Annotated in this window: 90 protein-coding genes, 1 rRNA gene and 2 pseudogenes; 35 read left to right on the top strand and 58 right to left on the bottom strand. The window is 34.1% G+C overall.

Annotation, left to right across the window (positions count from 1 at the left end; translation table 11 throughout):
- A 5S ribosomal RNA gene (rrf, locus tag BUA03_RS07885) occupies positions 1–83 on the top strand; the annotation flags it as partial.
- Positions 84–445: 362 nt separating this feature from the next.
- The gene (pafA, locus tag BUA03_RS07890) at positions 446–2,062 is read left to right on the top strand and encodes an alkaline phosphatase PafA (RefSeq protein ID WP_066081813.1); all 1,617 of its coding nucleotides are present in this window, start codon (positions 446–448) and stop codon (positions 2,060–2,062) included.
- Between the two features lie 552 nt (positions 2,063–2,614).
- Here the strand turns inward: pafA and BUA03_RS07895 are convergent.
- The 4 genes and pseudogenes from BUA03_RS07895 to gltB form a co-directional block, all read right to left on the bottom strand.
- Positions 2,615–2,962, bottom strand: a pseudogene (locus BUA03_RS07895) (alkaline phosphatase); the annotation flags it as partial.
- 775 nt (positions 2,963–3,737) lie between these two features.
- Complete coding sequence (gene lysA, locus BUA03_RS07905) at positions 3,738–4,958, bottom strand: diaminopimelate decarboxylase (RefSeq protein ID WP_066081807.1); 1,221 nt, start codon at positions 4,956–4,958, stop codon at positions 3,738–3,740.
- A gap of 171 nt (positions 4,959–5,129) precedes the next feature.
- Positions 5,130–6,584, bottom strand: coding sequence for a glutamate synthase subunit beta (locus BUA03_RS07910; RefSeq protein WP_066081804.1), 1,455 nt, complete (start codon positions 6,582–6,584; stop codon positions 5,130–5,132).
- Between the two features lie 2 nt (positions 6,585–6,586).
- Positions 6,587–11,104 (bottom strand): glutamate synthase large subunit, encoded by a 4,518-nt coding sequence (gene gltB / locus BUA03_RS07915; RefSeq protein WP_066081803.1) that lies wholly within the window; start codon positions 11,102–11,104, stop codon positions 6,587–6,589.
- A 427-nt stretch (positions 11,105–11,531) separates the two neighbouring features.
- On the opposite strand from gltB, the gene sucC reads away from it, so the two are divergent.
- Together sucC and BUA03_RS07925 are read left to right on the top strand one after the other, a co-directional pair.
- Complete coding sequence (gene sucC, locus BUA03_RS07920) at positions 11,532–12,725, top strand: ADP-forming succinate--CoA ligase subunit beta (RefSeq protein WP_066081801.1); 1,194 nt, start codon at positions 11,532–11,534, stop codon at positions 12,723–12,725.
- Positions 12,726–12,947: 222 nt separating this feature from the next.
- On the top strand, positions 12,948–14,513 hold the full coding sequence (locus tag BUA03_RS07925; RefSeq protein WP_066081799.1) for a protein adenylyltransferase SelO: 1,566 nt from the start codon (positions 12,948–12,950) through the stop codon (positions 14,511–14,513).
- Between the two features lie 78 nt (positions 14,514–14,591).
- On the opposite strand, the gene BUA03_RS07930 is transcribed toward BUA03_RS07925, so the two are convergent.
- From BUA03_RS07930 to BUA03_RS07955, 6 genes are all read right to left on the bottom strand, one after another.
- Positions 14,592–15,113, bottom strand: a complete 522-nt coding sequence (locus BUA03_RS07930; RefSeq protein WP_066081797.1) for a hypothetical protein — start codon at positions 15,111–15,113, stop codon at positions 14,592–14,594.
- An 82-nt stretch (positions 15,114–15,195) separates the two neighbouring features.
- The gene (locus tag BUA03_RS07935; protein WP_066081795.1) at positions 15,196–15,852 is read right to left on the bottom strand and encodes an NAD(P)H-binding protein; all 657 of its coding nucleotides are present in this window, start codon (positions 15,850–15,852) and stop codon (positions 15,196–15,198) included.
- A 2-nt stretch (positions 15,853–15,854) separates the two neighbouring features.
- A complete protein-coding gene (locus BUA03_RS07940) occupies positions 15,855–16,322 on the bottom strand; it encodes a DUF1456 family protein (RefSeq protein WP_066081793.1) in 468 nt (155 codons plus the stop codon).
- 55 nt (positions 16,323–16,377) lie between these two features.
- A complete protein-coding gene (locus BUA03_RS07945) occupies positions 16,378–17,409 on the bottom strand; it encodes an aminotransferase class I/II-fold pyridoxal phosphate-dependent enzyme (RefSeq protein ID WP_066081791.1) in 1,032 nt (343 codons plus the stop codon).
- Between the two features lie 7 nt (positions 17,410–17,416).
- Positions 17,417–18,427 (bottom strand): dipeptide epimerase, encoded by a 1,011-nt coding sequence (locus BUA03_RS07950; protein WP_066081789.1) that lies wholly within the window; start codon positions 18,425–18,427, stop codon positions 17,417–17,419.
- 38 nt (positions 18,428–18,465) lie between these two features.
- A complete protein-coding gene (locus tag BUA03_RS07955; protein ID WP_066081787.1) occupies positions 18,466–19,287 on the bottom strand; it encodes an alpha/beta hydrolase in 822 nt (273 codons plus the stop codon).
- A gap of 56 nt (positions 19,288–19,343) precedes the next feature.
- Between BUA03_RS07955 and BUA03_RS07960 the strand changes: the two genes are divergently transcribed.
- Complete coding sequence (locus tag BUA03_RS07960) at positions 19,344–19,745, top strand: excinuclease ABC subunit B (protein ID WP_066081785.1); 402 nt, start codon at positions 19,344–19,346, stop codon at positions 19,743–19,745.
- Here BUA03_RS07960 and uvrB read toward each other — a convergent pair.
- From uvrB to rlmF, 5 genes are all read right to left on the bottom strand, one after another.
- Complete coding sequence (uvrB, locus tag BUA03_RS07965) at positions 19,742–21,733, bottom strand: excinuclease ABC subunit UvrB (protein ID WP_066081783.1); 1,992 nt, start codon at positions 21,731–21,733, stop codon at positions 19,742–19,744. The genes BUA03_RS07960 and uvrB overlap by 4 nt on opposite strands.
- Positions 21,734–21,857: 124 nt before the next feature.
- Entirely contained in the window at positions 21,858–25,271 is a 3,414-nt protein-coding gene (locus BUA03_RS07970; protein ID WP_245792583.1) for a TonB-dependent receptor, read from the bottom strand.
- 162 nt (positions 25,272–25,433) lie between these two features.
- The gene (locus tag BUA03_RS07975) at positions 25,434–26,378 is read right to left on the bottom strand and encodes a FecR family protein (protein ID WP_245792585.1); all 945 of its coding nucleotides are present in this window, start codon (positions 26,376–26,378) and stop codon (positions 25,434–25,436) included.
- A 282-nt stretch (positions 26,379–26,660) separates the two neighbouring features.
- Entirely contained in the window at positions 26,661–27,245 is a 585-nt protein-coding gene (locus BUA03_RS07980) for an RNA polymerase sigma factor (RefSeq protein ID WP_066081781.1), read from the bottom strand.
- 463 nt (positions 27,246–27,708) lie between these two features.
- Positions 27,709–28,665: a 23S rRNA (adenine(1618)-N(6))-methyltransferase RlmF gene (rlmF, locus tag BUA03_RS07985; RefSeq protein WP_066081780.1), complete on the bottom strand. Its 957-nt coding sequence runs from the start codon at positions 28,663–28,665 to the stop codon at positions 27,709–27,711.
- Between the two features lie 99 nt (positions 28,666–28,764).
- On the opposite strand from rlmF, the gene BUA03_RS07990 reads away from it, so the two are divergent.
- Positions 28,765–29,685 carry an alpha/beta fold hydrolase gene (locus BUA03_RS07990; protein ID WP_082854350.1) on the top strand — a complete coding sequence of 307 codons (921 nt, stop codon included), beginning with the start codon at positions 28,765–28,767 and terminating at the stop codon, positions 29,683–29,685.
- Between the two features lie 3 nt (positions 29,686–29,688).
- Here the strand turns inward: BUA03_RS07990 and BUA03_RS07995 are convergent, their stop codons facing one another.
- The 6 genes from BUA03_RS07995 to trmD all read right to left on the bottom strand — a co-directional run bounded on the left by BUA03_RS07995 (position 29,689) and on the right by trmD (position 36,709).
- A complete protein-coding gene (locus BUA03_RS07995; RefSeq protein ID WP_066081776.1) occupies positions 29,689–30,351 on the bottom strand; it encodes a thiamine diphosphokinase in 663 nt (220 codons plus the stop codon).
- A gap of 254 nt (positions 30,352–30,605) precedes the next feature.
- Positions 30,606–31,427, bottom strand: a complete 822-nt coding sequence (locus BUA03_RS08000; RefSeq protein WP_066081774.1) for a DUF4249 domain-containing protein — start codon at positions 31,425–31,427, stop codon at positions 30,606–30,608.
- Positions 31,428–31,470: 43 nt separating this feature from the next.
- The gene (locus BUA03_RS08005) at positions 31,471–33,852 is read right to left on the bottom strand and encodes a TonB-dependent receptor (protein ID WP_066081772.1); all 2,382 of its coding nucleotides are present in this window, start codon (positions 33,850–33,852) and stop codon (positions 31,471–31,473) included.
- Between the two features lie 142 nt (positions 33,853–33,994).
- Positions 33,995–35,218 carry an isocitrate dehydrogenase (NADP(+)) gene (locus BUA03_RS08010; protein ID WP_066081770.1) on the bottom strand — a complete coding sequence of 408 codons (1,224 nt, stop codon included), beginning with the start codon at positions 35,216–35,218 and terminating at the stop codon, positions 33,995–33,997.
- A 298-nt stretch (positions 35,219–35,516) separates the two neighbouring features.
- Positions 35,517–35,867 carry a 50S ribosomal protein L19 gene (gene rplS / locus BUA03_RS08015; protein ID WP_066081768.1) on the bottom strand — a complete coding sequence of 117 codons (351 nt, stop codon included), beginning with the start codon at positions 35,865–35,867 and terminating at the stop codon, positions 35,517–35,519.
- 164 nt (positions 35,868–36,031) lie between these two features.
- Positions 36,032–36,709 carry a tRNA (guanosine(37)-N1)-methyltransferase TrmD gene (gene trmD / locus BUA03_RS08020; protein ID WP_066081766.1) on the bottom strand — a complete coding sequence of 226 codons (678 nt, stop codon included), beginning with the start codon at positions 36,707–36,709 and terminating at the stop codon, positions 36,032–36,034.
- Between the two features lie 314 nt (positions 36,710–37,023).
- Between trmD and BUA03_RS08025 the strand changes: the two genes are divergently transcribed.
- Positions 37,024–37,956, top strand: coding sequence for a peptidylprolyl isomerase (locus BUA03_RS08025; RefSeq protein WP_066081765.1), 933 nt, complete (start codon positions 37,024–37,026; stop codon positions 37,954–37,956).
- A gap of 101 nt (positions 37,957–38,057) precedes the next feature.
- Here the strand turns inward: BUA03_RS08025 and BUA03_RS08030 are convergent, their stop codons facing one another.
- Positions 38,058–38,951 (bottom strand): alpha/beta fold hydrolase, encoded by an 894-nt coding sequence (locus tag BUA03_RS08030; protein WP_066081763.1) that lies wholly within the window; start codon positions 38,949–38,951, stop codon positions 38,058–38,060.
- A 141-nt stretch (positions 38,952–39,092) separates the two neighbouring features.
- On the opposite strand from BUA03_RS08030, the gene BUA03_RS08035 reads away from it, so the two are divergent.
- A complete protein-coding gene (locus BUA03_RS08035; protein ID WP_066081761.1) occupies positions 39,093–39,431 on the top strand; it encodes a tRNA-binding protein in 339 nt (112 codons plus the stop codon).
- Position 39,432: 1 nt separating this feature from the next.
- Here BUA03_RS08035 and BUA03_RS08040 read toward each other — a convergent pair whose 3' ends face one another.
- The 3 genes from BUA03_RS08040 to BUA03_RS08050 form a co-directional block, all read right to left on the bottom strand.
- Positions 39,433–40,353 (bottom strand): hypothetical protein, encoded by a 921-nt coding sequence (locus BUA03_RS08040; protein ID WP_066081759.1) that lies wholly within the window; start codon positions 40,351–40,353, stop codon positions 39,433–39,435.
- A gap of 91 nt (positions 40,354–40,444) precedes the next feature.
- On the bottom strand, positions 40,445–40,825 hold the full coding sequence (locus tag BUA03_RS08045; RefSeq protein ID WP_066081757.1) for a PUR family DNA/RNA-binding protein: 381 nt from the start codon (positions 40,823–40,825) through the stop codon (positions 40,445–40,447).
- A gap of 71 nt (positions 40,826–40,896) precedes the next feature.
- Entirely contained in the window at positions 40,897–42,657 is a 1,761-nt protein-coding gene (locus BUA03_RS08050; protein ID WP_066081755.1) for an ABC transporter ATP-binding protein, read from the bottom strand.
- 201 nt (positions 42,658–42,858) lie between these two features.
- Between BUA03_RS08050 and BUA03_RS08055 the strand changes: the two genes are divergently transcribed.
- The 3 genes from BUA03_RS08055 to yajC all read left to right on the top strand — a co-directional run bounded on the left by BUA03_RS08055 (position 42,859) and on the right by yajC (position 45,365).
- A complete protein-coding gene (locus BUA03_RS08055; RefSeq protein ID WP_066081753.1) occupies positions 42,859–43,965 on the top strand; it encodes a Glu/Leu/Phe/Val family dehydrogenase in 1,107 nt (368 codons plus the stop codon).
- 185 nt (positions 43,966–44,150) lie between these two features.
- Positions 44,151–45,062: a transcription antitermination factor NusB gene (gene nusB, locus BUA03_RS08060; protein WP_066081844.1), complete on the top strand. Its 912-nt coding sequence runs from the start codon at positions 44,151–44,153 to the stop codon at positions 45,060–45,062.
- 30 nt (positions 45,063–45,092) lie between these two features.
- Entirely contained in the window at positions 45,093–45,365 is a 273-nt protein-coding gene (yajC, locus tag BUA03_RS08065) for a preprotein translocase subunit YajC (RefSeq protein ID WP_066081751.1), read from the top strand.
- 75 nt (positions 45,366–45,440) lie between these two features.
- On the opposite strand, the gene BUA03_RS16495 is transcribed toward yajC, so the two are convergent.
- The 3 genes from BUA03_RS16495 to BUA03_RS08080 all read right to left on the bottom strand — a co-directional run bounded on the left by BUA03_RS16495 (position 45,441) and on the right by BUA03_RS08080 (position 48,103).
- Complete coding sequence (locus BUA03_RS16495) at positions 45,441–45,884, bottom strand: hypothetical protein (RefSeq protein ID WP_066081749.1); 444 nt, start codon at positions 45,882–45,884, stop codon at positions 45,441–45,443.
- Between the two features lie 413 nt (positions 45,885–46,297).
- A complete protein-coding gene (gene pepT, locus BUA03_RS08075) occupies positions 46,298–47,551 on the bottom strand; it encodes a peptidase T (RefSeq protein WP_066081747.1) in 1,254 nt (417 codons plus the stop codon).
- Positions 47,552–47,626: 75 nt separating this feature from the next.
- On the bottom strand, positions 47,627–48,103 hold the full coding sequence (locus tag BUA03_RS08080) for a hypothetical protein (protein WP_139255633.1): 477 nt from the start codon (positions 48,101–48,103) through the stop codon (positions 47,627–47,629).
- 115 nt (positions 48,104–48,218) lie between these two features.
- On the opposite strand from BUA03_RS08080, the gene BUA03_RS08085 reads away from it, so the two are divergent.
- The 4 genes from BUA03_RS08085 (at position 48,219) to BUA03_RS08100 (ending at position 52,247) form a co-directional block, all read left to right on the top strand.
- A complete protein-coding gene (locus BUA03_RS08085; RefSeq protein WP_066081842.1) occupies positions 48,219–49,238 on the top strand; it encodes a quinone-dependent dihydroorotate dehydrogenase in 1,020 nt (339 codons plus the stop codon).
- A 97-nt stretch (positions 49,239–49,335) separates the two neighbouring features.
- Entirely contained in the window at positions 49,336–50,199 is an 864-nt protein-coding gene (locus BUA03_RS08090; protein WP_066081743.1) for a hydroxymethylglutaryl-CoA lyase, read from the top strand.
- Positions 50,200–50,307: 108 nt separating this feature from the next.
- On the top strand, positions 50,308–50,856 hold the full coding sequence (locus tag BUA03_RS08095; RefSeq protein ID WP_066081741.1) for a hypothetical protein: 549 nt from the start codon (positions 50,308–50,310) through the stop codon (positions 50,854–50,856).
- A complete protein-coding gene (locus tag BUA03_RS08100) occupies positions 50,853–52,247 on the top strand; it encodes a DUF5723 family protein (RefSeq protein ID WP_066081739.1) in 1,395 nt (464 codons plus the stop codon). The genes BUA03_RS08095 and BUA03_RS08100 overlap by 4 nt, the downstream gene beginning before the upstream one ends.
- Before the next feature lie 3 nt (positions 52,248–52,250).
- Here the strand turns inward: BUA03_RS08100 and BUA03_RS08105 are convergent, their stop codons facing one another.
- Positions 52,251–54,752, bottom strand: coding sequence for a cation-translocating P-type ATPase (locus BUA03_RS08105; RefSeq protein ID WP_066081737.1), 2,502 nt, complete (start codon positions 54,750–54,752; stop codon positions 52,251–52,253).
- 164 nt (positions 54,753–54,916) lie between these two features.
- Between BUA03_RS08105 and guaB the strand changes: the two genes are divergently transcribed.
- Entirely contained in the window at positions 54,917–56,389 is a 1,473-nt protein-coding gene (gene guaB, locus BUA03_RS08110) for an IMP dehydrogenase (protein ID WP_066081735.1), read from the top strand.
- A 691-nt stretch (positions 56,390–57,080) separates the two neighbouring features.
- On the opposite strand, the gene BUA03_RS08115 is transcribed toward guaB, so the two are convergent.
- The 4 genes and pseudogenes from BUA03_RS08115 to BUA03_RS17170 form a co-directional block, all read right to left on the bottom strand.
- A complete protein-coding gene (locus BUA03_RS08115) occupies positions 57,081–57,848 on the bottom strand; it encodes a carboxypeptidase-like regulatory domain-containing protein (RefSeq protein WP_066081733.1) in 768 nt (255 codons plus the stop codon).
- Between the two features lie 88 nt (positions 57,849–57,936).
- Positions 57,937–59,892 (bottom strand): DEAD/DEAH box helicase, encoded by a 1,956-nt coding sequence (locus BUA03_RS08120; protein ID WP_066081731.1) that lies wholly within the window; start codon positions 59,890–59,892, stop codon positions 57,937–57,939.
- A gap of 204 nt (positions 59,893–60,096) precedes the next feature.
- Entirely contained in the window at positions 60,097–60,675 is a 579-nt protein-coding gene (locus BUA03_RS08125) for a non-canonical purine NTP diphosphatase (protein WP_066081729.1), read from the bottom strand.
- 2,282 nt (positions 60,676–62,957) lie between these two features.
- Positions 62,958–64,434 (bottom strand): annotated as a pseudogene (locus BUA03_RS17170) (glutamate synthase-related protein).
- 178 nt (positions 64,435–64,612) lie between these two features.
- On the opposite strand from BUA03_RS17170, the gene BUA03_RS08135 reads away from it, so the two are divergent.
- Positions 64,613–66,991: a hybrid sensor histidine kinase/response regulator gene (locus BUA03_RS08135; protein ID WP_066081727.1), complete on the top strand. Its 2,379-nt coding sequence runs from the start codon at positions 64,613–64,615 to the stop codon at positions 66,989–66,991.
- Here the strand turns inward: BUA03_RS08135 and BUA03_RS08140 are convergent.
- The 3 genes from BUA03_RS08140 to BUA03_RS08150 form a co-directional block, all read right to left on the bottom strand.
- Positions 66,988–67,785 carry an NYN domain-containing protein gene (locus tag BUA03_RS08140; RefSeq protein ID WP_066081725.1) on the bottom strand — a complete coding sequence of 266 codons (798 nt, stop codon included), beginning with the start codon at positions 67,783–67,785 and terminating at the stop codon, positions 66,988–66,990. The genes BUA03_RS08135 and BUA03_RS08140 overlap by 4 nt on opposite strands.
- 63 nt (positions 67,786–67,848) lie before the next feature.
- Positions 67,849–68,409, bottom strand: a complete 561-nt coding sequence (locus BUA03_RS08145; protein ID WP_066081723.1) for a GDYXXLXY domain-containing protein — start codon at positions 68,407–68,409, stop codon at positions 67,849–67,851.
- Positions 68,399–69,682, bottom strand: coding sequence for a DUF2157 domain-containing protein (locus BUA03_RS08150; RefSeq protein ID WP_066081721.1), 1,284 nt, complete (start codon positions 69,680–69,682; stop codon positions 68,399–68,401). Before BUA03_RS08150 ends, BUA03_RS08145 begins: the two co-directional genes overlap by 11 nt.
- Positions 69,683–69,960: 278 nt before the next feature.
- Between BUA03_RS08150 and BUA03_RS08155 the strand changes: the two genes are divergently transcribed.
- Positions 69,961–71,223, top strand: coding sequence for a cysteate-C-fatty acyltransferase (locus tag BUA03_RS08155; protein ID WP_066081719.1), 1,263 nt, complete (start codon positions 69,961–69,963; stop codon positions 71,221–71,223).
- A 302-nt stretch (positions 71,224–71,525) separates the two neighbouring features.
- Positions 71,526–71,837 (top strand): hypothetical protein, encoded by a 312-nt coding sequence (locus BUA03_RS08160; RefSeq protein WP_245792589.1) that lies wholly within the window; start codon positions 71,526–71,528, stop codon positions 71,835–71,837.
- Between the two features lie 91 nt (positions 71,838–71,928).
- Here BUA03_RS08160 and BUA03_RS08165 read toward each other — a convergent pair whose 3' ends face one another.
- Positions 71,929–73,050, bottom strand: coding sequence for a GTP cyclohydrolase (locus BUA03_RS08165; protein ID WP_066081717.1), 1,122 nt, complete (start codon positions 73,048–73,050; stop codon positions 71,929–71,931).
- 21 nt (positions 73,051–73,071) lie between these two features.
- Positions 73,072–74,007 (bottom strand): transporter, encoded by a 936-nt coding sequence (locus BUA03_RS08170; RefSeq protein ID WP_066081715.1) that lies wholly within the window; start codon positions 74,005–74,007, stop codon positions 73,072–73,074.
- A gap of 122 nt (positions 74,008–74,129) precedes the next feature.
- On the opposite strand from BUA03_RS08170, the gene BUA03_RS08175 reads away from it, so the two are divergent.
- The 7 genes from BUA03_RS08175 to BUA03_RS08200 all read left to right on the top strand — a co-directional run bounded on the left by BUA03_RS08175 (position 74,130) and on the right by BUA03_RS08200 (position 80,970).
- Positions 74,130–74,399: a DUF4834 domain-containing protein gene (locus BUA03_RS08175; RefSeq protein WP_066081840.1), complete on the top strand. Its 270-nt coding sequence runs from the start codon at positions 74,130–74,132 to the stop codon at positions 74,397–74,399.
- Positions 74,400–74,447: 48 nt separating this feature from the next.
- Entirely contained in the window at positions 74,448–76,868 is a 2,421-nt protein-coding gene (locus BUA03_RS08180; protein ID WP_066081713.1) for a YfhO family protein, read from the top strand.
- A gap of 100 nt (positions 76,869–76,968) precedes the next feature.
- On the top strand, positions 76,969–77,136 hold the full coding sequence (locus tag BUA03_RS16670; RefSeq protein WP_157492208.1) for a hypothetical protein: 168 nt from the start codon (positions 76,969–76,971) through the stop codon (positions 77,134–77,136).
- Positions 77,136–77,594 carry a hypothetical protein gene (locus BUA03_RS08185; RefSeq protein ID WP_066081711.1) on the top strand — a complete coding sequence of 153 codons (459 nt, stop codon included), beginning with the start codon at positions 77,136–77,138 and terminating at the stop codon, positions 77,592–77,594. The genes BUA03_RS16670 and BUA03_RS08185 overlap by 1 nt, the downstream gene beginning before the upstream one ends.
- A 78-nt stretch (positions 77,595–77,672) precedes the next feature.
- The gene (locus tag BUA03_RS08190) at positions 77,673–78,962 is read left to right on the top strand and encodes a glycosyltransferase family 4 protein (protein ID WP_066081709.1); all 1,290 of its coding nucleotides are present in this window, start codon (positions 77,673–77,675) and stop codon (positions 78,960–78,962) included.
- 41 nt (positions 78,963–79,003) lie between these two features.
- Entirely contained in the window at positions 79,004–80,464 is a 1,461-nt protein-coding gene (locus BUA03_RS08195) for a lipopolysaccharide biosynthesis protein (RefSeq protein ID WP_066081706.1), read from the top strand.
- A gap of 227 nt (positions 80,465–80,691) precedes the next feature.
- Positions 80,692–80,970 carry a hypothetical protein gene (locus BUA03_RS08200; protein ID WP_245792591.1) on the top strand — a complete coding sequence of 93 codons (279 nt, stop codon included), beginning with the start codon at positions 80,692–80,694 and terminating at the stop codon, positions 80,968–80,970.
- Between the two features lie 5 nt (positions 80,971–80,975).
- On the opposite strand, the gene uvrA is transcribed toward BUA03_RS08200, so the two are convergent.
- Positions 80,976–83,759 carry an excinuclease ABC subunit UvrA gene (gene uvrA / locus BUA03_RS08205; RefSeq protein WP_066081703.1) on the bottom strand — a complete coding sequence of 928 codons (2,784 nt, stop codon included), beginning with the start codon at positions 83,757–83,759 and terminating at the stop codon, positions 80,976–80,978.
- A gap of 236 nt (positions 83,760–83,995) precedes the next feature.
- Here uvrA and BUA03_RS08210 point away from each other — a divergent pair, with 236 nt between their 5' ends.
- The 4 genes from BUA03_RS08210 to BUA03_RS16675 all read left to right on the top strand — a co-directional run bounded on the left by BUA03_RS08210 (position 83,996) and on the right by BUA03_RS16675 (position 86,370).
- Positions 83,996–84,484, top strand: coding sequence for a fibronectin type III-like domain-contianing protein (locus BUA03_RS08210; protein ID WP_066081701.1), 489 nt, complete (start codon positions 83,996–83,998; stop codon positions 84,482–84,484).
- 6 nt (positions 84,485–84,490) lie between these two features.
- Positions 84,491–85,246: a glycoside hydrolase family 16 protein gene (locus tag BUA03_RS08215; protein WP_066081699.1), complete on the top strand. Its 756-nt coding sequence runs from the start codon at positions 84,491–84,493 to the stop codon at positions 85,244–85,246.
- A 343-nt stretch (positions 85,247–85,589) separates the two neighbouring features.
- A complete protein-coding gene (locus BUA03_RS08220; RefSeq protein ID WP_066081697.1) occupies positions 85,590–86,174 on the top strand; it encodes an RNA polymerase sigma factor in 585 nt (194 codons plus the stop codon).
- Positions 86,175–86,226: 52 nt separating this feature from the next.
- On the top strand, positions 86,227–86,370 hold the full coding sequence (locus BUA03_RS16675; protein ID WP_165930086.1) for a hypothetical protein: 144 nt from the start codon (positions 86,227–86,229) through the stop codon (positions 86,368–86,370).
- 87 nt (positions 86,371–86,457) lie between these two features.
- On the opposite strand, the gene BUA03_RS08225 is transcribed toward BUA03_RS16675, so the two are convergent.
- Positions 86,458–87,123, bottom strand: coding sequence for an endonuclease III domain-containing protein (locus BUA03_RS08225; RefSeq protein WP_066081695.1), 666 nt, complete (start codon positions 87,121–87,123; stop codon positions 86,458–86,460).
- Positions 87,124–87,464: 341 nt separating this feature from the next.
- Here BUA03_RS08225 and bcp point away from each other — a divergent pair, with 341 nt between their 5' ends.
- Positions 87,465–87,917: a thioredoxin-dependent thiol peroxidase gene (bcp, locus tag BUA03_RS08230; protein WP_066081693.1), complete on the top strand. Its 453-nt coding sequence runs from the start codon at positions 87,465–87,467 to the stop codon at positions 87,915–87,917.
- Between the two features lie 742 nt (positions 87,918–88,659).
- Here bcp and BUA03_RS08235 read toward each other — a convergent pair.
- Entirely contained in the window at positions 88,660–90,120 is a 1,461-nt protein-coding gene (locus BUA03_RS08235) for a TonB-dependent receptor (RefSeq protein WP_066077674.1), read from the bottom strand.
- A gap of 94 nt (positions 90,121–90,214) precedes the next feature.
- Between BUA03_RS08235 and BUA03_RS08240 the strand changes: the two genes are divergently transcribed.
- Together BUA03_RS08240 and BUA03_RS08245 are read left to right on the top strand one after the other, a co-directional pair.
- Positions 90,215–90,979, top strand: coding sequence for an MBL fold metallo-hydrolase (locus BUA03_RS08240; protein WP_066077675.1), 765 nt, complete (start codon positions 90,215–90,217; stop codon positions 90,977–90,979).
- Positions 90,980–90,990: 11 nt separating this feature from the next.
- Positions 90,991–91,497 carry a hypothetical protein gene (locus BUA03_RS08245; RefSeq protein ID WP_066077677.1) on the top strand — a complete coding sequence of 169 codons (507 nt, stop codon included), beginning with the start codon at positions 90,991–90,993 and terminating at the stop codon, positions 91,495–91,497.
- A 148-nt stretch (positions 91,498–91,645) separates the two neighbouring features.
- Here BUA03_RS08245 and BUA03_RS08250 read toward each other — a convergent pair whose 3' ends face one another.
- The 4 genes from BUA03_RS08250 to BUA03_RS08265 all read right to left on the bottom strand — a co-directional run bounded on the left by BUA03_RS08250 (position 91,646) and on the right by BUA03_RS08265 (position 95,928).
- A complete protein-coding gene (locus BUA03_RS08250; RefSeq protein WP_066081690.1) occupies positions 91,646–92,296 on the bottom strand; it encodes an alpha/beta hydrolase in 651 nt (216 codons plus the stop codon).
- Positions 92,297–92,371: 75 nt separating this feature from the next.
- Complete coding sequence (locus BUA03_RS08255) at positions 92,372–92,710, bottom strand: hypothetical protein (protein ID WP_066081688.1); 339 nt, start codon at positions 92,708–92,710, stop codon at positions 92,372–92,374.
- Between the two features lie 4 nt (positions 92,711–92,714).
- Complete coding sequence (locus BUA03_RS08260; protein WP_066081686.1) at positions 92,715–93,968, bottom strand: dihydroorotase; 1,254 nt, start codon at positions 93,966–93,968, stop codon at positions 92,715–92,717.
- Between the two features lie 31 nt (positions 93,969–93,999).
- Positions 94,000–95,928, bottom strand: coding sequence for a vWA domain-containing protein (locus BUA03_RS08265; protein ID WP_066081684.1), 1,929 nt, complete (start codon positions 95,926–95,928; stop codon positions 94,000–94,002).
- 182 nt (positions 95,929–96,110) lie between these two features.
- Between BUA03_RS08265 and BUA03_RS08270 the strand changes: the two genes are divergently transcribed.
- Positions 96,111–97,223: a lactonase family protein gene (locus tag BUA03_RS08270; protein WP_066081682.1), complete on the top strand. Its 1,113-nt coding sequence runs from the start codon at positions 96,111–96,113 to the stop codon at positions 97,221–97,223.
- 136 nt (positions 97,224–97,359) lie between these two features.
- On the opposite strand, the gene BUA03_RS08275 is transcribed toward BUA03_RS08270, so the two are convergent.
- The 13 genes from BUA03_RS08275 to BUA03_RS08335 all read right to left on the bottom strand — a co-directional run bounded on the left by BUA03_RS08275 (position 97,360) and on the right by BUA03_RS08335 (position 114,504).
- On the bottom strand, positions 97,360–98,712 hold the full coding sequence (locus tag BUA03_RS08275) for a DEAD/DEAH box helicase (protein ID WP_066081679.1): 1,353 nt from the start codon (positions 98,710–98,712) through the stop codon (positions 97,360–97,362).
- A 99-nt stretch (positions 98,713–98,811) separates the two neighbouring features.
- Positions 98,812–99,183, bottom strand: coding sequence for a response regulator transcription factor (locus tag BUA03_RS08280; RefSeq protein WP_066081677.1), 372 nt, complete (start codon positions 99,181–99,183; stop codon positions 98,812–98,814).
- A gap of 11 nt (positions 99,184–99,194) precedes the next feature.
- Positions 99,195–101,429, bottom strand: a complete 2,235-nt coding sequence (locus tag BUA03_RS08285) for a DUF4838 domain-containing protein (protein ID WP_139255634.1) — start codon at positions 101,427–101,429, stop codon at positions 99,195–99,197.
- Positions 101,430–101,433: 4 nt separating this feature from the next.
- Entirely contained in the window at positions 101,434–102,702 is a 1,269-nt protein-coding gene (locus BUA03_RS08290; protein ID WP_066081673.1) for a YaiO family outer membrane beta-barrel protein, read from the bottom strand.
- On the bottom strand, positions 102,699–104,141 hold the full coding sequence (locus BUA03_RS08295; RefSeq protein ID WP_066081671.1) for a glycosyltransferase family 2 protein: 1,443 nt from the start codon (positions 104,139–104,141) through the stop codon (positions 102,699–102,701). Before BUA03_RS08295 ends, BUA03_RS08290 begins: the two co-directional genes overlap by 4 nt.
- Complete coding sequence (locus BUA03_RS08300) at positions 104,141–105,202, bottom strand: HEAT repeat domain-containing protein (RefSeq protein WP_139255635.1); 1,062 nt, start codon at positions 105,200–105,202, stop codon at positions 104,141–104,143. Before BUA03_RS08300 ends, BUA03_RS08295 begins: the two co-directional genes overlap by 1 nt.
- A 335-nt stretch (positions 105,203–105,537) precedes the next feature.
- Entirely contained in the window at positions 105,538–106,803 is a 1,266-nt protein-coding gene (locus tag BUA03_RS08305; protein ID WP_066081667.1) for a YaiO family outer membrane beta-barrel protein, read from the bottom strand.
- Positions 106,800–109,190 (bottom strand): sulfatase-like hydrolase/transferase, encoded by a 2,391-nt coding sequence (locus tag BUA03_RS08310; RefSeq protein WP_066081665.1) that lies wholly within the window; start codon positions 109,188–109,190, stop codon positions 106,800–106,802. Before BUA03_RS08310 ends, BUA03_RS08305 begins: the two co-directional genes overlap by 4 nt.
- Positions 109,191–109,201: 11 nt before the next feature.
- On the bottom strand, positions 109,202–110,632 hold the full coding sequence (locus BUA03_RS08315; protein ID WP_066081663.1) for a glycosyltransferase family 2 protein: 1,431 nt from the start codon (positions 110,630–110,632) through the stop codon (positions 109,202–109,204).
- A 2-nt stretch (positions 110,633–110,634) separates the two neighbouring features.
- Positions 110,635–111,738, bottom strand: a complete 1,104-nt coding sequence (locus tag BUA03_RS08320; RefSeq protein WP_066081660.1) for a HEAT repeat domain-containing protein — start codon at positions 111,736–111,738, stop codon at positions 110,635–110,637.
- Between the two features lie 31 nt (positions 111,739–111,769).
- A complete protein-coding gene (locus tag BUA03_RS08325) occupies positions 111,770–112,138 on the bottom strand; it encodes a response regulator transcription factor (protein WP_066081658.1) in 369 nt (122 codons plus the stop codon).
- Positions 112,139–112,889: 751 nt separating this feature from the next.
- On the bottom strand, positions 112,890–113,654 hold the full coding sequence (locus BUA03_RS08330; RefSeq protein ID WP_066081654.1) for a TIGR02757 family protein: 765 nt from the start codon (positions 113,652–113,654) through the stop codon (positions 112,890–112,892).
- A gap of 187 nt (positions 113,655–113,841) precedes the next feature.
- Positions 113,842–114,504: an ABC transporter ATP-binding protein gene (locus BUA03_RS08335; RefSeq protein ID WP_066081652.1), complete on the bottom strand. Its 663-nt coding sequence runs from the start codon at positions 114,502–114,504 to the stop codon at positions 113,842–113,844.
- Between the two features lie 246 nt (positions 114,505–114,750).
- Here BUA03_RS08335 and msrA point away from each other — a divergent pair, with 246 nt between their 5' ends.
- Positions 114,751–115,299, top strand: coding sequence for a peptide-methionine (S)-S-oxide reductase MsrA (gene msrA / locus BUA03_RS08340; RefSeq protein ID WP_066081836.1), 549 nt, complete (start codon positions 114,751–114,753; stop codon positions 115,297–115,299).
- Positions 115,300–115,343: the final 44 nt, after the last annotated feature.

The raw sequence follows: 115,343 nt of genomic DNA on the forward strand, positions 1-115,343 counted from the left end.
CTCTTCCCATCCCGAACAGAGTAGTTAAGCCCGCCTGCGCAGATGGTACTGCAGTTATGTGGGAGAGTATGTCGTCGCCTTTCTTTAAAAACCCTTCATTTAGCGATGAAGGGTTTTTTGTTTTGTAGCTATGCCACGTGAATCGGATCAAGAACAAAACGGATCAAAAACAAAACGGATCAAGAACAAAAGGGGGATCAAGAACAAAACGGATCAAGAACAAAACGGATCAAGAACAAAACGGATCAATAACAAAACGGATCAAGAACAAAACGGATCAAGAACAAAACTTGTGGAGTAGACAAATAACTTAATTAATCTAAACATAGTTTCTTTAAGCAGGTTTGATGGGATTAAGAATTTATTAAGTTGGTTATCCTTAACGACGCCAGCGTAGTTTGTTCAATTTATATGTCGTATTTTTGTATAAATTTAAAAATATAATATGAGAAAGATAGTTTTGTTTTTTGCCCTTTTATTGGTATCCAATTTACAAGCGCAACAGCGGCCTAAATTAGTCGTGGGTATTGTGGTAGACCAAATGAAAATGGAGTATTTATATCGTTTTTCAAATGATTTTTCGGAAAATGGCTTTAAAAGGATAATGAAAGATGGATATACTTTTCACAATATGCATTATAATTATGTTCCAACGTATACTGCTCCTGGACATGCAAGTATTTATACTGGTACCACACCATCGACACACGGTATAGTAGGAAATGATTGGTTCAATAAAGCTACAGGTAAAAACATGTATTGTACTGATGATGCTTCTGTGAAGATCCTAGGTGATGGTACAGAAAACGAAGGGGCAATGTCGCCTAGAAACTTATTAAGCACGACTATTACTGATGAGTTGCGAATGGCAACTAATTTTAAAGGGAAGGTTATAGGCCTGAGCATCAAAGATCGTGGAGCAATACTGCCTGCAGGTCATTTTGCCAATTGGGCATTTTGGTATAGCAAAACTGGTTCTTTTATTTCAAGTACTTTTTACGGTTCAACATTGCCGAACTGGGTTGCTGATTTCAACCAGGAAAAAAGATACATGAATTATATTAACAAAGGTTGGAGCTTGTTAAAACCTGTAGCCACTTACAATGAAAGTCTCCGCGATGATAATCCTTATGAAGGGAAATTAGATAAAGCTAGTGCTCCCGTCTTTCCTTACGATTTAAGTAAAATGTATAAAGAAAAAGGTGCTGACATTTTGCGAACTACTCCTTTTGGTAATGATATTCTAGCAGAATTAGCTATGAAAGCTATAGAAAAAGAAGCGCTAGGAAAAGATGATAACACTGATTTTTTAGCGGTTAGTTTTTCTTCGACAGATTATATAGGGCATACTTTTGGGCCTCGTTCGATGGAATTACAGGACACTTATTTGCGTTTAGATCAAACTTTAGAGCAGTTTTTAAATTATTTAGACAAAACGGTGGGAAAGGATAATTACTTGCTGTTTCTTACGGCTGACCACGCTGGTGCTGAAAATCCTAATTACTTAAGGGACAACAAATATAATGTCAAAAATATCCCGTCTAAAGATATTGTTGAATCCTTAAAGAAATTTTCAAACGAAGCTTTTGGGATAGATGTTTTATTGAATTATTCTAATTTTAATCTTTTTTTTAATAAAAGTATTTTAAAACAAAAAGGACTAGAATTAGCAAAAGTGAAACAGAGTTTCAAAGACTTTTTAATGACGCAGGAACAAGTTAAAAGAGTATATAGTGAGGAAGATATTTTAGCTTCTTCAGGAGATGATTATTTTTTAAGTTTTATATCAAAAGGATATGATCCGAAACAAAATGGTGATTTAGTTATACTCGATAAGGCGGGTTACATGGAATATCAGGCTACTGGAACTACACATGGGTCTCCAAATAGTTATGATACTCATGTTCCATTACTTTTTTATGGTTGGCATGTGCCAAATGGAGAATTGCACTCGAAAAAATATATTACTCAAATTGCGCCTACACTTTCTCAAATGTTAAAAATTCCGTTTTCGAATGGAACCGAATCTGAAGTTTTAGAAACTCTATTAGATAAGAAGTAAATTTTAAGATAGATTTTTATTAAAGTAAAACAGAAAACTCCTATCTAGCATAAGACAGGAGTTTTTAAGTATATTAGTTTGATTTTGGAATTTATTTTCCAAGTCAGTGGGTTCTAACATAGGGTAATGCAGTTCACTATTTTTTATAAAGGTTTTAATAATTCGCTTCCAGGGCCAAACATGCCTAATATGCTGTAATTAGCGGAATGATCCATGCTAATCCATGTACTGTTATTGTATTTCTTTTGTTTGTGAGCCAGTACTTCAAAAGGCAAATGTTTCGCATTGTAAAGGCCTTCCTCTAGCTTAATATTTGATTAAAAAATCTAAATTTCCTTAGCCTCATCTTCTTTTAGAGCCATTTTATTGGCATATTCATTCGTTCAATTACTTCTGATCCTGAGGTTTCTTAGCCAATTGCATTTTAAATCTACTCATTTGTTTATTTGAAATTTTGACTGCTATCAAAATTATCATTAGCCTTTTTTCCATAGATTTTTCCCGGATTGACGTTGCCATGAACCGAAGTGCTAATAACCATGGTATTTGATCTTATTCAGCAAAATCAATTGTAATTTTTACCTCTTTGTCACGAGCAAGTTGATCATATAGTAGGCCTGTAATATCATTTACATGGGCGACATAATGTACTTTACTACTTTTGACCTGAAGTACAAAAATATTTGGCTTATCTTTCATTTTATCAATGAAACGTATAGTTATCTCTGCTAAATTGGGAATTGATCCAGTCAATTCTTTACTGTTTTCTCTGTCTTTTGAATAGGGAAGGCCATCATTATAAAACACGCCAAGTATCGGTTTGCTATTATCACAGGCTAGCATGTCACTTCTATTTTTAACAACAGAAAATCCTTTTTTAGAAAATTCTTGATACATAGCGCGTTTATCCTCCGATTTTCAACTGGAAATTAGTTAGTTCCGTCGCCCATCATGGTATAAATTTTAAATCTAGATGCATTATAGGAATAGTGTCTCGACTATTTTTATTTTTGTAAAAAATGAAAAATATAGCTGGCGTGGGATGTTTGATAAGAACAGTAGTGATACAGCCTGTTATTTTTCCAGTTTTTTTGAAATTCTTGCTAAATTGGTAGGTATTTTTCCACGCTTTCGCCAACATTTAAGGACTCATTTTTTACACGAAAACTACTTCCTCAAGATGAACTTGCTGCTGCAGAATCTGTGACAATTGACGAAGAAGAATCCATGTCCATCCAGTAACGAGTTACTCCTTTTTTTATATAATTGAATCTAATTGCTGCCTTTCCCCGTTTTTTTATTCAGAGAGATATAAGCCATATCTAGCGTTCTAGTACTCATTCCATTACTTAGTACTAAAATGATATTCTTTGCTTTTTTAGTCTTTTTTAAAGTATCAAAATCAAGTTATTTTGCATCTCCTTCAAAAGGATTTACTAGTGTTGCATCGATTGTAAATAGGGCACCGCTTTTAATAAATCTGTGGCTGTTCATTGTTTATAAATTTTTTATGCGGATTATAAATGTAAGTAAAATACTTCATTACAATTAGTAAGAAATGCTTATTTTTTGCTTAATTATATATTTAGATTCTTTCCATTTTTTTTCATAAAAAATGCCCCAAATAGTGTCTAACTTTTTGGGGCATATTCAGTGCGAATGGGATTTTATGTTTTTATACTGTTGTTGCTGCTATTGGTAACGGAATTTGATTTTTAAGTATATCTTCAAAGGTTTCATGAGCTCGGATTAAATGTCCTTTTCCGTTCATCCATAAGACTTCGGCTGGTTTGTATCTGGAGTTGTAATTCGATGCCATAGAGAAGCAATAGGCTCCTGCATTCCTAAAAGATAAAATATCGCCTTCTTTTATTTCAGTTATTCTTCTATTATTTGCAAAAGTATCTGTCTCGCATATATACCCCACTACGGAGTAAAAACGTTCTTTTCCTTTTGGATGTGAAATGTTTTCAATATGATGTTGAGATCCGTAAAACATGGGTCTAATCAAATGATTGAAACCACTGTCTATGCCAGCAAAAACAGTTGATGTAGTTTGTTTAACCACATTAACTTTTGCTAAAAAGTAACCTGCTTCACTTACTAAAAATTTCCCTGGTTCGAATATTAAAGTTAATTCTTTTCCGTATTCTGTACAAAAGGCATTGAACCTTTTGGATAGTTTTTTGCCTAATTCTTCAATATTCGTTTCGATGTCGTCCTTTTTGTATGGTACTTTAAATCCACTTCCAAAGTCTAAGAATTCTAGATTTTTAAAGTTTTTAGCAGCGTCAAATAAAATTTCAGCAGCATATAAAAATACTTCGATATCTAAAATATCAGAACCCGTGTGCATGTGGATTCCCACAATATTCATCTTCGTGTTTTCTACAATACGAACTAAATGGGGCAATTGGTGCACTGAAATACCAAATTTACTATCGATATGACCGACAGATATATTTGCGTTTCCTCCAGCCATTACATGAGGGTTTATTCGAATACAAACTGGAACGTTTGGATATTTTGTTCCAAATTGTTCTAATATAGACAAGTTGTCAATATTGATTTGAACTCCCATCGCATTTACTTCTTCGATTTCTTCTAAAGAAACTCCGTTTGGGGTATAAAATATTTTATCTGGTTCATACCCTGCGTGAAGCCCTAACAGTACTTCCTGGATGGATACGGTATCCAGTCCTGAGCCCATTTCTTTAAGTAATTGTAGTATGGCAACATTTGACAATGCTTTCATAGCATAATTAATACGCAACTTATTTACTTTAGAAAAAGCTTTTGATAATCTATTGTATTGAGATTGTATTTTTTCGGCATCGTAAACGTATAATGGACTGCCAAATTGTTCTGCTAATTGTAATAAGTCTTTTGATTGCATGATTAGTAATTTTGTGCAAATTTATTATTCTTTATTTAGTTCTACAAGTTAAAGAATGAATTCTAACAAATTCTAACAAAAAGTTATAAATTAAACATTTATTTAGATTAAAAAATAAATAACCCTTGGTAAATATTTATTTTAGCAAGGGTTATAAAATGGTATTCAGAACTATAGGTTGGGTAGGTCACCATTTCCCTTTGTTGGCAAATTGGTATAACCCATTAAATATTTGTCTACTTCTCTGGCAGCCTCACGACCTTCTGATATAGCCCATACGATTAGAGATTGTCCTCTTCTCATATCTCCTGCAGTAAAAATATGAGGAACATTTGTTTGATAATTAGTAGCTTTATAATTGCTTCTGAGGTCTATTTCTAATCCTAATTGATCGCTCAATGTTTTCTCTGGACCTGTAAATCCAAGGGCCAATAAAGCTAAATCGCACGGCCATATTTTTTCAGAACCTTCTTTTTCTACTAATTCTGGTCTATGTCCTTGCGTCATTTTCCAAGCAACTTCAACGGTTTTCAATCCTATAAGTTCTCCTTTTTCATTTGAAATGAATTCTTTGGTATTGATTAACCAGTTTCTATTGCAACCTTCTTCATGTGATGAAGATGTTTTTAGTTGTAAAGGCCAAAATGGCCAAGGAGTAGTTTCACTTCTTCCAACTGGTGGCTTTGGTAAAATCTCAAAATTAGTTACTGATTTGGCTCCATGTCTGTTGGACGTACCTACACAATCAGATCCCGTATCTCCGCCACCTATAACAATCACATCTTTTCCAGTAGCCATTATTTGATTCGGAATCGCCTCTCCATACAAAGACTTGGTTTGTTGCGTTAAGAAAGTCATCGCTTGAACTACTCCTTTACTTTCAATCCCATTAGTAGGTAAACTTCTTCTTTCTGTTGAGCCACCGCATAATACAATAGAATCAAAAGTGTTTAATTCTTCAATATTATAGTTTACGCCTACATTTACACTAGTTTTAAAAGTGATTCCTTCCGCTTTTAAAACAGCAACACGTCTGTCGATAATCCCTTTTTCTAATTTGAAATTTGGAATTCCATAACGTAATAATCCACCAATGGCATTGTCTCTTTCAAAAACGGTTACGGTGTGTCCAGCACGATTTAATTGTTGTGCAGCCGCTAAGCCAGCAGGTCCGGATCCTATTACGGCAACTGTTTTTCCTGTTCTAACTTCAGGTGGTTGTGGTTTTATCCAACCTTCGGAAAAGCCTCTTTCGATAATATTTTTTTCAATATTTTCAATGGCTACCGGCTCGCTTATAATTCCTAAAACACATGATTTCTCGCATGGTGCAGGGCATAAACGACCTGTAAATTCAGGGAAATTGTTTGTTGATTGCAAAATTTCTAATGCACTTTGCCATTCTTCCTGATGCACCATGTCATTAAAATCAGGAATTAAATTTCCTAATGGACAGGCGCTATGGCAAAACGGAATTCCGCAATCCATGCATCTGGAGCCTTGTTCTTTAATTTTATCTTTGGTCAATGCAACAGTGAATTCGCTGTAATTAGATACTCTTTCTTCTACAACTATATTACTTTCGTCCGTTCTATTGTATTCTTTAAATCCTCCTATCTTTCCCATAACTATAATGCTAGTAGTTCTTCAATTTGTTTTTCTTCTGCCAATCTTTGTAATGCTTTTTTGTAATCGGTAGGCATGACTTTGACAAAATTCCTGTGTTGGTTTTCCCAATCCTCTAAAATTCTTTTCGCCAAAGGACTGTTTGTGTACATGGAATGATTTTTTATGAGACGTCTAACGTTTTTAAAGTCATCCTCTTCCAATGGTTCAAGTGCCACCATTTCCATATTACATAAAGTGGCATCGAATTTTTTATTTGGATCAAAAACATACGCAATACCACCGCTCATTCCTGCCGCAAAATTCCTGCCTGTTTTTCCTAAAACGACAACAGTTCCTCCAGTCATGTATTCGCATCCGTGGTCTCCAATTCCTTCTACAACGGCTATTGCTCCAGAATTTCTTACGCAAAAGCGTTCTCCGGCCATACCGTTTATATAAGCTTCACCAGTAATGGCGCCATAAAGAGCAACATTACCGATAATGATATTTTCTTCTGGTTTGAAAGTAGCAGCAGGTGGGACTTTGATAATTAATTTAGCTCCGGAAAGTCCTTTTCCTAAATAATCATTGCAGTTTCCATTGATTTTGAAAGACAGGCCATTCGTTGCAAAAGCACCAAAGCTTTGTCCTGCAGAACCTTCAAAATCGACTAAAATAGTATCCTCAGGTAAGCCTTGTGCGCCATATATTTTTGAAATCTCATTACTCAATATCGCACCAACGGAACGATCTGTATTTTTGATGTTAAAACTTACCCTAGTTTTTTCTTTTCTATAAATAGAAGGAATTGCTGCTTTTATGATATCAAAATCAAGTACATGTTCTAAGGCATGGTCTTGCGTTCTTGTGTTGTGATTGGGAACTTCTTTCGCTTTTTCGGGCTTGTATAAAATGGTGGATAAATCCAATCCACTTGCTTTATAATGCTTGATGGCTTTATTGACATTTAATTTTTGAGATTGTCCTACCATTTCTTTTAGTGTTCTGAATCCTAACTGTGCCATGATTTCTCTTAGTTCCTCTGCGATAAAATACATGAAGTTTATGATGTGCTCTGGCGTCCCTTTGAAATTTTTTCTCAATTCAGGATCTTGCGTAGCAATACCTACAGGACACGTATTCAAGTGACATGCTCTCATCATGATACAACCTGATGCAACTAGCGGTGCTGTTGCAAAACCAAATTCTTCAGCTCCAAGTAAAGCTGCGATAGCAACATCACGACCTGTTTTCAATTGCCCATCACATTCTAATACAACACGACTTCGTAAATCATTTAGGATTAATGTTTGTTGTGCTTCGGCTAAACCAAGTTCCCAAGGAATTCCGGTATGCTGAAGAGAAGTTAAAGGTGCGGCTCCAGTTCCCCCATCGTATCCAGAGATCAAAATCACATCAGCTTTTGCTTTAGCAACACCAGCTGCAATTGTTCCAACACCTACTTCAGAAACCAATTTGACATTTATTCTGGCTTCACGATTCGCATTTTTTAGATCAAAAATTAATTGAGACAAATCCTCAATAGAGTAAATATCGTGGTGCGGTGGTGGTGAAATTAATCCCACATAAGGTGTTGAATTTCGCACTTCAGCTATCCAAGGCACTACTTTTTCGCCTGGCAGTTGTCCACCTTCTCCTGGTTTTGCACCTTGAGCCATTTTTATTTGAATCTCTTTAGCATTAGTCAAATAGTTGATGGAAACTCCAAATCTTCCTGAAGCGACTTGCTTAATGGCACTATTTCTAGAATCTCCATTTAAGTCTTTTTGGAAACGTTTTGGATCTTCTCCACCTTCACCAGAGTTGCTTTTTCCACCAATTCGGTTCATGGCAATCGCCAGATTTTCGTGCGCCTCCTGGCTGATTGACCCATATGACATGGCGCCAGTTTTAAATTTTTTTACAATTTCAGTCCAAGGTTCTACTTCCTCAATTGAAATGGGATCTAAGTTGTTGAATTCAAATAAACCTCTAATAGTCATTAAGTTTTCACTTTGATCATTGACCATTTGAGCATATTCCTTATAACTTTCAGGGCTGTTTAAACGCACGGCTTGTTGTAACTTTGCGATCGTGGTTGGGTTAAACATGTGTTTTTCACCAGATCTTCTCCATCTGTAAATTCCTCCGATTTCTAATGGTAGTAAACTGCTAACTTTTGAATTTGGAAAAGCCTTTTGGTACCTTTTTTTGACTTCCTTTTCAATCTCCATAAGTCCAATGCCTTCAATTCTGGACGGAGTATAAGGGAAATATTTAGAAGTGAATGTTTTGTTTAAACCTAAAATTTCAAAAATTTGTGCCGCTCGATACGAATGTAAAGTAGAGATGCCAATTTTATTCATGATTTTCAGAATCCCTTTTGCAATTGCTTTGTTATAGTTTTTAATTGCATAGTCCGCTTTTATTCCTGTTATAAAACCTTCGTTTACTTGGTTGTGAATAATTTCGTTTACCATGTAGGGATTGATAGCACTAGCGCCATATCCAAATAATAAGGCGAAATGATGTGGTTCACGAGGCTCAGCGGATTCTATAATGATTCCGAATTTAGAACGAGATTTTAAAATATTCATAGAGTGATGAATATAAGAACAGGCCAAAAGCATTGGTATTGGAGCCATTTTTTCACTTACTCCTCTATCAGAAATGATAACAATATTACATCCTTCTGAAACTGCCTTAAAAGTGGCTTGAACTGCTCTCTCCAAAGCACGTTCTAATCCGTTTACTCCTTTTTCGATATCATATAAAGTAGAGATTGTTACTGACTTGAAGTCAACATGGTCAATGTTTTTGACTTTATCTAAATCCTCATTTGAAATCACTGGATTTTGGATTTTTAATTTTTTACAATGTTTAGGAACAATATCAAAAATATTATAATCGCCACCAATTGCCAGACTAATATCTGTAATAATTTCTTCACGTATACCGTCTAATGGCGGATTGGTTACTTGGGCAAATAATTGCTTAAAGTAATTGTATAAAAGTTGGGGTTGATCAGATAAAACGGCAAGAGGTGTGTCATTACCCATAGAACTTAATGCTTCTGCACCTTTCGTCCCCATTGGGTTTATGATTGTTTTTAAATCTTCCAATGTGTATCCAAAAAGTCTCTGTCTTGTTTGAAAATCAATGTTTTCTACAGGAATTGGATTGTCAGTGTAAGCTATTTGAGCTAATTGTACTAAATTTTCATCCAGCCACTGTTTGTAAGGACGTTTAGTTACAATCGCGTTTTTGATCTCCTCATCCTCAATTATCCTTCCTTCGTTCATATCAACCAAAAACATTTTTCCGGGCTCTAAACGACCGTGTTGTATCACATCCTCTGGCTTGATGTCCAGTACACCAATCTCAGAGGACATAATTACAAAACCACTTTTAGTCAATGTGTAACGGGAGGGACGCAAACCATTTCTATCTAATAAAGCACCAATAACATTACCATCTGTAAAAGGAATAGAAGCAGGGCCATCCCAAGGTTCCATGATGCAAGCATTGTATTCGTAAAATGCTTTTTTATCATCAGACATCGTTTGGTGTTTCTCCCAAGCTTCAGGAACGACCATCATCATGGCTTCAGGCAAGGAACGCCCTGTCATCAATAATAGTTCAATAACCATATCCATAGAAGCGGAATCTGATTTTCCTTTTAAAATTATTGGGAATAATTTTTTGATATCGTCACCAAATACATCACTTTTCATCAATTCTTCACGAGCACGCATGCGGCTAATATTACCACGAAGGGTATTTATTTCGCCGTTGTGACACATGTAACGAAAAGGTTGCGCTAATTCCCAAGACGGAAATGTGTTAGTAGAAAAGCGCTGGTGAACCAAGGCTAATCTGGTTACCAAGTCATCATCTAATAAATCAATATAATACCTGCTAATGTCTTCCGGCATCAAAAGCCCTTTGTATATGATGGTCGTAGTCGAAAAGCTTGAAAAATAGAACATGTGACTTTCTGATATTCTTGAACTTATAATCGCGTGTTCTGCAATCTTCCTTGCCGCAAACATTTTAGCGTTAAATTGTTGCTCGGTAAGATCTGTTCCATTTTTACCTACAAATACTTGTTTCACAGTTGGTTCTTTCTCCCCTGCAATACGTCCTAAATTGGAGGCATCAACAGGAACGTCTCTCCATCCTATAATTTCTAGGTTTTGATCGCGTACTGCGGTTTCAAAAGAGGTTTTACAAAAAACGACTTGGTTCTTGCTTTTTGGCATAAAAACCATTCCTACTGCATATTCTTTAGCTTCAGGTATTTTAAAATCACAAACTTTTTTAAAAAAATCATGAGGAATATCAAATAATATTCCAGCGCCATCTCCAGTCCTTCCATCCGAACTTACAGCGCCACGGTGTTCTAGTTTTATTAAAATATCGAGTGCTTTGTGTATAATGTCATTCGACTTAATTCCATTTAAATTACAAATGAATCCTGCTCCGCAATTGTCGTGTTCAAATTCGGGCAAATAAAGGCCTTGTTCTTTAACTTTCATGCTTACTATTTTTTTTATACAAAAATAAAGATTTCATTGAATATAATTCAGTGTTTACCCGTTAACGATTCTATTTTTATAATAAAATTAGAAAAACGTTTCGTAAATGATAATAAAGTAATTTAAACAGATTGTAAACGACAAATCAATAATTACCATTTTTTTTAATGTAAGAAATAGTGTTGTTACTTTGAAATTAAAGGGCTAAGCAAGAATAATTCAATCGATATAGTGTCTTTTTATTTTTAAAACGAAAATTATTTTCCTAATTAAAAATGGTTTAAAACCTAAAATTCAAATTTGAATTGCAAATTGGTTTTTATTATCAGTTTTAAATATAAAAAGATTTCTCTATTAAGATGAATTTTGCTATTTTTGTGCCACTTTTATTCTGAAATACATTCAGAAGCCAGACAAATTCTATATTATGAACATACACGAATATCAAGGAAAAGAGATTTTAGCCAGCTACGGAGTTCGCATTCAACGCGGAATCGTTGCTAATAGCCCAGTTGAAGCGGTTGCTGCAGCAAAACAATTAACTACCGAAACGGGTACAAGTTGGTATGTAGTAAAAGCACAAGTTCACGCAGGTGGACGTGGAAAAGGCGGAGGAGTAAAGCTTGCCAAAAATTTACAACAAGTGGAAGAAATTGCAACACAAATTATCGGAATGCAATTGATTACGCCTCAAACATCTGCTGAAGGTAAAAAAGTGCACAAAGTTTTAATCGCAGAAGATGTTTATTATCCTGGCGAAAGTGAAACTTCTGAGTTTTATGTTTCTGTTTTATTAAATAGAGCGACAGGTCGCAACATGATTATGTATTCTACTGAAGGTGGAATGGATATTGAAGAAGTTGCGGAACACACACCACATTTAATTTTTACCGAAGAAATTGATCCTTCTGTTGGATTACAAGGTTTTCAAGCAAGAAGAATTGCTTTTAACTTAGGTCTTTCTGGAAATGCTTTCAAAGAAATGGTAAAATTTATCGATTCTTTATACAATGCTTATATTGGATCTGATGCTTCGATGTTTGAAATCAACCCGGTTTTGAAAACATCTGATAATAAAATTATGGCTGTAGATGCTAAAGTAAATATCGATGATAATGCTTTATACAGACAAAAGAAATATGCTGATATGCGTGACATTCGTGAGGAAAACCCAATCGAAGTGGAAGCAAAAGAAGTAGGGTTAAACTATGTAGATCTTGACGGTACTGTAGGATGTATGGTGAATGGAGCTGGTTTAGCAATGGCAACTATGGATTTAATCAAGTATGCAGGTTTTGAGCCTGCTAACTTCCTTGACGTAGGTGGAACAGCTGATGCAAAACGTGTTGAAACTGCTTTCCGTATTATCTTAAAAGATCCAAACGTAAAAGCAATTTTGATCAATATTTTTGGAGGAATCGTTCGTTGTGACCGTGTGGCACAAGGAGTTGTTGATGCTTACAAAAATATGGGTGATGCAATTAAAGTACCAATTATTGTTCGTTTACAAGGTACAAATGCAGCTATCGCAAAAGAATTAATTGATAATTCAGGAATGCCAATTTTATCTGCTGTTGAATTTCAGGAAGCAGCTGATCAAGTAAAAGCAGCACTTTCTTAATTAGAAAAAAGTTATATATTGAAAAACCTGTTCGCTTCGCTGAACAGGTTTTTTTTTGCATAGCACTTTTTTACAATTGAAAAAGAATTTTCTGATTTATAAGTAAAAGGGTTTTAGTTATAAAATAAAGTTATCGTAAAAAAATGATTATCGGCGTGGTATCGAATACCTTTGTAAAAAGCTAGACTTTATTATCTCTAGTATAAATAAATCAAATGCGATATGAAACTTCAGATACAAAATAAATTCACTACTGAATTACCTGCTGATCCTAGTGAAATCAATGAGCCTAGACAGGTCAAGCAAGCTTGCTACTCGTATGTATTGCCCAAAAAACCGTCAAATCCTTCTCTAATTCATGCCTCAGTTGATGTGGCAAATGCTATTGGTCTGTCTGATGAAGCGCTACTTTCAAGGGATTTTTTAAATGTTTTTTCAGGAAATTCAATTTATCCTGAAACGAAGCCATACGCGCTTTGTTATGCTGGACATCAATTTGGTAACTGGGCTGGTCAATTGGGAGATGGTCGTGCGATCAATCTTACTGAAGTAATTCATGAAAATAAGGAATACACATTACAATTAAAAGGTGCGGGGCCTACACCGTATTCCCGAACAGCAGATGGGTTTGCCGTTTTACGTTCTTCCGTTCGAGAATATTTATGTGCTGAAGCGATGCATTATTTAGGTGTTCCTACGACACGCTCGCTGTCGCTCATGCTTTCTGGCGACCAAGTGTTGCGCGATGTTTTGTACAATGGAAACCCAGCGTATGAAAAAGGCGCTATTGTCTGTAGAGTAGCACCATCCTTTATTCGTTTTGGAAGTTTTGAATTATTCGCTTCTCAAAAAGACTATGTAAATCTCAAATTGTTAGCTGATTTTACCATCAAAAATCATTTCCCTCATATAAAAGAAGAAGGAGTTGAAAAGTATTTGGCATTTTTTAAAGAAGTTACTCAAACTACATTAAAAATGATTGTTGAGTGGCAACGCGTTGGTTTTGTTCATGGCGTTATGAATACGGATAATATGTCCATCCACGGAATCACCATTGATTATGGGCCTTATGGTTGGTTGGAAGATTATAATCCCAGCTGGACGCCCAATACAACAGACAATCAGCATAAAAGATACCGTTTTGGTAACCAACCTGAAATTGCACTGTGGAATTTGTATCAATTAGCGAATGCTTTGTATCCTTTGATAAACGATGCAAAACCACTCGAAGCTATTTTAGAGGCTTATAGTACAAATTATGAAAAGGAATATTTGACTATGATGCAAAACAAACTCGGTTTCCAAATCAAAAAAGAACAAGATATAGTTGTGATTCAGAGTTTGACCCTATTGTTGGAAAGAGTAGAAACAGACATGACAATTTTCTTCAGAAACCTGAGTAATGTTACCAAAGCAGATTCAGCAGCAACAGCTTTCGATTTGATAAAAGACGCTTTCTACAACGAAAAGGACTTGGATGAAACTATCCTAGCAGATTGGTACACTTGGTTTGAAAATTATAGTATTCGAATAAATGAAGAAATAGTTTCGGATTCCGAACGAAATGAACAAATGAATACAGTAAACCCCAAATATGTCTTGCGAAATTACATGGCGCAATTGTGTATCGATGAGGCAGATAAAGGAGATTATTCTTTGTTAAAAGAATTGTATGAAATGCTTAAAAATCCGTATGACGAGCAACCCAATGTTCAAAAATGGTTCGCCAAAAGACCGGATTGGGCCAGAGACAAGGTCGGGTGTTCGATGTTAAGTTGTAGTTCTTAAAATTGTATTTGGAACCGGAACAGATAAATTTTGACTACAACTAGCTTACAATTAGTTGTAGTTGATTTTCAGTGATTGCTACTTGATGCCAATTGATTCGTAGCCTCTTAATAAAATCTTGTTTTTATTGTCTAAATTTTCTTTGGTTTTTCCCAAGATGTTTATAATATCAAATTTAGTGTCGCTTTTTCTGAAATTATAAAGTTCACTTGAATTGGTAACTTCAACCGTTAAAATATAGTGGCGGTCTAATTTGAAAGTAGCACTATTCTCCTTCATAAATTCTCCATTTATCATATAGATGACATCGCTTTTTTTTATGTCGGTATATTCAGATTTGATTTGATCTAAACTTATAAAGTCATATTTGGTTGGATTCTTGGAAGTGATATGAATTTGTCCAGCATAGCTTTTGCCATTTATTCTAACGTTTTTCTTGTCAACATGTACAGATTCAATTTCTTCCGCTGGTATGTATTTAATTGTATTTTTTGGTACTAAGTTTGAATCTAGAAACATGACTGCTTCCTCTTTTTCACTATTCTGACCAAAAATCAAAGTAGTGATGAGTAGTAGTGCTGCAGTTAGGAGTTTTTTCATTACGGATTCAGTTTATTATGCTATCGTAAAGCTAAGATACAAAAAAATCCTGTTCATGGTGAACAGGATTTATGATGTCAATTTAATTTGCAATTTCTTGAATCGCATCCGATTCATATATTTTAAAACCTTTAGTATTTGTTTGGGCAATTTTTAAAAGTGCTTTGGCTACGGTTTTACTTTCAATGGGTTTGTATTTTTTTATGTTTCCAAGGAATAAAAAAGAAAATGTTTTCATGAAAAATGCACCGAGTTTTTCTCCTAATCTAAATTCGGTTCGATTTCCTAAAAGAAGGGATGGTTGCAAGATTGAAACACTTTCGAAATCACAATTTTTAAGAAAATTTTCAATTTCGCCTTTAGTTTTTAAATAAAAATTACTCGAATTTTCATCAGCTCCTAGGGATGAAATAAGCAGGAATTGATTGACCTTGTGTTGCAATGCAAATGCGGCGAACTGTTTTGGATATTCAAAGTCTACTTTTCTGAAAGCATTTTTACTTCCCGCACTTTTGATAGTTGTGCCAATAGTACAAAAGAAATCATCGCCAACGACTACTTCTTTATACGTTTCTGGCTTATCGAAATCAATAATGTGCTGTGTTAATTTTTTATGCTTTATTCCAGTGTCTCTTTTTACGAAAGAGATCACTTTTATATAGTCATTACTGTCTAAAAGTAAATTCAATAGTTGTGACCCTATTAAACCGGTGCTTCCTATAATCAATGCCGTTTTCACGTTTATGATTTTTTATTTTTACCGAAGTTAAATTTTACTTTCTCCACTATCTGAACTTTTGAATTTCCTTTTGGATATTGTTTTTTAGAAGTGTTTTTTGCAGCGGGTCTCGATTTTGAAGGGGCTTCATCACCTCTTGACTTTTCTTCGTCTCTTGGTTTTGCTTTAAATTCAGGTCGGTCTTTAGATCCTTCTTTAGCCGGGATTTGCGCTTTGTGCTTGGCTAAAACATCATTTGGGTTTTTTGGATTTTCTTTCGTTCCACGCAAGTGAATTACTAATGCATTTAGGAAATTACGCAACACTTGGTCACCACATTCCATATAATTTTCATGTTTTTCATCACGAAAAAAAGCACCCAATTCTGATTTAGTGATTCTAAAATCTACCAATTCTAATATTTCAACTATTTGATCGTCGCGAAGCATTAAAGCCACACGAAGTTTTTTAAAGATATCGTTGTTAGTCATCATTTTTATTTTTTACAAAGGTACGGTTAAAAAGCAATTACCCTACAATTTTAATTTAGAATTGGTTTTGGTTCAGAATAGAAATTATGGCATCCAAATCTTCTTTTTTATGGTTGGCAGTAATCACAATTCTATTCAATTCCTTCTCGCCTGCAGTGTATTTAAAAGTAGTGATAATGATTTTATTCGAATGTAAAACGGCATTAATTCCCTTCATTCTAGGGTAAATTAGCGGATAGTCTGGAGCAAAATGGATGGTTTTATTTTTAATCAAGTGCGTATTAATATAGTCTAAATTGTCCTTTAATTTTTGATGCTGTTGTAAATAGATTCCTGCTGCATCAGTCATGGTTTGGCTGAACGCGGCATTCATTCCAGCACTAGATACAAAAGTATCCTGAGTTTTTATTTGATTGATAAAATTAGAATCACTGGCAATAACGCCTCCTGTTAAACCAAAAGCTTTACCCAAAGAGGCGATCATAACTTTCCTTTTAATAGTAGGAAGGTTAATAGTGGAGAAAATTCCGCAACCGTTTGTTCCCAAAATCCCGAGTGAATGTGATTCATCAACAACCAAAGTGATTTCTTTAGTGTTTGAGATCAAATTTAGAGTGGAAAGATCGATTGGTTTAACTTGAAAAGAGGGTACCGAATCAGTTAGAATCGTGATTTTTTCCTTTACATGATCCAGCAAGCGAGGATTTAATTTTTCTCCAATGTAAAAAGGAAGACTATTATTTGTCTTTAAAGCAGTATGTGTATCTGGAAAATGAAAAAAACAATTGGTTTCAGATGTTACTGCTTCAACAACTAATTTTCCCGCAAGCATGCCTGAAGAAACCGTTAGCGCAGCGTCTGCTTTAATGAAATCTGCTAAAAAACGTTCTCCCTCTTCGTACGCCGTAAGTTGGATATTGGCACTTCTCGAACTTCCATACGCTGTTCCCCATCGCAGAATGTTTTTGATGAGCAGTTTTTGAAATGCGGAATGCGTTGGTAAACCCAAATAAGCCGTTCCGCCAAAATAGAGGTATTCTTCGTTATTAATCTCAATGGTACGATCCGGAAATTGGTTGACTTCCATTTTTAAATTAAATTAAAGTTACACCGGTTCCGTTGCGATCAGAATAGGTTATTTTACCAAAATCTAGTGTTATGCCGGTAGCAATATCTTCTGCCAAAAGGAGTGCGCCGTCCATGTCTACAAAGTCTAATTGTGGCAATAAATGGGCAATTGCGGATATCCCTACCGTAGATTCTGCCATGCAACCTACCATAGTTTTCAAACCTAATTTTTTAGCTTCTTCAATCATTCGTCTTCCAGGGGTTAGTCCACCACATTTTACTAATTTGACATTTACACCATGGAAGTGATATTGACACTTTGCAACATCTTCTTCTATAATGCAACTTTCATCAGCTATTATTGGTAAGACCGAATGTTTGAAAACTTCCTTGTGTCCTTCCCAATTGTCAGCTTTTAGAGGTTGTTCCAAAAATTCCACACCCAATTTTTTTAATTCAATAGCATTATTTATGGTTTCTTCTACAGTCCAACCACAATTAGCATCAATTCTAAAAACCGCATTGGTGTGCTTTCGAAGTGCTGCGACAATGGCAAGATCTTCTTTGGTGCCCAATTTTATTTTATAAATCGGCCAAGGAAGTTCCTTCATTTTAGCGACCATTTTTTCGATAGAAGCAATTCCGATCGTGTAATCTGTCAATGGATTTTTATCAATGGAATAATCCCATAATTCATATAACTTTTTTCCTTTTTTACGTGCATACAAATCATTATAAGCCATGTCCAAAGCGCATAATGCAAACATATCGTGCTGTAAATAGGGATGAATCATTGCCCAAAATTCTTCTGGAGTTTCATTTTTGGTAGCTTCAATTAGAGTACGAATTTTTTCTAAATGTATCATCATCATTGGAACTGTCGTCTTGTAATACGGATTAGAAGTTGCCTCGCCAAAACCGGAAAACCCATCGCTCTTTAATTCCACAATCAAAGAGGGTTGAAAGTCTATTGACTCTCTCGAAATCGTGAAGGTGTGCTTTAATTTGAGGTTATATTCTCTTAGGATTAATTCCATTTTGCAAATGATTTTAGTAATTAATGTATCAATATTATTTAGAAGCCGAGCCATAAAAGGGCCTTTACAAAACCATCGCGCCACAGTTTTTCGTTGTGCTGTCCGCCTTTTACAATTTTTTTCTCATTCAAATTTAGGCAGTAGCATCTGTTTGAATTTAATAAATTTTCCATTTTGTTTACATCAGAAACCATATCGTCACTTTCATTATCTCCAAATAGAAAATAGATTTTTGCCTTTATCTTTTTCGATTCCTCGGTTAGTTTGTAGATGTCTTTAGTGAACCAAAAAGAAGGCGAGAAAACTCCTGCTTTGCCGAATACTTTTGGGTATTTTAAAATTGCATAAAAAGAATTCAAACCTCCTAAGGAACTTCCCATTATTATAGTATGTTTTTTGTCCGCTTTGGTCCTATACTTTTGGTCAATTAGTGGTTTTAATGTATTAACTATGAATGCTAAATAATCATCCGCTTTTCCTCCACCATATTTTTCATTTTTGAAAGGCGTTAATTCATCCATTCGTTTGTCGTTTCCATGCTCAATTCCTATCACAATTACGGGAGCACTTAGACTATCGAGTTTTTCGTCTATATTCCATTCTCCACTATATGATGTTTTAGTGTCAAATAAATTTTGCGCATCATGCATATAAAGTACAGAATAGTTCTTTTTAGAATTCACATAATTTTTTGGTAAATACACCCAAATTTTTCTTGCTGTTTGAAATAGTGGTGCTTCAATTGTAAAAGTAGAAACTTGTTTTGAAGCGGTGCTGAGCAGAGGTAGTTTAGCTTCCTGCGCAGTAATTTTTGCTATCGTGAAAAATAAAAGTAGGAGCAGGAACAGTGGTCGAATCATTATTATGTTTTGTGTTTTGATTTAAAAACAATATTTTAGCTAAAAATAATAATTTGATGAATACATTTGAAGAAAAGAGGAGTTTACTTTTAGAAATGATTGCTTTTTCTACAGTTGACGGACATTTGCATAAAAGAGAATATGAATTTTTAGAAATTGTCGCCAAAGAATTGAGTTTAGATAGTACTGTTTTTAAAGATTTTTTTCATCAAGAATTACCTTTAATACCTATAAAAACTGAATTTCAACGGATACAACAATTTTATAGATTGGCTCTATTGATGTATTGTGATGGAATTTTACATAAAAAAGAAGCGATCGCAATTCAGCAAATTGCAATTGAGATGGGACTTAATCCACTAGCGACAAAGCGCATTCTTAAGTTGATGAATGAAGCGCCAAATGCAATTATTGATGCCGAAGTTTTATTGAATGTTTTTCAGGAGCAGCATAATTAGGCCAATTGGCCTTGTAATCTCTTGATGTCATCCCGCAATTTTGCTGCTTGCATAAAGTCTAAATCTTTTGCGGCTTTCTCCATTGATTTGCGTTTCTCTCTGATGATTTTCTCGATTTCCGGTTTGGACATATAGGTTGTTTCCGGTTCGGCAGCCGAGTTCAAAGTAAGTCCTAATTCATAATCTGCCAATGGATTTTTAGTAAAGGCGCTCTCGATTTTTTTGTTTAAAGCCATCGGAACCAAGTTGTTTTCTGTGTTGTGATTTATCTGTTTGGTTCTGCGATAATTGGTTTCATCAATAGTTTTTTGCATGCTATTGGTGATTTTATCCGCATACATAATTGCTTTTCCATTCAAATTTCTTGCGGCACGACCAATGGTTTGTGTAAGCGAACGGTGGCTGCGTAAAAAACCTTCTTTATCTGCATCTAATATGGCTACCAAAGAAACTTCTGGTAAATCCAATCCTTCACGAAGTAAATTAACACCTATTAAGACATCAAAAATTCCTTTTCGCAAATCTTGCATGATTTCTATTCGTTCCAATGTATCCACTTCCGAGTGAATGTAACGACACCGAATATTGACTTTTGTTAAATATTTAGCTAATTCTTCGGCCATTCTTTTGGTTAAAGTGGTCACTAAAACGCGTTCGTCTAGTTCTGCTCGAACTTGAATTTCTTCAATTAAATCATCAATTTGGTTTAAACTTGGTCGGATTTCAATAATTGGATCTAACAGGCCGGTTGGGCGAATTACCTGCTCTACAACTACACCTTCCGTTTTTTGCAACTCATAATCGGCTGGTGTTGCTGAAACGTAAATTACCTGATTTTGCATCGCCTCAAATTCCTCAAATTTCAACGGTCGATTGTCCATTGCAGCGGGTAGCCGGAAACCGTATTCAACCAAATTTTCTTTTCGGCTTCTATCTCCGCCATACATAGCGCTTACTTGCGATAGCGTTACGTGACTTTCATCCACCACCATTAAATAATCTTTAGGGAAATAATCTAATAAACAAAAAGGTCTAGTTCCTGGCAAACGTCCATCAAGATAACGGGAATAATTTTCGATACCGGAGCAATAACCCAATTCCCGAATCATTTCCAAATCAAAATTGGTGCGTTCTTCCAATCGTTTTGCTTCTAAAGGTTTTCCAATTTCCTTGAAATAATCAACTTGTTTTACTAAATCTTGTTGGATTTCCCAAATGGCGCCTTGCAGTACATCTGGTGATGTTACAAACATATTGGCGGGATAAATGGTTAGTTTATCAAATTTTTCAAGAACTTGAGAATTCTTTGTATCGAAACTTTCAATTTCCTCTATTTCATCACCAAAGAAATGAATTCGATACGCTTCATCAGCATAACTAGGATAAACATCTACCGTGTCGCCTTTTATCCTGAAACTTCCAGGATTGAAATCGGCTTCCGTTCGGGAATACAAACTTTGAACTAACTGATGCAGTAATTTGGTTCTCGAAATGATTTGTCCTTTTTCAATTGGTATTAAATTTTTCTGAAATTCTATAGGGTTTCCAATACCATACAAACAGGAAACCGATGCCACTACCAAAATGTCTCTACGTCCGGAGAGTAACGAAGCAGTGGTTGACATTCTCATTTTTTCCAGTTCTTCATTGATAGACAAATCCTTTTCAATAAAAACACCGGTTACAGGCATAAAAGCTTCGGGCTGGTAATAATCGTAATAGGAAACGAAATATTCCACGGCATTATTCGGAAAAAACTGTTTGAATTCGGAATACAGTTGTGCCGCCAAAGTTTTGTTGTGTGCTAAAACCAAAGTAGGTCTTTGCACTTCTTGAATGACATTAGCCACTGTAAATGTTTTCCCAGATCCAGTAACACCTAAAAGTGTTTGGAATTTATCGCCCTCAGTAATTCCCTGAACTAATTTTTCAATCGCTTGGGGTTGGTCGCCTTTGGGTTGGTAATCGGATACTACTTGGAAATTCATCTGTATTAAGGGGCAAAGTTTTACAGCAGCAAAGGTACAAAGTTTGGCTTCTTTTTTTCCAAAGTTTAAGCCAAAAAAAAACCATTCGCGCAGGCGAATGGTTTTTAGTTAAAAATGGCAAACTCTAGAAACTCAAGCTTAATCTAGCGAAAAGAAATCTTCCGTTCATGCCAAATTGAGAGGTGTTTCTTGAATATACAAATTGATTTGCATTTGATAAGTCAATTGTGGATGGTGCAGCTGTGTAATCAATAGCTCCGGATACTAATCTAGGTCTGATTGCAGTTTGTGAACCAAGATTTGCATCTGGATATATGTCAAAAACATTGTTAGCTCCAATTACAACTTTTGCAGCTCCAGTAATTTTGAAACCAATAGATAAATCAGTGATTATTTTTGCGCCCCATGTTGGATGCTCAATTTCGACTGCTTGACCATTTATTATTGCTCCTTCAACTCTTCCATCTCCATTTACATCAGCCGTATTAGGATCTGTAACCTGTCCAAAATAAACATTTCTTAAAAAGAAATCGAATTTTTTATAAGTAAAAGAGTTGGTTAAATTTCCTTTAACTCTAGGTATTGCTTCTTCTAAATAGATTCTGCTCATTTCAGAAAAATAACGGTTTATTTGACCATTGGCAATCAAAGTAGGTGATCCTTGTATAGCACCCACTTGTCTTGTTTGAGAAAAAGTAGTAGCTAAATCAGATTTGATTACTACAGCTCCTAAATTTAGTTTATGTGTTATAATGATATCAATTCCTTTAGACTCTGTACTAATAGCATTGGCAAAAAAAGTAGCCGCATTTGCTCCAGCTTGATCAAATTGTAATTGAAGCTCTCTTTGTGGTGTTCCCGTTGCAAACGTTCCCGATGGACGAGAAAATTGATCCGTCAAAGTCACTCTGTCATCTATTCTTACAATGTAAGCATCGGCAGTTAGAGTAATGTTTCCTTCTGGAATTTTAGCGGTAAAACCAATACTGGCACTTTTAGATTCTTCTTGTTTCAATTGTGGAATTCCAAGGGCTTTAGCTGCCGGGGAATCATTACTAAATGTACTAACTTCAAAAGGTACGCCACCAACAAATTGCGTAGCTGTAGCGTTAAAATTGATTTGGTGTAACGATGGGGCACGGAAACCTGTTGAAACGGCACCACGCAAATTAATGTTGTCTGTTAGTTTATAACGACTGGCAACTTTAAAATTAGTAGTGTTTCCAAAATCTGAATAGTTTTCAAAACGAACAGCTCCGTTCAATAACCATTTTTCTGTAACATCATATTCAAGATCTCCATAAATAGCGGCACTGTTCCGTCCTTTATCAACTGCGTTTGCAGGTCTGAAACCTGGAAATACTTGCGAACCATTTCCTCTAATAGATCCAAAGAAATCGGTAACGATAAGATTAGCGGGTGTAACTCCTGGTAAAGCAACATTACCGTTTATATCATATAAATTATATGATTCTGGCTGTCCAGCATTAATGCTATATTTTTCATTTCTGTATTCAGCTCCGAAAGCAACATTTAAAGCACCAAATTTTTGATTCATGTCAAAATTGGTTGTGTTTTGGCTAAATGCTAATCCACCTGCATCAAAAGTAGTTGGGGAATTTTCTCTCATGGAAGAATTGACGGTGTTCTCAACACCATAATCAAAACTGTTTCTACCAAAAGTATTACTTAAGTCAAAATTCCAATTACCAAAAATGGTACCTCGCAATCCTGCTGCTGCTGAAATATCGTTAATTGTCGAATGAATTTCAGGTAAAAAACCATTTGGATACAAGCCGGTGTAAGATCTAGATTGATTTGGTCTTCTGTAAAATCCAGCAGCTTCACCAGTTCTATGGCTATTCCCTCCAAAAGCATACAATTCTAATTTATCAGTTAAGGGATAGGCAGCATTTACAAAGAATTGCGAACTTTGAAGTGATGATTGACCTACTCTCATATTAAAATCATTTCTTACTAAGCTTCTTGCAGCTAATTCGTTAGCAGTTACGTCAGCTCCTAACAAAGTTCTCATTCCCGCTAAATTTCCTGAAGACGCGGCGGTTTGAATAGCTGCTTTTGTAGTCGCATCAAAATAATTTACTTGTTGCGCATACGTATTAATTGTATTCAGTAAACCGTTATAAAAACCAGGAGTAGTGTTTAACGTATTCGCATATAAACTATTGATATTGATACCTGCTATTCTAGCTCTTTCTTCAACAGCATTATATCGGTTGAATAAATTTCCAGTTACTTCTCTGGCGCGACTTGTTTGACCTCTCAATTGAGCGCTTGCAGTAACATTGATAAAGCTTTTTTCTTTCCCTAGGTTTGTGCCATAGTTTAAGTCAATTTGAATGTTGTTTCCATCATTTCCACCGGTATGGTCGTTTGCATTTTTAGAAAAATGACTTCCTCCAAAAAGGTTTATTTCCAATTTTTTAGTATCTTTTTTCATGTTGATGTTGATCACACCAGCAATAGCATCTGAGCCATATTGAGCTGAAGCTCCATCTCTTAATACTTCAATTTTTTCGATAGCAAAAGCAGGAATGGAATTCAAGTCGGTACCCACAGCTCCTCTACCAGGTGATCCATTGATGTTTACCAAAGAGGATGTATGACGTCGTTTTCCATTTAATAAAACTAAAACTTGGTCTGGTCCTAAACCTCTTAATTGCGCTGGGTCAATGTGATCGGTTCCATCAGCTACAGTAGTTGTATTCGATGTAAATGATGGCGCAACCATATTTAAAATTTGATTCAAATTCGTTTGAGCACCTTGTGAGGCAATCTCTTTCATAGAAATCACATCAATAGGTACTGCAGATTCAGTAACTGTTCTAGTTGGATTTCGGGATCCAATTACGACAACATCTTGCAGTGTTTCGCCGCTTCTCATTAAAGTAACATTCAATTTAGTGCCAGTTACCGTAACCGATTTAGTTTCTAATCCCACATAAGAAAATTGTAAGATATCTCCAATTTCAGCACTGATACTATAGGTTCCATCAATATCTGTTGTAGTTCCTTTTGTAGTTCCTTTAACAATAATTGTAACGCCAGGTAACGATTCTCCTTTTTCATCAACAACGCGGCCTTTGATAATTTCGGCTATTGCATTTTGATTTAAATCAGAGAAAAATTCTCCGGTACTTCCTGCGTTGGCAATTCCTTCTTTTTGTAGAATAATCTGATTGCTGACTTCAATATAATTCATTTTAAGCGGTTTCAAAATACGGGTTAGTACACTTGATAATGCTTCATTAGTAGCATAAACACTCACTTTTTGATTTAATTGTGTCATTCTTGAATTGTACGAAAACTTGACATGGGCTAGTTTTTCAAGTTTCGTTAATGCAGTGTCTAAGTTTAAATCAGTTACAGTTATGGTAACCTTTGTGTCCAGTTTTTTTTGACCTCTGATATTATTCGCTATCGTAACACTTGAAAAGACAAATGCTAAAACAAATTGAAATAGGGTTATTTTCATGATTCGAATAAATAGTCGTTGTTTGAAGACAGTTTTTTTCATAATTTTGGTTTGTTGTTTTAATATTCGTTAGTTTGGTTATTGGGAGAACATACCAATTGCTCTTTACAGAGAGTGAATTGATTTTATTCAAAGCGTCGAGAATGTTACAGCATTTTCGGCGCTATTTTCTAATGCATAATTTACTTCATAGGCAAGATATTATTAGTTACATCCGTCTGATATAATGATGATTTGGTTTCCATTCATTTCATAGCTGGTATTATTTCCAAGGCTTTTGCATATAATTTTTAGTTTCTCTGGTAATGGTTGATCGCCTAAAGAGGTGGTGAGATAGCAGTCCTTTAATTTTGTTTGAGGGAAATCAATTTTTACTAAATAGGCCTGTTCAATAGTTTTGAAAATTTGTGCTACCGGAATATCGGTGAATTCAAATCCCAATTGCTCTATATTGCTGGCAGATTGACTTAAAGATTGATCCAGTGTGATATCGGTAATTTTATTAAAAACGAAGTTTTTTCGAACGAATCGTAAAGCTTGATTGGGCAACAAAACAATTAGTTGGTCTTTTGAATTGGCGATTAATGCATTAGATCTTACTTTTACTTTTCCCGTTCGAACTACAACTTCGACATTGGGTTGATTGTCGTATGCCTTTATTTTAAAGCTCGTTCCTACTACTTTAGTAACGATTTCGTTCGCAAATACAAAAAATGGTTTTTGAGGATTTTTACTAATTTCGAAAAAGCCTTCACCAGAGAGGTACACTTTTCTTTCATCACCAACAAATATTTTAGGGTAACTTAACTTGCTGTTGGGTTGCAATAATACCGAACTGCCATCAGATAGGGTGATTATTTGAGGTTTGTCTGAGTTGTTGGTTTGTTCCACTAAACCCTCATCATTTGTATTGATCAGTTCACTATAAGTTAGTTTTGAGTTTTGAGAAGGCCTGTTTTGATTGTACAACCACCCGGATAACAGACTTAAAAGCAAAACAGCAGCTACACCAGCAAACCATCTTTTTTTCAAGAGTTTTAAAACTGGTTTTTCGATATCCTTTTTATTCTTCTCAGTTCTTTCAATTTTATTCCAAGTAGCTTGCAACGCATCTTGAACCGCATCCGAAGATAATTGATCATTCGGCACTTACATCGCTAACAACCATAATCTGGCTTCTTCTACTAATTTAGCTCGACTAGAATGTTCTAGGGTCCACTCTTCCCAATTATTTAGGTCATTTTTGAAACACACCCAGAGACGGAATGATTCGTCAGCTAAAAAATGTTCTATCTCGGTATAATTAGTACGTTGTTGCATCAATAAAGGAGGTTACAAGTGTAGAAAGGACCTTTTTTTTAATTGATACTCACTAAAAGTGATGTTTTTTTATATTATTTTTTGAATGTTAAATTGCCAATTAAAATAGCACTAAGAAAAGGATTTCTTTTCTTTCCATTCTTTGCGCAAGCTTAACAATGCTCGGTGCAAAAGATTATTTGCTGATTGATAATTAATGTCTAGTGTAATGGCAATTTGGTCTACGTTAAGTTCTTGATGGTATCGAAGGTACAAGGCTTCCTTTTGTCGAGAAGGCAAATCATTAATTAAATGATTGAGATGTGAAACTTTAAAAGCTGTCGTTTCATCTGAAATAAGGTCGTGTTCAATAGAAAAGTCAAACAGAAAATCTACGGTTTCTATAGCGCTACTAAAACGAAAAATACGATCACGTTGTTGTGCTCTTGTAAGTCGTTTGCGTACACAAGAAAGTAAATAAGCTTTTACTATTACTGAATCATTAAGTTTATGTTTGTAAATCCAGATGTCTGTGAAAACATCCTGAACGCAATCCTGAACTTTTTCAGGAAACGGAATAAAGGAATTTCCATAACGTATTAAATGAGCGTAATGCTTTTTAAAAAGCATTGAAAAAGCATTTTCATCCCCTTTTTTAAGATTGTTCCAAAGCGTGGAGTCGTCTATAAGGTCGGTGTGCAGTATTTGCCTTTTCACAATTTAATTTGGATTAGTTCATTTGTTTAATACAAAATTTGGTTAAGCTTGTTTTTATGTTTTAATAGCAAAAAAAGGACAACAGGAATGCGATTACTACATTATTTTTAAGGCAGTGTAATTGTTATTCTTTCTACAATATTAATTGGTTGGAAGTAATTATCTCAAGGAGATTTCAAAGATTTCACTATCAAACTTATGTAATTTTAAGTTAAAATTAACTTTTTATTCTTAAAAACGTAGAGAAATACAACTATTTACAAATAGATGTATGTTTTTTTTGGTAAAGTAATTTTTTCAGGATTATAATTGCTGATTTAATAATGAACTATTTTTTAGTATTTCATTTTAAATAAACAAATGGTGTATCACGAGCGAGAAAGAAGACGTCTATCTGAATTGTTCCTACAATCATAAATGATGATTGGAAGTGACTGTAGCATTTAAATACCGACTGTTTCTTCTAGAACTTCCAAGCTTTTTGTTGTGCATCACTCAAAAAAGTCCATGCGACAATTCGACTTGTTTTTTGGCCTTGAGCCATATCAATTGTTTTAATTTCGACTGCACTTACCTTATTTAATGTTTTGTAAAGACTAGAAAGATTTTCTTTTTTGGATATTAAAGTAGTAAACCACAAACATTGCATTGGATATTTGGCACTTTCATAAATCATTTGGGTAACGAAACCTAGCTCACCACCTTCACACCATAATTCAGCATTATGACCCCCAAAATTTAAAACAGGTTTCGTAGTTTTGGTACTGACGCTTTGAGATTCTAAATTATTTAATTTTCGTACCGTACTTTTAGTAGCCTCATCTTGGGAAGCATGAAAAGGTGGATTACAAATGGTAAACGTAAATTTGTCTTCTGGAGTAATAATATTTTTAAAAATAAATCGCGACTGTGTTTGTTGTTGTAAACTGATAGCATCAATCAACTTTGGATTGTCTTCAATGATGGCGCTGCAGTTTTCAATAGCTTTTAAATCAATATCTGTTCCTACAAAACTCCAACCGTAAGCAGAATTCCCTATAATTGGATAAATGCAGTTGGCACCTACACCAATATCTAAGCCTTGGACTGTTTCCCCCTCAGGAATGATTCCGTTGTTGCTTGAAGCTAATAAATCAGCTATATAATGAACGTAGTCTGCTCTTCCAGGGATTGGAGGGCAAAGGTAGTTTTTAGGAATATCCCAGTTTTGAATGTCATAATGCGATAACAATAACGCTTTGTTTAGGGATTTTACAGCATCTGGATTACTAAAATCGATGGTTTCAATTTGGTGCTCATTAATAGAAACAAAGGACTTCAATTCCGGAGATTTTTCTATTAATTCTTCAAAATTATAGCCAAATCTGTCTCGATTTCTAGGATGTAAATTCGTCTTTTCGGTAATCTTTTTCGCTTTCATTTTCTATATTTCGATGCAAATATAAGCATAAGTATTTTGTAAAAAGGGCATAGGTTATTTAGATCCCTCAAACAGTGGATATGCAATGGAAATGAAAGAATGATGGTTTTTTTAAAGCATAAAACGGTTACTTTTATAAAAAATACAAATAGAATGACCATTATGCCCTTCTCATCTCATTTCAAAAAAAGGTACATCGTTTATAGTTTAGTGGTTTTTTATGTTGTTATGTGTCAGTCGTGTGTGACGATGCGATATTCCAATAAGGAAACCAGAAAATTCTTCGCAACCTCAAAAACAGCTTTTAAGGATTCCACGATCCTTTTTGACGGCTATAAGATTCATTATGTAACCACAGGCAGTGATCAAAATCCAACTTTATTTTTTGTTCATGGTTCCCCTGGAAGCTGGAATGCTTTCAAAGAATATCTTCTAGATACTTTATTGCTGAAGAAATATCGGATGATTGCAATTGATCGACCGGGTTTTGGATACAGCGATTTTGGCAATGCTCAAAGTTTAAAGGAGCAATCACAACGAATAGCTGCATTTATTAAAAAAATAGATAATAAAAAACCGCTAATTTTGGTGGGTCATTCTGTTGGCGGACCAGTTGTGTCTCAGTTAGCGGTGGATCATCCCTCTTGGTATTCCCGATTGGTGATACTTGCTGGGTCCTTAGATCCTAAGGCCGAAAATCCAGAGAAATGGAGAGCAGTTATTAAAGCATCGCCATTGCGGTATTTAATTCCAGGAGCATTACGGCCTTCTAATGATGAACTTTGGTGGCTGAAAAAGGATTTGGTACTATTACAGCCAGAGCTAAAAAAGATCACTTGCGATGTTACGATTATTCACGGAACAAAAGATGTTTTGGTACCGTATAGTAATGTTGCTTTTATGAAAATAATGTTGGTTAATGCGAAATCAATCGATACGTTGACGATCGAAAAAGCGAATCATTTTATTCCGTGGAGCCATTATGTGATTGTAAGGGATGCCTTGTTGAAGATTCAATAAATACTAATCCAAGCACTCCATCATCAATAAATCGCCTTCATCGTGTGTTATTGTTACGATGCCATCTTTGATAACATGATTGCTGCTCCCAGTACGATAACCAATAGTTAGACTATCATCTTTTAACGGATAGCATAAATTATCAGAGTGAATTCCAGTAACATGACCGATGGGGATTAAGGAAATAGGAGTGTTTGCCGTATACCATTTTTCGAATTTCTTAGGCAATAAAAACACTTTTGAATGATCGTCCAGAATGACAATTTTTAGTAGATTTCTGTATCGCGTGATGTTAGTCAGATTCGTAATCGTATGATCGGCTCTTCTTCCAGTTGCCCAAACGACATTTACGGCCGGTATTTTTCTTTCGATTAAATAGTCAAAAGCCTTTTCTAAATCAGTTTTATTCTGATCCGGTGTATGAATGATTTCGATTGGATATTGAGTTGTTTTGTAAATTTCAGGATCAAATCCTCTGTCGAAATCACCTAGCAGTATATCGACTTTAATGTCTAACTCCATTACACGAACCATGGCAGAGTCTAACACCACAACCAGAGGAGACCATTCCAGCAATTGGCCTAGTAGTTCTGGTTTGCAGGAAGCGCCGTTAGCGATGATTAAAGCAGGTTCTTGGTCATCGCGAACGATATGGTGTGAAGACATGTTTATTTATGAATTATACATTATGCCGTAAAAGTAAATAAAAGTTCTCGTTTTATTGCTTCCATCACTACTTTGGATTACTCTGCGCTGCTTTTATTTTCATAGCGTTCAGCAAATTTCATTTGAACTAAAAACTAAAACAGTTGCTGAGCTTTATTTTTCTACCATTTGGAAGAGGAATCAAAGCGCTTTTTATCGGAACTGGAAAGTTGTTAAGAAGCTGTTTTGTCAGGAATAGCAGGATTTGCTACTACTTATTCGACAGTGTATTTTTTGATATCCACTTCACTAAGAGAGAAATAGCCCAATGGATAATTAGCAGTATCAGTTGTGTTCATAACATTTCCCCTTACGGTTGCAGGTGGTGATTGAAATGGTCCTCCGCCATTATTTCCAGCAATACTCACTAAGATACTCATGTAATTATAATAGGCTTTAGAAATTCCGAAGTGACTTACTTCAATTGTATCGTCTTTTTTAAGATTGTCGTTTTGTGAGATGCTAAAGAATTCGTTGCCGTTAAAAAATTCATCCTGATCTACATAAAAGTTTGATTTTACTTGGTTGGAATACATATATTTGTACAAGTAATAATTGGTTTCAGTCGGTGGATCTTGATAAAATGTTTTGATTTCTACATCGGTTCCTGTGAACCCGCCTTTGTTGTTTTGAACAATTTTTGTTATCGAAGTAACCGCTTTTAATGTTTCGGTGGCGGTGTAGGTATTGCCATTGCTGATAATAGTCAACGTATAGGTTTCATTAATTATTGGAACAAAAGTAGTACAATTATATTCACCCGTATTTGCCATTTCTGAAAATGTAAAAACGACATTAGCGCTGTTTTTTATGGATACTGTCGCTCCTGAAACTATTGGAATCGCATTACTGTAAAATCCAGTTGTGGTAGTTAGTTTTATTTTTTGCTGATTTCCTACAGTTCCTTTTTTCCAATTGATTGCTGCTTCAACGACCAATTTTGGGGGCGCATTGTCTAAATCAACGTCGATTACATCTTCGCAACTACTTGCCAAAACAGCCATTAGGAGTACTAAAAAGAGTGTTATTTTTTTCATTTTTTTTGTTTTTGATTGCCTTACTTTTTTATGGTTGAGGGACTTAAAATTTAAAGTTGTAACTCACAGCTGGTACAATACCAAAGATTGACGTTTTTATGGCTTCGTTACTTCCAGTATCTGCGTTTTGTCTGAAATTGATAGAAGCAGCATTTTTTCTGTTGTACAAATTGTAAATGCTAAAAACCCATTCTCCTTTCCACTGGCGGTCCTTATTGTTTTTTGGAGTCAGCGTTGCGGCAATATCTAAATGATGGTATGCTGGGAGTCGATTTTCATTTCTCAGTCCATAACTGGGTACATTGATGCCTAAGTATTCATATTGACCAACAGGATAGGTAACTGGTTGTCCAGTTTGGAGGGCAAAATTAGCTCCAAATGACCATTTTTCATTTAAATTATACGAAGTGGTAATCGCGATATTGTGCAGTTTATCATATACTGAATTGTACCATTGCCCGTTATTGATTCCAGTTTCGATTGATGTTCTTCCCGGAGTCTGTTGCTCTGATTTAGATAATGTATACGAAATCCAACCATTAAATTTTCCTTCATTTTTGCGGAACATGATTTCTAAACCATACGATCTTAATTGACCATTGAGGATTATTTGTTCAATGGCTTTATTAGCAATCAAATTAGCGCCATCAATATAGTCCAATCGGTTTTGAACTTCTTTGTAATACGTTTCTATTTCAAGGGAATACATGTCCTTTTGGAAGTTTTTAAAATATCCCAAGGCTACTTGATCAGCAATTTGAGGTTTGATAAAATTATCACTTGGTGTCCATACATCCAGTGGAGTAGGGGATGCGGTGTTTGAAATCAATTGTAGATACTGCACCATTCTATTGTAGCTTGCTTTTATCGATTGGTCGTCGTTAATTTGGTAGGCCAATGAAAAACGGGGTTCCAGATAATTATAGCTTTGAATCACTTTGTTGCGGTCATAAAATTTGGTGCCGATAGGAGTTGCTTTTTCATAAATCTGTAATTCCGAATTGAATAGCACTGGATTGTCATTTTCATAAATATTCACTGTAGATTGTCCTAAACGATAAAACATACTGTATCGAAGACCGTAGGAAAGGGCAATTTTATTGGATATTTCGTGGTCTGCGTTAATGTACAGTGCAGGTTCAAAAGCGTATTTTTTATCTAATTGATCAAAATTAATTCCAGATTCCGAACTTGAAGGTTTGATAGTTCCAGGATTGAACTCGTAATAAATTCCATTTACACCGTAATTCAATTTGAATTTATCCGAAATATAATTCTTAAAATCGTATTTGATATTATAATTCTTGATGCCAGAATCCCATTTGAAACCTACAAAATCCAAATCTAAACCATAATAGTAATCGCTGTAAATGAGTGACAAATTCGAAAATAACTTTTCGGAAAATAAGTGGTTCCAGCGCAGGTTAACCGTGGCATTCCCATAAATATTGGTAAAGCTTTTATTTAAGCTAAAAACATCCCTACCAAAGTAACCAGATAAGTATAAGCTGTTGTTGCTGTCTACTTTATAGCTCAATTTAGTATTCAAATCATAAAAATAAACAGAGTTGTTTTTTTGTTCTTCGGAAAGCTTAAGGAATAAATGTCCATACGAACTTCTGCCGCCAATAAGGAACGAACCTTTGTCTTTTACCAATGGTCCTTCGGCCAAAATCCTACTGGAAATTAATCCAATTCCGCCATTTACATGAAAACTTTTACTGTTACCATCTTTTTGATAAATATCCAAAACAGATGATGCTCTTCCTCCAAAACGTGCAGGAATTCCACCTTTGTATAATTTTAAATCCTTGATGGCATCCGGATTAAAAACGGAGAAAAAACCAAAAACATGGGAGGAGTTAAAAATGGTTGCTTCGTCCAGTAAAATCAAATTTTGATCTGCTCCACCACCGCGAACGTTAAAGCCAGATGCACCTTCACCTGCATTAGTAACTCCGGGAAGTAATAAAATGGATTTTAAAACATCGACTTCACCCAAAACAACAGGCATTTTTTTAATGGCAGAAATCGAGAGTTTGTTGACACTCATTTCCGGTTTCTTGATGTCAATTTTTGTTTTAGTATCGGTTATGATTACTTCTTGTAAAGCAGTTTCATTACTGTATAAATTAAAATTGTTTTTTATATTTTGACTCAAACTAATTAATTCCTCTACCGTTTGATATCCCAAATAGCTTATTTGCACTGTATATATTCCTTTTGGAACAGTAATGGAATAAAAGCCATATTCATTAGTGGTGACTCCGGTTTTTAATTCGGGCAGCACTACATTAACGCCTATTAAAGTTTCATTGCTGTTTGCGTCAATAATAGTACCGCTTAGCGTAAATTTCTCCTGAGCAAAAGTGGAGGATATGGAAAATAATACAACTAAAAAGGTAATAATTTTCTGTGGAGTCATTGTTTAAAGATTTTCAAAATGAAGAATGCAAATTACATTAAATAGAACGTCAATTAGTGTATAACAATTGTTAAGGTTTGCTAAGGTAAAAAAAAAGACAACCTTTTCGGGTTGTCTTTAAAATATATATAGCAGAAAATAATTACGCTAGTTTAGCATCTAAATTTTCTTGTATAGCTGCTAAAAAAGCCTCTGTAGTCAAATAGTCTGCTGCGGTCAAACCTTCTGGTTTTACTAACATGGCTAAGTCTTTAGTCATTTTTCCGCTTTCAACAGTATCGATACAAACTTGTTCTAATGCATGGCAAAAATCAATTAATGCTTGGTTTTCGTCTAATTTACCTCTGTGTTCTAATCCTCTAGTCCAGGCAAAAATAGATGCAATTGGATTAGTAGAAGTAGCTTTCCCTTGTTGGTGTTGTCTAAAGTGACGCGTTACTGTTCCGTGAGCCGCTTCTGCTTCTAATGTTTTTCCATCAGGAGTCACTAAAACGGAAGTCATTAGTCCTAAAGAACCAAAACCTTGCGCAACAGTATCGGATTGTACATCACCATCGTAGTTTTTACAAGCCCAAACAAATCCACCGCTCCATTTCATTGCAGACGCAACCATGTCGTCAATCAATCTGTGTTCGTAAGTAATACCTGCTTCAACAAATTGTATTTTGTAGCTCGATTGGTACACTTCTTCAAAAATATCTTTGAAACGACCATCATAGGCTTTCAAAATTGTGTTTTTTGTAGAAAGATACAAAGGCCATTTTTTTGTCAAAGCCATTTGAAATGAAGAATGTGCAAAACCGTAAATACTTTCATCAGTATTGTACATTGCCATTGCTACCCCATCTCCTTTATAATCGTATACTTCCCAAGTTTGTGTTTCTCCTTCTTCAGGCACAAAAGTCATGGTTAGTTTTCCTTTTCCTTTAATAACAGTATCAGTAGCTTTGTATTGATCTCCAAAAGCATGACGGCCAATAACGATAGGTTGTGTCCAACCAGGTACTAGACGAGGAACATTTTTCATGATAATTGGTTCGCGGAAAACAGTACCACCTACAATATTACGGATGGTTCCGTTTGGAGATTTCCACATTTTTTTCAAACCAAATTCTTTAACTCGGTCTTCATCTGGAGTAATGGTGGCGCATTTAATACCAACATTGTATTTTTTTATTGCTTCCGCAGAATCAATTGTGATTTGGTCATTGGTAGCGTCTCTGCTCTCCATTCCTAAATCATAATATTTAATATCTAAGTCTAAATAAGGAAGAATTAATTTTTCTTTAATAAAAGACCAAATAATTCGTGTCATTTCATCTCCATCCAATTCTACAATTGGATTGGCTACTTTAATTTTTGTCATAATGTATTGCTATGTATAATTCTTATTTTTAAACGTGGCCACAAAGGTAATAAAACGATATCGTAAAAGAAAATGCGTTTTTGTTAAGTTTTTAGTAGTATAAATTGAATTATGAAATTAGTATTATTGTGTATCTAAATTGCGAATATGAAAATGAATTTCCTTATAAATTATCAAATAAGAGCTATTGAAATTCTTTTGTTTTAGTTAAAATCTAAGGAATAATGATTGTTACTTTGGGTTTAAATCAAAAAAAAGTCCCAACAGTGTTGGGACTTTTATAGTAAAGAGATAGTGACTATCTTCTTTTGTCTTTAATCTTAGCTTTTTTACCAGTAAGTTCTCTAAAGTAGAAAATTCTAGCTCTACGAACTGCACCTTTTTTGTTGATTTCAATTTTTTGCAAAGCTGGTAAGTTTACTGGAAAGATACGCTCTACTCCAATAGCACCAGACATTTTGCGAATTGTGAAAGTTTCTGTGTTAGCAGAACCTCTTCTTTGAATAACAACTCCTTTAAAAAACTGTGTTCTAGTTTTTTCACCCTCTCTAATTTCGTAGAAAACAGTGATAGTGTCTCCAGCTGCAAAAACTGGGAATTCTTTTCTTGCTACAAATTCGTCTTGAACGAATTTCATTAAATCTGCCATGATATTTTTTAATTATGGTTTTTTATTAAATCAACATTCGCGGATCTCGCCAGAGGTTAATCTAAATTAAGCGGCAAAGGTAATTAAAAAGTTTAAAGTTTAAAGTTTTTCTTGTTCAAAGTTTAGAAGTTCTTGAATACCAACTTTAAACCTTAAACAAATTTTTAATCCTCCAGCAAATCTGGCCGTCTATTCTTTGTATGTTCGTAGGCCATATCTTCACGCCATTTGTCTATTTTAGCAAAATTCCCTGAGGTTAAAACCTCTGGAACTTTCCAGCCGTTATAATCTGCGGGACGCGTGTAAATAGGTCCTGACAATAGCCCATCCTGAAAACTATCTGTCAGTGCTGAGGTTTCGTCACTTAAAACACCAGGGATCAATCGGATTAAAGCGTCCGATAAAACCAAAGCTCCTAATTCTCCACCTGACAATACGTAATCACCAATAGAGATTTCTTTTGTGATAAAATGATCGCGCACTCTTTGATCCACACCCTTGTAATGTCCGCAAAGAATAATAATGTTTTCATACATCGACATGGTGTTGGCCATTTTTTGATTCAAAGTAGCTCCGTCTGGCGACATATAGATGATTTCATCGTAGACTCTTTCGCTTTTTAAATGTGTAATACAAGCATCAATGGGTTGCACTGTCATCACCATTCCTGCACCACCACCATAGGGATAATCATCTACACTTTTTTGTCTGTTCGTGGTATAATCTCGTAAATTATGAAAATGAACTTCTACTAAACCTTTATCAATAGCACGTTTCATAATGGAAGCCTCAAATGGACTTCGCAACAATTCCGGCAAAACGGTAACAATATCAATGCGCATAATTTTATATATAAGTTCGAAAGGTGCAAAGGTACAAAGTTGAAGAGGTATTTAGCGAATCAAACAACCAAATAAACCAGCACAGTATTATTTAGGAGCTATTTCCAGCTATACGTTACAATCTTTTTATCAGCCTTGAAGGGCTAATAAAAAGGATTTCCACTCCTATCTGGGCTAGGGTTTAGTGAATTAATGACGGTTTAGTAATTGAAATGCTATCTATCCCTATGGATTAACACAACTTTCTAATTCTCAAATTTTCACATTCTCTAATTTAATTTGTAAATTTGCCATTCAACAAAAATTATACAAAAATGGAAAATGGAATATATGCTAAATTCAACACCACAAAAGGGGCTATTTTAGTAAAACTAACACACGATTTGACTCCAGGTACGGTTGGAAACTTCGTAGGATTGGCTGAAGGAAACGTAGAAAATAAAGTAAAACCACAAGGGGTTAAATTTTATGATGGATTAAAATTCCACCGCGTTATTCCCAACTTTATGATCCAAGGGGGTTGTCCTCAAGGAACAGGAACTGGAGATCCAGGGTATAAATTTGATGATGAATTTCACCCAAGTTTAAAACACAACCGTCCAGGTGTTTTAGCAATGGCTAACTCAGGACCTGGAACAAACGGTTCACAATTCTATATTACTCACATTCCAACAGATTGGTTAGACAACAAACATACTGTTTTTGGTCATGTGGTAGAAGGTCAAGATATTGTTGACGCTGTTGAGCAAGGAGATGTTTTAGAATCTTTAGAAATTATCAGAGAAGGTGAAGAAGCTAAAAATTGGAATGCAATTGAAGCATTTATCACATTCAAAGGATCTCGTAACAAACGTGATGCTGCTGTAAAAGCAGAAGTGGAAGCAGCGATGGAAAAATTAGCAGCTGGTTTTGAAAAAACAGAAAGCGGTTTGCGTTACCAGTTCATCCAAAGGGGTGAAGGTAAAAAAGCAGAAAGCGGAAAAACAGTGGCTGTTCACTATGAAGGTTCTCTAGAAAATGGTAAAGTTTTTGACTCTTCTTATCCAAGAAAAAAACCAATTGAATTTAAATTGGGTCAAGGTCAGGTTATTGAAGGTTGGGATGAAGGAATCGCTCTATTGCGTGTAGGCGATAAAGCCCGTTTTGTGATCCCATCGGATTTAGGATATGGATCTCGTGGTGCTGGAGGAGCAATTCCTCCAAATGCTACTTTGATTTTTGACGTAGAATTAATGGAAGTTAAATAGATAAACTATTTCTAAAATTACAAAATCCCATTTGCTGCGGCGAATGGGATTTTTTTTTACAATTTATAAATTGTGGTTTATCAAATCGGTTGGGGTGTACGCTATGAATTTAAAAATTCAATTAAATCACTATTTAATTTGTCTTTTTCAATGTAAAACAACCCATGAGGTGCTCCTTCATAAATGATAAATTTATTGTCTGGAATCAGTTTTGTCGCTACTTCGGAACTGATTTCAATAGGGACTGTTTTGTCCTCATCCCCATGAATAATTAAGGTAGGGACATTTACGGATGCCATTTCTCCTCGAAAATCAGTAGAGGAAAATGACTTGGCACATTCTAAAGTCGCACGAGGTGAAGCAAAAGAACACAGCATTCTATAATAATCCAATAAAGGAGTGCTAATCGGTTTGCTGATAAAACTTACTCCAAAAAATGTTTTTCCAAAACTATCCAGAAAACCAATGCGATCGGCCTTGATTTGCTCTGCCATTCCATCATACTTTTCTTGTGGAACACCGTTAGGATTGGAGTCCGTTTGCAATTGAAACGGGGTCACTGACGATATAAGTACCGCTTTTGAAACGCCTTTCCCACCATGACGACTGAAATAGCGTACCACTTCGCCACCGCCCATTGAAAAGCCAACAAGTGCGGCTTGTTCCAAATTCAACTGTTCGATAATGGCTCCTAAATCATCCGCCAAAGTATCATAATCATAACCATCCCAGGGATGAGAAGATTTACCAAAGCCACGACGGTCATACGCAATAACTCGAAAGTTATTTTGAACTAAAGTGTCAATTTGGTATTCCCACATTTCATTAGAAAGTGGCCATCCATGAATAAGGATAACGGGTTTACCTTGTCCATAATCTTTCACATACAATTTTACATTTGGTGCTGTCTCAACATACATATCTATTCCAGTCCTTGTATTATCCTGAATATTTCCATTGTGCAATTCACTGTTTTTCATTTCATTCATTTCCATAAGAGTCGTTTTTTACATGCGGAATTACTATTAGTTTTGTAAAATTAAACGGATATATAGAAAATACTTTTATAGAATTAGTGTAAATAGTTGTAAAATTTATAGGTTTGGTATCTTATGCTATTTTAAATAAAATTAATTATGGAAAACATTAGCTGGCTGGAATTTGAGAAAGTAGAAATGCGTGTGGGGACTATACTGGAAGTGCATGATTTTCCAGAGGCCAGAAAACCAGCGTATCAGCTTACAATCGATTTTGGTTCTGTACTTGGAATTAGAAAAACATCCGCGCAAATTACGACAAGGTATCAAAAAGAAGATTTACTGAACCGTCAAATCGTAGCCGTGGTTAATTTTCCTAAAAAACAAATCGGGAAATTCATGAGCGAATGCTTGGTTTTAGGCGCGGTAGGAGAGCTGGGAGATGTAATTTTATTGGCTCCTGATTTTAAGATTGATAATGGTTTGCGAATAGGGTAATTTAAGTTTCAAAAGTACTTGTTTTATTGGCTTCCAAAGTTTCGTATTTATTGTGGATGGCTAATATTATTACGCCGAACAAAACAGCTGTGACAATCAGAATTGTATTCAGAATTCCTTCTGTACCAAAAGAAAGTTTTATTAATATTGTCGAAATTATAAAGCCCGAATTTCTGATGACTCTATTGAATTTATCTGATAGAAAAAAGGAGAACAATAGTAAAAGTACCTCTACCAATATTAGAACTGTAAAAAATTTATCAAAGAATATTTTATTAATGTCTTTTATCTTATCTACTATTTGCGTTAGTGAAAAGAAACTTTCATAAATCCAATGTCCTAGACTATAAAGAGATAGTATAACAAAAATAGGAATGAGCACAATCGCAAAAATGTTTTTCAGTTTTATAAATTTATTTACATCTATCGTTTTTTGGATTTTAGATTGGTTGATCTCATTTTTTCTGTTGAGGTTGTAAAAAACAAAAATTAAGAAAAATAAAAGTATTGTTGCTATAATGTCCAGCGTAAAATTCACATTTGTTTTTACGGCAAACCAATTGGAGTTAAATTCTACCTTAGTTAAATCTTTGAAGATTCGCCTGATAATTATTAGCGTGATGATTTCATACTGTTTGCCTATGTAAATTGTTGTTGATTTAGGCAAATAATAGACCAAAAGATACACTTCGTATATCAAAATAAAGGAAAAAGGAGTATAGATAGCGGAGATTGGATTACTCAATAATTTCGAATAATCATTTACCAAAATAATTTCAAGATCTACCAATGCTATAATTAACAAATGCAGTAAAAAGCTTATTATAGCTACAGATATAAAAAATTTTTCGGTTCTCTTCTTTGTCTTTTCAGATAAAAGTGCGGTATATAGAAAGCTAAACAATGATTTGGTTTCTGTCATTTGAGTTATATAGACTGTAAACGTAATAAAAAAAGCCTGAAACTCATTTGAATTTCAGGCTTTTAACTTTTGTTTAAGCGTCTTTTAGCTATTAAATATCATCAAAATCGATGTCCGTAAAATTAGATGTTTGCGGTAGAATTTCATCATCTGATTTTTCAGATGTGTATTCTTTTTTGAAATCTTTTTGATGTCTTTCTGAAATTACTTCTTCGCCTTTATGGTTCAAAACGTAAGAAGTCATATCTCCTAAAATCTCAGCAAAAGCAGCAAAATCTTCCTTATATAAATAGATTTTATGTTTTTTGAAGTGGAATGACCCATCTTCCTCGGTAAATTTCTTGCTTTCGGTAATGGTAATGTAATAATCATCAGCTTTAGTAGCTCTCACATCAAAGAAATAGGTTCTTCGTCCGGCTCGTAAAACTTTGGAAAATATCTCTTCTTTTTCTAACATGTCATGTTCTCTCATAATCCTTTCTGTCAATTTATGGTTGTTAACTAATACCCAAAAATCTATAAAAAATATGTATTACACAACAATTAAAGCATTTCTTTTTCCGAAAGTTGTTTCAAGTACAAAGCGGCGTAATAGCCTTCCTGATTTATCAATTGATTATGAGAACCTTGTTGTATAATTTGCCCTTTGTCAATGATAATAATTCGGTCTGCATTTTTAGCCGAGGAAACACGATGACTTACAATAATAGTTGTTTTGTCTTTACAAATTTCATGCAAGTTGTTTAATATCTCTTCTTCGGTTTGAGTGTCTACAGCGGATAAGCAATCGTCAAATAGTAAAATAGGAGGATTCTTAATAATAGCTCTCGCAATAGAAACCCTTTGTTTTTGACCGCCTGAAAGGGTAATTCCTCTTTCACCCAAAACTGTTTCATATTGTTTGCTGAAGCCCATAATATTATCATGTACAACGGCACTTTTGGCAGCCGATTTCACTTCTTCTTCCGTTGCATTATCTTTGCCAAACATTATATTGTTCTTAATGCTATCTGAAAATAAAAAAGCATCTTGCGGTACAATCCCAATGCTGTTGCGTAAATCAAAAAGATTGATGCTGCTTATTTCATTTTTGTCAATATTTATTTTTCCTTCTGAAACATCATACATTCTTGAAATTAATGATAAGATTGTTGATTTTCCAGATCCTGTTTTGCCTAGGATAGCTAAAGTTTCTCCCTTTTGTACGGTGAAAGATATGTTTTGAAGCGCTTTGATATTGGTGTCCTCATAAATATAACTTACATTTTCAAATGAAATAGTTCCTTCAATTAGCGATTTGTTTTCGTTTTTATTTTTTATTTCTGGTTCGATTTTTAGAAATTCGTTAAGTCTTTTCTGAGATGCTTCTGCTTCTTGTACCATTGAGGAAACCCATCCTAAGGACGCTACGGGCCAAGTGAGCATGTTGACATACAAGATAAATTCAGCGATGGTTCCAATGCTTTTTATGGTGCCATCGATGTACATTAAACCACCAAAATAAATTACCACTAAGTTGCTGATTCCTATTAATGCCAGCATTAATGGACCAAATAATGATTGTACTTTGGCCAAATTCAAACTTTTACTTTTGCTTTCATTCGCTAAATTAACCATGTTGTTTTGATGTTGATTTTCCAATGAATACGCTTTTATCACGCGGATCCCAGAGAATATTTCTTGTGAAAAACTGGAAACTTTGGATAAATATTGTTGAAAAATGGTGCTTCTTACATTGATTTCTGAACTTAATTTGAAAATAGCATAGGATAAAAGGGGTAAGGGTAAGAGCGTATACAATGTTAATGTTGGCGATACATTATACATGTAAACAATAACAATAGCAAAACGGATAACCGTGTTTATGGTATACATTACCGCTGGGCCAACATACATTCTCACTTTTGAAACGTCTTCGCTGATTCGGTTCATTAAATCTCCTGTACGACTTTGCTTGTAAAAATTTTGAGATAAATTTTCATATTGACGGAATACTTCATTTTTTAGATCAAATTCAATATGGCGCGACATTACAATTAGGGTTTGTCGCATTAAAAAGGTCAGGAAACCCGCAATGATTGTTGTGGCTATAATCAGTAAAATATTCGAAATTAATTCTTGATGAATAACTGATTTAGCAACGCTTTTATCTTTGGCGAAAGCCTCAATAACCTTAAAAGATTTGCTGATCAATTTAGGCGTAAACAACATAAAGATCTGAGCAATGATCGTAAAAACGATTCCGAGTAGAAAACTGTATTTGTATTTGACGAAGTATTTGTTTAAATAACGTAATTCTTTCATTTTTTTAATATATTCTGTGTTGAAATGATTTTATTTTTAGAATAAAACTCTGTTTTTGATAATTTAAAGGCTTGATTTTTTATTAAAAATTTTGCTGATTTGGTGATTTTTTGACAAAGCATTCGTATATGTTTGTATTTTGTGTAAATTTGGATTGTCTTTTTGACAAATTCATAATTTATCACTATAAAAACTTACACTATGAATGCAGCTTTCACAACTGGCAAGGAACTTCAAAAAATGGATCCCGTTTTTGGCCAATTATCATTTGATGATCACGAACAAATTGTATTTTGCAACGACAAAGATACAGGTTTAAAAGCAATTATTGGTATTCATAATTCGGTAATGGGACCCGCTTTAGGTGGTACGCGAATGTATAATTACGCGAATGAGTGGGAAGCATTAAATGATGTTTTGCGTTTGTCACGGGGAATGACTTTTAAGGCCGCGATTACAGGACTCAATATTGGTGGAGGTAAAGCAGTTATTATTGGTGATGCCAAAACACAAAAAACACCAGAGCTAATGCGTAAATTTGGTGAATTTGTGCATTCTCTAAGTGGTCGATACATCACGGCTGAGGATGTGGGAATGGAAACAAAAGATATGGATATTGTGCGAGATGTCACTCCTTATGTGACTGGAATTTCAGAAGAAAGAGGTGGTTCTGGAAATCCGTCGCCAGTTACTGCTTACGGTGTCTATTTAGGAATGAAAGCGGCAGCCAAACAACAATTTGGTTCTGATGTTTTAAGCGGTAAAAAGATATTGGTACAAGGAATTGGACATGTTGGTGAAACTTTAGTTGACTATTTGACTAAAGAAGGAGCGCTAGTTACTATCGCTGATATCAATGAGGAAAAATTGAATGAAGTAGGAGCAAAGTATCAGGCACAAATTTTTAGAGGAGACGATTTGTATAGTGCGGACGTTGATATTTATGCGCCTTGTGCTATGGGAGCCACGTTAAATGACACTACTGTTTATAAAATTAAAGCAAAAGTTATTGCTGGTGCAGCTAACAATCAGTTGGCAGATGAAAATGTACATGGTGCAATCCTACAAGAAAGAGGGATTCTATATGCTCCTGATTTCTTGATTAATGCGGGCGGAATTATTAATGTTTATGCGGAATTAGCACATTATGACAAAGCTGAAATTATGCGTAAGACTGAAAATATTTATAACACAACTTTAGAGATATTTGATTTTGCTCTTGCTAACAAGATCACACCGCACCACGCCGCTTTGACGATTGCTCAAAATCGAATCAATCAAAGAAAATTGGAGAATAGCAAAAAGTAATTTGAACTGTTCCGTAATCCGTATTCAGTGTTCATCTCGTCTTGATCGATGTATATGGATTATGGAATACTTTTAAAATAAGCGATTATATATTTTATTTTAAAAAAGTAAAGACTTATTTTTGCAGGCTAATTAATAAAAGTTCTTACAAGGTGGTAAATAGAAGACACATTCGCGTTAAAGTCATGCAGTCCATTTATGCGATGCATCAAAGCGGTTCAGATAATTTAGAGAAAGAAGAGAAATTTCTTTTTTACAGTATCGACAATATTCAAGATTTATACCTAATCATGCTTTCTTCGCTGATTGAGATTTGTAAAACAGAAACAATTTTTTTGCATAAATCAAGTCTAAAGCATCTTGCAACTGCTGAGGAACGCAAGCCCAATGAAAAATTCGTAAAAAACAGGATTTTTCAAATTCTTTCCGAAAACAACTCACTAAGTATTGCGCTGGAAAATCGTAAAATCAATAATTGGACCTTAAACGACGATTATATTTTATTGCTTTTGAATGCTATAAAAGCAAGTAGTTTGTATGCCGATTACATGAGTAATTCAGTAAATACCTTTGAAGAAGACCGACAATTTATAGTTGATTTATTTATGGAGGTTATTGTTCCTAATGAGAAATTGTATGACTATTTAGAAGACGATAAGTTGACTTGGGTTGATGATATTCCATTAGTGAACACGCATATCATTAAGCAATTGAAAGCGATCAAGCCAGGTGAAGACGACAATTTCAGAGTTCCAAAATTGTATAAAGACAATGAAGACAAGGATTTTGTAAAAGACCTGTTTCGAAAAACGGTTTTAAATGAAACTGAATTGGCAAAGGAATATCTGGATAAAACCCCCAACTGGGACAGCGATAGAATTGCTGAAATTGACACGATTATCCTTAAAATGGCAATTTGTGAATTCTTGAAATTTCCGTCTATTCCGGTAAAAGTTACTCTGAACGAATATTTAGAAGTCGCCAAGGAATATTCTACGCCAAAAAGCAGTATTTTTATCAATGGAATTTTAGATAATTTAGTAAAAGAGCTGCAAACCAATAAAAGAATCATCAAAGCTGGTCGTGGTTTAATGTAATAATTAACAAATAAAAAGAGAATTAAAATTATGGAACAATTAACTCAGTTTGCACCGTTTATATTAATGTTTGTGGTGATCTATTTCTTTATGATCAGACCGCAACAAAAAAGAGCTAAAAACGAAAAAGAATTTGAAAGCACATTAAAGGTTGGTGACAAAATCATCACAAAAAGCGGTCTTCACGGAAAAGTTTCGGAATTAGCGGATACAACTGTTGTGGTAGAAACGATGTCAGGAAAATTAAAAATGGAGCGTTCTGCTATTTCTATGGAAATGAGTGCTGCATTGAACAAAAAATAATTCACTCTTTCATATCAGTATAAAAGTCCCAACCAGATCTCTGGTTTGGGACTTTTTTTATAAAAAACAAGCTTATTATTTTTTATTCTTTTTATTCTTCTTTGCTTTTTTAGATTTTGCCTTGGCCTTTTTTGCTTTTATCTTGGCTTTAACTTTTGCTTTCTTCGCTTTGTCTTTTTTAGTTTTTTTTGCCTTTTTAGCTTTTGCTTTCGCTTTTTCTTTTGCATCGGCTTTTTTAGCCTTTTTCTTGTCTTTGTCTTTCATTTTCACTGTATTTTTAGTGGTTTTTTTCTTCTCTTTTTTGTCTGCTACAACAGGAGTACTATCGTCGCTTTCAATCGCTATAGTTATCGTTTCTTCAATGATTTCTGTTGTAATGGTCTCGTCTAGAGGTTCTGTAATCTCCACAGGCTCTTCTTTAACTTTGATTAAGGGTGTTCTTTTTGCTCTAACCGGCTTTTTAATCTCAGGTTTTGATCCAGACGGCTTTGTTGCTTCCTCTTCGTTTTGTTGTATCATATTTTATATTATTAGTTTGCTACTTGTTTTATTCACATCCGATATTCTCCCTAATGTTACTAAATTGTTGTGTTATTGTAAGTAAATGTAGTGATTTAAAATACAATGCAATGTTAAGCTTTTCATAGAGTTGTTTTTTTTTATTACAGTAAATCAACTATTTTTGAAACGATGGTGTCCTGTTTGAAATTGAGAAACAAGATTTTAATTTGATTTTTGAATAAAAATCGATCAAACGCATGGCTTTACGTTGGCTTATTAAAATAAAAAAGCCCCAACTCTGAATTTCAGAAATGGAGCTTTATTTTTACAGTAACACTCTTTTAAACCCATGTTTTAAAGTAACACCGGTACATAATCAAGTAGTAGTTTTATCTTATCGATAGTTTGACTATGAGGAGTATTTCAAAATATTATTTTCTAGCAGTACCTTCTGTAGCGGTCAATTCAGCTATTTTAACGATTACTTCGACTGCTTTTTGCATGCTTTCTGCAGGAACATATTCGTATTTTCCGTGAAAATTATGTCCACCTGCAAAAATATTAGGGCATGGCAATCCTTTATATGATAATTGAGAACCATCTGTTCCACCACGAATAGGTTTAATTAATGGTTTTATTCCAATTTCTTTCATTGCTTGTTCAGCAATATCCACAATATGCTTCACCGGTAAAACCTTTTCTTTCATGTTGTAATACTGATCTTTTATTTCGGCTGTAACGATATCTTCACCAAACTGTTTGGCAAATTTCTTATTGATTTTTTTAGTTATTTTTTCGATTAGCTCTTTACGCTTTTCAAATTTTTTCTTGTTGTGATCGCGAATGATTAATTCCAGAACTGTTTCTTCGATACTTCCTGTTAAATGATGAACGTGAAAAAAACCCTCATATCCTTTTGTTTCTTGTGGAGTCTCTCCTTGAGGAAGTTCATTGATGAAATCATTAGCAATGAGCATGGAATTGATCATTTTACCTTTGGCATAACCAGGATGCACGCTTTTACCTTTGAAAATGATTTTGGCACCTGCTGCATTAAAATTTTCGTATTCTAGTTCTCCCACTTGGCTTCCATCCATAGTATAGGCCCAATCAGCTCCAAATTTATCGACATCAAAATGATGGGCACCACGGCCAATTTCTTCATCTGGTGTAAAACCAACTCTGATTTTTCCGTGTTTGATTTCTGGATTATTGATAAGAAATTCCATTGCCGTTACAATCTCTGTTAAACCAGCTTTGTCATCGGCACCTAATAATGTGGTTCCATCAGTGGTAATCAACGTTTGTCCTTTGTAAAGCAATAAATCTTTGAAATAACTAGGCGATAAAACAATATTTTTATCGGCATTTAATAAGATGTCTTTACCATCGTAATTTGGTACAATTTGTGGTTTTATATTGGCTCCACAAAAATCAGGAGAAGTATCAAAGTGAGAAATAAATCCAATGGTTGGTACTTCGTGCTGCACGTTACTTGGTAGTGTCGCCATGATATAAGATTTATCATCTATTGAAACGTCCTGCATTCCAATATTTTTCAAATCGGCAACCAGTTTATGAGCTAGATCCCATTGTTTTTTTGTGCTTGGAGTAGTTTCTGAATTCGCATCGGATTCCGTATCTATAATAACGTAACTGATGAAACGATCAATGATATGTTGCATGGATTTTATATGTGTTTAATTAGAACAAATATATAAAATTGAAAAGGATAAGAATGTGTAAAAAAGTATAATTTATTAATTGTTTCCAAACATATTATAGGGATCGTATGGAGATGCGCTCACCTCTACAGTATCTATCGTACCATTTTGATCGATGTCATTTTCAAATGAAAAAGTAAAATTAGTAGCTGTTAATGCGATTACTTTGTAAGTCAAAACAACTTGATTTCCGATATAGAAATAGAGTGTGTCCTTTTTTATTTTCCAGTCTAAAGTCGCACTGTTGTTCGTACAATAATCATTTGTAAAAGTGGTTTCAATAAATTGATAGGATTGCCCAGGTCTATTAAGAAAACCAAAAAAATCATTGTTACAATTTGGATTATGCTCGTAATTATAAAAGGTTCCGTTTATTTTCAAAACGTCATAACGCCACCCTTTTAATAATAAATTGACATTGAATGTAGGTTGGTCAATTGAGCTTACTTCTTCATCGTCATTTGAGCAAGAGATAGTTAACAGAATTAGCGTAATCAAAATTATTTTTTTCAAGTGGTTTTTTTTCATGTTAATTGTACAAAAATAGCTTTTATTGCAAGTAATTGTTCAAATGTATGTAGCAAAACAGCAACTATTTTCTATTTTTGCACCACACAACTACAAACCCATGTATAAATTACTGATTCGCCCCATACTTTTTAGCTTTGATCCTGAAAAAGTGCACTATTTTACTTTTTCATTGATTCGCTTTGTATCTAAAATACCAGGTTTTCAAGCACTTTTTAAATCTTTGTATGAAGTCCAGGATTCTAGATTAGAGACGGAAGTTTTTGGATTAAAATTTAAAAACCCGGTAGGATTAGCAGCGGGTTTTGATAAAGATGCAAAATTGTATAAAGAACTATCGAATTTTGGTTTTGGTTTTATCGAAATAGGAACACTCACGCCAAAAGGACAAGAGGGAAACCCTAAGAAACGCTTGTTCCGTCTAAGAGAAGATAATGCAATCATCAATAGAATGGGGTTTAATAATGGAGGTGTTCATGACGCGGTGGCACTTTTAAAGAAAAATAAAGGCGTTTTAATAGGCGGGAATATTGGAAAAAACAAACTGACGCCAAATGAGGAAGCCACGTCAGATTACGAAATTTGTTTTGAGGCGTTGTATGATTATGTGGATTATTTTGTAGTAAATGTAAGTTCGCCTAATACACCAAATCTGCGTGCTTTGCAGGATAAAGAACCGCTGACACAGTTGTTGCAAACACTACAAAATAAGAATTTGGCAAAGCCAAAACAAAAGCCAATACTGCTGAAAATCGCACCTGATTTAACCGATGACCAGTTATTAGATATTATTGATATCGTAAATGAAACTAAAATAGCAGGCGTTATCGCTACCAACACAACTATTTCCAGAGAAGGTCTACAGTCTGAAAATAAAGTAGAAATGGGCGGATTGTCAGGGAAGCCGTTAGCAAAACGTTCGACTGAAGTGATTCGGTTTTTGTCCGAAAAAAGTAATAAATCTTTTCCAATAATTGGAGTAGGAGGCGTTCATTCTGCGGCTGATGCCTTAGAGAAATTAGATGCTGGAGCAAGTTTAGTACAATTGTATACTGGTTTTATTTATGAAGGACCCGCTTTGGTGAAAGCCATAAATAAAGAAATTTTAAAAAGACTGTAGTTTTTAAAATGTAGAAAAATACAGCTAAATATTAATTTGCTAATATTTAAAAACCTTAATTTTAAATTCCTAATTGTTTTTCTATCTTTGGCTGTCTATGGAAGCAATAAAAATTATAGAATGTCCACGTGATGCCATGCAAGGCATTAAACCATTTATTCCTACGAAAAAAAAAGTGGCTTATATTCAGTCTTTGTTGCGTGTAGGTTTTGACAGTATTGATTTTGGGAGTTTTGTTTCTCCTAAAGCGATTCCGCAAATGCTAGATACAGCCGAAGTTTTGGCACAACTTGATTTGTCTCAAACCCAAAGCAAATTACTAGCCATTATTGCTAATACTCAAGGTGCAACACTAGCCTCTGTTCATCCCGAAATACAATATCTAGGTTTTCCATTTTCGATTTCTGAAAATTTCCAAATGCGGAATACGCACAAAACTATAGCCGAATCATTAATCACTCTTCAGCAGATCCTTGAAATTGCTAATAAAAGTAATAAAGAAGTAGTGGCTTATTTATCGATGGGTTTTGGTAATCCGTATGGAGATCCATGGAACATGGAAATTGTTGGGGAGTGGACCCGGAAATTAGCAGCCATGGGTGTTAAGATACTGTCACTCTCGGATACAGTGGGAAGTTCCACTCCTGAGGTAATCTCGTACTTGTTTTCCAATTTAATTCCGAAGTATCCCGAAATAGAATTTGGAGCTCATTTACACACAACACCAGATAAATGGTTTGAGAAAATTGATGCAGCTTATAAAGCGGGATGCCGTCGTTTTGATGGCGCGATCCAGGGTTTTGGTGGTTGTCCAATGGCGACTGATGATCTCACGGGTAATATGCCGACGGAGAAATTGTTGTCCTATTTTACTGCACAAAAGGAATGTACTAATTTGAGTCCAATGAGTTTTGAAAGTGCTTATAATGAGGCCTCTAAATTATTTGGAGAATATCATTAAAAATAACATCCTGTTATTTACTAACATCAATTACTTCAGAAATAATAAATTTACTATTGGTTCGTTAGTTATACTGTTCTCTAAATTTTACCATTAAATTACATTATTATGAAATTTCGGGCTTTCAATAGATTTTTAGGAATACTACTGTCGTTTTTTTTATTTTCCTGCGCAAGTGATTTGGATTTCAATCAGGTGAATGATGTAAAAATAGAACCGGTAATCGTTACTAATTTAGCCTATTTTGATGTTCTTGCAAATCAATTTGTCACCAATGGAGCGGAACAAAATGTGATTTTTGATGCGCCAACGGTTGATGTATTCAACGGCTCTTTTTTTAGACAGCGATTAAAAAAAGTGGAACTTTTCTTTGAAATGGAAAATACAATAAGTAGAGGGTATTCAGTAGATTTAGTATTTTTAGATAGAAACAATCAACCTGTTCACGCTGTTAATCTGGCTATTCCACCGTACTCAGGTATAGAAAATAAAGTAACTAAAACGGAAGTATTTGAAAATACCCAACTTGATGTGTTAAAAAGAACTACAAGAATTGCTTTTACGATGACTATGCTACCGGGTGCGGCATTAAGCGAAAGTAGTACAGGCAGTTTGAAATTGCGTTCAGGTGTGACCGCTTATCTAGTAGTAGAATGAAAAAAACAGTGTGGGTTTTAGTTCTAATGCTAGCGATAAATTGCTTTTCGCAAAATAAACAAATATTATATAATTTTACCTCGGTTCCGCAGTCCTTGCTGACTAATCCTGGTGCTGATTTCAAATACAATTTTTATTTTGGGATTCCTCTCTTGTCTGGAATTTCTGCAAATGTAGGTTCTAGCGGATTTTCAGCTTATGATTTATTTGCGGCTAATGGTGTCGATTTTAATGTAAAACTGCGGAATGTTGTTTTTTCCACCACAAGAAAAGACAGGCTCGCAATAAACGAACAAATAGAAGTTTTTAACGGTGGCTTTAAAATTTCTGGAGAACAAAGTAATTCCTATATTTCGTTTGGTATGTATCAGGAATTTGATGCAATGAGTTATGTTCCCACAGATTTAGCCATTTTAGCTTTAGACGGAAACAGAGACTATTTGGGTAAAGTTTTTAATTTAGGGGATTTAAATGTAAAAGCTGAAATGCTATCCGTTTTTCATCTTGGATTCCATAAGAATATTAATAAAAACTTTATTCTAGGTGTACGTGGAAAGATTTATTCTAGTATTTATAATGTTAGTTCTACAAATAACTCGGGTTATATTTACACTAATCCATCTTCAGCCGGAGTCTACGAACAAATGATTTATTCTCAACTGCAACTTAATACATCAGGCATCGCAAAATATGATGACGAGAATTATGAACCTAATGTAGTAAAAGATATCACCAAAAGGGCTTTTTTAGGTGGTAATTTAGGGTTGGGATTTGATGCTGGTTTTACCTATTATCCAAAGAAAAATGTACAGCTAACTGCAAGTATGATAGATGTTGGTTTTATTAAGCACAATAAAGAAGTGGAAAGTTTAACTTATAAAGGAACCTATGAATACAAGGGAGTAATTCCAAAATTCAGTTCTGGAGAATCGGTTGAAAATGGATTTCAAGATTTTAAGGACGCTATTCCTTTGGACACTTTATACGCAGCTTATACAACTTGGCGCCCAGCTAAATTCAATTCTTCCGTTCAGTTTTCATTTGATGAAGAAAGACCAGAAGAGTGTAATTGTTTAGATTATAATCCGGAAACTATTTATAAAAGCGCGGTAGGTGCTCAGCTCTTTGTGATGACTACTCCAAGAACGCCATTGGTTGCCTTTACCACTTTTTACAGAAGAAAAATTTTCAAGTCATTGCAAATGAAAGCAACATATACTTTGGATTCGTATTCATACAATAACATAGGTTTGGGATTATCTAGTACTTTTGGCCCTGTAAATTTCTATGTTCTTGCTGACAATCTTTTGGAATACAGAGATATTACCAAAGCAAACAGTCTTTCTTTTCAACTGGGACTAAATGTTATCTTTAAGAATAGAAAAAAATAAACGTTATTCTAAATCGGAGGCTTTCCGTCGTTTAAATCCTTTGTAAATTTCTATCCAAATTACGGATACAATCCCTACTAAAATACTCAATCCCATTTGGAATCCAGAAACCCTTTCAAACTGGAAAAAAGAGGCAAATAATGGGATAAACAACAAGGAAACCGTTACTAAAATGGTGGCGCTGATGATCAATAAGACCAAATTATTTTTGTACTGTAATGTTGTTAGAATGGAGTAATAAAAGGAACGATTGGCAAGTGTTAGAAAAATATTAGACGAAATTAAGGTTAGGAATACCACGGTCCTTGTGGTACTCTCAGAACAATGTGTAGCTACGCAATACTGGTACATAAATAACAGCCCAATTGTGATGACAAGACCTTGAATGATACTGATTGTAATTTCTTTAAGTTTAAAAAATGTACTAGTAAAAGGTCTGGGTTGTAACAGCATTAAGTTGCGTTCCATAGGTTCGTTCTCGTATATTATAGAGCAAGTAGGTCCCATGATTATTTCCAAAAATATGACGTGAACTGGGGAGAAAATATTAGGATAAACCCATCCTAATGCCAAAGGAATAAAGACGATTAAGATGATAGGGATGTGTATTGAAATGATATATTGTATGGCTTTTTTTAGATTGTTGTATATTTTCCTACCCATGGCAACCGCATCAATCATTTTGGAGAAATCATCCTCAATCAGGATTAGATTGGCAGCTTGTTTAGCAATTTCTGTTCCCTTTTTTCCCATAGCAATTCCTATATGGGCTGATTTTAAAGCAGGTCCATCGTTTACGCCATCACCAGTCATGGCTACAATTTGATTGTTGTCTTTTAGTGCTTTTATAATCTTGAGTTTAGCTTCAGGAAACATTCTTGTAAAAATGGCAGTTTCCATAACCTTTTCTCTAAGTGTTGCGTCGTCCATTGCCATTAATTCATCTCCATTTATTGTTTTATCGGCATTTCTAAAACCAATTTGTTTGGCGATTGTTGCTGTTGTTTCCGCATTGTCGCCAGTAACTATTTTTACTTGGATCCCAGCGTTGTATAATGTTTCGAATACTGCTTTTATATTTGCTTTTGGAGGATCGTAAAAAGCAACTAATCCTTTAAATTTAAAAGAAAAATCTTGTTGTTTTTCAGGATAATCAGAGCCTGAAAATGCTGCGACTCCAACACCTAAAACCCGATAACCTTCTAAAGCCATTTTGCTCATTGCGGCTATAATTTTTTGTTTTTCATTTTCAGATAAATTTGAAGTTGCGATTAATGCTTCAGTAGCACCTTTGGCAGCAATAATTCTGTTCCCATTTTGATTCTCGAAAACATGGGTCATCATAGGCGGTTTCCCATCTAGTGGATATTCATGTACGAGTTTAAAATTGGGCCTTTCGTCTGCTGTTTTTAATTTGGAATAGGCATCATGCAAGGCGATTTCCATTGGGTCAAAGGGAATGGGTTCGCTGGCCCACATCGCTATAGTTAATAATTCAGTATTATTGTCCGAGGATTTTTCATTTATAGCATCATTCGATAGCGTATAGCATTGCGCCAGACTCATCTTGTTTTCTGTAATCGTTCCTGTTTTGTCCGTGCAAATTACGTTTGCACTTCCTAGAGTTTCGACGGTTTTTGTTTGTTTAACGATAATCCCCATTTTCATCAAGCGCCAAGAGCCAAGGGCCATAAAGGTGGCGAAAGCAACAGGAATCTCTTCTGGGATAATACTCATTGCTAAAGTAAGCGCTTTCAATAGGCTGTCTAGAACCTCCTTTGAATTGTAGTAATTTATAAACCAGACAAAGCCAAAAATCACTAAACCAACAAGAGACATTTTTTTGACAAAGTTTCCGATCTGAATTTGCAAAGGTGTTTTTTCTTCAACAATAGATTCTAGACTTTTGCCTATTATTCCCAATTGAGTTTTGTTGCCTATAGCGGTTACTTCACAAATCGCCAAACCACCTGTAACAATTGTTCCGAGAAATACGGTATTGTTTTTTGTCGTTTCATTTTTAAAAACAGCCAGCGATTCTCCAGTAAGAATGGATTCATTAACAGAGAAATCATTGGATTGAAGGATGATGCCGTCTGCAGGGATAAAAGTGCCTTCTTCCGCTTGGAGAAGATCACCTATGACAATTTCCTCGCTTGGAATTTCTATTATTTCATTGTTGCGAATGACTTTGCTTTTGGGCTGGGACAATTTTTTTAAAGCTTCAATTGCTGTTCTGCTTTTTGATTCCTGATAAAGTGAAATAGTAGAAACTAATAGTATTGCTACGGTCATGAAAATTCCATTTCCAAAATCCCCTGTAATGAAATATATGCTGGTTGCGGTAAGTAAAAGCAGGAACATGGGTTCTTTTACCATTTCAAATACCGAATTCAGAAAAAGATTTTTTTTCTGTTGAACTATAGCGTTTGATCCAAACTTTGTTCTCGAAAGTACTACGTCTTCATTTGAAAGTCCTTTCAGCGGTTGTTGGGTTTCTGTCATAATAAAATAAATTAATCGGATTTAATAGATTGGAAACCATAGCGTAAATGAGAAACAAAGAATTGACTTCGAAATGCAATTTAATTATTTATTGTGTAAACAAGCTGTTTTTTTGCTTAAAATTGTCTATATTTGCACGCAATTAAACTCCAACTACAATTGCAATGATCGCACACAACTCTAAGATTATCGGTGAAGGATTAACTTACGATGATGTTCTATTAGTACCCAACTACTCAAATGTGCTTCCGCGCGAAGTGAGTATTAAATCAAAATTTTCAAGAAACATAACACTAAATGTTCCAATTGTATCCGCTGCAATGGATACGGTAACCGAAAGTGCAATGGCAATTGCTATGGCACAGGAGGGTGGAATAGGTGTTTTACATAAAAATATGACAATCGAGCAGCAAGCTGCTAAAGTACGAAAAGTAAAGCGTGCTGAGTCTGGAATGATTATAGATCCAGTTACTTTGCCGTTGACTTCTACTGTGGCTGATGCTAAAAATGCGATGAAAGAATATGGAATTGGAGGAATTCCCATTGTAGATGATAATCAAATTTTAAAAGGAATCGTCACGAATAGAGATTTGCGTTTTGAAAAAAACAGTGCCAGACCTATTATTGAGGTAATGACCAGTAAAAATTTGGTTACTGTTGCTGAAGGTACTTCACTAGAACAAGCAGAAGTAGTTTTACAGGGACACAAAATCGAAAAATTACCAGTTGTTAACAAAGACTACAAATTAGTAGGCTTAATAACATTTAGAGATATCACTAAATTAACTCAAAAACCGATTGCAAATAAAGATGTTTATGGTCGTTTGCGTGTCGCAGCAGCCATCGGTGTAACTGGAGATGCGGTGCAAAGAGCTGAGGCATTAGTTAATGCAGGTGTTGATGCAATCATTATTGATACGGCACATGGTCATACCCAAGGTGTGGTTAATGTACTGAAAGAAGTAAAGAGTAAATTTCCTCAAATTGATGTTATTGTAGGTAATATTGCTACACCTGAAGCAGCTAAGTTCTTAGTGGAAAATGGAGCTGATGGTGTAAAAGTAGGAATTGGACCTGGTTCAATTTGTACCACGCGCATTGTTGCGGGTGTTGGTTTTCCTCAGTTTTCTGCTGTTCTTGAAGTGGCTGCGGCTATTAAAGGAAGTGGAGTTCCTGTAATTGCAGATGGTGGAATTAGGTACACAGGTGATATTCCCAAAGCTATTGCTGCTGGGGCTGACTGTGTCATGTTAGGTTCATTATTGGCCGGTACCATGGAATCTCCTGGAGAGACTATTATTTTTGAAGGAAGAAAATTCAAATCGTACCGCGGAATGGGTTCTGTTGAAGCAATGCAGGAAGGTTCAAAAGACCGTTATTTTCAAGATGTTGAAGATGATGTAAAGAAATTAGTTCCAGAAGGAATTGTGGGTCGTGTACCTTATAAAGGGGAATTGAATGAAAGTATGCAGCAATTCATTGGAGGCCTTCGGGCTGGAATGGGTTATTGTGGTTCGAAAGATGTTCCTACCTTACAAGAAACAGGTCGTTTTGTTCGTATAACCGCTAGTGGAATCAATGAGAGTCATCCTCATAATGTCACTATTACAAAAGAAGCTCCAAATTATTCAAGATAAATTTTAAGCTAAAAGCATAAAAAAGGCTGCCTAGAGTATTGAAAACTTTAGGCAGCCTTTTTAATAGTAGTTAATCTCTTTTTGGAGTGTTTTTCTTGTCCCTCTTTTCTTCTTTTTTTTCTTTAGCCGTTTTCAGAGGCTCTTTTTTAGCTGTTTTCTTTGCGTCTTGACTTTTTGCCATGATATAAATTTTTAAAATTAGTTTTTTATGATGTAAGTAAATGTATATAATTTTTTTGATTTGGAACCAAAAATTATTTTAAAAACGCTCCTTCGATAATTAATTATTATACTCCCTTGGCATATAAAGCGTGAGATGAACTTGCCATATTAAAAACTAAGGAGTCTCTCGTGGTACATAAGAAGTTATGTTCTAGATTTCAATTACGTATAAAAAGGTCAAAGAAAAGATAATTATTTTTGAAACTAACCAACGGTGATACAGAACCTGATAAAATTTTGTTACCAAATTTAAAGTTTAGGGCATTGGCACCTGTAAATTCCTTTAATTTTGTCCGATTATTTAAATGGCTAAAACAATACTTTAAAATGCAATCCTATTAATCGATTAAATTTTATAAGTATTTTAATTCTAACTTAAGTCTATTTATTTTAAGTATAAATTTCTAATCGCTATTGCATTCGAGGAATTCTATAATTAGAAATCAAAATAAGTGGATTTTCATTGTATTTATTTCTTCTTCAAAACCTTATATTCTTCATAACAACCACTTATGGCGTCCATGATTTGTAGGTCGTTTGCGGATTGTATAAAAGATTCGGAATAGTTGCAACGCTGAAGAATTTCGGCTATTTGATTTTTTTCAACGCCTAAAAGAACAGAAATCATTTCTCTGTCAAATTTTGATTCTAATAGATTTCGAACCGTATCATCTTTTTTCATTTCTTTTAGTTTCTTGAGCTCTTTTGGGTTTTTACCAAAAAAATTATAGAGTACATCTGCTGGATTAAAGATGGATCCAAGTACTCTGCCAAAGGCATTTGGAGAATAAGCGCCCGCTTCGTATCCTTGAGTTAACCCTGATATGCTGTACCTGTAATTTTCTTTAACGGGTATAATTTTAGTGTCGACTTCCAGATATCCTGTTAAATTAAAGGGACGTATGACCACTTCTTCAAGCGCGATGGCTTTTTCAGTAAGTTGTATTTTTGTACTTTTATTTTTGATCCAGTCATTGGTAACTCGCACGCGGAGCGATTGAAAACCTAGACTAGTAATATGGAGTGTATCGTTTAGCTGTACATCTATTTCAAAATATCCTCTTGAATCAGTAGTTGCACCTCTTACTTTATTAATATTTATGATATTCACATTAGGTAAAGACTGTCTAGTTGTGTTACTGATGATGATGCCATCAACTTTTTGGGAAGGTTCTTTAACTTGTGCAACAGCAATCGCAGACAGGATTGTAAACAAAAAAACTACAAAATATTTCATACACTGATTTAAGACTTTAAAAGTAATAAATCAGGATTAAATATTTTGTAGTTCCAGTATATAATTACAAGAAAATTAACAATGAATGTTAGTCTCTTCTTGGTCTTCTTGGTCTTGGTGCGTCACCAAAGCTTTCAGAGCGTCTAGGTGCTCTATCTGATGAACCTTCAGTTCTAGGTCTGTCAGATGAGAAACCACCTTCTCTTCTTGGAGCCGCACTTCTAGAATCACTTCTTCCGCCAAATCCACCTTCTCTTGGAGCTGAATTTCTATCGCTTCTAAAGCCACCGCCAGAACCTTCTCTTCGTGGAGCAAAACTACCTTCTCTTCTTGGAGCTGAACTTCTTTCGCCACCAGAGCGACCTCCGCTAAAACCACCACCAGAGCTTCTTCCATTATGGTCACGTCTTCCGCCACCATCATTTTTAGAAATTTCAACATTGATTCTACGTCCTTCTAATTGTACGTTGTTCAATACTTCCATTACTTTATCAGTATGTTCCGGATCAGTGTTAAAGAAAGAAAAACCTTCTTTTACATCAACTTTGAAAACGTCATCACGACCTAAATCTAATGTTTCTTTCAAGTAATCTTTCAATGACATCCAATCAAAATTGTCTCTAGAACCTATGTTCACGAAATATCTTGTTGCACCGCCATTGTTATTTTCTCTTGGAGCACCATCTCTGTCATCACGGTCCCTTCTTTCAGATCCAGAAGCTTGATTAGAAAGGTCCCTTGTTTTCTTGTAGTAATTGATAAAACGATTAAATTCAACCGATACCATTTTCTTAATTAATTCTTCTTTTGAAAGATCTTCAAGAACGCTGTTTATTGCAGGTAAATAGTTGTCAATTTCGTGATCAACCTCTACATCTTTAATTTTATTAGCTAAGTGTAATAATTGGATTTCGCAGATTTCAATTCCAGATGGAATAGTTTTTTCTTCGAATTTTTGTTTGATGATTCTTTCGATAGAAGAAATCTTACGCAACTCACTTTTAGTAACAATCACGATAGAAGTTCCTAATTTTCCCGCACGACCTGTACGACCTGAACGGTGATTGTAGGTTTCAATTTCGTCAGGAAGTTGGTAATTTACTACGTGAGTAATATTATCAACGTCAATTCCACGAGCAGCAACATCTGTAGCAACAAGCATTTGGATTTGGCGACCTCTAAAAGATTTCATTACACCATCACGTTGCGCTTGAGATAAATCTCCGTGCAATGCAGCAGCGCTGTATCCATCTTCTACTAATTTTTCAGCAACAGCTTGTGTATCTCTTTTGGTACGACAAAATACTACTGAGAAGATGTCTGGATTAGCATCAGCCAATCGCTTCAAAGCTTCGTAACGGTCACGTGCATTTACAAGGTAAAATTCGTGAGAAACTGTGGCAGAACCTGAGTTTTTAGCTCCAACCGTAATTTCGATTGGATCTTTCATGAATTGTTTTCCAATACGTGCTACTTCAGCAGGCATTGTTGCAGAGAATAACCATGTGTTTTTTTCGTCTGGCGTAGTAGAAAGGATGTTTACGATATCTTCGTAGAAACCCATGTTTAACATTTCGTCAGCTTCGTCAAGAATACAGTAGTTGATTTGAGAAATGTTTACCAATCCTCTATTAATCATGTCTTGCATTCTTCCTGGAGTTGCTACAATAATTTGTGCCCCTCTCTTTATGTCTCTCGCTTGTTCTGTAATGCTAGCTCCACCGTAAACTGCTACCACATTAATACCTTTTTCGTATTTAGAGTAGTTTTTAATTTCGTTGGTAATCTGCAAACAAAGTTCACGTGTTGGAGATAAAATTAATGCTTGTGTGTTTCTGTTGTCGGCATCAATTTTCTGAATAACTGGAAATCCAAATGCTGCCGTTTTCCCTGTCCCTGTCTGAGCCAACGCAACCATATCTGTGTCTTTTTCCAATAATAGGGGAATCGCTTTCTCCTGTACTTCGGTCGGATTTTCAAATCCTAGATCTAAAATCGCCTTCAGTAACGATTCACTCAATCCTAATTGTTCAAATTTATTCATATGTATTTTTAAAATAGGGTGCAAAATTACTGTTTATAATCCATATAAACTAATGCTATTTTAAGAATTAATGATTTATTACAATTTGATTATCAGATTGTTATATTTTTAATTATAAATTATACTATGGCGACGCAGCTATTTTAGTGTGATATTGCCCTTTAGAATTTAATAATTTGCTCTAAATAATGAATTTACTCTACTTTATTCCAATGTTTTCAAAAAATCAATTAGTTTTTTTGTTGCCTTTCCTCTATGACTGATTTTGTTTTTTATCTCCAATGACAATTGGGCGAATGTTTCTTCATAACCGTCTGGCTGAAAAATAGGATCGTATCCAAAACCCTGATCTCCAATTTTTTTTGAAGTAATCAATCCTTTTGCTATTCCAGTAAAAAGATGCTGCTTGCCATTTAAATTTAATGCCATAACAGTTTTAAACTGTGCAGCTCTATTATTTTTGCTAGCAAGCGCATCCAATAATTTGTTCATATTATCATCTGCGTTGCGCTGTTCCCCAGCATAGCGAGCTGAGTAAACGCCAGGATCACCATTCAAAGAGTCTACTTCTAGTCCAGTATCATCCGCAAAGCAATTGTAACCAAATTTTTCAGTAACATAATTGGCTTTTTGAATTGCATTCCCTTCAATAGTGCCGGCTGTTTCTGGAATGTCTTCAAAACATCCAATACTTTCAAGACTCAATACACGTATTGTATCAGGAAGCATGCTTTGTAATTCTAGGATTTTGTTTTTATTATTGGAAGCGAAAACGAGTTGCATTTTTTTAGGTTTAATTTCCAAATATACGCTTTATCGGCAGGACAGCTCTCTTTTGAAGTGTTTTATTGCTTATTTTATATAGGGACCTGTATTTGTAATAAATGCATTTAAGCTGTTATATTAAATTAGTTTTAAAAATGTGATATTCAATTAATTATATAAATTGTTCTATCTTTTAATGTCGTTTTGATTGATCATTTGAATAATTTGGCACTACATGGTGATACTATTTAAAAAGCTAATTTTACTAAACGGTAAAGTTTGTTTTGGTAAATCGAAATTAACAATCGGAGGCCCTTTAAAAAGGCCTCCTTTTTTTTTGTGCTGGTATTCCTAAATAAGGAGTAGTGCTATCCTTTTTTGAAAGGTAATTTTCTCTACCACTTTTCTTCAACTGTAATTATTTAGTAATCTTGCCTATTTAATGTCTAATAATCAATACGTTAATAATTAGTTAAAGTGAAGTATGTTGGTTTTGTATGTCCTAATTAGTTGTATATTTGATTATGGTTTTGGTTTATTGTTGAATATATCCATCTGCAAGGAGAAGAGTATTTAGTAGTTAGTTGTATCGAAAGATAGTAACTGATAGCAACAAACCAAAGTGCATAATCAGGAGGCCCTTTAAAAAGGCCTCCTTTTTTTTGTGCCGGTATCTCCAAATAATAATTAGTCCTATCCTTTTTTGAAAGTTAATTTGCTATACTACTCTTCTTCGACTGTAGTTCTGTAGCTACTTATTATTTGTGCCTTTTTAATGTCTGATAATCAACACGTTAATTATTAGTTAAAGTGATGTATGTTGGTTTTGTATGTCCTAATTAGTTGTATATTTGATTATGGTTTTGGTTTATTGTTGAATATATCCATCTGCAAGGAGAAGAGTATTTAATAGTTAGTTGTATCGAAAGATATAAACTGATAGCAACACACCAAAGTACATAATTAGGAGGCCCTTTAAAAAGGCCTCCTTTTTTTGTGCCGGTATCTCCAAATAAAAATTAGTCCTATCCTTTTTTGAACGCTAATTTGCTACACTACTCTTCTTTGACTGTAATTCTGTAGCTACTTACTATTTGTGCCTTTTTAATGTCTGATAATCAATACGTTAATAATTAGTTAAAGTGATGTATGTTGGTTTTGTATGTCCTAATTAGTTGTATATTTGATTATGGTTTTGGTTTATTGTTGAATATATCCATCTGCAAGGAGAAGAGTATTTAATAGTTAGTTGTATCGAAAGATATAAACTGATAGCAACACACCAAAGTACATAATCAGGAGGCCCTTTAAAAAGGCCTCCTTTTTTTTGTGCCGGTATCTCCAAATAAGAACTAGCTCTGTCTTTTTTTGAAAGGTAATTTTCTTTACCACTTTTCTTCAACTGTGGAACTGTAATTACTTAGTATTATTACCTATGTAATGCCTGATAATCAATACGTTAATAATTAGTTAAAGTGATGTATGTTGGTTATGTATGTCCTAATTAGTTGTATATTTGATTATGGTTTTGGTTTATTGTTGAATATATCCATCTGCAAGGAGAAGAGTATTTAGTGGTTAGTTGTATCGAAAGATAGTAACTGATAGCAACACACCAAAGTACATAATTAGGAGGCCCTTTAATAAGGCCTCCTTTTTTTTGTGCTGCTCCTTGAAATAATCCTTTTTCAGATTATTTTTCAAAATAGTTTTTTAAAGCTTATTTTAAAATTTAGTTGCCAAATCACAGTAATCGAGTGAAAAAAGCCCTTTATGCATCTATAATAAAAATAAATTAAATGACTGATTATCAATTTAATTTATTGCTAAAAATTGTAGCTATAAATGTGGTTTTGATTAAGTACTAGAGATGGCAATCTCACAATGAAATAGATATCTCATATTCGACTCTACGTGTAATAGTAGCAGTTAATATTACTATTTAACATGGACTATTTTAAAAAATAGATAAGTTTTTTGTGTTTTTCTGTAACGGCTATTTTACTAGGAATTCAAAAGAGTTTCAGTTGCCATATTTAACACGTTAATTTTTGGTTAAAGAACTATTTTTCAATACTTTTTCATTTAATTAATGCTAATTTTAAGTATGTTTTTGATTAATTACTTGAATATGTCTTTCTTACAATAGGAATGATAATTCAATAATCAGCTATACTATTGACTGTATGAGTTGATAATGGTAAATCAGAATCAGCAACAGGAGGGCAGTAATGGCTCTCCTGTTTATTTAGTAAAGGTTCTTTTTAAAGCTTCGATACGCTTTTTAAATTGTCAGGAAATTACAAATCGGCTAAATGAGCAAATTCATCACCACGCATGAAAATGTTTATATCTACCTCTTTAAAGCTTTTTTTTCCTGCGGCAGCGAGTAGTTCATTTGCCGAATGTTATGTGTTTTTATGAAAATGAAAAACACGTTCTGATTTATCTGTTACAACCAATCCTTTCATTAGCGTTTTTTTCTTGCGTAGCCACTCCTGTAGGGCATGTATTGGTATTTCAATGTAACGTTTGAATACAACCTAGAGAAAATACAAAGCCACGAGCGCTGTTGCAAATATATTCATCAAGAGCAACTGCTCTCAGAATTGAATAGCCAGATATCTTTTTGCCCTTGAAAATAATACGCATGCTGTCTCTAATTCCAAAACGAACTAAAGTTTTAGTAACAAATATAAGTACAGGTTCAAATGGCATCCCCACACCATCTGCAAATTCTAGTGGTGCAGCTCCCGTTCCACCTTCAGCACCATCAAGAGTAATGAAATCGGGGAAGCAGTTTTGAGTACTCATTTCTTGGCAAATCATTTCAAATTCTTTAGTGTCCCCGATGCAAAGTTTGAATCCTATTGGTTTTTACATTGGAAAGTGCTCGTGATTTTGATATAAAAGCAATCGAACCTTTATTATCTTCAAATGCAGAATGATTGGGTGGTGAAAAAATCGCCGTGTTTGGTAAGACCCCTCTTAGTTTAGCATTTTGTACCGTGTTTTCTGCTGCTGCTAAAACTCCTCCACGGCCTAGTTTAGCTCCTTGTGATAACTTAATCTCAATCAGCTTTACTTCTGGTAAATTTGCTTTTTCAGTAAATCTACCGCCGTCAAAACCACTTCTATCATCGCGACAACCAAAATAACCTGTTCCTGCTTTGCCATTTGATTTCATTTCCCTACTTCTGGAATTCAGTTAATTCGCCTTCATCTTTATTGTGATAAAAGTTTCCTTTTAGCGCTCCTCATTTTTAGAACTGTGATAGCGTTCTCACTTAAAGAACCAAAACTCATTTCAGAAATATTCAATACAGCAACTAAATAAGGCTGTAGACAATTTTTTTCTCCAATTGATATTCGAGGAAGTTCTTCATTAACAACTGCAGGAAAAATGGAAAGTTTAATGCCTTCACAATGAGGTTCGTTTAAATTAAGTTGCGTTCCAAAAGAGGTATTAGAATCGATATTTTTGGTTCTTTGATAAGCGATGAAACGCTCACTTCTTGAAAAAGGTTTTCCATCAGTGGAACGTTCTATAAAATATTGCTGTAGTTCTGGATCTATCATTTCGAATAAATATATGAACTAACCCAAAACCGGAAAATTTCTTAAAATAGCATGTTTGTGTTGGATGCTGTTAGCCAAACCAATTAGAAATAAAATAGCCAAAAGCACTATAAATAGGAGCCCGATTTTGAAGTAAAAATAAATAATAGAGTTGCAAATTAATGCGGATAGTGCTAAAACGAAAAACTTCTGTCTCATTTTCAAAGTTGTTTAAGCTCCTAAAACATTAAGAATAGTAAATAATTCTTACTTTTAACGCTTTTTATTGAAAAGGATTTTTTTAATTCACATTCGCTGTCCTCATTTAAGACGTAGTTTGAAAACCACACGATCCTTTTTAACGTAACTATTTTTAATTAATAATAATTCACAAACTATGAGTCTAAAAATAGGTAAACCGATTCTTGCAGTTTCAAAATTTTTATTTTTTGTCTTGTTTTTTTCCAATACATATGCACAGTATGTCTTCCCAAGTGATTCAATTCCTCAAAAAATTTCTTTACACAAATATACCACGATTGCTAATGTAGGTCAAAGAAATTTAGAGGTCAAATTTGTTATGGCTAATTTTACTACTTTGGATCCGGTACAACTTCAAACTGAAAATGATGATTTAGGTTTTACGCAAAATAATTTCTGGTCAAAAACAGTACTAAAAAACCCGACCAATGCTACTCTGATTTACTATTTAGAGACTGCCAGACCTATTACTGATTTAGTCGAATTGTATACAATTGAAGGTGCTAGTGGGAAAATTACAAAAAAAATAAGTGGTGATGCCATTCCGTATTCAAAACGCAGTTTTGACAATCGTAAAACTATTTTCAAAATTGAAATTGGTCCAAAATCGACTCAGCAGCTGTATTTACATTTAACGAGTGATGGTGAAGCTATTAAAATTCCGATTATTCTATATTCAGCAGAAAATTTTATGACCTTGATATCAAATGAACAATTGTTTTTTGGTATGTTTTATGGAATTTTAGTCATTGCTGCAATAATCTATTTCTTCTTCTTTTTTGCTTTAAGCGATAAGATTTTTTTGTACTACAGTTTGTATGTTTTTTTTGTGGGTTTGTTACAATTTGCTTTAGATGGATTTTTCTTTAAGTTTATTACGCCAAATGCAGGTTGGTTTTCTAATCATGCCGTACTGTTTATAGCTATTATTGCTGTTTTTTTATCGGGCAAATACAGTGAGTTATTTTTGAAAATTAAAAACAATAGTCGAAAAATCTACATTCTGTTTAATGTTGCCTATGGCTTATTGATTGCTTTATTGCTCTGCGTTATTTTCATCCCATCTATTTTGTTGTTTTCTTACATTTTAGTAAATGTACTTACACTCGTGTTTTTAATCTTAATAGTTTATTCTATAGCCTATCTCTATTATAAAAGAAAGCCCGTAGATTCTTTTTTTACTGCTGGAATTTTATTTTTAATAACAGGTTTTGGAATTTTTATTTTCTACAATTTTGGTTTATTACCCAATACCTTCTTTACTCAAAACAGTTCTAAATTAGGAACTGGATTGGAGGTCATTTTCCTATCCCTTTCGATGTCCAAGTTAATTAGAAATTTGAAAAACGAAAAAAACGAACTCGATCGAATAGCTTTGGTTCGTTCCGAAGAAATGAACGATTTGAAATCCTATTTTTTATCAAATATTAGTCATGAATTGCGGACGCCATTAAATGCTATTGTAAACTTAATTGATTCAATTTCCAGTGAAGTTCAGGACGATAAAATTAGACAAAACTGTCAGATTATAAAATATTCAGCTCATAGTTTATTGAGTTCTGTTAATGATATTTTAGATTTTTCTAAAATTGAAAAAGGAGAATTGAAGTTGGAAATGAATCAATTTGATCCCTTGCAGGTTTTGCAGCATTTAAAAGATAATGCCAATCGAATTGCCACAGAAAAAGGACTGCGGTTTGAATTTTCTACCTCCAGAATTATTCCTGATTTATATGGGGATGTAACGCGTTTACAGCAGATTGTTAATAATGTCCTGAATAATGCAATAAAATTTACAGCCACAGGTTTTATTAAATTTACTATTGATAGTGAACTGAAAGCGAACAATAGAGCCCGTTTGATTTTGACCATTTCTGATTCGGGTGTAGGATTTCAAAAAGAAAAAATAGATCGTATTTTTGATTCCTTTTCTCAAAATAATAGTAATAATAAGCGCAAATTTGGCGGGCTTGGATTGGGACTTTATATCGTGAAAACATTGGTCAATATGCAAAATGGAACTATTGAAATGAGTAGTACAGTCAACGAAGGAACCACGTGCAAAATAGAATTAGATTTTGATATAGTGATACAGGAAAAAAAAGAAGTAGTTGGAATTGAGCCTGTGGTTTGCGATTTAGGAGGAAAAACTATTTTGGTAGTGGAAGACAACCCCATTAATCAAATGGTTATTAAAATGATTACTAAAAAATGGTTGAACACCACCGTTATTTATGCCAATAATGGACAAGAAGCACTAGAGGCATTCAAAATAAATCAATTTGATATTGTCTTAATGGATCTTCAAATGCCAGTCATGGATGGATACGAGGCAACAATTGCGATTAGAAATGGGGAAGTAGGAGTAGAGAATGCAAATATACCCATTGTTGCTGTAACCGCTGATGTGATGGAAACCACAAAACAGCGGGTTAAGGACATCGGAATGAATCATTATTTATCCAAACCTATACAGAAAGAAACCTTATATGAAACAGTAAAAAAATTAGTTTAGCTGAAACGCAATCGTACATAAACATGTTTAATTCCTTTTTTTTCAGATTCTCGTTCGTCTATTTCCAAGATATCAGTTAATGATTTTAGCATTGGAGTTAATTTTACAAAACCATAATTTCTAGGATCAAATTCTGGTTTTCTCTTTACGATTAGGTTTCCCACATCACCAAGAAATGCCCATCCATCATCATCGCAAATATCTTCTATGGTGGTTTCAATCAATTCAATGGTTTCTGTGTCGATTTTGCTTAATGATTTCTCTATCGGTTTTTCAACTGTTTTTCCAGCAGGTTTTCCAGCAGGTTTTATAGTATCTGCAGAACGTTTTTTTGCTTTTTTCTGAATAGCGCCATCTAAAACTTCGATATAAATAAATCGGTCGCAAGCAACTATAAAAGAATTGGGCGTTTTTTTCTCTCCAAGTCCAATAACTTTCATTCCAGATTCTCTCAAACGAATTGCAAGTCGTGTAAAATCAGAATCACTAGAAACAATACAAAAACCGTCTACTTTATCCGAATATAACAAGTCCATGGCGTCAATAATCATCGCTGAATCCGACGAGTTTTTACCCACTGTGTAGCTGTATTGTTGAATAGGTGTAATGGCGTGTTCTAATAAAACACTTTTCCACCCACCAGCATTTGGCTTGGTCCAATCGGCATAAATGCGCTTGGTGGTTGGTGTTCCAAATTTGGCTATTTCTTCCATCATTCCTTTTACATTGCTGTATGGAACATTATCAGCATCAATGAGAACGGCCAATTTTAATTCTTTTGTATCTTGTGACATTTTTTGATTTTGTTGCGTTTTTCTACTTTAAAGGTAGGAATAATTCTTTTAATTGATATTTCTTTACTTTTTGTTAGCTAAATCTTTGATGGAAACCTCGTTGATTCTAACATCTTTTATAACGGCTTCGCCATTTTTTATCGCAACTAAAGCATAAGTTTGATCCTTCTTATTTAGGGATAAATCCCGATAAATTTTTTCGGCGTCAGAGGCACTATTTTCATTCATATAAAACCGATTAAAAGGAAGGTCCAAAGCTATTTTATTCTGGTCAATAGTAAAGGCGATTTTTGATTTAACATAACAATTTTCAGCAGTGGGCTTATTTCTCGAAATTGAAATTATCTGTGCAAAACCATCTTTATTCGTTTTTATAGTGGCATAAACGGTCTCTCCTATCATCCATTTAGAGGCATTTTTAACGGTTATTTCTCGTTCTTTAAAAAAAAGAGTAATGTACTTTCCTCTAAAAGCATCATAAGGATCTACTGGAGCAGTTTGAAACTTGAACTCAGTTCCAGTTTTCACTACGTCTTCCTGTTTCAATATCATTTGCAACGGAACATACAATTGTACTACAATGAGTAAAATAAATAATAGCACTTGTACTTTCTTATTTTTCATTTCTATTTCTATTTTTTAGCATGATATAATTAGTCGCGAAAAATCCAAAACCAATGGCAATAAATACGATTCCTCGGATCACAAAACTCAAATTGGTATCAAAAAAACGACAAGTAATAAGAATGGTAATTATTACTAAACCAAAATTTAGTATTCCCAAATGTTTTTGGGTATTCCCGCGTTTAATCTCCGCAATCCCTATTGCTAATACGATTCCATTGGCGACAAGAGAAAATTCGTATCCCGAAATGAAAGGAAGGATATTGGTCAGAAAGACGAAGTCAAAAATGGTGATTTCTTTGAATTTCGTTTTGGAGTTTTTTGCATAAAATAAGACAGCAGCAAAAAGTGTAAGAAGAAAAGCAGTTAAAAATTCGGTTGAAAAAAAAGTATCTTTCGCAGAAATAGTATTATAAATAGACTTATCCCAAAACCACTTAAAGCTATAAAGCAACAGCAGGTAGAGTATTCCTAATTTTCCAATAATCAGATAGCTATTATTTTTTAATTTTAAATTTTTAAAAAAGGAGGATTCACCAATAAAATAAAAAATCGTAAACAAACTCATGTAGCTCAAGTACAGCAAATTCTCATTTCGATGAGCGATAGTGCCCAAACATATTAAAAGAGATAGCGAAACAAACCAGTTATGAAATAGAGTGAAATTGCTTTGTGAATTAGTTCTAAGTAGTTGTATATAGTGTGGAACTATTCCTAGAATTAGTAACCAATAATAATAAGAATGGGCATTTGGATAACTAAAGTAATTCGTATTACAAGCATAGTAGGTAATTCCAATAAGATATAATAGTGCAACTATTGAGGATCGAATAAGATAAACTAATGGCAAGCACAAAAGCATCCAAGTGATTAAAAATGAACTTAAATCTCCTGGAATATTATAAACCTGAGCAATCAATGAAATTGTGGTTCCAACGGCAAAGAAAAGAAAAACGGCAGAACTTTCTCGCCAAGCATTGTTTTCGGACTTTCTTAAAAGGGAATAACCACTTGCGAATTGACCAATCAAAAGAGGCAGAAACGATAGGATTATTTTTGAAAGTCGGGATAAATTATCCCAGTTATGCGCAAAAACTAGTACGACTCCAAGTCCAATAAGAATAGCTCCTAAAACGCCAAAAATTAAATACAGCTTATGCTCACTTCCACTTTCTTTTTGGCTGTAATATGCCTTAATTTTTTCGGCTGTTTCGGCTGTAATTATGTTGTCTTTCAGCAGATCGTGTAGATCGTTTGTGATTTTGGGAGACATAAATTATATTTTGTATGTCCCAAATATACAAAGATTATTGTTGAAATCATTTTTAAGTCCTAATTCATCCTGATGGTGAGAGGCGTCCTTTTGTACCGTTTTGGCGAGAGATAAAGCTCTTTTTCTGGACATCATAAATGGTATTATCTGGGAGTGGTATTAGTTTCAAAAAAGTATAAAGTTAAAGCTTGAAAAATAAATTTACTTTCAAGTCCTTTATAAAATTTAAATAATTATTTTTGCAACTTCTTAAAATTAAAATTATTACTTGATATATTATGGTAAAAGATTTATTCGAAAGGATTCAAAACAATAAAGGACCGCTAGGGAAATGGGCTTCACAAGCAGAAGGTTATTTTGTTTTTCCAAAATTAGAAGGGGAGCTTGGTCCAAGAATGCAGTTTGGTGGAAAAGATATTTTAAATTGGAGTTTGAATGATTATTTAGGGCTAGCCAATCACCCTGAAGTACGTAAGGCTGATACAGAAGCGGCTGCACAATATGGCGCAGCATACCCAATGGGAGCGCGCATGATGAGTGGACATACCAAATATCACGAGCAATTAGAAAATGAATTAGCGGCTTTTGTTATGAAAGAATCCGCTTATTTATTGAATTTTGGATACCAAGGAATTATGTCTACAATTGATGCTCTAGCTACAAAAAATGATGTAATTGTATATGATGTTGATGCTCATGCTTGTATTATTGATGGAGTTCGTTTGCACATGGGGAAACGTTTTACATACCGACACAATGACCTAGCAAGTATGGAAAAAAACTTGCAACGTGCTACAAAATTAGCGGAAGTAACAGGAGGAGGAATTCTTTTTATTACCGAAGGTGTTTTTGGAATGCGTGGACAACAAGGGAAATTGAAGGAAATTGTTGCCATGAAGGAAAAATATAATTTCCGTTTGTTGGTTGATGATGCGCACGGTTTTGGTACACTTGGAAAAACAGGAGCTGGAGCAGGTGAGGAGCAAGGTTGCCAAGATGGTATAGATGTTTATTTCTCTACTTTTGCAAAATCGATGGCTAATATTGGTGCTTTCATAGCCGCTGATAAAGATATTATTGACTATTTGAAGTATAATTTGCGTTCGCAAATGTTTGCTAAGGCATTACCAATGATACAAACAATTGGTTCGTTGAAGCGATTAGAATTGTTGCGTAATCACCCAGAATTAAAAGATAAATTGTGGGAAAATGTAAATGCATTACAAAACGGATTGAGAGAACGTAACTTTAATATTGGAGATACGAATACTTGTGTGACTCCTGTATATCTTGAAGGAAGTGTGCCCGAAGCAATGATTATGGTAAACGATTTAAGAGAGAATTACGGTATTTTCTTATCTATTGTAATCTATCCAGTGATACCAAAAGGAATTATCTTGTTGAGAATGATTCCTACCACGTCTCATACGTTATCAGATGTAGAGGAAACTCTTACTGCCTTTGAAGCGATTCGTGAAAAATTAGAAAATGGAACTTACAAAGAAATTGCATCTCGAACTAAAGTCGATCTAGACGCATAGTCCACCAATCATTCCTTCGTTCCAAATATCTTTGACGAGAAGAATGAAAATTAAAATAAAAAAAATCTCATTCGTCACGGCGACTGAGATTTTTTTGGTTCTAATACAATGGAACTAACTTATATTTATTAAAATTAAAAAAAAGGAGTATGAAAAAAGTAATTGCATTAGGTCTGGCTATAGTGAGTGTTCTTGTTTCTTGTAAAAAAGAATAAGAAACCGATGTAACTCCAGAAAAAATAGATATTGAAGAAACTGTTTCTCAAGAATGTTACAGCGGAAATATAAAAAAAGACACCATTTTGATGCAACTGATGGTCAAAGGAAATCAGGTTACCTCAGGAAAATTAAGCTATAATTTTTACGAAAAAGATAAAAATGAAGGAACACTTATTGGAGTATTAAAAGGCGATACGCTTGTTGCTGACTATACTTTTATGTCTAAAGGTATTTCATCCGTTCGTCAAGTCGTTTTCTTGAGAAAAGGAAACATATATGTAGAAGGTTATGGAGATGTTGTCGAAGTGGCCTCCGGAAAAGTAATTTTCAAAGATATAAAACAATTAAAATTCGATGGAAAAAGCGTTTTGTCAAAAGTGGATTGTAAATCCTAACCCCAATCCTCTACGAAGGAGAGGGAGCCAAAACCGAGAATAAAGTAGAATAAGAAAATCCCATTGGTAAATGGGATTTTATCTCTAGGATCTACGATAATTCTTTCCGAAAAGTACATCTTCGTTTGTGAATCACGGGATAAAAATGCTTCCATAAGTTGATACTAGCTGCATTATCAGCTAGCTCAGGAGTTCTGAAGCAGTTTATAATTCCCTTTTCAGTGAAGGTCTCGTAGTATTCATTGAAAATTATTGCGGTTACCGCCTTGTTTTGATAGTCAGGATGAACACCTATTAAATAAAAAATGACACTTTTGCTTTGCTTTTTAGCCTTTAGCAAATGCAAAAATCCAAAAGGAAATAATTTTCCTTTCGATTTTTTCAAAGCTTCAGCAAAATCAGGCATCACGATACTAAAAGCTACAATATTATGATCTTTGTCTTCCACGAATTTGACATATTCGGGATTGATAAAGCTGATATAGTTTTTCTTGAAATATTCTTTTTGGGTATCTGAAATTGCCACAAAAGAGGATAACGAGGCATAAGATTCATTGAATAAATCAAACATTTTATCCACATGCGGCATTATTTCTTTGGTAGTTTTAAAATTTAATGGAGCTAATTGATATCTTTTCTTCACTAAATCGTTGGCCTTTTTGAAAAATTCAGGTTTTACATTGGCGAAGGGAAATTTACTTTCAATATATTCTTTCTCTTTGATGTAACCCAGCTTTTCAAAATGTTCCGCATAATACGGATGATTGTACCACGTGATCATGGTTCCAATTTCGTCAAAACCTTCAGTTAGCACACCAACTTTGTCCAAGTTTGAAAACCCCATTGGACCTTCAACATACTCTAAGTTGTTTTTTCGCCCCAATTCGTATACTTTTTCAAGTAATGCTTTTGTTACCTCAATATCGTCAATGGTATCAAACCAACCAAAACGGACTTTCATTTTTTGTTGATCTTTTACTTCTTTCCAATTTATTATTGCAGCAATACGCCCTACAATTGAATTGTCTTTGTAGGCTAAGAAAAAATAGGCCTCAGCATCTTCGAAAGCAGGGTTTTTTGTTTTATCAAAGGTCTCTAATTCGTCTGCAATGATTGGTGATACCCAATATTTGTTGTCTTTGTATAAAGAAAAAGGAAATTTTATATACGCTGTTAATTCACTTTTAGTAGTCGCTTCTTTTATTGTAATCATGCTATTTTTTGAAATTCTATATTATCCTTTTTTTGTCTTTTTGGCTCTTTTCTCTGCTTTTTTACCAGAATCATTATTGTCAATATTTATGCGTATTTCTTTATAATTAGCATCATAGCGCCAAGAAAAACCAATTCCTCCATAAACGATAGATGGTGTGTCCTTAAGGCTTGTGCTTATGGACGCATCAATTTGCAGGTCTTTGTTTATTAAATAAGCCGCACCTCCACGAACGATGGCATCGCTGTAAAAATCACTCTTAAACCCTTGGTTTTCTACAAATCCAGACCATTTGTCATTAAACCCTCGCGTTAACGTTACTACATAGCCATAACTTGGAAAATCGGTCGTTACATAGTCTGCAATGATGTTAGTCACAAAAACCCATTTGCCATCACCTAAGTGATTTTGGGTGATCAACATGATTTTTGGCGATATGCTGGCTTCTGGAGAAAAAGCGTACGGATTATCGGCCATCGTAAAATTGGCTCCAGCAAATAAGGAAACGGCAGGGAGTAATTGGCGCCAATTAAATTTTCTATTGGCTTTCCAGCTGTAAATATTTACTTTTTTCTCATAGTTTTTAAAAGGGTCGTAAATTAAAAACTTAGCTCCTAAAACCGTTTGTTTGAAGTCAGCTATGTTGGAGTTGTTAAATAATGCGTTGTATTTCTCGTTTTGGTATTGTATGTCTGCTATCAATTCGAGCCTTTCCATGAATAGTCCCCAGCGTAGTGTAGCATCAATTCCAAAACCATTGGCATCATAATTTAGTAGACTGTGTTTTTGTTTGATTGCATATAAGCCTGTTTCTATTTGAATCACTGATTTCCCAACGGAGTAAGCAGACATAGTTTCACCTGGTCTATTAGAGTTAATTTGATCGGTATGTTGTCCATAAAGAATGCTTGGAATCGCTAAAAGGACGGTTGCAAGTAAGATTTTTATTTTTTGCATAGTGGTATTTTAATTAAAAAGAGACAACGCTTTTCAAATGTACTATATTTTATTATTTATTTAAGAATGAAATTTTAATTTTGAGTGTTGGATTTATTAATTTTGAAAAAAATTATACATTTATGCAAACAGCTTCCTTTACTGGTTTTATAAAAGCACTTTTTTATATGATCGCTTTCTACTATATTTTTAGGTTTTTGGCAAAATTGTTTTTGCCATTAATTGTAAAAAAAGTTGTAGAAAAAGCAGGGCAAAATATGCAACAGCAACAACAGAATACGTGGAATACTAAGCAAAGTAAAGATGAAATAATATACAATTCGGAGAATGTCAAAAAACCACGTGAAACCAAAAAAGTGGGGGATTATGTTGATTACGAAGAAATAGATTAAATTTGCCGTTATTAACACCCTTTTTACTGTAATCCTAACTTTTTTAAATTGAAAATAATAAATAAGTTCTATCCGCACGCCCTTGCCATCCTTGGTTTTATTATCGTTTCTGTTCTTTACTTTTATCCTGTGTTGCAGGGCAAACAAATATTTCAATCGGATATTGTTCAATATACCGGAATGGCTAAAGAGCAAAATGACTTTAGAGCCACAAATAACATAGAGCCGTATTGGACTAATTCAGCCTTTGGGGGCATGCCAACCTATCAGTTAGGCGCAAAATATCCACACGATTATATTGGAGCAATTGATGATGCGTTGCGTTTTTTACCGCGTCCTGCTGACTATTTATTTTTATATTTTCTTGGGTTTTACGGCCTGATGCTAGTTTTAAAAGTTGATCCTTTGAAAGCTTTTTTTGGTGCATTAGCCTTTGGACTATCGACCTATTTAATTATTATTCTTGGCGTTGGCCATAATGCAAAAGCTCATGCGATTGCTTATATGCCGCTAGTTATTGCAGGATTCATTCTAGTTTTTCAAAAAAAATATATTTTAGGAGGATTGCTTACTATGTTTGCTACTGCATTAGAAGTCAATGCAAATCACTTCCAGATGACCTATTATCTGCTAATTTTCTTGTTGATTCTTTCGGGATATTTTATCTATCGATTAGTGAAAGCGAAGGAATATAAAGCGTTGTGGTACTCTTTAGGAATACTCGCAATAGCTGGAACTTTAGCGCTTGGGGCAAATGCTACTAATTTATTGGCTACTGCTGAATATGCAGATTTCAGTACTCGTGGAAAAAGTGAATTGACATACAATCCAGATGGTTCTAAAAACACAAGCAATAGTGCATTAAGTCACGATTACATTACGGAATATAGCTATGGAGTTACTGAAAGCTTCAATTTGATAGCTCCCCGACTTTTTGGTGGTTCAAACAATGAGGCAGTTGGGAAAGACAGTCACATGTTTGAATTCATGATTGGTCAAGGTGTGCCGGAAGATCAGGCAACTGATTTTGTTTCTGGAATGCCAACCTATTGGGGAGATCAGCCTATTGTTGCGGCTCCGGCTTACATTGGCGTGGTCGTTTTCTTCTTGGGAATTTTAGCTCTATTCATTGATAAACGTAAAATAAAATATGTTTTTCTCTCCGGAGCTGTTGTGGCATTACTACTTTCATGGGGTAAGAATTTCCCGGTTTTGACTGACTTTTTTATCGATTTTGTGCCAATGTATAATAAATTTAGAGCAGTTTCATCTATCCAAGTTATTCTTGAATTGTGTTTCCCTGTTTTGGCGATTATGGGGTTGCAGTCCTTCTTTACATTAGATAAAAAACTACAATGGAAGGCTTTGTACGAAACGGTAATTATAGGTTTGGGAATTATTGTAATTTTATTTTTAAGTAAAAGTCTGTTCAGTTTTTCAGGAGGTAACGACGCCTATTTCCTAGAAAGCTATGGTCCTCCGTTTGTCGAGGCATTAAAGCAGGACCGCATGAGTTTGTATAGTGCCGATTTATTGCGTTCTGGTTTTTTTATTTTGGTCACTGCAGGTATCTTGTGGCTTGCTATTAAAGACCGACTTGCCCAAAAAACAGCAATCATTATAATAGGAATCGTGATGGTTTCTGATTTGTTTTTTGTTGATAAAAATTACGTTTCAGGAAAAGATTTTGTTAGCGGTAGTCAAGTTGAAGTTCCTTTTCAGGAATCTCCTTCGGATGTTGAGATTCTAAAAGACACTTCCCATTACCGCGTTTTTGAGGTTTCGGGGAATTTATCCAGCGCCAGAGCCTCTTATTTTCATAAATCAATTGGGGGATACAGTGCTGTGAAACCCAGAAGAATGCAACAGTTATTCGATTATCAAATTGCTAATAACAATATGGAAATCTTGAATATGCTTGATGTAAAATATGTGATTCAAACCGATAAAACAGGAAAAGAATTCCCAACATCAAACCCAAATGCTAACGGAAATGCTTGGTTTGTTAGCCAAGTAAAATTAGTGAATTCTGCTGACCAAGAAATGAAGGCATTAGCAAGTTTGGATTCTAAAAACGTTGCTGTTGTAAATAATAAAGAGTTTGAACTTAAAAATACGGCTTTCGCCAAAGATACTCTGGCAACAATTGAACTAGAATCCTATAAACCTAATCATTTAGAATATACTTCGAATAACACGAATGCAGGTTTGGGCGTTTTCTCCGAAATGTATTATGAAAAAGGCTGGAATTCTTACATTGATGGAAAAAGTGTAGATCATATTAGAGTGAATTATGTTTTAAGAGGATTGCAAATTCCTGCAGGAAAACACAAGATAGAATTTAAGTTTGAGCCTCAAGTAGTAAAAACAGGAAGTACAATTACCTTGATTAGTTCGGTTGGCATGTTATTGCTTTTGATTGGAGGAATTTATTTTGAAAGGAAGAATAGATTTAAGAATATTGATTAATGATTTTTGATGTAAGAACTTTAGAAGTAGTCGTCATGATTTATTCATCTTATTAATTCAATATTCATTTAGTATCTTTGTTGTAATCTAAAAAAAAGCAATGATGAAAAAGGTATTTCTTAATTGTGGAGCTCCAGAGGAGTTAGAAGTTAAAAGAATTGTCGAAATCAAATCGCTTTCTTATCTAGAAAGATTAGAAAGATTAATGGCGATTTTAGAGGTTTCGTATATGATTAAAACAGCCAAAAAAATACAATCTAAAAAATAATGAATGAGCAAATAGTTGCCATTTGGAATAGTTTTTTTCAAAACAAAGTTAGATATATAACTATTGGTGGTTTTGCCGTAAATATTTATGGTTATAATCGTAATACAGGAGATATTGACATTTATTTAGAAGACACTCTTGAGAATCGAATTAATTTAAGAAAGGCATTAAAGTCTATTGATTTAGGAGATTTTGAAACCATTGAAACAATGCAATTTATTCCTGGTTGGACAGATTTCACATTGAGTTATGGTTTGCGATTGGATATTATGACCGCCGTTAAAGGTTTGGAAAATAAATCATTTGATTCGCTTTTAAATGACGCTACTGTTTTAATGATTAAAGAAACTCCTGTTTATTTTATTGATTATGATAATTTGATTATTGCCAAAAAAGCGACAAACAGACCAAAAGACATTCTAGATATCGAGGAATTGGAAAAATTAAATGGAAACTAAACGTTTAATTTGTAGAGATCTTAAATCACTAATTTCATTCAAAAATCAATCAATATCAATTGAATATTAAATCATAAATTGGAAAACAAAAAAATCTTAATCATAACTTATTATTGGCCGCCAGCTGGAGGTCCAGGCGTGCAACGATGGCTTAAGTTTGTAAAGTACTTGCCAGACTTTGGTGTCCAGCCAATTGTGTATATTCCAGAAAATCCTACGTATCCCATTGTTGATAAAAATTTGGTAAATGAAGTTTCAGAAAAAGCGATTATTCTGAAACAGAAGATTTTTGAACCGTATCAACTGGCATCTTTTCTTTCGAAGAATAAAACTAAAAAGATGAATTCTGGAATTATTCCCAACCAGAAAAAGCAATCTTTTTTAGATAAAACGTTTCTTTGGATTCGCGGGAATCTTTTTATTCCAGATGCGCGTGTTTTTTGGGTGAAATCCTCGGTTGCTTTTTTGGAACACTATATTGTCGCAAATAATATTGACACCATAATAACATCTGGACCGCCGCACAGTTTACATCTTATTGGATTAGAATTAAAACAAAAATTAGATCTAAAATGGTTTGCTGATTTTCGGGATCCTTGGACTACTATTGGCTATCACAAGTCCTTGCGTTTGTCGAATTATGCTGCTAGAAAACATAAAAAACTGGAGAGTCAGGTTTTAAATGCAGCCGATACTGTTATTGTCACTAGTAAAACCACTAAAACGGAATTTGAAGCGATTACGCGCCAGCCTATTGCAGTGATAACAAATGGATATGATACGGAAGAAGTTGAAAAACAGGTTTTGGACGCTAAGTTTACTATGGCGCATATCGGTTCCTTTCTTTCAGAAAGAAATCCTCTTATTTTATGGGAAAGTTTGGTTGAATTAATACAAGAACTTCCTGGTTTCAAAGCGCATTTAGAAATAAAATTGATAGGAGCAGTGAGTCAAGAAGTGTTAGAAACGATGCTGCATTTTGGATTGAATCCGTATTTGAATAATTTAGGATATCTTTCGCATGCAGAAGCAATTGCACACCAAAGGAAATCGCAAGTTTTATTGCTTATCGAAATTGATTCAGAAGACACAAAGAGTATTATTCCAGGAAAATTATTTGAATATATGGTTTCGAACAGACCTATAATTGCCATTGGCCCAAAGGATTCTGATTTTGCCGAAATCATCACCACCACTAACACCGGCGTCTTCCTTAAGTATTCCGAAAAAATGAAATTAAAAAGTGTAATTTTGGAATTTTATAATCAATTTTTAGAGGGGAAGTTACAATCAAATGGAGTGGGATTACAGCACTATTCGCGAAAGAACTTAACCAAACAATTGGTTTCGTTGCTTAACAAAATGTAAATTAGAAGTGAGGTTGATTATAACTTCACAAAAAGATAATAATGGGAATAGTACTAAATCAATCTTTAAAGAATACAATAATTACCTACTTGGGTTTTGGAATTGGGGCAATAAATACACTTTATTTATATCCAATATTTTTAGGTGCTACGTATTATGCTTTAACTAATTATATACTTTCTGTAGCTAATGTAATCATGCCTTTGTTTGCAATAGGAATGCAAAATACATTAGTTAAATTCTATTCTCAGTACAACACGGATGAAGAACGGTCTCAGTTTTTGTCGTTTACCGTTTTGTTTCCGTTACTGCTATCCATTCCATTAATTTTTATAGGATTTATTTTTTTTGATGATATTTTAATTTTTGTATCAAAGAAAAATCCCGTCGTTAAGGATTTTATTTGGCTTATTCCATTTATCGGACTCTGCATGGCCTATTTCGAAATTTTTTACGCTTGGGCCAGGGTGCACATGCATTCGGTTTTTGGTAATTTTATCAAAGAAGTAGGTTTGAGATTGTTTTCCTTAGTTGCCCTAATTGGGGTGTACTATAATTGGATTACTGTAGTAGATTTTGTCTACATAACCGCTGGAATTTATTTTTTGGCGCTGCTCATTACGATGGCTTACGCATTTTATATTAAAAGACCCAGTTTTCAAATTGCTGTTCCAAAAAATGCGAAAGGTTTATTGGAATATACTTTCTATATTATTTTATCAGGAAGTGTGGCTAATTTGCTTTTGGATGGTGACAAAATTATGCTGAACCAATATATGGTTATTGAAAATATTGCCTATTATTCGATAGCAACCTTTATTGCTTTAGTGATATCAGTTCCAAGCCGCGCAATGCACCAAATTGTATATCCAATTACCGCTAAACTGATGCACGATAATAAATTTAGCGAATTGAATGTGTTATATAAAAAGACATCAATCAATTTACAAGTAGTAGGTGGTTTTGTAATGTTAGGAATTTTTGTAAATATTAACCAGCTTTATGAAATTGTACCAAAAGAATACAGCGGTGGAATATTAGTTGTTTTTATGATTGGATTATCAAAATATTTTGATTTGATATTAGGAAATAACAATGCAATCATTTTTAATACAAAGTATTACCGTGCTGTTCTATTTTTAGGCGTTTTTCTAGTGGTTGTAGCGATTAGTTTGAATGCAATATTTATTCCTTTATACGGTATTATGGGATCAGCATTTGCTACTTTGGTGTCGATTACGTTGTACAGTATCGCTAAATTACTTTTTGTCGTCAAGAGATTGCATTTGTATCCATTTACAAAGCAAACCCTATATTCGCTCGGAATCACATTCGTATTATTCCTTTTATTCTATTTTTGGGAATTTCCCTTTAATCCAATAGTAGCTATAGGTTTAAAATCGGTTTTAGTTACCGTCACTTACATTTATATTAATTACAAATTTGTAATTTCAGTTGAAATCAATGAAGCTATTGATGTAGTTATAAAAAAACTAAAATAGCGGATTTGTAATTCTGCAATTAATATGGAATAAAACAAACGCTTCATTCTCCTCTATTTATAATTTAATTTTAGTTGCTGTTGTTTGATAATAATTGAAATATCACTAAAAGTGGGTATTGTAAGATTCTAAATTTGCTATTATTTTTGTCCTTGTTGTTTGCAGAAGCAACAATATACAAATGCGGATTAATTATCTTAAGTAACATGGAAACCAACAGCACTATCATGGAAGAGAATTTAATGAAATTTTCGTCGATTCTCGCCAGTAAAACTAGTAACGGATTTGTAGTTGTGGAACGAAATGACAAGTTGCCTTATGCCGTTTTATTAAAAAAGAAAAAAAAAGTAGACCATTTTTTTAATTTTGTAATTTTTTGTGCGACTCTTGGACTTTGGTCAATTGCTTGGATTTACATCACACAAGTTTCATCAAAAGCTAAAAAAATCCTAATAGCAATTGATGAAGACGGCAATCCTTTTGAAGAAAAATGTTATATGGGTTAATACTCTTATAATTTATCTTTCAAATAGTGTCCCGTAACAGATTTTTTTATTTTTGCTACCTGCTCTGGAGTTCCCACTGCCAATAATTTTCCACCATTTTCTCCACCTTCCGGGCCTAAATCAATAATCCAATCCGCACATTTTATCAGATCCAAGTTGTGTTCGATCACAATTATCGAATGTCCTTTTTCGATTAAGGCATCAAAGGAAGTTAATAGTTTTTTGATATCGTGAAAATGCAATCCTGTTGTAGGTTCGTCAAAAACGAAAAGTGCTTTGTCTTTTGTAGCTCCTTTTACCAAGAAGGAGGCCAGTTTGATCCGTTGCGCCTCGCCACCTGAAAGTGTAGAGGAGGATTGTCCTAATTGTACATATCCTAATCCAACATCTTGTAGAGGTTGCAATTTTTGAATGATTTTAGCCTGTTTATTTGCTGTAAAGAACGCAATTGCATCATCTACAGTCATGGTGAGAATATCATGGATGTTTTTGCCTTCAAAGGCTACTTCTAGAACTTCTTTTTTAAATCTTTTTCCGTTGCAGCTTTCACAAGGTAATTGTACATCGGCCATGAAGACCATTTCCACATTAATGGAACCTTCTCCTTTGCAGGTTTCGCATCTTCCACCATCAACATTAAAAGAAAAATGTTTGGCCTGATACCCTCTTATTTTTGATAATTTTTCTTTGGCGTATAATTCTCTAATGTCATCATACGCTTTAATATAAGTAACTGGATTAGAACGAGAACTTCGGCCTATGGGATTTTGATCGACATATTCAATGTGTTTTATTTGTGAAAATGATCCTGACATCTCACTAAATTGTCCCGCTTTTTCACCTACATTTTCCAGTTTTTTCTGCATGGCTGGGAACAATATTTTCTTGACAAGCGTACTTTTTCCGCTTCCTGAAACTCCTGTGATGACCGTCAAAACATCCAGTGGAAAGGTGACATCAATATTTTGAAGATTATTTTCTCTGGCACCTTTTATTTCGATGTAATTCTTAAATGGTCTTCGTTTCTTAGGAACTGAAATCTCTAAATCTCCGTTCAAATATTTCGCGGTAAGCGATGTTGATTTAAGGATTTCATCAAATGTTCCTTGTGCAACTAAATGGCCACCTAAAGTACCAGCTTCGGGACCAATATCGATGATCATATCCGCTGCCTTCATGATATCCTCATCATGTTCTACAACAATAACAGTGTTCCCTAAATCGCGAAGTGATAGCAATACTTTTATTAAACGTTCCGTGTCTTTTGGGTGCAAACCGATACTCGGTTCATCAAGAATATACATCGATCCTACTAAGCTGCTTCCTAACGAAGTCGCTAAATTGATGCGTTGTGATTCTCCACCTGAAAGCGTTGATGAATTTCTGTTTAACGTAAGATAATCCAAACCAACTTCAGTTAAAAAAGCCAGTCGATTGTTGATCTCAAGTAATAAACGTTTTGCGATTTGCTTTTCGTAAACATCTAAATCAATGCTATCAAAGAAACGAACCAAATGCTTAATAGGTAAATCAACTAAATCAGAGACTGTCTTAGAATTAATTTTCACATAGGATGCCTCGATTCGCAGGCGTTTTCCTTTGCAGGAATAACATTTGGTTTTCCCGCGATACCGAGACAGCATTACACGATTTTGTATTTTATAATTTTTCTCTTCTAATTCTTTGAAAAAAGTATTCAGACCTTGAAAATATTCATTTCCGTTCCATATCAATTCTTTTTGTCCTTCAGATAATTGAAAGAACGGTTTGTGAATGGGGAAATCAAACTTGTATGCCTTGTTAACTAATTCATCTCTATAATAACTCATACTTTCTCCACGCCAAGGGAAAATAGCGTTTTCAAAAACAGATAAAGTAGTATTGGGGACCACTAATTCAGCATCAATTCCTATAATATTACCGTATCCTTCACACACTGGACAAGCCCCATAAGGATTATTGAAACTAAACAAATGAACGTTCGGTTCCAAGAACGTAATGCCGTCTAATTCAAAATTATTAGAATAAGAAAATCTTTCATCCGAGCCTATCGCTTGAAGGTAACAAATTCCTTTTCCTTCAAAAAAAGCCGTTTGCACTGCGTCAGCTAATCGATTGTAGAACTCTTCTTCCTCTTTGACTACAATTCGGTCGATAATTAGAAATAAATCTTTTTTACTGAGTGAATCTGGTAAATCGTCCAAACGAACCATTTCATTATTAACTAAAATTCGAGCAAAACCTTGTTGCAAAAGAACTTTTAATTTGTCTTCCAGTTTTCTTCCTTCTTCCAAATGAATGGGAGCGAGGAGGAGCCATTTACTTTCTAAATCAAAAGTTTTCACATCAGTAACCACATCAGTTACTGTATTTTTTTTGACTTCTCGCCCGGAAACTGGTGAATACGTTCGTCCTATTCTGGCAAATAATAATTTTATATAATCGTAGATTTCTGTTGAAGTACCTACAGTCGATCTGGCATTAGTTGTGTTTACCTTTTGCTCGATAGCAATTGCAGGGGCGATACCCTTGATGTATTCTACTTTTGGTTTGTCTAATCTTCCAAGAAATTGTCGGGCGTAAGAAGACAAACTTTCTACATAACGTCTTTGTCCTTCGGCGTACAGCGTATCAAATGCCAAACTTGATTTTCCAGAACCCGAAAGTCCCGTAATAACCACTAATTTATTTCGGGGAATGGCCACATCTACATTCTTTAGGTTATGTACTTGTGCTCCTTTTATGATGATATTTTTCTTTGGATCTAATTTTGAAAGGTCAACTTGCATAAAAATGATAATTTTTACAAAAGTAATCAATTTTGAACGGACTAAAAGAATTGAACAACTCACAAATAATGATTAAAAAAGAGGCAGCAATAAACTTTTTCTCTGTTGTATCGTTTTATGTTATCTATCCAATAAATAAATACTATTTTTAATTTTATCTTTGGAATAATTAACATCGCCATAACATTGAAAACAAAACTACACATTTTTATTTTTTTAATGTCCTTTACCGCTTTTTGTCAAGAATTGCCACCAATTGTAAAAATACCGGAAGACCAGTCATGAATGAGCCTGAAAGTGTATTTTGGTCTCATTATATTGATGAAAAGAATACGCCTTTATATCCCTTTGGTCATGGACTTAGCTACTCTAAATTTGATTATTCTGATTTGCAAGTATCATCTAGTTCTTTTGCTAAAAACGGTAAAATCGAAGTTTCTGTAAACCTGAAAAATTCTGGAAAAGTTGCGGGAAAAGAGGTCGTTCAATTGTACATTAGGGATTTGATAGGAAGTGTCACGCGTCCCGTTAAAGAGTTAAAAGGTTTTGAAATGATTGAATTACAGCCCAACGAAACTAAGAAAGTGGTGTTTACAATCGATGAAAAAACAATTGAGTATTTCACGGCCAATAGAAAATGGGAAGCAGAAGCGGGTGACTTTAAAGTATTTATCGGCGGAAGTTCCGTTACAAAATTGGAAACCGATTTTAATTATTCTAATTAAACTGAAATGAAAAAAATAGTAATACTAGTACTTGTGATCAATTTTTCTTATGCTCAGCAAACCAAACGAAAACTGGTTTGGGAGGAAAATTTTGAAGGAAAAGAATTAAACGAAAAGAATTGGAATTTTGAACTTGGCGCTGGTTGTCCTAACTGTGGTTGGGGAAATAACGAGCGACAATTGTACACCAATCAAAACCACAAGCTTGCTAAAAATCAGTTAGTAATTACTGCCAAAATAGAAGGAGAGAAATACACTTCGACACGAATCACTACCAAAGGTAAAAAAGAGTTTAAATATGGCCGTTTCGAAGCGAGAGCAAAGTTGCCTGTTGGTCAGGGAGTTTGGCCTGCTTTCTGGATGTTGGGTTCCAATATTAGTGAAGTGGGATGGCCTAAATGTGGCGAAATCGATATTTTAGAATATATTGGAAAAGAACCCAATATGGTCTTTACTTCTTTACATACGCAAGATAGCCACGGAAATACTATAAATACTAAAAAAACAAGATTTGATTCAATCGAGGAAGGTTTTCATATCTATGCGATGGAATGGACCAAAGACAAGATTGATTTTTTTGTTGATGATTCTTTAGTCTACACGTTTGAGCCTGAAAATAAAACAGAAGCAGTGTGGCCTTTCAATCAGCCGTTTTATATTATTGTGAATATGGCAATAGGAGGTAATTTTGGAGGTCCTGAAGTGGACGATACAATTCTTCCGCAAGATTTTACCGTGGATTATATTAAAGTCTATCAATAACTCTTAAAAATCATCTAAAAGAATTGCAACTAAATTAGGTTTGATTGTAATCAGTTAACAATCAAGCTTTATTTTGGTTCTTTCATTTTTAAGAATTCCTTGACATAAAATTTACTGTATTAATTAAAGGCATACTATTTGTACTGTTAATGTGAAAAAAAGAAGAAAAATTTTAACAAATTTTATTTCTGATATGTTAATTTTTATTAATTTTACTTGCATGTTAAAATAATAATTGGTTAAATTTGAAAACTTAACAACCTAAACACTCTTTAGCCTATACTAGAAAACTACTTTTTAGAGATAAATCTCCAATTTAAATTAACAACTAAAAAGTATTATTATGGTTAATATACAACTTCCAGACGCGTCATTAGTTAAGGAATATGTCGCAGGTAATGAGGATGCCTTAGCTAAACTAATAAAAAGGCACGAATCAAAAATCTACGGATTTATTTATTCTAAAATCCCAGACAGAGATATAACCAATGATATTTTTCAAGATACCTTTATCAAAGTGATTAAGACTTTGAAATCAAACTCTTATAATGAAGAAGGTAAATTCTTACCGTGGGTAATGCGTATTTCTCATAATCTGGTAGTTGATCATTATCGAAAAACAAAAAAAATGCCTATGTTCAGAGAAACAGAGGAATTTTCTATTTTTTCAATCATGTCCGATGATTCGTTGACTATAGAAAATAAAATTATAGCGGATCAGGTCCAAATGGATTTACAAAAATTAATAGAAGAACTTCCACCGGATCAAAAAGAAGTGTTGATCATGCGGATGTATCAAGATATGAGTTTTAAGGAAATATCCGAATCTACTGGAGTGAGCATAAATACCGCCTTAGGAAGAATGCGGTACGCTTTGATGAATTTGAGAAAAGTAATTGATAAACATCAAATTGTTTTAACCAATTAACAATATCTTGAAAGTTGCTGCGTTGTAATAGAAAACAAATAGGTATTACTTTATGGCAAAAACTTACTCAAAAAAATCATTAGTTTCCCAAACGATGAAACCAAGTAAAGAAACAATTTCTTTTTTATTAGGCTATTCCAAAGCATTAAGCATAATAAAAATAGACAATAAAAGTTTCGAAATTATATCGAATTAGGACTCACCTAATTGAAAAATAAATCATTTTTCAATTGTAAACAACTTAAAAATCCCACCGTATTCTAAATGGAACCCGTGGGATTTTTTATTTTTTGCTACTTTGCTTTTTGAGATAAGTATCAAGTACGGTTTTGCGACCAATGGTTTTGGTAATAATATCTTTGTCCATGTCCCAGCCACGAGCTGGAGAATATTCCCTTCCGTACCAAATAATCTGTAGGTGTAAATCATTCCAAATTTCTTCAGGAAAAATACGTTTCGCATCTTTCTCCGTTTGCACTACGTTTTTACCATTGGTCAAATTCCAGCGGTACATTAATCTATGAATGTGAGTATCAACAGGAAATGCAGGAACTCCAAACGCCTGAGACATTACCACACTCGCTGTTTTATGTCCCACAGCCGGCAGTTCTTCTAAAAACCCAAAACTTTGAGGCACTTCTCCACCATGTTTGTCAATTAATATGTGAGATAATCCATGAATTCCTTTTGATTTCATTGGTGATAAACCACAAGGCCGAATGATTGCTTTAATTTCCTCCACTGACATTTTAATCATGTCGTATGGATTATCTGCCTTGGCAAAAAGTAAAGGCGTAACTTGATTTACCCGCACATCCGTGCACTGTGCCGATAGCAAAACGGCAATTAATAAGGTGTAAGGATCTTTGTGATCCAGCGGAATAGGGATCGTTGGATATAATTCTTTTAACGTATTTATAACAAAAGTTACACGTTCTTGCTTATTCATTTTTGTATTTTTATCCGTGTAAAAATAGTGTAATTTTTAGTATGTGCCTAATCCAGCTGTACATTGCAAGTCCTCCTTCAAAAAACTTTTTTTCTAAGGTCATAAAGGAGCTTCCTGCCGGTCGCTCTTTAGAACCAAGAAAAAATAGTTTTTTGCAGTCCGGGCTTTTCACTACCATCTGGGGCAGTAAATAGTGTATAGCGGTAAAATGCGATACATTTGAGAGTAGTGCTTTTCATGAAAATTAATAAAAACATCAGTAGTAAAAATAGCAGCCACCGTATCGTTTAAAAAAGCACTAGCAACGTTGCGAACTTTACGGATAACAAACAAACAAAATTATGACAACATTAAAAAAAGGCGATAAAGCCCCTGATTTCTCTGCCTTAGATCAGGACGGACAAGCACATCAATTAGCCGATTACGCTGGAAAAAAACTCGTAGTTTTCTTTTACCCGAAAGCAAGTACACCTGGATGTACCGCAGAAGCTTGTGATTTACGAGATAATTTTGAGCGTTTCCAAGCTAATAATTATGCAGTGTTGGGCGTAAGCGCTGATTCAGCCAAAGCACAGGCCAAGTTTAAGGACAAGTACGAATTCCCTTTTCCTTTATTAGCCGATGAAGATAAAACAGTTATTCAAGCTTTTGGAGTTTGGGGTCCCAAAAAATTCATGGGCAAAGAATACGATGGCATTCACAGAACTACTTTCGTAATAGATGAAAACGGAATTATTGATGAGGTTATCGAAAAAGTAAAAACCAAAGAACACGCTGCACAAATATTGAAATAGATTGTTACTTTAAAACCTAAAAAAGCCTCGTTTAAAAAAGTTTTAAACGAGGCTTTTTTAGGTTTTTAGTGTGGCGTAAATCCAAGGAATTTTTACCGCAATTTGATATAATTATCTAGCTTATGCATATCTATCATCCATAGGTTATCATCATTCAACTGGAATAGTTTTAAAATATATTTTATATAGTAGTGCTGATCAGTAAACAATCGAATTGCGAAGTATCCCATTGCACAGCAGATTCAAAATTTTCTAAATTCGAATTCCTTGGTTTTCAATTGTTCTTTTTTTAAGTCCATTAGTTATAAAAAGTATTTAAACTTTAGGAGTTTGTAATAAATAACAACCAACGTATTTAATCTATTTAACAAAGGTGCAACAGTTGTAAATGAAAGCCATGTGAAGTCATTTTCCAATCAAGTTTTACTATCAGTGTAGTAATCGCACCTGATAATTTTATAGGTAAATATGGAAGTGTTTTGAACCCAATGCGCACGAGACTATTTTTTAAAATTGAGCTGATGATAAAACTGCTATAAATTTCCTCTTTTTGAATTATTTAAAAAAAGTAAAATGATTCTGTTGAGAGTACTCTTTTTGGAGTGAAAATAATTTTTAACAATTTGGTTTTTACCTATTTTAAGTTTGTTTTGATCGTGTTGTTCACAAAATCTAAGTATAAAAAAATCCTTGACTGTTTTTTACAATCAAGGATTTTATATTCAAATTTTTAACTACTCTTTTAATTACTTTCTTTCAAAACTTTATTAGGATCATAGCCAAAGAGTTGGTGTTCTTTTATTATTTCGGCAATACCAGAAGGAAGCATGGTTTCCCAGCCCATTTTCCCCTGATTTATCATGTTTAAAACTTCACGGGAGAACACTTCTAAAATAGAAGGATCATAATCATTAATATCAACTACTTTCCCATTGAACTTAAAGAATTTATACAGTTCTTTCATTCTAGGATGTACCTTCAAGTTTTCTGATGTAATTATTTCACCGTTTTCACCAATCATTGGATACAAGAACACCTTCATATCGCGATAAAATAATTTACCAAAAGCTTCTAGTATTCCACCACTTAGATGACGGTAATATTTCTCGTCAAAAATATCCACTAAATTATTCACGCCCATGGCTAATCCCATTCTGGCCTTGGTATAATTAGCAAAATATTCTACTACTTTATAGTATTCTTGAAAGTTCGAAATCATCACTGTTTGTCCAAGTGAACAGAGTAACTCCGCTCGATCCATAAAATCTCTTTCATCGATTTCTCCATCGGAACGCAGATTTGATAGTGTAATTTCAAAAATTACAAGTGTATTTTCTTTATTTACCTTGTTTTCATTCAGAAACATTTTCAATGATTTCTCATACATATCCATGTTGACCTTTGTCACTGGGCGAAAACTTCCTCTGAAAGCAAGAATATTTTTTTTGTACAAGATGGCTGCTGGAAGAATGTTCTTACCGTCAGGATTAAACATTACCGCATCAGTCATTCCATTTTTAACAAGTTGCAGACTCATCAAACGATTATCAACATCGGCAAAACGAGGGCCTGAGAAGTTGATTGTATCTATTTCTAATTGATCTTTGTCTAAATGATCATACAAATAGCGCAATAAGCGTTTTGGATCGTTGTACTTGTAATACGCTCCATAAATTAAGTTTACTCCAAGAATTCCAAGCGTTTCTTGTTGTAAACGAACATCCGTCTCTTTAAAGCGAATGTGAAGTATAATTTCGTTATAATCCTCGTCAGGCTCAATTTGATAACTAATACCTACCCAACCATGTCCTTTAAATTGTTTGGCAAAGTCGATTGTGGCAACGGTATTGGCATAACTAAAAAACATTTTATTAGGATGTTTTTCTCGGCTCAAACGTTTTTCTATTAAATTGACCTCATGAGAAAGCATTTTTTTGAGTCGGCTTTCAGTAACATATCGGCCGTCTTCCTCAATGCCATAAACGGCATCACTAAAGTCTTTGTCATAAGCTGACATCGCTTTTGCAATTGTTCCAGAAGATCCACCAGATCTAAAAAAATGTCTTACAGTTTCCTGTCCAGCTCCAATCTCTGCAAAAGTACCGTAGATATTTTCATTCAAATTGATACGGAGTGCTTTATCTTTTACTGAAGGGATTTGTTCGATGATGCGATCACCTTTTAATTTTATTTCTGTATCCATTTTCTTTTAATATGGCTAATATTTTGCAAAGTTAATGAAATAGGTTTCTAATGAAAGATAATTAACCCTATTTTTGTAAATAAAATCAAGAAAGTTGAAGGTATATTTTTTAGGAACTGGTACGTCACAAGGGATTCCTGTTATTGGGAGCAATCATCCTGTATGTAAAAGCACTGATAGTAAAGACAAAAGACTCCGTGTTTCTGTTTGGATTTCGTGGGGTAATTATTCTTATGTAATCGATTGCGGACCTGATTTTAGACAACAAATGCTTTCTTCACATTGCCAGAAGGTTGATGGGATTTTATTCACCCATGAACATTCAGATCACACGGCAGGAATTGATGATATACGGCCTTTTAACTTTAAACAAGGGGAAATACCAATTTATGCGCATCAAAGAGTCATTGATAATCTAAAAAGACGCTTTGAGTATGTTTTTGAAACCGTGAATAAGTATCCTGGAGCACCGTCGATAGAAACCATTGAAGTGATCAACAATAAGCCCTTCTCCATTGGAAACAAAACAGCAATTCCCGTGAATGTAATGCATGGAAACCTTCAAGTTTTTGGTTACAGAATAGACGATTTTGCCTATTTAACAGATGTCAAAACGATTGAAGAGAGCGAAATTTTGAAGCTTAAAAATTTAAAAGTATTGGTTATAAATGCTTTACGCGAGGAACCACACGATATGCATTTCAATTTGAAAGAAGCATTAGATTTTATAACTTTGGTACAGCCAGAAAAGGCTTATCTCACGCATATTAGTCATATTATGGGATTTCATGAAGAGGTGCAAAAAAATCTTCCAAAAAATGTTTTCCTAGCGTATGATAATTTAGAAATTACACTATAATACAAGTCCAAATGAAAAAATCATTATTTCTCTATTTATCTATTCTTGCCGTACTTTTTGCTGTGTTTACTTATTCTTTCTTGGGTAGCGAGGTCAAATTTGAACAAGAAAGGTACAAAAAAACGACTACTAAGTTACGGGACAGTATTAATTTACTAACCACTAAATTGGCAGATGCTAACTATTTTTCTTTGGAAAAAAATGAAAATGCTCAAAATTATTTTGATTCGGGAAGCTCAGAAAAGGTGATTCAATACGAGAAATTAATTCCTGCTGTTACTGAAAAATTATTGGATTTAAACGCTAATCCAAAAGGAAATCCTTTTACAGGACAAGATCAAATAGGTGCGAATAAATTTATCATCAATAAAGTAAAAGTGTTGAATCACAGATGGATTATCGCAGATTTTAGTGATGGGGATATTTGGGGGGAAGTTTTATTGAAATACTTTGTCAATGATGATGAAAGTTTTTCTTTTGAAGTAAATCAGTCTTTGTTATATCAGAAACAAAACTAGCCATTAGATTAAACGAGAAGAAATCCTTTACGTCAGGCTCTTCAGGATGCGATTTTCTGCTTTCTGAGGTTTTGTACCAGGTTTTACTTGGCTATTTTAATTTTCAATCACAGGTAGGTCACTTAGTGAAACTGCGATTGAAAATTATTTATGTATGATCGACAAGCCAATTTTTGAAATCATAAAAATTTTGCGGAGCCACTCCATGGCCTATTGGATACTCCTTGTACGTTATGTCAATTCCTAAATTCTCTAATATTGCGGGTGTTTTCCTGGCCCAAGCTACAGGGATAACTTGGTCTGAAGTACCGTGTGAAGCAAATATTTTTAAATTGTTAAAAGTGTTTTTAAGGTAATCATCGCTAACGATTTCTAAATTCAAATAGCCACTCATAGCCACTACTTTTTGGACCTTTTCTGGATAGGAGAGCGCCACAGCATAACTTAAAATCGATCCTTGACTAAAGCCAATTAAAGTTACTTTTTCAGGATCAATTGGATAGGTTTGAATCAATTCATCAATAAATCCGGCAATTAAATCTCTGGAAACTTTAGCTTGATCGTGGTCGGAAAACTTGTTTTGGTCTGCATCAAAATTGATTGCGTACCAAGCGTAGCTGCCGTATTGCATGTCGTACGGTGCGCGGGCTGAAATAACATAATATTCATCAGGAAGCTCAGCTGCAAATGAAAATAAATCAGCTTCGTTGCTGCCGTATCCATGAAGTAAAAGCAAAAGTGGATTTTTATCTAATTTTACTTTGGGTTCACGTATTTTATATTCTAAAGATAAATTCATTTTTATTTATTGTTTTAGGAGTCCTTATCAAAGTTTGAAAATAGTGATGAGGGTAAAGCTCTTTGAAATTAAAATTTAGGATATGTTGGATAACCATTTTTGAAAATAAGCGCCCAATAAGGGAATAGGTTTTGTTTCGCCTTTTATGGCGCTGGTAATGCCATAAGACCATAAAACCAGTACAAAAATCCACATGGGTGCCGAAATCAGTAAACTATCAAAATTACTGATGATGAGTCCTAAGGATATAAATGTTAAGGTCAGTCCGAGTCCTTGTCTAATGTGGAAGGACGCAAATGCATTTTTATCTTCTGAATTCATGGACATGGCTATAAAAACACCAATTCCTAAAATATAACTTGTTATAGCAGCAGTTTTTCCTGATTCAGTTGAATTATTATTATTATTATTCATTTTTCTATACTAAAATTAATTTTGCTTGATTTACAATCCCATATACTTTTCCTTTTACTTCTGTTCCTAAAAATGCAGAATTTTTAGATTTAGAAAGAATTGCTTTTTTTGTAAAAATACTTTTTGGTTCTGGATTAAATAAGGTCATATTTGCTTTTGAACCTTCCTCTATAATTGGCATTTCAATGCCAAATGTTGTTTTTCCGGTGGTCAATTTATCAATTATAATTTCTAATGGCAAGACGGTCATTAAAGCACCAAATGCACTTTCTAGTCCTAATGTTCCATTTTTGGCTCCATCAAATTCCATTTTTTTATGCTCAATGTCCATTGGATTATGATCGGAGGTAATCATGTCAATCGTTCCATCTTTTATCGCTTCCAGTAATGCTTTTCTATCCGTTTCCGTTCGAAGTGGCGGTGAAACTTTGTATCTGGTGTCAAAACCTTCTAATTTTTCATCTGTCAAGACTAAATGATGCACGGCGACGCTACACGTTACCTGTAGACCATTGGCTTTTGCTTCTTTGATTAATTGAACGGATTTTTTAGTGGAAATTGTAGGTATATGTAATTTCCCACCAGTGTATTCTAAGAGGAATAAATTTCTTGCGATTTGTAATTCTTCGGCAAGGTTGGGAATTCCTTTTAATCCTAATCGAGTAGAAACAATACCTTCATTTGCCACTCCATTTCCTTTTATATTTTCGTCTTGGGAAAAAGCCACGATTAATCCATCAAAATCCTGAACGTATTGTAATGCAATTTTTAGTAAATTAGCATTGTCGAGACTTTTATTATAATCTCCAAAAGCGATGGCACCTGATTTTTTCATATCGTATAATTCGGCCATGTCTTTTCCAGCACTTTCTTTGCTTAAAGCGCCAATGGGATAGAGCTGCGTTGCAAATCCTAATGCTTTATTTAATACAAAATTTACTTGAGACTGATTGTCAATAATGGGGAAGGAGTTGGGTTGTAAAGCTATTGCTGTAAAACCACTTTTAGCTGCCACGGTAAGTCCATTTGCTATCGTTTCTCGGTCCTCAAAACCCGGTTCTCCCAGGCAAACACTAGAGTCAAACCAACCTTGGGAGACATGTAAATTATCAAGTTTTATCTCTTCGGCATTGTCAGAATTTGAAAGGGCGGTTCCTATTTTCGTTATTAAACCATCAACAATTAAAATATCTACAGTCTTATTGTGAAAAGGACTTTTAGAATCGATAATTTTGGCGCTTCTGATGATAAATTTCATAGGTTTATTTTAATTATTTGAACTTCGTTAACTATTTTACGAATCTTATAATTGCCATTTCTGTAATGAGAAATAACAGTGCAAAGATAACAAACCATTTCCAGATTTGATTATCTGTTCGATCAGATTGTAGTGTATCAAAAAACGATTGTATGGATTCTGTTGTTTTAAAGTCTGAAAAAATGCTTTGATTGGCTGTAGCCAAATCACTTTCGGTTCTACCATAATTAAAACTTATGTTTTCAATCCATTCTTTTTTACGGAGGATTTTAAAATTTCCCGCCTGTTCCGGGAAATCATTGAAAGTCATTTTGACTTTGTTAGTCAGGATTTGTTGCAGCGGAATAAATTCTTCGTCGGAACCTTGTACCGTCAAAATAGCGTCTTTATCCAAGGATACTTCAGTCCAATGGGGGGTATTATTCCCTATATTCAAAGCATCAATACCATTGTTTTGATTGTACATTGCCATTTTATAAAAAGTAGGGACAATAAGCGGGGATTGTTGAAAATTTGAGTTTTCAAGAGAAATCGGAGCTGCAAAGACGGCTACTTTACCGATTGGGTTGTTGGTTGAAGTCAAAAAAATGCTTTGGTCTTCATAGGATAAAACAGCTGGATTTGAACTCGTTAAAGAAAACGATTTTTTTGTTTTTGGGTATTGAAAATTAACTACTTTTTTCTCAAAAACACTATTGTAAATGGGATGATTAAAGTTGATTTTTGTAATTTGTTTTTCGGTATTCTCTACGGAATTAAATTTCAGGTTCCCAAAATTGGATACAAAAGTATTCAAATTTGAGAGGGAGCCTAATGCCGAAGGAATCAGAATTAAATTCCCGCCTTTTTCTACAAAAGATTTTAAAGTGGTTGTTAAAGCTTGCGGGATTTCATCTAATTCATTCAATACAATAGCATCTTGATCCTCTATCTTGTTATAATCCAGGGCACTTAAAGTATAGGTATTGAAATTGAATTCTTCAGCAGTATAAATTCGAGAAAGGAAATTGTTTTTTGCCGGTTCACCTATGCTGATAACGTTTGTTTTTTTTATTTTTGAAATACTAAAATAATACGTATTGTCATAAGTCAAGCCGTTGTCAATAATCGAAACATAGCCATGAAAAGCTTGTTTTGGAATGGTGAAATTAATATGTTTTTTGGATGTGTCTAATGGTACCGTCGTTTTTGCAACAAGCGTATTGTTGTTGTATAACGAAACTGGAATGGGATCGAAATCTGCGCCATATCCACTTAGTTGAATACTAATCTCATAAAAATCATCAAGTGTTTTAGCGATGAAAACGCTGTCAATGGAAACGTTATTTTTTTGTTCTGCCTTTGGGATTATAAAAATAGGGACCTCTTTTAACGCTACATTTTTCAATTGTTCTTGATCAAGTCCAATTCCGTCAGTAATGATTATAATATCCTTTTTATAAGGGCTTTTATGGGCTTTTAATTTTGCTATTATATTGTCCAATTGAAAAGTAGAGGCGCTGTGTTTTAGATTTTGTAAAGTAGCTCGAATCGATTTAATATCCGTATTCCAATAATTTTCTGAATTGGTAAGCAAAGAGAAATTTATGTTTTCAGGGGTTTCTTCCAGCAATTCTTGGACCGCTCGTTTTAGTAGCTCCCCCTTTTTTCCTTTGGCTTGCATGCTAAAAGAATTATCCAGAATAATATACAATTCATTATTGGCATTTTTATTGTCTTTGGATGGAAAAAAAGGTTGTGCAAAAGCATTGATAATACAAAAAAGCAATAATAAACGGCACGTTAGAAGCAACCATTTCTTAATTTTAGAGCTTTTTCTAGTTTGAATAGAAAGTGCTTTTAAGAAGCGAACATTGGTAAAATTTTCTTTTTTGAAACGACGTAATTGAAACAAATGAACCACTATTGGTACGATCAACGCGAACAGAAAGTATAGAATTTCGGGATGTTTAAAATGCATTCTGTGATTAAGTTTACTTCACTAGATTTTTTTTTCAACGATGTTCATTGAATTTTCTGAGTCAAAAATACAAATTTGTAGACAGTTTTTAGTGAAGTTGTTATAATTTTTCTGAGCAAGAAACAAATGACATTCATTATGAATATAATATGTATTTTAGCTTTTAAATAAAATTTACAAACATGAAAAATCCGTTTGCGATAGTTCTTTTATTTTTTATTTTTTCGAATGTTCAAGCACAAAAAAATAAATTGAATTTACTGATAGGAACCTATACCCAAAGTTGTGACAGTAAAGGAATTTATGTGTATGAATTTGATTCAACAACCGGTGATTTCAGTTTTAAAAATGCTACTGAAAACGTGATAAATCCAAGTTATTTATCGGTTTCAAAAGATAATAATTTTGTGTATTCCGTAAATGAATTTGGAGCTGAAAGTACAGTAAGTTCGTTTAGTTACAATCCAGCAAGCGGAAAATTAGAATTAATCAACAAGCAAAGTTCAAAGGGAGCTGATCCTTGTTACATTATCAATGATGACAAAAATGTGATCCTTGCTAATTATTCTGGAGGGACTATTTCCGTTTTTGGTAAAAATAATGATGGTAGTCTTGCAGAAGCAAAGCAAGTAGTTTCCCATTACGGAAAAGGAATTAACGCACAAAGGGAAGAGAGTGCGCATGCACACATGGTCCATTTTTCTCCAGATTATAAATTTGTGCTTGCTACTGATTTGGGTACTGACAAAGTGTATTCTTATGCCTATAATCCTAATGCTGAACAAACTGTTCTTGAACTGAAAGATAGTGTTTCAGTACAATCCGGCAGTGGTCCAAGACACTTAACCTTCAGCAAAGATGGAAAATTCGTTTATTTATTGCGCGAATTAGATGGAGCTTTAACGATTTTTAGTTACGCAAACGGACACCTAAAAAAGATTGATGAAACGACCATTTTAGCACAAAACTTCAAAGGAGAATTCAGCGCGGCAGATATTCATATTTCGCCTGATGGGAAGTTTTTATATGCTTCTAATCGTGGTGAAGCCAATAACATTACAATTTTTAAAATTCTAAAAAGCGGAAAATTACTATTGAAAGGCCAAACCAGCACTCTAGGAAAAGGACCAAGAAATTTTGCAATTGATCCAACTGGGAATTTTCTTTTGGTAGCACATCAATATACAAATGATATCGTAATTTTTAAAAGAAATAAAACTACAGGAGTTCTTATAGATAGTGGAAAAAAGATTGCTTTGTGTTCTCCGGTTTGCTTGGTTTTTACAAAGAATTAAAAACGTATCAATTCAAGAAAAAAGGGATGAAAAATGATTTCCATTTTTCATCCCTTTTCTAATATGTATTCTTGTTTTTATTTTGTATCCCCGATAGTCAGAAAGAAATCAGGATTAAGAAACGTAACACTGATATCTATTTATTCTTGTCTTTTCTCTTTTTATCTCTTGTTTTTAGCATGTTTCTATTTACAGAACCATGTGTTTTTTTCTTAGTTACCCCAGGTCCACCTAAGTTGACTTTCTTATTCTTTTTACTTTTCTCCTGAAAAGCACCATCTCCGTCTAGTTTCTGTTTTTTCATCATAAACTTAATCGGCTGTCTGTCTTTTTCAGGTTCGATTAATTTTGAGGAAATTTCAACTGTTTCTGGAAAGGATTCGATGGCTAATTCCATATTCATCAACACTTCAATTTCTACTTTATATTCCTCTTCACGAGGGGCAATCATGCTTACTGCGGTTCCTTTGGCATCGGCACGACCTGTTCTACCTATTCGGTGCATATACAATTCAGGTAATTCGGGCATTTCGAAGTTAACAACATGGGTAATATTCGAAATATCCAGACCTCTTGCCATAATGTCCGTCGTAATTAGACCTCGTAAGTTTCCTTCTTGGAACGAAGCCATCGTGCTCAAACGATAATTTTGAGATTTATTTGAGTGGATTACTCCAAATTGACCCTCAAAATCTTCCTCGATGCGTTCATGAACCATATCTGAAATCTTCTTATTATTCACAAATACCAAAACACGACTCATGTCTTCGTTGTTTTGCAGCAGGTGTTTTAGAAGATTTATTTTGGTATTAAAATTGGGAACCTGATAGGCTGTTTGCTTGATGTTCTCTAATGGTGTTCCCGAGGCAGAAAGTGTCACTTCTTGAGGATAATCAAAATAGTCATTCAAAATAGCATCTACTTCATCCGTCATCGTTGCCGAGAAAAGAATGTTTTGACGTTTTTTAGGCATCATAGCCAAAATTGATGTAAGCTGAGTACGGAAACCTAAATTTAGCATTTCGTCAAACTCGTCAATTACTAGCTTTTGCATTTCTTCAAAACGAATCACATTATCCAATGTTAAATCCATGATTCTTCCTGGAGTACCTACAAGAATGTCGCAGCCTTTGTAAACGGCTGTCTTTTGGGTATTGATATTAACACCTCCAAAAATTCCAATTGTTCGCACCGACATGTATTTTGTCAATTTCTCTACTTCTTCCACGACTTGAACTACGAGCTCCCGTGTAGGAACCAGAATCACTATTTTGGGAGTATGTCCCGGAGTAAATTTGTATAACTTTAGCAATGGCAATAGGTAAGCAAATGTTTTACCCGTACCCGTTTGAGCGATTCCCATCATATCTCTTCCTGACATAATCACAGAAAAAGTTTTTTCCTGAATAGGAGTAGGTGTTGTGAATCCTAGATCGTCTATCGCTTTTTGTACGGATTTAGGAAGATTGAATTGCTCAAAAGTAGTCATTTGCTTAAATTTTTTGCAAAGATAGTCTTTTTGAAAGTAATGCGGAAAACCAAGTGGATTCAAACCATTTTTGATTCTATTTTCAACTTTTTTAGGAAGCTAATTATTTAATAATCGCTTTACTCGCAACACTAACTCATTTGGATTAAACGGTTTTGCAATAAAATCATCAGCACCTAGTTTAAATGCTTCACTAACAGAATTTTTTTCTTCGCCTAAACTGGATAACGCAATTATAGCTTTTTTATCAAAATGACTTCTGACAAAACGGATTACCTCCAAGCCAGATTTATAAGGCAATAGCAAATCAGTGATCACCATGTCTGGATTTATGGCATGCAATTGCTCAATAGCGCTCAGTCCGTCTTTTAAGATGGTCAGCTGATACCCTTCCTTACTTAAAATGAACAGAAGTATTTTGATCATTAGTTCATCATCTTCAATGATCAGTATTTTTTTGTCGCTATTCATCTTGAGATATTTCATTTGTTATAAAGCTCAATTTCGTCAATCATTACCATTGGTTTTTTATTTTTTCGCTTTCGCCAAACAGGTAAATCATCTTGGTTGTGTATGACTAATTTAATTTTGTCAAAAGAATGGAAGCTTGTATCTGTTAGCTCTATTTCGCTAGTTTTTACTTCATAAGTTTCTACTAAATTTACGATTTTTTTTTCAGTTATCAGATTCCATTTTTTGTTTTTGTATCCAAATAGGGTGATTTTTTTTGGAAGAAAAATCCAATTCCGTTGGTTATCCAAAAAGTGAAGCTGAATGCGATTAAAATCTAATCTGTTGGTTATCAATTCTATTTCAGGATTGTTTCCATACCATCCAGTCCAATTGATATTGTAGTCCGTATGCCCTTTAATTCCATCTACTAGTGAGGAGCTTCCTTTTGCAGAATATTCAATTGCTGGCGGTGTTATAAAATTAACTTCTAGTTTTTCTCCAAGGTGTGTGGCTGTATTTTTAGTAATTTCCAGCCAGTTTTCATAATATTTATTGGGCGATAATCCCTCCTCGCTCAGTTCATAAATTCCCAATGCGTTGCAGGCTTCTGCAAATTGGAGTACTCTTTCAGTAAGTCCTGCTTTAACTTCTTTTTTTCCTTCAGTGGTGATCACGAACATTCCGTGTTTATCAGTGCCATAAAACTTAGACTGTTCAAAAAACACATATTCTAGCGTGAGTCTTAATTTATTTATTCTGGAGTGTAGAACAGGATCTTCACGTACTGACATCGCCGCTTCATTCAGTAATTGGTCATATTGGTCGATCGCTTTTGGTGATAAAAATGTATTTCTGTTTTGAATTGGACCAGAGTAAATGTCTAAAGGGCGATTTGAATTTTCTTGATTTTTAGTTAGCAAATTGAGATATTCTTTGACCGCAGAGGAGGCATTACCATAGAATCCTCTTAAGAAATCATCTGTAGTGTCTTCCAAATCTATTTCGGTGTTCCACAATAATTTAGCTAAAAGATACTGTCTCAATTCCGAAAAATCTCCGGGAACATCTGCATAACCTTGGACAAATAGTCCTTTCACATTATTTTGTTTGAAAAGTTTATAGTTATCCGAAAAAGTATGAATGTTTGGAAATGGAGATAAGTAGTTTGAAAACTGAACCGTATAATCCCATAGGTACAAATTAGAAGTAGTTTTTCCCCACGTGTGCAATATGTTGATAAAAGGTTTGTTCTCAAGATCGGCTGCTATTGATTTTCCTCTATTCAATTCAATTGGACAAAATAAGGTATGAATATTAGGTCGAATTTTTAAATTTATTGGGGCTTTATAAGTATGTTGGTATGCCAGAGTGGCTATTTTTGTTTTAGGAAAATGTTTGGCAATTTTGTTGAGAAAAAAGTATAGAGAACCTTGTGGTCCGCCGTGTTTTTCATTTAATGATTTGCATTGTTCGCACTCACAGTAAACGGCATCGTCATTTTGACTTACCGATATAAATGATGCATTGGGATTTTCAGCACTAATTTGAGAAATTTTTTTTATGACCTTTTCAACTACAAGTTCACTGGTCATACAAAGCGATTCTGGTCTTCGCTTTCCTTCGTAAAAGGCAAAAAATTCAGGATTTGTTTTAAAAAATTCTTTTGCAGGTAACAAGGTCTGAAATGAATGTCCCCAGATACTAAAATCATTTAGATGCCAGTCTAATTTATGCCAATCCCTGAAATCTTCATCAAAGGCATCTGGATAAAATAGGACTCGGTATTCAAAAGAAGGATGGTGTGTTTTATCTGTATTTTTCGGAAAAACAACTTTTTTTAATTTTGGGAAATATAGGTCTTGTGCAGTGAATTTTCTAAATCCCCAATTTTCAAGTAAAGTATAAATGGCATAACGAAGAAGTTTTTCGTTGGGTGCAATCAAATAAATATCCTTTTCATCACTTTTGATGCGGAAACTATTTTGGTCTTTTTTATTTTTTAACTTTGAAATAACAAGGTAAATGGAGGAGGCCATTTTTTTAGGTTCATCATTTGTTTGTACTAAAAATGGATTTGTAAAACTTTTATCTAAGTAAGTTTTTAAAATTTCCGCAGCAGGTTTGGCAATTTCGTCGTGAATGATAATCGTATTTTCATTCCCTGTTTCATTCTCAATTATGATATTAGATTGAGCCATAGCTTGCGAGTTAAAAAGAACTATAAAAAATAGCGTATAAATTAAGTTCAGACGTATGATAAACATATTTTTAGAATTTATATTGCAACATTAGCGATAATTCCAATTCATTTTGGGTTAAGTTTCGAACATATTCCTGCTTGTTGTAAGTAGCTTGAAGGCCCGCTATGTAGTGTTTGTAGAACATTTTGTAATATCCTGCACCCATTCGATATGAATCAAGCGAGATTCTTTCTTTGAAAAGTCCCAGAGTGGTTCTCTCTTCTGGAGAGGAACCATAACCAGAAGTCAAAGTTACATAATCAAACCGAGTTTCAAAGTAATACCTAATGTTTAGACTGACTGTGGGATAGAAATTATTGTTCTCGCTTTGAATAAAAGTTCTCAGATTAATCCAATACGAGCCAATGTATTTTCCCGCCCCAAGAACAACCGTTGTGAAGTCATTATCTTGGGTTTTTAAATAGCGAATGCCCAAATCGCCTTCCCAACCTTTTTTAAAATTCTGATAAAAGGAATATCCAAGTCTAAATTTGGGAAAAACAAGATCGTTGCTGTAAGCTGCACCCAAATAGGAGTAGTTGTTTTTGCCAGTAAAAAGATAAGATTCTAATTCATATTGAATGCCATTTGCAATACTTTGTCCAGAGGATAAGCGATCTGCATAATTGATATGACCGGTCAATGATCCCCACTGACGCTCTCTTATATATTGAAAACCTAATAAATGCCATGGGCCATATCCTTTCCTGTCAAAAGTGGTGTAGCTGTAAGTTGAGCCCATTCGGTCTGATTTTAACTTTGACTCCATTTGAAAAATAAGTTGCCTTACAGCATCGTCATTTGGGTTTTTTAATTGTAATTTTTTTAAATATTCATACTCTCTTTTTTGCTCTTTTTGCAATTGTAAGACCGTTAATTTTTTTTGTTCAAAATTTTTACTTTCTGGATGTAATTCGATTGCTTTGTCAATGATACTTTCAGCTTCTTTGTAATTTTTAGTTTCCAATTCAAGGTTTATTAAATAATTTAAGGCGTCATCATTGGCTGGACTTTTGCCAATGTAATATTTATAATAAAACCGCGCGCTGTCATTCTTTTTTACTAAATCATAATTACGTCCCAGAAGCAAATAATAATCTACATAAGTAGGAGCAATTTTTATTCCTAACAATGCTCTTTGGATGTTTTTTTCATAATTCTTAGTTGTTTGCATGTCCTTTACAATGACCGTGAGCAAACTATCCGAATCAATTTTTTGTGCGGATAAATTTTGGTGGGACATAAATACTAAAATTAGTATGAAGCTGGCGGTTCTTAGAATTTTGTTTGGGATCATGATGTTACTTTTTGGGTGGTTACAAATCCTTTTCGAACCATGACGCCCCACTTTTGTTCTGTTTGTCTGATAAACAACCAATATCCCTTCAATGAGGCATATACATTTAATGGATGGTAAACAAAGGGCTCTATTATAGCCATAAAAATGAAGATTGCTAATTCTTTATAATTGGCATAACTTTTATACAATAAGTCGTCTATAAAAATAGAAATCAGCGTAATCAATAAATAAAAAAGATAGACAAACAACGCTACTGAAACAAGATATTCAACATTTACTGAATTGTTTAAAAAACCAATAAGTAGCGCAATAATTCCCAGAAATTCTATGATAGGAACTAAGAGTTCGAACACAAAAAAGAAGGGCAAAATTAAAAAAGCTGTTTTTCCATATTTGGGATTTAAAAACATTTTTCGGTGCAAGTACAGGGTTTGTATCAGTCCTCTTGCCCAGCGAGTCCGTTGTCTGAGTAGTACTTTTCTAGTCTCAGGAACTTCGGTCCAACACAAGGATTCTGGAATGTATTTGATTAAAAAAGGTTCTTTTTTTTCATGCATGTGTTTTCGCATCCGGGTGATAAGTTCCATATCTTCTCCTAATGATTTATGCCAGTAACCGCCAACTTTTATCGCTATTTCTTTATCGAACATTCCCAGACCACCTGAGACTAATAACAATCCATTGATTTGACTCCAAGCCATCCTCCCAAAAAGGAAGGATCGTACATACTCTAATTCCTGAAATCTAGGATACCAGTCCTTAGGAAAATGTACCTGATGCAAAAAGCCTTCTTTCACCTCGCAAGAATTTGAAATTCTAATTCCAGCACCTGTTGCGATTACCCGTGTTTCATTTTCCATAAAAGGCTTCGCTAATTTTAAGAGGGTATCAGTTTTCAAAATGCAATCTACATCCGTGCATAAAAATAAGGGATATTGCGATGAATTGATTCCTGCATTAGAACCGTCTGCTTTACTTTTTCCGTTCACTTTATCCATCACCATCAACTTTGAATATATGGGGTTGGTCGATTTATAATGTCCTCGAACTGGCATAGTCACGATTCTTTCTTGGTAATAAAAATCAACTTTAACAAGTTCAAATTCGGTTATCAATTTGGTTAAAGTATCATCTGTACTACCATCATTGACAATAATAATTTCGTACTTAGGATAGGTTAATGACAACAAAGACTTTACATTATAGACAATACTGACACCTTCATTAAAAGCAGGTGCTACAACTGAAACTCCCAGTAGGTGATTTGATCGTATTAATATATTTTCCGAAATGTATTTTTGATATCTGAGATGTTTCAGTATCGCAAAATAGGAGAGAATTGATAAGACGATGTAAATTAAAATATAAGTTAGCGAAAAAAGCGAAATGAAAATTTCGTAGTAGTAAATAATTTGATGGGTAAAGTTATTTATCATTAGATATAGATTGCTCTTACATGTTTTGTCATTTTTGAGGTGTCATAATCTTGAGTAGCTAGAACATCTAGCCCTGTTTTATCTATTTCGTTTAAACAGTCAACTGCTTTTAATTTTAGGTCTTTATTGGTTTCATAGCATATTATATTTTCTAGAAAAGAGAGTATACTTTCATCGCCGATTACCTTTAATGTTTCTATTATTTCTATTTTGAGCTCAGGTGTTACTTGGTCAAAAATCCGTACTAAATCCTCTTTGGCTTCAATCAAAAAGAGTTCTCGTATGGCAATAATAGCTTCTTTTTTTATGCTATTGTCCTCTATTTGAATCAATTCAATAATTTCTTTGGCGCTGCTTCTATAATTGTAAAAAACCATTATTTTAAGTCCTAAATTTATAACTGAAGCGTTAGTTGTCTTAAGCCACTGGTCAATGTTTTTAGGAATTGGAATTTTTTTTTCATGCAATATGTCCATAATTTTTATCATATTCAATTGCGAAATTCCTGCTGATAATTCCAGAAAACTTTCCATGTGATTTTCAGACAAGGAGATATAAGCCATGTTAGCATTTGATTGAATTACAATATTGGGGTGTTTCAAATACGTTTTGATTAACGAACGCCCTTTTTTATATTCTAAAGCTTGGTAGTGAAAAAATCCTTCACATTTATAAAAACTTCTAAAATCGCGAATTAATCCTTCAGAATATTTATCAAGATGTAAACCTTGGTAAAAAATTGTGATTTGCTTGGATACCTTTCCCTTCAAACTTCTCTTAAAACGAATCATGTCGTTAATGATCATTTCCTTACACCAGGATTTATGAAGTGGAATCTCTTTTTTAAAAAGAGATAATTTTGTTCTGAATTTTTCACTATTCGGTTTGGAGAGAATCATCTCCGTCAAAAACGTCTCCGCCTTATTGCTTATTGATTCTTTAAGGGGTTTATTGCGCTCATAGCGTATTCTTTTCAACAACAAAATAAGCGCTAGAAATACGGTCAATAGCACCATAAATGGGATTATGTAATTTTCTAGGTATTTGATGAATAAGGCCATGATTAGCAGTGTTTTATAAGTTAATATTACATATAAAATAAAGCTAAAAAAAATATTTTCGACGTATAACATTTAAATCCTTCAAAAGACATGTTCTAAAAAAAGACCGGAATAGATTAAATAAGATGTAGTTTTTTGGAATTCATTTTAACAAATCCCGATACTTTTGAAAGGAACTAAGTAGTTTAGTTTTTTTGTAGTTAAGTGGGAAACGGTACATTTTTTTTAAACATTAACTCCAAATTATGTTTTAATAAGCAACAAAAATTCTTCTTTCATGGAGTGAAAGAAGAATTTTACAAGATTAAAATTGTACTGAAAAAGCGTTGTCTCTTTTATTTGAACTTTAAATTCCATGAAACGGTTAGCGAATAAATCCAAAAATAATTGCCAGGGTCAAAAGCTATTTCTTGATGTGCTATGTCAAATTGTGCACCCCAAGCTTCTTTGTTTTTATCAGTGGTAAAAAAGTAGCCCGCATTAAAGCGCTGTGTTTTTAGGTTAATAATGGCGGCATCGTTAGCATCAAATATAAATTGATTGGCTTCAGGAGACACTCCCATACTGAATAAAAAACTCAAATAGTTTTCGGCATTGCTGCGGTATTTTCTATAATTCAAAGCTGCTGATGTACTGGTCCCTCCATCACCTGGAGTAAAATTAGGGCGCAAAGACCAAAAACTGTTTCCCGTGTACCAGCCAATAGAACCGGTGTAAATTGTAGTTGTTGCACTGTATTTTAAAGTTCTAAAACCAGCCGAAACTTCTAAACTATGGGGCAGGGATTTGTATAGTTCCCCACCATATCTTAAATCGGGAAAAAGGAAGGTATTGGCAAAACCTACATTTACGTATGCATATAGGCCTTTTGCAATTTTAGGATATAAATCAAATTCTATTTGAGAACCATTCTCATTAAAACGGCGGTTGAAATTATATTTTCCAATAATGCTGCCATATTTTGTTTGCTTAGCATAACTCAATGTATAATATTGCATTGGGTCAAAGGTTTTTGAGTAAAGATCTACCGCAGCTCGCAAGCCTATATCGTTAGTTCGCAGGGTGCTGTTTAAATCGCTCAGAAACTCTTTTGATTTTTTATCATCCGGATTTTGCGCAATATACGTTTTAACAGTATTTCGAGCCTCTACCGCGTTGTTTGTATTAGTAAGAGCAGTTGCCTTCAATAAAACAATTTCTAAATCATTTGGAAATATTTTTAGCGCCTTATTAGCCATTTCTAGCGCTTCATAGTATGAATCACTCCATGATTCGTTTTTAATTGCTGCAATCCAAGTGTCTTTGTGCTGTAAATCTTTCTCTAAAATACTCGCAAATACTTTTCTTGCTTTTTTATAGTCTCCATCCCAAGAATAAGTTGTTCCCAAAAATAAACGAATATCATGATAATCAGGATATTTAGTCAAGATATGTAGTAAGGTATCTTGCGCTTGTTTTCGTTGCTGGTTGAACGCTAAGTTGCGCGCTGTTTCAAAGGAAGTATCGGGGTTTCCATTATAGGCTTTTTGTTGTCCTTGCATTTGTAAGAAGCCCAACAACGCCATTAAAAAAGTCAGTTTTATAATTATTTTTGGAATCATTTTTTTAGGGATTTTTTAAAATTGGAGTATTCTTTATTTTCAGGACTTCTTGCGGTAAGACTGTCAATAGTCTTGTTTGATTCTTTAAAATTATTCATTCTTTTATAAGCTTGTGCCAATTTATAGCCTAATTCGGGATCGTTTATTTGATTGCCTAATGCTTTTTTACCAATGTCAATTGCTTTTTTATCTTGTCCAGACCACCAGTAGACATCCATTAGTGCTAAGTAGGAATCACCATAATAAGGCGTTCTGCGTATAACTTCTTGTAATTCTATTTCAGCATTTTTATAATCGCCATCCCAAGCTAAGGTTCGGCCTTTTAGCGTTCGCACGTCTCCATAATTGGGAAGTTCATTCAAAATATAATTGCATAATAGTCGTGCTTTTTCACGTTCTTTTTTGAAAGCTAAATCTCGAGCCAAAAAGAATATATGGTCAGGATCCAATCCTTTAGTTAGTTTTTTAATGATCGATAGCTCCTCTGTTGTAAATTCATACGTTGGTTTCTTAAAGCTGGAAGCAATTTTGGTAATTTTGTTCTTTTTTGTTAAGTATGAATTTAGTTTTTTAAAATCATTAAATGAACTGCTTACTTTTTCGGTCATATCGTTATCTGTTTCGCTAACATTGAAATTTTCATCAATTTTAAACAACGCTCCATCAGAATAAAAATAGTCTTTATAAATATAATCACTAATACTTCCTTTGTATCGCATCAACGCAATGTTGTGGATATTTCTAAATTCTCTTACAGTGTCTAGTCCTGTACTGATCCAAGTCGTTTTTTCCGGTTTATTGAATTTGTAATTGTTCGTTAGAAAAGAGACTAAACTTGGTGTAACATCAGAATGAGAAGAAATGGATTTAAATTTTGCTGTTTTCTTCAGCATGGGACTGTACATGTAAAACGGAACGTGAAAACGAGATAAATTATCTTTTTGAGGAACGGGAATTAAGCGGTGATCTCCAGTTATTATGAAAATGGTATTTGCATAATCCGGTCTTTTAGCATACGTTTCCATGAAGGTTTTGATGGAACTATCCGTGTAAAGAAGACATGCAAAAATGTCTTTGTATTCCTTTAGTTTATTTTTTTCAAAATAGGATTTGGTTTTTAGAATGCGTTCGACTTTTTCCAAATATACTTTTTTTGATGGGAAATCAAAAGGTTCGTGATTGGTTAGCGTCATTATAATATCCAATCTAGGTTGTTTGTTGTCTTTTAATTCGGATAGTGTTTTGCGGTATATTTCAGCATCTGGATATCCCCAAGAAAAGCCACCCGAATTTGCTTTAGTCTTAATATATCCTGGGCCAAATTTATTGATGTCTATAATTTTATCGATACCATTGTATTCTAAAAAAGCACTTTTTCTATCAAATGTAGATTCATCGCCACAATAATAACTAGTAGCATATCCATTTGATTTTAGAAAACTGATTAGCGAATTGTGTTTCGGTAACGGATTTAATTCCATGAAACCATTTTCTCCAAACGGCAAGGAGCCCATCAATGAAGGTAGCGCGCCAAAGGTACGTCCTGCATTACTTACAAAATTTTCCCAATAAAGTGATTTCTCTGTCAAAGAATCGAGGTAAGGCGTGAAGCCTTTATAATCGCCCTCATCAGTAAAATCGCTGCCGAGTCCTTCCACAATGATGAATACAATATTCGGATTGTCCTTACTAATAGTAAAAAAGGGAGCCAATACATCTTTAGTGTTTTCTGAGGCTTGTTCTAATGGAAATTCTTTATTAAAAGTCATGCTTCCTTCATTTGCAAAAGCTTGATCATTTTTAGCTCTTATAATGTCACTCAATAAGAAATTTAGTTTATTCTTGGTAACAGGTTTCTGGTTGCTAGCGACTAAAAAATTCAAACTGCCAAATAATAAAACGACTACAAGTATAATTTTTGCGTTGGCTTTAGGCCCCTGTTGTTGTAACAATCGGTTTAATCCTAAATAAACAACAGGAAGAATAATAAACGGCAAAAATAGCAGAAAAGATAGCGATAAAGAGGCAGTAACAGTGGTGTACATATCACTCCAAGAATATCCTAGAAGATCAGCTCCAAGATTGATATGCGTTGTAAGACTATATCCTATTAATCCAAGTTGGATTAAGGCAATGATGGAAAATAGAATTCGGATAACAATTATTCCTAAAGAATTTTTCACATATTTTAATACTGCATAAAGCGGGAAAAATAATAAACCAATAAGTATTCCTGTAAAAAAATCATCCAATAATTTGTACAGGAATAACTGTATTTCGAAATTTTTGAAAATTTCAATCAAGCTTAATAGACAAAATATAAGGATTAATGAAACGGTAGAATAAAGGTATTCCAAACTGTTTTTATAATTAAATTTCATTTTCATTGCGCTATAATTTATGCTTTGGTCATTCCTTTTCGGGTCATCTCTCCCCATTTCTTTTTTTTGTTAAAATAATAATCAAAATTTCCTCGTATTGCGGCATATAAAATGAAAGGATGATTAACAAAAGGTTCTAAAAAAGCAATTTGTAATAAACGAATACCAGTTCCTTTCTTTTTATACTGATGATAAGTTAACTCTTCTGTAATCAATGCTATTAAAGAAAAGAAAACTGTAAATAAATAGGCTAAAATAATCAAAGCAAATGCATAATCCCACCTAATCTTATTAAATACAATGAGAATTCCAAAGTACAGTATGCCAATAAATTCAATCACAGGAGCCATTCTTTCGAAAAAGAACCAATAGGGATAACTCACCAATCCCAGTACCCTGTATTTAGGATTAAATCCAATTTTACGATGTTTTCTTAAGGTCTCGATCGTTCCTCGAGTCCATCTGTTTCTTTGAGAAATAAATATTTTATAGTTGTCAGGAGCTTCTGTCCAACAAAGTGGATCTGGAATATAGGCTACTTTATATATTTTGTTCTGTTCTTCCATGTAAGCTCTCATCCGCACCACAAGTTCCATATCTTCACCAACCGTATTTCGATCATAGCCGCCCACCTTAATCGCAATTTTTTTATCAAATAAACCAAAAGCACCTGAAATAACTAACAAACCATTCAGTCTACTCCATGCCATGCGACCTAACAAAAAAGCGCGAATGTATTCTAAAATTTGCCCTTGTTCGATTAGTTTTTTGGGGAAGTTTACATCGTGTAATTTACCTCCTTTGACCACACATGAATTCGCAATTCTAATTACTCCTCCAGCAGCGATAACTTTTCTATCCGTTGTTTCTAGAAATGGTTTGATCATTATTTGGAGGGAGTCTTCTAATAGGAGACAGTCTACATCTATACAAGCCACATATTCACTGTTACTAATGTTAAGTCCCATGTTTAAAGCATCGGCTTTTCCTCCATTTTCTTTATCAACTATAATTAGTTTTTCAAATGCAGGATTCGTTGATTTGTAAATTCCGTTTCTAAGGGGTTGGGTTGGGATTTGTTCGTTGATGAGGTAATCTACTTGGACTAAATTATATACTTCAATTAATTTCTCTAAGCTATCGTCTTTACTGCCGTCATTTATTATAATTACGTCGTAGTTTACATAGTGATTAGACAATAAAGAACGTACATTTTCAACAATATTTAAACTTTCATTATATGCTGGTGCTATAATTGAAATGGAAGGAGCGCTATCTGAAGACATTATTTCTTTGTAGTTAACATAACTGTTTTTACGCTTGTACTCGACAGTCTCTATTACAGAAATAAACGCAAGAACAAGGTAAGACGCTATAGCACTGCCACTAAAAATAAAAAACAAATAGTGAAATAATTCAATTATATTTTGGATTATAGGGTCTCCCATACTTAATTGTTTTCTATAAAATTAACGATTCTCAAAAAAGAATCGTCAGAGGATTCCCTTTTTAAAGAACAGAATTTTTCTCGATTGATTCTTTTTAAAATTTTCAAGGCTATAATTTTTATTTCAAAAAGGTCATCATAGATATATTTCATTATAAAGGATTCGTCGTCATTTTCGTATAAATTTTCAATCATTTTAAAAACAGCGATCTGCTCTTCTTGACTGCGTTTTTGTAAATCCGTTTTTAAAATTTCTTTAGCTTCCAATACATTTAAATAGCTTAGTACATCAATTGCTTCTAGCCTTACTTTTTTATTAATATGATGTAATAACTGTATGATCTCATTTTTTGCTTCCAATTGATTATAGATCTTGGCTAATTTTAGCGCAAAAATAATCACGGAGTCATTCGAAGATTGCAACCAAGATGTAATATTAGAAATGTTTTGATTTTCTAATTTTTGCAAAATTTCCAGTAGTTGAATTTGATCCCATTCTGAAAGGGGTGTTTCTAATAAATCTAAAAAAGTAAGTCCTTCAAAATAAAATAAATTGACCATATACAATTGCATTTCCTTTCGAACTTCTGGTCTAGGATGATTTAGGTGGATTATTACCGGATTATAAGCTTCCTTTATCTGAAATTGTTTTAATTCTCGAATTCCTTTGGCAATCACATACCATTTTTTATGACTTAATCGAGACAAAGCATAATCGACAAGTTCCGTTTGATAATAAAGATTTTGGATAGACTCGGCAACTTCACCAGAAATTTCATTTTTTAACTTGAGCAAAACTGCAATTAAAATTTTTCTTTTAAAAGGTTCTTTTGCACCGTTTTTTAATAAATCAATAATCGCTTGCTGTTCTGAGCTGATTTCTTCTTCATCATTTCCGGCATACAAATAAGTGATAAGAGCAGCTTCATATTCTTGCTCATAAGCAACAGTGATGCTTTCTTTTTTTCTTAAATGGCCTCTTAAATATTTCAAATAAAGAATGAGTCCAAGAATCAATATTGAAAACAAACCAATTACAATCCAAGTGGCTTGAATGATAGTTGGAGAATCATTAAAATAATCGATTAAAAAGCGGTAGGTATTCATATCGAAACTTACGGGTAATTCATTAGGACTTTTAACTCAATAAGCGTTTTACTCTAAGTACTAGCTCGTTTGGACTCAAAGGTTTACTCATGAAATCAGTAGCGCCTAGATCAAATGCTTTGAGAACAATTTGCTCTTGTCCTGCTGCTGAAAAAACGACTATAGGAGTTAGGAGATTTAATTTATTTCTTACATGGCTGATTACTTCTAATCCGCTTACAAAAGGCATCATAATGTCTGTTAATATTAACTCTGGATTATGTTCTTCTATTAATTCAATTGTTTTCTTACCATTGTCTGCGATAAAAAGAGAATATCCCTCTTTTTCTAATTTGAATTTAAGTAACTTCGAAAGCATCGAATTATCTTCAGCGAGAACAATTTTTTTAGCACCATTCATAGTAGATTAGCTTTGTTTTTTGCGAAAGCAAAAATATTAATTTTCGTTGGATGTTGGTAAAAGCTTGTGGCTTTCTACCATTTGTATTTTGATTTTTATCAAAGTAAATGTTTACCATAGCTTTGACTACTGCCATTTTTGTATTTTATTACCGAGCACTGCAATTAAATTAAAGGAAACACTCTATTTACGTGAAATTATCTATGTTGGTTTTAACGATTTGATTTCTGTAATTTAACACCAAACTTTATAGTAAGCGAATTTGGGTTTTAGTACGAACTGTTTCTTCATTTTATAAATAGTTATACGCTATCCATCATACTGTTATTGTTCGTTTTGTGCATTTTTTAAAGGGCTTCACACAAAATAAATAATATTCAATATAGTGAGATGGCTATTTATTTTCACCAACAGGATTCATAAATAATGGTAGATTATTAAAATGTACTAGAGAAAAAAGGAAAAGAAGTTTTATGCATTTCGTCCTTAGATTATCGGGAAGATCGAACCGATAAATTGCATCTTTCAATCCCATTTGAAAGTGATTTGATTGGGGTTGAAAATGACTATTAAACGCAATACTATTTAGCAGCAAAAGACAAAAGTAGGTTTTCATGTTTTTGTTAAATTTAAGTTGAAATTTGTAAGTACATATATCACAATTACAGTAGTGGGGACTATTGTATCGCAACTATATGGAATAAAGATAGATATAATAGTAATATAAAAACTAAAATATCCCTGTAGAGTACTAAAAACCCTCAAAAACACCCAAACCAAACAAAGCAAAGTCGTATTTAACAGGATCTATACTATCTAATTTTCGAAGTTGCACGTCTAATTCTTTGACAGCTTTTCCATCGTTCTGCTTCCGAGTCAGTATCCCTAATTTTCGTGCCACTTTTCCAGAATGTACATCTAATGGGCAGGACAAGGAAGCCGGTGAAATGCTTCCCCATATCCCTAAATCGACCCCTTTATTATCTTGTCGAATCATCCATCTCAGGTACATGTTAATTCGTTTTGCCGCCGAATTATTAAGTGGATCTGATAGGTGTTTTTGAGTTCGGTATGGATGTGGAATTTCGAAAAATATTTTCTTGAATTCATGGATGCTTTTTTGCATAGAGTGGGCTTCCTGATACTTACTAAAGACTGCCTCTAAGCCACCATGATTTGTATAAATATGTTTTAAACTTCTAATAAAACTGGATAAATCAACTCCATTAAAAGTCCTATGTACAAAAGATTCCAGTTGCGCCAAATCATTTTCGCTGTGTGACAGGACAAAATCATACGGAGCGTTTCCCATTAAATCCATCATGCGATGCGAATTTTTTATGATCATTTTGCGATTTCCCCAAGCAATAGTCGCACTTAAAAAACCAGCAATTTCAATATCTTCTTTTTGTGAAAATAAATGCGGGATTTGTACCGGATCACTTTCTATGAAATCGAGTGTATTGTATTGAAGCACTTTTTCGTCAAGAAAATCTTTAAGTTCTGAGTTTGTCATCATTGGAGCGTCCTTGGTGGCGAAGTAGAAAATTTAATAAGAATGATAGTACCATCAACAAGAGGAAGCGGAAAGAATTAAAAATCTGCTTTAAGGGATACCAAAAGTACCTCTCGTAAATTTTAATTAATGTTCAATAAACTTCATGTTTAAATGAGAGTTGGTGCTGCTAATAAATAGAATATACCTAGTTGCTAATTTGTCCATCTACCATCACTAATTTCCTATCTGCCATATTGGCTAACTCTTCATTGTGAGTAACAATGACAAAAGTTTGTCCTAGTTCATCTCGTAATTTAAAGAACAATTGATGTAAATTTTCCGCAGAAGCGGTATCTAGATTTCCTGAAGGCTCATCAGCAAAAATGATTGCTGGTTTGTTGATTAATGCTCTAGCAACGGCTACGCGCTGCTGTTCTCCTCCAGAAAGCTCATTGGGTTTATGGTTAATTCGATGCGAGAGTCCCAGATAGGCCAGTAATTTTTTGGCTTCGGTTTCGGTTTCCTGTTTGGATTTATTGGCAATAAATGCAGGAATACAAACATTTTCTAGCGCTGTGAATTCCGGTAATAACTGGTGAAATTGGAATATAAAACCTAAATTCAAATTTCTAAACTTGGATAAGGTTTTGTCATTCATGTTGAGGATGTCTTCATTGTTGATGCGCAATTCAATTCCATTTTCAGCTGTTGGTTGGTCCAAAGTACCAAGAATTTGCAAAAGCGTAGTTTTTCCAGCACCAGAAGCGCCAACTATGGAGACTATTTCTCCCTGTTTAATGTGTAAATCTACTCCTTTTAAAACATGAAGTTGATCGTAATATTTATGTAAATTTTTGGCTTGTATCATTTTGAAACTATTTTCACAAAGAAACAAAGATTTTAATGATTATTAAATGCAACGCCTATTATTTTTGGCTTGACAAAGTATAAACTTTAGTTAATAGGCTCTATTTGTTGCTATTTTTTAAATAAATTTGATTTTAATTGACATATTATGAAAAAAGTAATTGGGTTTTTTTTGGCACTATTGCCTTTTTCATTTTATGCAAAAGAAAAGGATATAATGGTGCCAAAAAGTATAGAGACAAAAAATATGGAAATACAAAACGGAAAAGAAGTAGCTACTTTCGCAGGAGGCTGTTTCTGGTGTACAGAAGCAGTTTTTTTAGAATTAGATGGGGTAAGTAAGGTGGTTTCGGGGTATATTGGTGGGCATACGGTGAACCCTAAGTATAGCGCAGTTTGTGATGGGGTTACAGGCCATGCAGAAGCGATAGAAATTACATTTGACCCATCCAAAATAGGATTTGGTGAATTAGTAGAAATATTCTTTGCTACACATGATCCTACAACATTAAACCGTCAAGGAAATGATGTTGGAACACAATATAGAAGTGAGATATTTTACCACAATCCAACTCAGAAACAAGTATCCGAGGATTATATTACTTTGATGATAACTGAGAAAACGTTTGAAAAACCAATTGTGACTAAAATTTCGGAAGCAACAATCTTTTATGTCGCTGAGGATTACCATCAAAATTATTACAATTTGAATAAAACACAAGGATATTGCAGTTTCGTGATTACGCCTAAAGTTGATAAATTGAAAAAAATATACCAAGATAAACTTAAAAATTAATTGGCATTAGATTTGTACGTGTTTTGGAAATGATAATCTTAATA

Origin of the sequence: Flavobacterium fryxellicola (assembly GCF_900143245.1) — a bacterium.
Lineage (GTDB): Bacteria > Bacteroidota > Bacteroidia > Flavobacteriales > Flavobacteriaceae > Flavobacterium > Flavobacterium fryxellicola.

Coding starts and splice junctions, on each gene's coding strand:
- BUA03_RS08325 (WP_066081658.1), bottom strand. CDS start 112,138: ATGAATGGTGCTAAAAAAATTGTTCTCGCTGAAGATAATTCGATGCTT.
- pepT (WP_066081747.1), bottom strand. CDS start 47,551: ATGCAACATATCATTGATCGTTTCATCAGTTACGTTATTATAGATACG.
- BUA03_RS07960 (WP_066081785.1), top strand. CDS start 19,344: ATGAATACATTTGAAGAAAAGAGGAGTTTACTTTTAGAAATGATTGCT.
- BUA03_RS08115 (WP_066081733.1), bottom strand. CDS start 57,848: ATGAAATATTTTGTAGTTTTTTTGTTTACAATCCTGTCTGCGATTGCT.
- BUA03_RS08215 (WP_066081699.1), top strand. CDS start 84,491: ATGAAAAAAATAGTAATACTAGTACTTGTGATCAATTTTTCTTATGCT.
- BUA03_RS08050 (WP_066081755.1), bottom strand. CDS start 42,657: ATGAAAGAATTACGTTATTTAAACAAATACTTCGTCAAATACAAATAC.
- guaB (WP_066081735.1), top strand. CDS start 54,917: ATGATCGCACACAACTCTAAGATTATCGGTGAAGGATTAACTTACGAT.
- BUA03_RS08095 (WP_066081741.1), top strand. CDS start 50,308: ATGAAATTTCGGGCTTTCAATAGATTTTTAGGAATACTACTGTCGTTT.
- BUA03_RS08235 (WP_066077674.1), bottom strand. CDS start 90,120: ATGGATACAGAAATAAAATTAAAAGGTGATCGCATCATCGAACAAATC.
- gltB (WP_066081803.1), bottom strand. CDS start 11,104: ATGAAAGTTAAAGAACAAGGCCTTTATTTGCCCGAATTTGAACACGAC.
- BUA03_RS08270 (WP_066081682.1), top strand. CDS start 96,111: ATGAAAAATCCGTTTGCGATAGTTCTTTTATTTTTTATTTTTTCGAAT.
- BUA03_RS08155 (WP_066081719.1), top strand. CDS start 69,961: ATGGTAAAAGATTTATTCGAAAGGATTCAAAACAATAAAGGACCGCTA.
- BUA03_RS08140 (WP_066081725.1), bottom strand. CDS start 67,785: ATGTCACAAGATACAAAAGAATTAAAATTGGCCGTTCTCATTGATGCT.
- BUA03_RS08125 (WP_066081729.1), bottom strand. CDS start 60,675: ATGCAACTCGTTTTCGCTTCCAATAATAAAAACAAAATCCTAGAATTA.
- BUA03_RS08310 (WP_066081665.1), bottom strand. CDS start 109,190: ATGAAAATGAAATTTAATTATAAAAACAGTTTGGAATACCTTTATTCT.
- BUA03_RS08175 (WP_066081840.1), top strand. CDS start 74,130: ATGCAAACAGCTTCCTTTACTGGTTTTATAAAAGCACTTTTTTATATG.
- BUA03_RS08200 (WP_245792591.1), top strand. CDS start 80,692: ATGGAAGAGAATTTAATGAAATTTTCGTCGATTCTCGCCAGTAAAACT.
- lysA (WP_066081807.1), bottom strand. CDS start 4,958: ATGCAATCAAAAGACTTATTACAATTAGCAGAACAATTTGGCAGTCCA.
- BUA03_RS08255 (WP_066081688.1), bottom strand. CDS start 92,710: ATGAATAATAATAATAATAATTCAACTGAATCAGGAAAAACTGCTGCT.
- BUA03_RS08045 (WP_066081757.1), bottom strand. CDS start 40,825: ATGAGAGAACATGACATGTTAGAAAAAGAAGAGATATTTTCCAAAGTT.
- BUA03_RS08330 (WP_066081654.1), bottom strand. CDS start 113,654: ATGACAAACTCAGAACTTAAAGATTTTCTTGACGAAAAAGTGCTTCAA.
- BUA03_RS07930 (WP_066081797.1), bottom strand. CDS start 15,113: ATGAAAAAACTCCTAACTGCAGCACTACTACTCATCACTACTTTGATT.
- BUA03_RS07925 (WP_066081799.1), top strand. CDS start 12,948: ATGAAACTTCAGATACAAAATAAATTCACTACTGAATTACCTGCTGAT.
- BUA03_RS08145 (WP_066081723.1), bottom strand. CDS start 68,409: ATGAAAAATAAGAAAGTACAAGTGCTATTATTTATTTTACTCATTGTA.
- BUA03_RS07995 (WP_066081776.1), bottom strand. CDS start 30,351: ATGTCTTCACACCATATCGTTCGCGATGACCAAGAACCTGCTTTAATC.
- BUA03_RS08225 (WP_066081695.1), bottom strand. CDS start 87,123: ATGAATAAGCAAGAACGTGTAACTTTTGTTATAAATACGTTAAAAGAA.
- BUA03_RS08260 (WP_066081686.1), bottom strand. CDS start 93,968: ATGAAATTTATCATCAGAAGCGCCAAAATTATCGATTCTAAAAGTCCT.
- BUA03_RS08150 (WP_066081721.1), bottom strand. CDS start 69,682: ATGTCTCCCAAAATCACAAACGATCTACACGATCTGCTGAAAGACAAC.
- sucC (WP_066081801.1), top strand. CDS start 11,532: ATGAACATACACGAATATCAAGGAAAAGAGATTTTAGCCAGCTACGGA.
- BUA03_RS08005 (WP_066081772.1), bottom strand. CDS start 33,852: ATGACTCCACAGAAAATTATTACCTTTTTAGTTGTATTATTTTCCATA.
- BUA03_RS08280 (WP_066081677.1), bottom strand. CDS start 99,183: ATGAATAGCGACAAAAAAATACTGATCATTGAAGATGATGAACTAATG.
- BUA03_RS08250 (WP_066081690.1), bottom strand. CDS start 92,296: ATGAATTTATCTTTAGAATATAAAATACGTGAACCCAAAGTAAAATTA.
- BUA03_RS08010 (WP_066081770.1), bottom strand. CDS start 35,218: ATGACAAAAATTAAAGTAGCCAATCCAATTGTAGAATTGGATGGAGAT.
- BUA03_RS08030 (WP_066081763.1), bottom strand. CDS start 38,951: ATGGAAATGAATGAAATGAAAAACAGTGAATTGCACAATGGAAATATT.
- nusB (WP_066081844.1), top strand. CDS start 44,151: ATGCAGTCCATTTATGCGATGCATCAAAGCGGTTCAGATAATTTAGAG.
- msrA (WP_066081836.1), top strand. CDS start 114,751: ATGGAAATACAAAACGGAAAAGAAGTAGCTACTTTCGCAGGAGGCTGT.
- BUA03_RS08295 (WP_066081671.1), bottom strand. CDS start 104,141: ATGATAAATAACTTTACCCATCAAATTATTTACTACTACGAAATTTTC.
- pafA (WP_066081813.1), top strand. CDS start 446: ATGAGAAAGATAGTTTTGTTTTTTGCCCTTTTATTGGTATCCAATTTA.
- BUA03_RS08170 (WP_066081715.1), bottom strand. CDS start 74,007: ATGCAAAAAATAAAAATCTTACTTGCAACCGTCCTTTTAGCGATTCCA.
- BUA03_RS08035 (WP_066081761.1), top strand. CDS start 39,093: ATGGAAAACATTAGCTGGCTGGAATTTGAGAAAGTAGAAATGCGTGTG.
- BUA03_RS08315 (WP_066081663.1), bottom strand. CDS start 110,632: ATGGGAGACCCTATAATCCAAAATATAATTGAATTATTTCACTATTTG.
- trmD (WP_066081766.1), bottom strand. CDS start 36,709: ATGCGCATTGATATTGTTACCGTTTTGCCGGAATTGTTGCGAAGTCCA.
- BUA03_RS07940 (WP_066081793.1), bottom strand. CDS start 16,322: ATGACTAACAACGATATCTTTAAAAAACTTCGTGTGGCTTTAATGCTT.
- rlmF (WP_066081780.1), bottom strand. CDS start 28,665: ATGAAAGCGAAAAAGATTACCGAAAAGACGAATTTACATCCTAGAAAT.
- BUA03_RS16670 (WP_157492208.1), top strand. CDS start 76,969: ATGATGAAAAAGGTATTTCTTAATTGTGGAGCTCCAGAGGAGTTAGAA.
- BUA03_RS07955 (WP_066081787.1), bottom strand. CDS start 19,287: ATGATTCGACCACTGTTCCTGCTCCTACTTTTATTTTTCACGATAGCA.
- BUA03_RS07970 (WP_245792583.1), bottom strand. CDS start 25,271: ATGAAAAAAACTGTCTTCAAACAACGACTATTTATTCGAATCATGAAA.
- BUA03_RS08275 (WP_066081679.1), bottom strand. CDS start 98,712: ATGACTACTTTTGAGCAATTCAATCTTCCTAAATCCGTACAAAAAGCG.
- BUA03_RS08085 (WP_066081842.1), top strand. CDS start 48,219: ATGTATAAATTACTGATTCGCCCCATACTTTTTAGCTTTGATCCTGAA.
- BUA03_RS08090 (WP_066081743.1), top strand. CDS start 49,336: ATGGAAGCAATAAAAATTATAGAATGTCCACGTGATGCCATGCAAGGC.
- uvrB (WP_066081783.1), bottom strand. CDS start 21,733: ATGAATTTCCAAGTAGTATCCGATTACCAACCCAAAGGCGACCAACCC.
- BUA03_RS08185 (WP_066081711.1), top strand. CDS start 77,136: ATGAATGAGCAAATAGTTGCCATTTGGAATAGTTTTTTTCAAAACAAA.
- BUA03_RS08300 (WP_139255635.1), bottom strand. CDS start 105,202: ATGGCCTTATTCATCAAATACCTAGAAAATTACATAATCCCATTTATG.
- BUA03_RS08195 (WP_066081706.1), top strand. CDS start 79,004: ATGGGAATAGTACTAAATCAATCTTTAAAGAATACAATAATTACCTAC.
- BUA03_RS08100 (WP_066081739.1), top strand. CDS start 50,853: ATGAAAAAAACAGTGTGGGTTTTAGTTCTAATGCTAGCGATAAATTGC.
- BUA03_RS08290 (WP_066081673.1), bottom strand. CDS start 102,702: ATGATCCCAAACAAAATTCTAAGAACCGCCAGCTTCATACTAATTTTA.
- BUA03_RS08055 (WP_066081753.1), top strand. CDS start 42,859: ATGAATGCAGCTTTCACAACTGGCAAGGAACTTCAAAAAATGGATCCC.
- rplS (WP_066081768.1), bottom strand. CDS start 35,867: ATGGCAGATTTAATGAAATTCGTTCAAGACGAATTTGTAGCAAGAAAA.
- BUA03_RS08320 (WP_066081660.1), bottom strand. CDS start 111,738: ATGAATACCTACCGCTTTTTAATCGATTATTTTAATGATTCTCCAACT.
- BUA03_RS08245 (WP_066077677.1), top strand. CDS start 90,991: ATGAAAAAATCATTATTTCTCTATTTATCTATTCTTGCCGTACTTTTT.
- BUA03_RS08120 (WP_066081731.1), bottom strand. CDS start 59,892: ATGAATAAATTTGAACAATTAGGATTGAGTGAATCGTTACTGAAGGCG.
- BUA03_RS08000 (WP_066081774.1), bottom strand. CDS start 31,427: ATGAAAAAAATAACACTCTTTTTAGTACTCCTAATGGCTGTTTTGGCA.
- BUA03_RS08135 (WP_066081727.1), top strand. CDS start 64,613: ATGAGTCTAAAAATAGGTAAACCGATTCTTGCAGTTTCAAAATTTTTA.
- bcp (WP_066081693.1), top strand. CDS start 87,465: ATGACAACATTAAAAAAAGGCGATAAAGCCCCTGATTTCTCTGCCTTA.
- BUA03_RS08305 (WP_066081667.1), bottom strand. CDS start 106,803: ATGATTCCAAAAATAATTATAAAACTGACTTTTTTAATGGCGTTGTTG.
- BUA03_RS08165 (WP_066081717.1), bottom strand. CDS start 73,050: ATGATTACAATAAAAGAAGCGACTACTAAAAGTGAATTAACAGCGTAT.
- BUA03_RS07910 (WP_066081804.1), bottom strand. CDS start 6,584: ATGGGAAAGATAGGAGGATTTAAAGAATACAATAGAACGGACGAAAGT.
- BUA03_RS07945 (WP_066081791.1), bottom strand. CDS start 17,409: ATGGAAGTCAACCAATTTCCGGATCGTACCATTGAGATTAATAACGAA.
- BUA03_RS08285 (WP_139255634.1), bottom strand. CDS start 101,429: ATGTTTATCATACGTCTGAACTTAATTTATACGCTATTTTTTATAGTT.
- uvrA (WP_066081703.1), bottom strand. CDS start 83,759: ATGCAAGTTGACCTTTCAAAATTAGATCCAAAGAAAAATATCATCATA.
- BUA03_RS08335 (WP_066081652.1), bottom strand. CDS start 114,504: ATGATACAAGCCAAAAATTTACATAAATATTACGATCAACTTCATGTT.
- BUA03_RS16495 (WP_066081749.1), bottom strand. CDS start 45,884: ATGATACAACAAAACGAAGAGGAAGCAACAAAGCCGTCTGGATCAAAA.
- BUA03_RS08220 (WP_066081697.1), top strand. CDS start 85,590: ATGGTTAATATACAACTTCCAGACGCGTCATTAGTTAAGGAATATGTC.
- yajC (WP_066081751.1), top strand. CDS start 45,093: ATGGAACAATTAACTCAGTTTGCACCGTTTATATTAATGTTTGTGGTG.
- BUA03_RS07950 (WP_066081789.1), bottom strand. CDS start 18,427: ATGGAATTAATCCTAAGAGAATATAACCTCAAATTAAAGCACACCTTC.
- BUA03_RS08265 (WP_066081684.1), bottom strand. CDS start 95,928: ATGCATTTTAAACATCCCGAAATTCTATACTTTCTGTTCGCGTTGATC.
- BUA03_RS08040 (WP_066081759.1), bottom strand. CDS start 40,353: ATGACAGAAACCAAATCATTGTTTAGCTTTCTATATACCGCACTTTTA.
- BUA03_RS08025 (WP_066081765.1), top strand. CDS start 37,024: ATGGAAAATGGAATATATGCTAAATTCAACACCACAAAAGGGGCTATT.
- BUA03_RS07990 (WP_082854350.1), top strand. CDS start 28,765: ATGATGGTTTTTTTAAAGCATAAAACGGTTACTTTTATAAAAAATACA.
- BUA03_RS16675 (WP_165930086.1), top strand. CDS start 86,227: ATGGCAAAAACTTACTCAAAAAAATCATTAGTTTCCCAAACGATGAAA.
- BUA03_RS08105 (WP_066081737.1), bottom strand. CDS start 54,752: ATGACAGAAACCCAACAACCGCTGAAAGGACTTTCAAATGAAGACGTA.